Here is a 115,343-nt window from a genome sequence, read left to right as displayed (position 1 = left end):
GTAACTGCTTCTTTTTGTTTCAAATAAGCAAATACAGTTCTACGAGAGTGAGTACTGTCATCTTTCGATTTTGTAATCAAAGGCTCCACATATTTGCGCAATTCCTTTGCCTTTGCAACTGTAGTATTTATCTTTTTATGTAAAATCAATGAACAAGCCATATTCGCCAACATTGCTTTACGATGCGAAGCTGTTCTACCTAAGTGATTGAATTTTTTTCCGTGTCTCATTTTTATTAGTATTAAGTATCAAGTACTAAGTACAAAGATTTAATTCTTGAGCGCTTGGTCTCCTATCTTTGTACTTTATACTTTGTACTATTTTAGTCTTTATCCAATTTATATTTTGCCAAATTCATTCCGAAGGTTAAGTTTTTTGAATGTACTAAATCTTCTAATTCTGAAAGTGATTTTTTACCAAAGTTGCGGAACTTCAAAAGGTCATTTTTATTGAAAGAAACCAATTCAGCTAAAGTTTCAACATCAGCTGCTTTTAAGCAGTTTAATGCACGAACTGAAAGATCCATATCAAACAATTTTGTTTTCAACAACTGACGCATGTGTAAGGATGATTCGTCAAACTCTTCACCAGCCACTTTATCTTCGCTATCCAAAGTGATTTTCTCATCGCTGAATAACATAAAATGGTGAATCAAAATTTTTGCAGCTTCTTTCAAAGCTTCTTTCGGGTGAATAGATCCGTCAGTTACCACATCCATGATTAACTTTTCGTAATCTGTTTTTTGCTCCACACGGAAATTCTCGATACTGATTTTTACGTTTTTAATTGGCGTGTAAATCGCATCAATTGCAATAACACCTGCAACTGCATTAGCCGGCTTATTTTCTTCAGCAGAAACATATCCGCGGCCTTTGTCGATGGTTAATTCCATTTTAATTTTAACAGAAGTCTCCATGTTACAGATAACCAAATCAGGATTCAATACTTGGAAACCGGAGGTAAATTTTCCGATATCTCCGGCAGTGAATGTATTTTTTCCGCTCACAGTAACTGTTAATCTTTCGTGATCGGTCATTTCAATTTGTTTCTTAAAACGTACTTGTTTTAAGTTCAAAATAATTTCTGTCACATCTTCTACCACACCCTTAAGTGTAGAGAATTCATGGTCAACACCTTCGATTTTGATTGAAGTAATTGCAAATCCTTCTAAAGAAGAAAGAAGAATTCTGCGCAGCGCATTTCCAACTGTAATACCATAACCCGGTTCCAAAGGACGGAACTCAAACTGCCCTTCACGGTCAGTTGAACTTACCATAACTACTTTGTCTGGTTTTTGAAAAGCTAAAATTGACATGTATATATTTAGTTTAAATTATTATTAAAAAATTACTCCGTTAACTCAGCAGACAGTTTAAGACTATCTTGAGTAAAGCTCCACAATTAGCTGTTCCTTGATGTTTTCAGGAACTTGGCTTCTTTCAGGAACCATTACAAAGCGACCGGTCATGGTATCTTTGTTCCACTCCAACCAAGGGTATTCCTTTGGATGTGTGCTGATGGAGTGAGTAATTACCTCCAATGATCTTGATTTTTCACGAATGGCAATAACATCACCCGCTTTCAAAGTAAAGGAAGGGATATTTACAACATGTCCGTTTACTGTAATGTGACGGTGAGAAACCAATTGGCGCGCAGCACTGCGAGTAGGAGCAATTCCTAAACGAAAAACTACGTTATCCAAACGTGCTTCAATCAATTGAATTAATACCTCACCCGTTACCCCATGCGCACGAGCTGCACGGTCGAAAATATTAGCGAATTGCTTCTCCAAAATCCCGTAGGTATATTTTGCTTTTTGCTTTTCCTGAAGCTGCACAGCGTATTCTGATTGCTTAGCTCTCTTCTTGGTTAAACCATGCATTCCCGGAGGATAGTTCTTTTTTTCTAAAGCCTTATCAGGTCCGAAAATTGGTTCTTTAAACTTACGAGCAATTCTGGATTTTGGTCCTATGTATCTTGCCATTTTTTGTGTTGATTTTTATTGTTGTTTCTGAATGAATTTACACCTACTTGATTTGTAAATTCGTACTAATTCGTTATTCGTAACCTAATTAAACTCTTCTTCTTTTAGCCGGACGACATCCGTTGTGTGGAATTGGAGTAATATCCATAATCTCCATCACTTCAATACCGGATGTATGTAAAGTACGGATAGCGCTTTCGCGACCAGCTCCCGGTCCTTTTACAAACACTTTTACTTTACGTAAACCTGCTTCATGAGCTACTTTAGCACAATCGGCCGCTGCTAATTGCGCAGCATAAGGAGTGTTCTTTTTAGAACCTTTAAAGCCCATTTTTCCAGCAGAAGCCCAGGAAATAACTTCCCCGTTTGTATTGGTTAATGCTATGATAATATTGTTAAAAGTCGCATTGATGTGTGCCTCACCGATAGAGTCAACACGCACAACTCTTTTCTTAGTTGTTTTAGCCGATGCGGCTGTTGGTTGTTTTGTAGCCATTTTTTTACTTGTGTTTATTGTTTCATGCGCTCTGCCTATCGATTAGAATAACGTTAGGTCTTACGCATTTAACTAATTATTATTTAGTTACCTTCTTTTTGTTAGCAACTGTTTTCTTTTTACCCTTACGCGTTCTAGAGTTGTTTTTAGTTCGTTGACCACGCAATGGTAAACCTGTACGATGACGCACGCCACGGTAACAACCAATATCCATCAAACGCTTTATGTTCAATTGAACTTCAGAACGCAATGCACCTTCTACTTTCACATCACCTACAGCAGTACGAATGTTATTTAATTGCTCATCATTCCAGTCTTGAACTTTTACATTCCAGTCCACACCGGCTTTTGATAAAATTTGTTGCGACAAACTTCTGCCAATCCCATAGATATAGGTTAAGCCAATTTCGCCTCTTTTGTTTTTTGGTAAATCAATACCTGCAATTCTTGCCATTTATTTTTTATTTGTTGAATTATTGATTTAAAGATTTTTTGAATTATAGATTTTCTTATGCATCAAATCTTCAATTCTCCATTTCTCTAATTTTGTTTTTATCCCTGACGTTGCTTAAACTTAGGATTCTTTTTGTTGATTACATACAAGCGACCTTTACGTCTTACTATCTTGCAATCTTCGCTTCTCTTTTTAATCGAAGTTCTTACTTTCATTTTGCGTTTATTTAAACTTTGTTCTTACTATTCCTTTTTACTTTTATTTGATACCTCTATTTGTATCTAAATGTGATCCTTCCTTTTGTTAAATCGTAAGGAGACATTTCAACCTTTACTTTATCTCCGGTCAAAATTTTGATGTAGTGCATCCTCATTTTTCCCGAAATATGAGCTGTTATAATATGTCCGTTTTCCAACTCAACACGAAACATGGCATTACTTAGCGCTTCTATAATTGTTCCGTCTTGTTCTATCGATGACTGTTTGGACATTTATTTTTTTTCTTCTCTATTTAATTTGTTACTACTTGTTTTGACTTTGTTGCTAAAACCTCATCTATAAAATCGAAAGACGATAAAATTTGTGCCTCTCCTTTTCGCACTACAAGGGTATGTTCGTAATGTGCTGAAGGTTTGTTATCTGCTGCTCTGATTGTCCACCCGTCTCTTTCTGTTACCACATTGCGCCTTCCCATGTTAATCATCGGCTCAATCGCAATTACTAATCCTTCTTGCATCTTCACTCCTTTACCTTTGCTTCCAAAGTTAGGCACTTCCGGTGCTTCGTGTAAATCGCGACCCAAACCGTGGCCAACCAACTCTCTCACTACACTAAATCCGTTTCGTTCAGCATGCTCTTGAACCGCTGCAGAAATATCTCCTATGCGCATTCCGGCAACAGCCTTTTCGATTCCTTTATACAAACTTTCTTTGGTTACCTGCATCAATTTCTGTACTTCAGGACTTACTTCACCCACCGCAAACGAGTAAGCTGAATCACCATAAAATTCATTCATCACCACACCACAATCCACCGAAACCAAATCTCCTTCTTTTAATTCGATGTTGCCTGGAATTCCATGCACCACCTGAGCATTTACCGATACACAAAGTGTATTCGGAAAGCCTTCATAATTTAAGAAGGCCGGCACTCCACCATTGTCGAGGATAAAATCATGTGCGATCTTATCCAATTGCAAGGTGGTAACCCCGGGTTTAATAACTTTAGCTAATTCTGCTAAGGTTTTTCCAACAAGTAAAGAACTTTCTTTAATTAACGCTATTTCTTCTTCTGTTTTATAATAAATCATTGCTGCTTTATTATAAAATCTTAATTCTGTGCCATTGCAACAGGTGAAGCCGAACGACCTTTTATTCTTCCGGATTTCATCAAACCATCGTAATGACGCATCAATAAATGACTTTCAATTTGCTGTAATGTATCTAGCACCACACCCACTAATATCAACAAGGATGTTCCACCATAAAAATGTGCGAATTGGGCATTAATTCCCGCCTTGGTAGCAAATGCAGGCAATATCGCTACAAATGCTAAAAAGATTGAACCCGGTAAGGTTATACGCGACATAATCGTATCTATAAATTCAGCTGTTTTCTTACCCGGTTTAACTCCAGGTATAAATCCACCGTTACGTTTCATATCGTCCGCCATTTGGTTAGGATTAATAGTGATTGCAGTGTAGAAATAAGTAAATAAGATAATCATAATGGCAAAGGTGAAATTGTGCCAGAAACCGGTGTAATCGCTAAATACCGAAACAAATCCCGAAACAGCCTCAGATTGCGTAAATCCAGCCACTGTTAATGGAATGAACATAATTGCCTGAGCAAAAATGATTGGCATTACACCTGCAGCATTTACTTTTAATGGGATGTACTGACGCACTCCACCGTATTGCTTATTCCCTACAATTTTCTTAGCAAATTGAACCGGAATTTTTCGAGTTCCTTGAACCAATAAAATCGATACAACAATAATCAAGAACAAAATCACTAACTCAATCAACAATACAACTAATCCACCACCTGTAGCATTTAAACGTGCAACAAATTCTTGAATAAATGCAACCGGAAGATTGGCAATAATTCCAATCATAATGATTAATGAAATACCGTTTCCAATTCCTTTATCGGTAATCTTCTCACCTAACCACATAATGAACATGGTACCGGCAATTAAAATAAATACAGAAGAAATCCAGAAGAAACTACCTGGGTTAGTAATCGCTTCTTTCGGAATTTGTGAAGCAATATAACCTGGTGCTTGCAATGCAGTAACCAATACGGTTAAGGCTCTAGTATACTGACTAATTTTTTTACGACCGCTTTCTCCTTCTTTTTGCATGCGTTGGAAATAAGGAATAGCCATTCCCAACAATTGCATTACGATACTGGAAGAAATATAAGGCATAATTCCCAATGCAAAGATAGAAGCTCTTGAAAAGGCCCCTCCTGCAAAAATGTTAATTAAGCCGGCTAATCCTTCCGGAGCTCCTTTGACTTCCTGCAATGCAACCGAATCCACACCCGGAAGCACTACATAAGAACCTAAACGATAAATAAGCAAAAATCCAAGCGTATTCAAAATACGAGTACGCAGATCCTCAATCTTATAAATGTTTTTAAGTGTATTAATAAAGTTTTTCATATACAGTATTAGAGTGTTGTAACAACGCCACCTTTTGATTCAATTGCTGCTTTTGCTGTTGCAGAAAAAGCATGCACTTTTACTTCTACTTTAGATTTTAATTCTCCACGACCCAATATTTTAACTAAGTCATTTTTTGATGCCAATCCATTTGCTACCAAAACATCCAAATCAATTACAGTTATGGATTTATTATCAACCAAACCTTGAAGAATATCCAAATTAATTCCACGGTATTCCTTACGGTTAATGTTTTTGAAACCAAATTTTGGAATACGTCTTTGCAATGGCATTTGCCCACCTTCAAAACCCACTTTACGAGAGTATCCTGAACGAGACTTAGCTCCTTTATGACCACGTGTAGATGTTCCGCCTCTTCCCGAGCCTTGTCCTCTACCTATTCTTTTTCTGTTTTTTGTCGAACCGTCTGCCGGTTTCAAATTACTCAAATCCATTGCTGAAATATTTTGTATGCGTTATGTTTTATTTTACTACTTCTACCAAGTGTTGCACTTTGGCAATCATTCCCAAAATTTGAGGAGTTGCTTCCGTTTCCACCACTTTGTGCATGCGTGTAAGACCTAATGCAATCAACGTTCTTTTTTGACGCAATGGGCGGTCGATACCACTTTTTACTTGTTTTACTTTTATTGTTGCCATTTTATTTAGTTGTTGAGTTATTGATTTGTTGAGTTATTGAGTGATCATTAATCCAATCTCCAATTCCTTAATTCAACAATTCTTCAATTTAAATTATCCGTTAAATACTCTGTCAATTGCAATTCCTCTTTGTTCAGCAACGGTTGCAGCATCGCGCATATTAACCAAGGCATCAATAGTTGCTTTTACCACGTTGTGTGGGTTAGAAGAACCTTTTGATTTTGCCAATACATCGGTTACTCCAACACTCTCTAATACTGCACGCATCGCACCACCGGCAATAACACCTGTTCCATGTGCAGCCGGTTTTAAGAATACATAAGAACCACTGTATTTTCCGTACTGCTCATGTGGCACTGTACCCTTCGCTACCGGAACTTTGATCAGGTTTTTCTTTGCATCTTCGATACCTTTTGTGATAGCATCTGTTACCTCTTTAGCTTTACCCAAGCCATAACCAACAACTCCTTTTTCATTTCCTACAACCACGATAGCTGAGAAGCTGAAAGTTCTTCCTCCTTTGGTAACCTTAGTAACACGTTGTACACTTACCAGCTTGTCTTTTAATTCGACATCGCCTGATCTTACATTTTTTTTGTTTTCGTTTGACACGTTCTATTCGTTTTAAATGTTGAATACTTGATTAAAATTGCAATCCGCCTTCTCTTGCACCATCCGCTAAAGATTTAACTCGGCCGTGATACAAATATCCGTTACGATCGAAGCGAATCGTTTTAATTCCTGCTCCGGTAGCTTTTTCAGCGATGGCTTTTCCAACCAATTTCGCCTGTTCTACTTTGTTCACTTTCTGATCTGCAATTGCAGCTACTTTCGAAGAGGCCGACACCAAGGTTTTTCCTGTTGAGTCGTCTACAATTTGAGCATAAATCTGCTTGTTGCTGCGAAATACAGATAGTCTAGGACTCTCAGTAGTTCCGCTAACCACTTTGCGGACACGCTTTTTAATCTTTTCTCTTCTGCTTGATTTTGATACTGCCATTTTGTTTTTATTTTAATGAATGCGGATTTTGCCGCTATTCCTATTATTCTATACTTATTTACCTGCGGATTTTCCGGCTTTTCTGCGCAATTGCTCACCCACGAATTTAATACCTTTCCCTTTGTACGGCTCAGGTTTTCTCAGTTTACGAATTTTTGAAGTAACCAAACCTAACAATTCATTGTCGTGAGAAGTTAAAGTAATAATTGGATTCTTACTTCTTTCTGTAAGTGTAGTAATCTTAATTTCTTTTGGCAATTCAAACGAAACGTTGTGTGAATAACCTAAAGTCAATTCCAACATCTGACCGGTATTCGCTGCTCTATAACCAACACCCACTAATTCTTGCTCAGCTTTGTAGCCTTCGCTCACCCCTTTCACCATGTTAGCTATCAATGCACGACTCAAGCCATGCAAAGCTTTGTGACGTTTTTGCTCGGTGGCTCTGTCCAATACTATTTTACCGCCATCTACTTTTACCGAAATAGCAGTATCAATTGAACGAGAAAGTTCACCTAACTTTCCTTTTACTTTTACAACATTCTTGTCAGATACACTCACTTCAACCCCTGCAGGGACTGTAATGGGTAATTTTCCTATTCTTGACATTTCTTTATACTTTTTAGTTAGATAGCGTACTACCTAAGATTAATAAACATAACATAATACCTCACCACCTACTCTTTCTTTCTTAGCTTCTTTATCGGTCATTAAGCCTCTGGAAGTAGAAATAATAGCGATGCCCAAGCCATTCAACACACGTGGAATACCATCTATTCCGGTATATTTACGTAGACCTGGTTTACTAATTCTGTCTAATTTTTTAATAGCAGAAGTTTTAGAAACAGGATGATACTTGAGGGCGATTTTAATGTTTCCTTGTACGGAATCATCTTCAAACTTATAGTTTAAGATATAACCCTTTTCAAAAAGAATTTTGGTAATTTCTTTTTTGATATTAGATGCTGGGATTTCAACCACTCTGTGGTTTGCACTAATAGCGTTCCTTAATCGAGTAAGGTAATCTGAGATTGGATCAGTCATTATTGTAGTTATTTATATTTTGCTCCACACCGGAACAATTATACATTATGTTTTGGTTCTAAGAACCCTTATTTTATTTACTTTTCGGTACTGCTTTTTAATTACCAGCTAGCCTTTGTTACTCCCGGGATTTTACCGTTCAAAGCCATTTCGCGGAAAGTGTTACGGGAGATTCCAAATTGGCGGATATATCCTCTTGGTCTTCCGGTTAACTTGCAACGGTTGTGTAAGCGACCCGGTGATGAATTTTTAGGAAGCTTTTGCAATCCTATGGAATCACCTGCTGCTTTCAAAGCTGCTCTTCTTTCTGCGTATTTGTCAACAAGTTTCTGTCTTTTGACTTCTCTTGCTTTCATTGATTCTTTAGCCATGTACCTTTTTTATTTCTGATTTTTAAATGGTAAACCAAATTCTTTTAGCAATGCAAATGCTTCTTCATCGCTTGGTGCAGATGTTACAAACGTAATATCCATACCCATAATCTTATTCACTTTATCAATAGAGATTTCAGGGAAAATGATTTGTTCCGTTACACCTAAGGTGTAGTTTCCTCTTCCATCAAAACCTTTTTCGTTAATTCCACGGAAGTCACGAATACGTGGCAATGCCACAGAAACTAAACGATCAAGGAATTCATACATTTTATCGCCGCGTAAAGTTACTTTTACACCAATTGGCATTGCTTTTCTCAATTTAAAATTCGAAATATCTTTTTTCGATTTTGTAGAGATTGCTTTCTGACCTGTAATGGTGGTCATTTCAGCAACTGCTGTATCAATAAGTTTCTTGTCAGATGTTGCGATACCAACTCCTTGGTTCAAACAAATCTTTTTTAAACGAGGAACTTGCATTACGCTTTTGTATTCAAACTGCTTCTTCAAAGCAGGAACTACTGCGCTTTTATATTTTTCTTTTAATCTGGGTGCTGTTGTTGCCATTATTTAATTACCTCCCCTGTTTTTTTAGCGTAACGAACTACTTTACCATCTTCCACCTTACGGCCCACTTTAGTGGTTTTTCCACCAATGCTCAGCATTAGATTAGAAATATGAATGGATAATTCTTTTTTAACGATTCCACCGTTTGGACTAGCTGCATTTGGTTTAGTATGTTTAGAAGCCATATTCACTCCTTCTACTAAAGCACGCATTTTTGCCGTATCCACTTCCAACACTTTGCCCGACTGACCTTTTGAGTCGCCGGCCATCACTTTTACAGTGTCGCCCTTTTTAATGTGTAACTTGGTTTGCATTTGTATGATTTAAAAATTATATAACTTCCGGTGCTAAGGAAACAATTTTCATAAATTGCTTCTCTCTTAATTCTCTTGCAACAGGTCCAAAAATACGTGTTCCGCGGATCTCATCAGTAGCATTTAAAAGCACTACTGCATTGTCGTCAAAACGAATGTATGAACCATCTGCTCTGCGTACTTCTTTTCTGGTACGAACTACAACTGCTTTTGAAACAGCTCCTTTCTTAATACCACCTGAAGGCAAAGCATGCTTTACAGAAACAACGATTTTATCGCCGATGCTTGCATATCTCTTTCTGGTACCGCCTAACACTCGGATACAAAGTACTTCCTTTGCCCCACTGTTATCTGCTACGGTTAATCTCGATTCTTGTTGTATCATCTCTTCTATTTGTTGAGTTGTTGAAGTATTGATTTGTCGATTAACTCTTCAATTCAACCCTTCATTAATGCTATAATTCCTTATTTAACGCGTTCTACTACTTCAACCAAACGCCAGTTTTTGCTTTTGCTTAACGGGCGAGTTTCCATAATTTTTACTGTATCTCCAATGTTGCAGGTATTGGTTTCGTCATGAGCCACAAATTTTGAAGTCATTTTAATGAACTTTCCATATTTTTCGTGTTTCACTTTACGTTCTACAGATACCACAATAGATTTATCCATCTTATTGCTGGTAACTAAACCGATTCTTTCTTTTCTTAAGTTTCTTGTTTCCATTCTTCTTATTATAATGTACCTGCAAGAGTACGTTTACGTATTTCTGTTTTGATGCGCGCAACAGTTTTACGTGCATGGTTAATTTTCAAAGGATTTTCAATCGGTGAAACGGCGTGGTTTAATTTTAATTTCACCAAGTTTCCTCTTTCTACAATTAATTTTTCCTGTAGCTCTTTTCCTGAAAGCTCTTTTATTACTGCTTGTTTCATTTTATATCTTGTGCTTTATGCTACTGTTTCTTCTTTGTAATCTCTGCGAACGATAAACTTTGTAGTTATCGGTAGTTTTTGAGCTGCTAAACGCAAAGCTTCTTTTGCAACTGCCATTGGAACACCATCTGCTTCAAAAATGATCCTTCCCGGTTTCACTACTGCTACCCAATATTCAGGAGCTCCCTTTCCTTTACCCATACGCACCTCTGCAGGCTTTTTGGTAATAGGCTTATCAGGAAACACACGAATCCAAATTTGACCTTCACGTTTCATAAAACGAGTAACCGCCACACGGGCTGCTTCAATCTGACGTGCTGTAACCCATGCACCTTCGTTTGCTTTAATTGCAAATGAACCAAATGAAATCTGACTGCCACGCTTAGCATCGCCCTTCATTTTCATTTTATGCATCTTTCTGAACTTCGTTCTTTTTGGCTGTAACATCTTAAAAAATCTATCTTATTATTTAATTCGTCTAAAAAAATTATTTCTTTCTGCGTGGAGCACCTTTAAATTTTGATCCCGGTTTTCTGTCTCCAGCACCCATTGGTTTGCGGTCATTTCCTCCACCGGCATTTCCACCTGAAGCAGATTGGCCAATGTTTGGAGATAAATCACGTTTACCATATACTTCTCCTTTACAAATCCAAACTTTAATACCTAATCTTCCATAAGTAGTATGCGCTTCTGAGTGTGAATAATCAATATCCGCACGGAAAGTATGTAATGGAGTTCTTCCTTCTTTATAATGCTCTGTTCTTGCCATCTCAGCACCAGCTAAACGACCGGCAACCGAAACCTTAATTCCTTCTGCACCCATTCTCATGGTAGATGCAATAGATGTTTTAATTGCTCTACGGAAAGAAATACGTCCTTCAATTTGACGAGCAATTCCATCACTTACTAATTGAGCATCCAATTCAGGACGTTTAATCTCAAATATGTTTATTTGAATATCCTTTTTGGTAATCTTTTTTAATTCCTCTTTTAATTTATCTACTTCCTGACCACCTTTTCCAATGATAATTCCGGGACGCGCAGTGTTAATTGTAACGGTAACTAATTTCAATGTTCTTTCGATCACGATTTTAGAGATACTTCCTTTTGCCAAACGGGCTTTTAGGTAGTTACGGATTTTATAATCCTCCACTAATTTTTCAGAATAGTCTTTTCCACCATACCAGTTAGAATCCCATCCTCTGATGATTCCTATTCTGTTGCCAATTGGATTTGCTTTTTGTCCCATTATTCCTTTGTAGATTTTTTTGTAGTAGTTTTTTTAGCTTTGCTTACCGGTGCTGCTGCTGTTTCAGTAGCTTCCACTTTCGCTTTCATTTCTTTCTTAGGTGCCTCCACTTTCGTATCGATAGTTAAGGTAACATGGTTAGAACGCTTTCTGATTCTGTGTCCTCTTCCTTGTGGCGCTGTTCTCAAACGTTTCATTTGAAGTCCGCTGTCCACAAAAATGGATTTAACCACCAAATTTGAGTCTTCTATACGCGCACCTTCATTTTTTGCTTGCCAGTTTGCGATTGCTGATAACAACAATTTATACACTCTTCCGGAAGCTTCCTTCGGGTTATATTTTAATAAATGTAACGCTTTATCTACACGCACACCTCTTACCATATCGGCAATTAATCTCATTTTACGTGGAGAAGTAGGGCAACTTTGCAACTTTGCAAAATAAGTTGTCTTGTTTTCCTCTTTTCTTTTCTCCGCTACGTTATGTTTTCTTACTCCCATTGTTCGGGTTGTTTTTTAATTGTGTTATTATGACTTTTTATTTCCCGCGTGACCTCTGAAGATACGTGTTGGCGCAAACTCACCAAATTTATGGCCCACCATATTCTCTGTTACATAAACAGGAATAAATTTATTTCCATTATGTACAGCGATAGTTTGACCTACAAAATCAGGAGAAATCATTGATCTGCGTGACCAAGTTTTAACTACAGATTTCTTACCGGAATCACGAACAGCTAGAATTTTCTTCTCTAACTTGTAATCTATAAAAGGACCTTTTTTTAATGAACGGCTCATTTTCTTTTTTTGTTTATTGTTTCAGGTTTAAAGTTTCAGGATTCCAATATGCTTTAGACCTTAAACTCGCTACTTTCAACTTTTATATTATTTCTTTCTTCTTTCGATGATGTAACGGTTTGATTTTTTCTTCAACTCACGTGTTTTGAATCCTTTTGCAGGAATACCATTACGTGAACGAGGATGTCCTCCGGTAGCTCTACCTTCACCACCACCCATTGGGTGATCAACAGGGTTCATTACCACACCACGAACACGTGGGCGACGACCTTGCCAACGACTGCGACCGGCTTTACCGCTAATCTCCAAACCGTGGTCAGAGTTAGAAACGATTCCGATAGTAGCTTTACAAGTTACCAAAATCATACGTGTTTCGCTTGAAGGCATTTTAATCACAGCATACTTACCTTCACGTGCACTCAATTGTGCATAAGAACCGGCACTGCGAGAAATAATTCCTCCTTGACCAGGATACAATTCAATATTATGAATAAAGGTACCAAGTGGAACTTCACTTAACAATAAGGTATTTCCAACTTCTGGAGCTGCACCCGGACCGGAAACAATTTTTTGTCCCACTTTTAATCCGTTTGGAGCAACGATATATCTTTTTTCACCATCTGAATAATTCACCAAGGCAATACGTGCTGTACGATTTGGATCATATTCAATAGTTGCAACAGTTCCTACAACACCGTCTTTATCTCTTTTAAAATCGATAATACGGTAACGTTGTTTGTGACCACCACCTACATAGCGCATAGTCATTTTTCCGGTATTGTTACGACCGCCTGATTTTTTCAAAGGTGCCATCAAACTTCTTTCCGGTGATGCTGTTGTAACATCATCAAAAGTCAACGCTACTTTAAAACGTTGTGAAGGAGTAAGAGGTCTTAATTTTTTAAGTGCCATTGCGTTTCTTTTTTCAATCGAACCGAAGTTCTATTCTTAAATGTTGCTATAGAAATCAATAGTTTCTCCGGCTTTCAAAGAAACGATTGCTTTTTTGTTATTCCCTGCCAAACCGGATACTACTCCTGCTTTGGTATTTCTTGATTTGATTTTGCCGATATAGTTGATGGTGTTAACGTTTGCAACGCTTACGCCATACATCTTTTCAACGGCATTCTTAATCTCAATCTTATTGGCTGCTTTAGCGACAATAAAACCATAACGGTTCATCTTTTCGCCCATAGCAGTCATTTTTTCTGTTATGATTGGTTTTACAATAACTTCCATCGCCTTATTTGCTTAATAGGTTTTCAATTTCCTTCACTGAGCTCTCAACTAAGATGAGATTTGAAGCATTTAATATGTCGTAAGTGTTTAATTCTGAAGCAATTACGACCTTAGCTTTGCTCAAATTTCGGGACGACAAATATACATTTTTATTTGACTCAGCAAGCACCAACAGCGTTTTTTTGTCGGCAACCTTCAAATTAGTCATTAACTCATTGTAATTCTTTGTCTTAATTGTATCAAAAGAAAAATCTTCTAATACCGTAATATTGTTATTTTTTGCTTTGTAAGTCAAGGCAGAAACACGAGCAACCTTTTTAAGTTTCTTATTTAATTTGAAACTGTAGTCACGCGGTTCAGGACCAAAAGCACGTCCACCACCCACACGGGTAGGAGATTTCTTGTTTCCAGCACGTGCACCACCGGTACCCTTTTGACGCTTCAACTTTTTGCTGCTACCAGCAATTTCGTTACGTTGCTTAGATTTGTGCGTTCCTTGGCGGTTATTTGCCATAAACTGCTTCACATCCAAATATATTGCATGATCATTAGGCTCGACAGCATATATGGCATCGTTTAAAACAACTTTTTTAGCTGTTTCAGCCCCTTTTGTATTTATTACTTTCAGTTCCATTGTTATTTCTCCAATAATAAGTAAGACCCTTTAGCTCCGGGAACGGAACCTTTAACTATAATCAGGTTTTTTTCAGCAATTACTTTCAACACTTGTAAGTTTTGAACTTTTTTGCGATCACCACCCATACGACCTGCCATGCGCATTCCTGGAAATACACGTGAAGGCCAAGAAGAAGCACCCATTGATCCCGGTGCTCTTAAACGATTGTGCTGACCGTGTGTTTGACCACCTACTCCGGCAAATCCATGACGTTTTACAACCCCTTGAAAACCTTTACCTTTTGAAGTTCCAACAACATCTACGAAATCACCCTCTGCAAAAAACTCTGCTCCTACTTTATCACCTAAAGCTTTAGGTTCTTCAAAACCTTTAAACTCAGCCAATTTGCGTTTAGGAGTTGTTCCTGCTTTTGCAAAATGACCTTTAAGCGCATTGGAGGTATTCTTTTCTTTCTTTTCGTCATAAGCCAATTGAACGGCTTCATATCCATCCTTCTCCAAAGTTCTCACTTGCGTTACTACGCAAGGACCAGCTTCGATAACTGTGCATGGTAAATTTTTACCATTGGCACCAAAAATACTGGTCATACCGACTTTTTTTCCGATTATTCCTGACATTTTATTTATTGATTATTTATATTACTTCTCTTTAAATTCTGGTTTAACCAGCTAACTAAACTTTAATCTCTACTTCTACACCACTTGGTAGCTCCAACTTCATTAAAGCATCTACTGTTTTTGAGGTAGAGCTGTAAATGTCTAACAAACGTTTGTAAGAACACAATTGAAACTGCTCTCTTGCTTTCTTGTTCACGTGTGGTGAGCGCAATACAGTATAAATCTTTTTATTGGTAGGCAATGGAATTGGACCATTTACCACAGCACCTGTAGCTTTTACTGTCTTTAAGATTTTCTCAGCAGATTTATCCACTAAGTTGTAATCGTAAGATTTCAATTTAATTCTGATTTTTTGACTCATGTCTGTATATATTTAAAAGAACGTTATTAAACTTTTTCTGCTTTCTTACCTTTTACTTTTGCAATTACTTCATCTGCAATTCCTCTTGGAGTTTCAGCAAAGTGAGAGAATTCCATAGTGGATGATGCTCTTCCTGAAGTAATCGTTCTTAAGGTAGTTACGTATCCAAACATCTCACTCAAAGGCACAGTTGCCTTAATTACTTGTGAACCTGCTCTTGAATCCATTCCTTCAATCTGACCTCTACGTTTATTTAAATCCCCTACTACATCCCCCATGTTTTGCTCTGGTGTTAGCACTTCCACTTTCATGATAGGCTCTAACAATACAGGCTTACATTTTGGTAAGGCCTCACGGAAGGCAGTACGTGCACATATCTCAAATGAAAGTGAATCTGAATCGACAGCGTGATAAGAACCATCTTTCAAAACAATCTTTAAAGAATCCATTTGGAAACCTGCAAGAACACCTGTGCTCATTGCTGCTTTGAAACCCTTTTCAACTGAAGGAATATATTCACGAGGAATGTTACCACCCACAATTTCGTTGACAAACTGTAAACCGCCATCTTTAACTACATCATAATCCTCATCAACCGGACCGGCTGTAAATTTAATATCGGCAAATTTACCACGACCACCGGTTTGCTTTTTGTACACTTCACGGTGCTCAACAGTAGCATTAATTTTTTCTTTAAAGTTAACTTGAGGCGCTCCTTGGTTTACTTCCACTTTAAACTCTCGTCTCAAACGGTCAACAATGATTTCCAAGTGCAACTCACCCATTCCACTAATAATGGTTTGGCCTGAATCCTCATCCGTTTTAACACGGAAAGTAGGATCTTCTTCTGATAATTTATTCAACGAAACACCTAAACGATCTAAGTCTGCTTGAGTTTTTGGCTCAATAGCAATACCGATAACCGGTTCAGGGAAGTTCATTGCTTCTAATACAATCGGATGCTTTTCATCACAAAGTGTATCTCCTGTTTTAATATCTTTAAATCCAACCGCTGCTCCAATATCTCCTGCTTCAATCGTATCAATTGAATTTTGCTTGTTAGCATGCATTTGGAAGATACGTGAAATACGTTCTTTGTTACCACTTCTGGAGTTTAATACATAAGAACCAGCATCTAGTTTACCTGAATACACACGGAAGAAACACAAACGGCCCACAAATGGATCGGTTGCAATTTTAAATGCCAAAGCTGTAAAAGGTTCTTTTACATCCGGCTTACGAGTTACTTCTAATTCAGTTTCAGGATTAGTTCCAATAATTTCATTTTTGTCAAGCGGACTTGGCATCAATTCCATTACTAAATCCAACATGGTTTGAACACCTTTGTTTTTGAATGCGCTTCCGCATACCATCGGCACTACTTTATTGGCAATACAAGCCTGACGCAATGCAGTTAAAATTTCTTTCTCGGTAATGCTTTCAGGATTTTCGAAAAACTTCTCCATCAAACGATCGTCAAATTCAGCGATAGCTTCCAACAATTTCCCTCTCCACTCTTTCGCTTCTTCCAACATATCAGCAGGAATAGGAACAATGTTAAAGGTCATTCCTTTATCGTGCTCATTCCACTCAATACCACGAAAATTAATCAAATCAACAACACCTGTAAAATTCTCTTCAGCACCGATTGGTAATTGCAAAGGAAGTGGGTTACCACCCAATACTTCTTTTACTTGACCAACCACTTTTAAGAAGTCGGCACCTGCACGGTCCATTTTATTTACAAAACCAATACGTGTTACGTTGTAGTTATTTGCCAAACGCCAGTTTGTTTCAGATTGCGGCTCAACACCATCCACAGCCGAAAACAAAAACACTAAACCATCTAAAATACGCAAAGAACGGTTCACCTCAACTGTAAAGTCTACGTGGCCCGGAGTATCAATAATATTAATTTTGTAACGGTCGTTTTTATAATTCCAAAAACAAGTAGTGGCAGCGGAGGTAATTGTTATCCCTCTTTCTTGTTCTTGCACCATCCAGTCCATAGTAGCTGCACCATCATGCACCTCACCTATTTTGTGGTTAACACCTGTATAATAAAGAATACGCTCTGTACAAGTTGTTTTACCTGCATCAATGTGCGCTGCAATCCCAATGTTTCTGGTATATCTTAAATCTGACATTTTATTTGTTCGGCTATCTTAATTTATTAAAATCTAAAGTGCGAGAAAGCTTTATTAGCATCCGCCATACGGTGAGTATCCTCTTTCTTTTTAAAAGAAGCACCCTCTTCCTTAGCAGCAGCAATAATTTCGCCTGCTAATTTTTGGCCCATCGATTTTTCGTTTCTCTTGCGGGAATACAAAATCATCCATTTAATGGCCATTGAAGTTTTACGCTCTGCACGAATTTCTTGTGGAATTTGGAAAGTAGCTCCACCTACTCTTCGGCTGCGCACCTCTACTTGAGGAGTAATGTTGTTCAACGCTTTTTTGAAAACGTCCAAACCTGGCTCTTCATTCTTTTTAGTGATAATGTCCATGGCTTCGTAAAATGTATCGAAGGCTTTTGTTTTTTTGCCATCGTACATTAAATTGTTTACGAAACGGGTTACCAACATATCATTGAACTTTGGATCCGGTAGTAAAGGTTTTCTTTTGGGAGTTGTTTTTCTCATTTTTGTTACTGATTACTAATCTTAACTAATTTACGAATATGTTATATTTATTTTACTGAACCCTTCGACTACTTTCGTAAATTCGTAAAGATTCGGTAGTTGTATCTTTATTTCTTTTTAGCTCCTGCTGCTGCCTTTGCTGCTGCTGCACCTGCTTTTGGTTTTTTTGTTCCGTATTTGCTACGTCTTTGGTTACGACCTTCAACACCTGATGTATCTAAAGCCCCACGCACGATGTGGTAACGTACCCCCGGTAAATCTTTCACCCTTCCACCACGGATTAACACGATAGAGTGCTCTTGCAAATTGTGTCCTTCACCCGGAATGTAAGCATTCACTTCTTTGGTGTTGGTAAGGCGCACACGCGCAACTTTACGCATCGCAGAATTTGGCTTTTTTGGAGTAGTGGTGTACACACGTACGCACACGCCTCTTCGCTGTGGACAAGAGTCTAAGGCAGCCGATTTACTTTTATTTAGCAGTTTTGAGCGACCTTTTCGAACTAATTGTTGTACCGTTGGCATCGTTTGAAAGTATTGATTTTACTATGATTTATACTGTTTTTTTTGTGTAATTACCCTTTTTTTGGGCTTGCAAAGGTACAATTTGTTTTGATTCTAACAACAGGCGAGTAAAAATATTTTTCAAGATATTTTGATTTGACGCGAAGCAATCCCAAAATGTAGTGGTAAATTAATCTTGTCAGAAGCTCTTTTCAATTTCGAAAGCGGAAAAGCGAGAAATAAAAATTGTTCTGAAAATACTGCCAACTATAGAATTTTGAGCTTTTTTAAGGAAATGAATTTAATTTTACAAGAAAATTTTGAGTCTTGATTCAAACTAATTAAACTCCCCTCCCGCAAATATCAAATTGCTGCGAAATTCAGCTCTATTTGGGTCAGAAATTGACCTACAGCCCATTTTATGCTGATTTCAGCGTTTTTTTGATGCTGTTCATAAATAAATATTTAGTATCAAACCATTCAGTATAAGTAAATTATATCTTTGTTTTATAAACCAATTAACTAAAAAAAACATGAATACAAAAAATGTACTTATCGGAGGCTTTGCCGGAGGTGTTGCCTTCTTTTTATTGGGATGGTTGATTTACGGGATGCTTTTAATGAATTATATGATGAGTATTTCGCCTTACATCCCAGGGCTGTATCGCGATGAAAGTGAGATGTTGCTGGGGATAATGTTTCTGAGCAATTTGCTTTCCGGACTACTCATGGCATTTATTTTTGATATCGGTAAGGTGAGCGGGTGGATGGATGGCTTAAAAACGGGAGCAATTGTAGGATTTCTGATTTCGGCTTCTTTCAATAGCAGCTTGTATGCCATGACTTTCATGTCGAGTAAGCGCTCCATGTTGGTGGATGTGATTGCCTCTACTGTTATGTGGGCAATAACCGGGGCACTTATAGCAATGGCGATGGGGATGGGAAGTAAAAAGACTTCTTAATTAGTACTTAAATTTTTTGAACACCCTTGACTATTGTTGAGGGTGTTTTATTTGCACAAAACTTCATTTTTTTCAATCTCTATCATTTCATTTTACATTTAATTGAGCGCAGAGTTTTTTTTGCAGCCATTATTCCCACTGAGGAGGGCAATGAATTCTCATTCTAATTTTTCAATAAAGCCAAAGCTCAAAAATTTAATTTTGAAATTCTCCCTTTTTTGATAAACACCCTAGCTTGGCCATTTTTTTGCATTAGGATAATTGAGAACTTTAATTTGATTCTGTTTTAGAAAATGAATTCCATTTAGCAAAGAAGACAGCGCTTGCAGTTTCAATAATACTAGCTAACCAATTTTATTAAAAACAACAATTGAAACATTTTAGCTTGCATGCCTCAAAAATATTCAGTTTATTTGATTGTGAATTGAAATTTCTCAACCAATCACTTGGGAAGTTATGTAAGGCCGGGAAATTTATAATACCCTGTTACTATGCTCAGCTCAACTACCCATTTCAATTTCTCAACCTTAATTCTAGTTTTCTTAGTAAGGAATCTTATTCCTTTTACTTAATTGAGCGTATATTCTTCCAAGGCCTGCTCTTCTAGCGGCTGAAATTTTTACAAATTATTCTATTCACATTTCAAAAATTGATGCAAATGAAAAAGGTTATTTTAATTACTCTTATGCTAATTGTTATTTTAAATTCAAGCACAAAATGTCAAGTTTGTTCCTTTTCTTTCAGTGAAGCTGAAAGCACCAATAGAATAGCTCTTGCAACTTGTGAATATTATGAAGTTGTTTATACCTTTCCAAACCCAGTCCCAGAAACTAATAGAATAAAAATAAATTTACCACATGATATACGTTTTCAAAGTTTAGTTTCTGGAAATGGAGTCGCTACTACTTCTAGTTCGGGAGCCATTTCACCAACCTTCACTTTTGTGGGTACAACTTCTATTCCAACTATCATTATTCAAGTACTTACCCCATCATCAATTATATCAGGTTTTCCGTCAACCACCAGTATAGATTTTTATAATACAAACCTTATTTGCAGTAAATCCCCTACTACTTCATTTGCATTATCCGACAATAGTAGTAACTTGAGTGTAACACTGCCAGGTTCTTATCCTTTAAATGCTGGAGAGATGAAAGATTGGATTATCACACTAGAAAACAAAAGCCTTACCACCGACATTTCGAATTTAAAAATAGATTTTATAAATCAGTTAAAGGTGGTAAACATCTCAGGTTACGCATTATTAGGGCAAACTTATACAACACCAATAAGCCCATGTAACTCAATTATTGGTTACACCTCTTTAACAGGATCTGTAATTACAATAACTAATATTGCCCCAGGTCAAATAATAAACATTCATATTTGTATTACCGGAATCTGTCCCCTTCCTGATGGAGGTGGGCAAGCCGGTCAAATCCTTTTTGGTTCACCTTGTGGAAATGATTATTATGGCAGAAAAACTTCTAACCTTCACCTATTTAAGGGCGGAATACCAGAGATTGAACCTCAAGGCCAAGCCTTAGTACAAAATAATAATTATGGACCTGGTATTTGTCAAATCAATAATGGTGTTACAAAATTCTCTTTTAGATATCTTAATTCTGGACATAATTTAGCAGGAACTGGAGCAACAGCTGGATACGCTAAACTTATTGACCTCAAGGTTTATCTTGCTAGTGACAATGCATTTGGACAAATTGTAGACCCACGCTCTTCAACTTCCTTAAAAATAAAATCTAATGGGTATTCCTATACATTAAATAATACTCAATATCAAGGGTTAATATCTGAAGTTGCATATACACCAGCTATTAACTTCAAAACGTATCTTATTGATTTTACAAAATGGATATCTTCTATACCGTTACCATATGAAAATAAATTTGGTGGATCAAATTTAGGACTATGTGATTTAGATGGTGACGGACAAATGGATGATATGAATGAAGGGGCTGAATTTACCCTTGAGTTTGACTACAAATATGTAGGAGATGTACCTTATATTTGCCCTTTCCCAGCTAATCCTCCAACCCCAGGAGCAGATATTATTGGTTTCTCATCAAGTCTTATTAAAACATTTTGCCTTTTTCAAAATCAATGTCAAACTTTACAATATTACTATCCCAACTTACCGCTCCATTCCAATAATGCCTATGACCCTGCCACAGGTACCGCTTTCCAAGATAAGATAATAAATGGAATTATGAATTTCGGAAATGAATTTAATCCAAAAGATGATGCTGTAAAATCACAATTTTCTTATGCAACTGTGATCCATTCGTCTTCTGCTTCGTTACCCCCAGATGCATTAATTGGCGAGGAGTTCAATTATACAATTTGCCCCAATTTTGAGCAAAGATGGACACCACAAGGTTTTGATTTTAATTGCCCTTCAGGTTTTCATCGGATACATATCCCATTGCCAGCACGTTATGAGCTAAATGTGAATCAACTTTTAACTCACACCACGCCACATAGTGGTACAATGAATATTACAATAAACTCTATTCCGCCGCAGGTAGTTACTGCAACAGTAACAGAAACTCCTGGAATCTGCACTCCCGGTTCTCCGGATACATATACTCCTGGTTTTATTAATATCGATTTTGACCGTGTTCCAAGAATTTTGGCAAACGGGAATCATTACACATTATCCATTGGATGTCTTAGTTTACCTATGAAAAATACATGTAACTGCGCCCCTGGCCCAATTCACCATGAGCCTTTTAAAGATGAAATTGAATACTCCTTCGAGTTCATTTGCTGTCCGAATGATGCTGGATGCCGAAGCGTACTTGCCTCAGGGAGTGATGATATATTCAATCATTGCGGAATAGATTGTGGGCCCTTAGCTTCAAATTTTCAAACAAAATCTAGCCCAAGATTTTCTTTAAAAAGACAAACATTAGGATGGTTTAATCCTGACGAATTAAATACAGCTAGTCCTTTAAGTTATACCCAATCTAATTTACCATTAAGTAGTGTAAATATAGCGAATAGTCCTATTAGACTTGACAGAGCATACCCAGGAGATTGCATTGAGGCGAACATCCAAGGAACTTTCTCTGATAATGACATAAATGTACCAACTAAGTATGCAAGTGTTTTTTTAAAAATGAGATATGATGATTTATTTTATTTGCATCAAAGCGCCAACTTTCAGATATTTGATATGGATCCAAATATCTTAAATCAAAGTTCAATCATTGTTGACGATACATACAATGGATCAACGACAACAACTATTTATAATAATCTTACGTTTATAGCATTTCAAGATCCAAATACGTCAGTGCACATTGACTATATGAGATTTGAACTACCAGCAGCTTTTGCCTCAAGTTTGCAACAAAATCACCAATATCATTTCACAGCAAGGATTAGGTTAATAGTAAGAACAACTCAACAAGGGACTGCATTAAATTCAAATACATTCTTTACGCCTGGGAGCCATGAATTAAAAACATTTCGTGCAGGGTTTGGTGCAATATTAAATAATGGAACTGAGTATACATCTTGTGATGATTTTGGAGTTAAGTTTACAATCCTTCAACCTTCCATTCAAGTCATAGTTGGTAATCAGAAAAGCTCTAGTTGTGAACCCTTTAAAATGTCAATTCAATTACAAAGTAAATCTGGAAATTTTGATGATGATAGAATAGATTTTCCTAATGAGTTCAGGCCTTATGCAGGAATTGATGGTGCAGTTGAAGTAAATTTCCCTAAAGGTTATACTTTACAAAGTTGTTCACTTTTATTTCCAACTAATACCTTTACAACTCTTGGTCCTATAGTTGCAGGTAGCCAGTTTGTAAACAATAATTATTTAAGCAATGCTTGTACTTATGCAACTGTATCCTTATCCAACTTAGGATTGCCTAACTATGTGCCATTTAATACGCAAATATGTCCAAACTGCCCAACTGGGCAAACAGATTGTATTCAGTACTTTATAAACCCAGCTTCATTACTAAGTGGTTCTACAAATTGGCCATTAATGGATTATAAGGCAAATGGTACCTATACACCTGGAATTACTTTTGAACTAACTTTTATACCAGAATGTGATGTTTCAAACTTTCCCCCGGGAGCATTTAGTGCTAAACTTAGATATAAGGAAGCCCTCCAAAATCATAACTCAGCCAATTCTAACTATATTTATACTAGCTCAATATTGGCAAGAGGGGGAATTGCGGTTACACATAATAGTCCTGGAATTGAATTTCCAATAATCCATGGTTCAACAGTAATTAATGCGGCAATTCCTCCTTTAACTTCGAATTTCACAACCCCAAAATTTCAAATTTGCCCTGATCCTCGTTCTTTATCTGTTCCATTCACCATTATTGAAATCCCTCATTTGGGAGATTTTTCCTCGCAAGCCCAGCTTCTCGAATATGACTGTAATAATAGTAACCCTAGTCAAATTGCGACATTTTCTCAAACATCAATAGGATCCGGAAGATTTATTATTAACAACTCGATTCTACCAAATGCATGTCGATGTTTTTCAATTAGTGGAAATGTTAATATGCCATATTGCAATATTTCAAGCTTTTTAGATTTACAAAATAAATTACAAATAACACCGCAATTTAAATTAAGCTGCCATTCAGGAGGAGTCGTGTGTGAGGCTGTTAAAAATAACACTTCCTTAGATTTCGATTTCTCTAATGCAACATTTCCTCCAAATCCTTCACCTGCAAATGCAGGCATTGATCAAACTGTATTCATTCCTAGTGTTTCATTACAAGGAAACACTCCATCAAATATTGGAACCGGACACTGGACAGTAATAGCAGGTTCGGGCACTCTTACAAGTCCCAACTCTCAATCTACGGGAGTAACAGGTTTAAGCTTTGGCATTAATACCTTTGCTTGGACAATTAATAATGGAAATTGCCCATCTACTTCCGATCAAGTAAACATCAATTATAAATGTAGTTCTGTTCTAGCAGGTCAGAATATATTAACCGGCGACGTTTCTCAATACCAACTAAGCAACTTTTCAAATTCAATTGTTTTTGTTAATGGTGTTTTGAAAATTAATATACCGACCGCAAATTTTAACAAATGTCATTTTTTAATGGCACCTGGGTCTTCAATAGTTATTAATCCTTCTATGACTTTGAATTTATCTGAATGTATAGTTGAAGGATGCCCTGACATGTGGAATGGTATTAGAGTAAGTTCAACAGCAATACTAAAATGTGATAAAACTCTGATACAAAATGCACTTACCGCTATTTCTTGTGTTGATGGCTCAGATTATGACATCACTTCTTCCGTATTCAATCAGAACAAAGAAGATATTTTTATTGATGGTCAAGGTACAGGTAATTCATTTACTGGAACAGTTAATGGGTCCGTCTTTACTTGCAGGTATATTAATCCTTCTCCAGACTTAAGTAATGTGGGAATTCTTGCTTCTAGTTTAAAAAATAATAATTTAACAACATCCATTCCCTCAAGCTTGCTTTACTATCCTTCCTCATTAAATCCAAGTAATAGAAGTGAGGCAGCTATTGAAATATCAGGAGTTGGGTTATCAACTCCAATACCTTCTTATAATATTAAGATTGGTGATGAAAATTCAGGATTTACAACAAAAGGAAACCTTTTTGACAGGCACGACTATGGAATAAAAATAAAAAGCAGTAATGTAGAAATTGTGAATTGCAAGTTTCAGAACATGGAAGCTACTAACTACTTAGGTTATTCAACAGGTATTGGAATTTGGGCGTATAGATCAATTGATATGCCTTTTAGTATTAAAGTAGGTGGGGGCTCTATTCCTGCCGAAAGAAACACATTTATTGATTGTGGGATTGGAACTTTAATAAAAGACTATTTTAACACCCAAATTGAAGCGAATACGATTCAAAAAACGGCAGGGGTTGGTAATGTTTTCGCAAATACGAATTATGTGGGACGATGGGGTATAAAGCTTTCCAATGGAGACAAAAGCTCTCATACTTGCAGAAACAATACTATAACCAATATTTATATCGGTATTGAATTTGATCAAATTACATTTGATAAGGTCCAAAGTAATTTTGAATACAATACTATCAGCAGCGCTGGAAATGAAAAATCCAATATTGGAATTTATATTCATAGCCAGAAAAATTATCATAATTTACTTTCTTACATTCATATTGATCATAATGACTTGCAAGGCCTAATGAATGGCGTTAGGATAGAGAACTTCAAGACCACTGGAGGTATTACAGTAAATCAAAATCCACATATCACAATACAACGGGGCAATCCTATAACAACTCCGCAAAATGGTATTTATGTATATGAATGTAATGGTGTCGAAGTAGCTGACAATCCAGACATTTCTGCTCTTCCAACTAAGGCAAATAACATTACTGGGATTTACCTCTACTCCTCTCAAAACTCCATGATTAATTGTAATAAAATTAAAAAGGCGAGAACTGGCATTCGAATTCAAGGAGTTTGTTCTTCCCCGCCTAACTCTGAAGGGTTGCTTCATAAAAATGAAATTAGTGACTATTTTACTGGTGTTGATCTTTTAAAATATGCATCAATTTCAAATCAAGGAACTGCAAGCCATGGATCGGATAACATATGGCTTAATCCTAATACCGGTGGGGTGGGCATACGAAATCAATCAGGAACAAACCCTGTAGTTTATATACATTCCGGAGGGCCTAATTCAATATCACCGTTTGGCTCGGTTACCATGATGCCGGCAACTGGAGCAAGTTCTACAACATGTTTAGGTTCAACTCCATTTTCTCCTATTGTTTCCAATCAATTAACTAATGAAGAATATGAGATTATCAGAAAACTATTGGGGAATGAACTGAATTTTCCGGTATTGGCAGAGGAGACAAAATGGAATTATGGATCAATTTTGTATGAAAAAATTCTAAACGATAGTACAATTAATCCCAATGATAGCATTATCAGTGACTTTGTGGATTCCTTAGCTTCAGGAAACGTTGGAAAATTTTACGTTGTATCTAGTTCGATTAAAAATGGCGACTGGACTTTAGCAGAGAGTGACAATCAAAGTATCGTAACTCATAGCCACGTTGAAGCCAATCTTAAGAAATACAACAATTATTACATAGCTTTTCAGAAGGATACAGCACTTGGCGGTGATTCTACCTGGTTAGCGAATATGATTAATGATTTGACACCAATCGCAGAGGAATGTATTTTAACTGGTGGCTCTGCTGTATCAGGTGCAAGGACAATGCTTTCCTATTTCACCCCCAATCTTTACCCGAGCATTGACGAATGTTTACAATCACCAGCTGATTCCATCAGCCAGGACAGCAGCAACACACTGTGTGCCCTTATCAAAACCTACACTGTTTCTGCCACAACAGGAGCAACCTATACTTGGACAGTTCCATCGGGAACAAGTTTTACTCAAAGTGGAAACAGTATTTCAGTTAATTGGGGAAGCCTTATCGGAACCGGAGGTACAATAACCTGTACCATTATGGATGCGCTTGGAAACACCTCTACAGGTAGCTATACTCAAGCTCCTTTGGTTTCTAATCCTACTTGCATAACAGCAAGTGCCAACAATACTAGTTGTGTAACTGCTACTCAGTTGAGTTGGAATCCACCAGCAGGATGCGCTGCCGGATATTTAATTATGTTGGGTACAAACGGTGCCGGAACAACAACTCCGGATAATGTAGTAAATGGTTGGGATGTTGGTAATGTTACCTCGGTAACACTTCCTATGCTGAGCGGTGGTACTACTTATTATTATCAGGTAATTCCTTATGATGATGCGCATGTGCCGGTAAACGGGTGCTCCATATTTTCATTCACCTCCGGAACCGCAGTTGATTTTACTCCGACACTTGGCAATCCATACATTGAAAATTTTGATGGAGTTAGTCCACCAGAATTACCATGTGGCATTACTATAAGTGATGAGAATTTCCCAAGAGATGGTGTTGTATGGGCTACTAGCACGGCTGCTTCTTGTTCGGGCAACAACAGCATTGCTATATCAAAAAACCCAAATAATACCACCGCCAAAGATGATTGGTTTTATTCAGTTCCGCTGAATCTTACTGCTGGCGAATTGTACCAAGTTGATTTTAATGCAAAAACGGATGGTCCACAAACAGAAGGAATTGAAGCATATATCGGCTCAAGCCCGGATGCAGCAACGATGCAAAGCACTTCATCGATAATTAATTCTTACCTCTCCAATTCAAATTGTGTAAACACTCTGGCGAGCGACTATATTGCTGCCTATACCGGACAGTTTTATGTAGGCGTTCATGCAAATGGTTCTCCAAATAGCCAAACACTTTTTGTGGATGACTTAAGGGTTAGTTTGATTCCGACCGTAAAAATTTCGGCTGAAACTTGCGGTGATACAGTATCAAGCTGTGAACGCATTCAATGTGATTTGATAACTGGAGCAACAAGTTACAAGTTTAGGATTGAAAATTTACAATTAGGTTTTTCAATGGATTATACTGTAAATTCAAACAATCCGCTCTTGTCTGAATTTTATAATGCACCCGTTTTACCATTGCCATTAGGTGAAACCTACACAGTTTCGGCAACTGCATTTGTAAATGGAAATTGGATGCCTTTTGGAGCATCTTGTACAATAACAATAAATGCTCAAACAAGCGTAACTGCAAGTGACGTTAGCGGTTGCACCGGTTCTGCTATTTCTCTTTACGGTTCTCCATCAGGTGGTACTTTTAGCTTAAGTAATCCGTATACAGGTCCAAGTGCAAGCTATACCTACACTTTTACAGATGAATATGGATGTGCTGTTACCAGCATCCCAGCTAACATTACAGTAAACGCCTTACCAACAGTAAGCGCAGCAAATGTGAGTGGATGTGAAGGAACAGCTATTTCACTATCGGGAAGTCCAGCCGGTGGAACGTGGAGTGTGGCTAATCCTTATACGGGAGCAAGTGCAACTTATACACACAGTTATACCGATGCTAATGGTTGTAACAATACAAGTGCTAGTGCAACTATAACTGTTACTGCATGTCCTAAGTTAAATACTACAACCTGCAATACAGCATCATTTAATATGTGTGATCGTTTGGCGATTACAACAGTAAGCGGTGCAACAGCCTATAAATATAAATTTGAAAATTCTAGTCTTGGATTCTCTCAAGAGTATACACCTGCATCGCTTTCTTATAATCCATACTTGTATCAATTCCTTAACGCAACTTCAACTTCAATAATACCTGGAAATACTTATGCTGTTTCAGTGGCAGCATTGGTTAACGGTAGTTGGACTTATTATGGTCCAGCTTGTAATGTGGTAGTAAATCCAATTCCTATAACCAGTTTAAATTCTGCTTCATGTAACATAAATTTGCCTAGTATGAATACTTATTTTTATACAAATAATACAGGCATTTGTGGGATTTATGATTACAAATATGAATTTACAGAAGGAAACACAACTTTTGAAGTAAATCGCGGTTTAACTTTGAATAATTTCATTATGATTTGGATACCTTCTCCAAATCTGGCGAAATATTCAACAACGTATTCAGTAAGAGTAAAACTCAAAATGGGAAATACCTGGGGCGATTATGGACCTTCATGCACCATTACTACGCCTTCGTCTCCATTGACCCAATTGCAAACTGCATTTTGCGGATACACTTTACCACTTTTTAGTAGTCTAGTAAATTGTGATGCCGTTCCGGGTGCAATTGATTATCGTTACCACATCACAGGTCCATCCAATTACAATAAGACCTTTAACAGAAATCAAGCTGGAAACGATTGGCATTTTAGTTGGACTATCCTAGGCAGTGGACAACAAAACATGGTTCCGAATACTACCTATGCAGTGGAAGTAGCTTCAAATGCAGGTGGAGTTTGGAGTGCTTATGGCGCGAGTTGCAACATTACTACACCGGCAACTCAATGGCGCGAAGCAGAGGCATTTGAGTTGAATCAAAATGCTGCATTGAATGAGGCCGTAGATGAACTTGCTTTGTTGGTATACCCGAATCCGAATGCAATCAACAATGAGTTCTTTATTGAAGTGAGGGGAATTCATACCGCTGGCGAAGTTGCACAAATTACCATTTATGATTTGGTTGGAAAGTTAATTTACAAAGAAACTGCAACCTATAATGAAGGTGACACTCAATTGAGAGTAAAACCAAGCGTACGTCCTGCCCAGGGTGTGTATATGATTGAAGCTATTGTTAAAGGGAAAAAGCTTCGACAGAAATTTGTGGTGGATTAAATTTCTTTGACAAATTTTATTTCAGCAAAAAACGCTTTAGAAATTTCTAAAGCGTTTTTTGTTTTACCAAATTGCACTGCTGTAACTCCTACTAAACCAGATGTAATAGGTTCAAGAAATCGTTTGGAGATGGAGTTGGTTTCTTCCATGTAGTAGAATGCCACCCCCTACCCCCGCCGGCGGGGGATATTTTTTAAATTAAGAAAAGCACTTATTGCCCTATGTAGCGGAGGTACAGGTGTATATTTAAACAACAAAAAACCCCCGTCAACAAAAGCTGACGGGGGTTCTTTTTAATAAACAAACAAATTAATCCAGGGTAATATTTAAGCCCAAGCCTTTTAATTCATGCAACAATACGTTGAATGTTTCGGGTATTGCCAAGTAAGTTATGCTTGGAATTAGCATGCTAAAGGCATACACTGGGTATAAAAAATGGTATATGAGATTATCTACAGCTATTATTTTTTTATTGAATAGCTAAAAAGTTCCCATGTTTCCATATTACCAGAACTTAGCTCAATCTCCTTCTTAACTATGCCAATATTAGGACACATATAGATAATTACATTGTTTTTTGGAGAATGCATTATGACACCTGCGGCATCTCCTTTGCATTGCATTTTTATTACTGAGGTAAATGAATTGGTATCAATATTTAATGTGAGGTGCGAATCCAACAAGTATAATTTATACAAAGTATCAACTGGCATAAAATTGGCTGAAAAAATTGGATGGTCTGAGCACCAATCTCCCAAGGAGGAAAAATACATCCCATGTAAACTCAATAAATCTGTGCGATTATAAAATGATGAATAAAATGTCATATTGTAAATATCGGTAATAATACAAGTATCAGAGGCTGAGGAAAGAATATGACAAGGAGTCCGCTCGCAGGTAGATGGAGCAGAATTAACCAATGTTACTTCATCAATATTCGTTGAGCCAACTTTCCTATAGATCCACTTGCTCCCGGTATTGAATTTATAAGGAAATAAACTATCCGAATATGGGATATGCTTATAATAAGTACCTGAATTTTCTTGTTGCATTTCCTTTTTTTTGCAAGAAAAAAACAGTAAGATAAGTATGAGGTAAAGAAGTCTGAACTGCATGGCTCAACATGAAATTTGATCAATAATACGAAAAGTTCAAACATTATAAGATTAATTGGCGTATATGCAAAAAAGAGCCGCTCTACATTTCTGCAGAGCGGCTCTTTTTATTAATAAACAAACAAATTAATCCAAGGTAATATTTAAGCCCAAGCCTCTTAATTCATGCAACAATACGTTGAATGATTCCGGAATTCCGGGAGTTGGCATTGGATCACCTTTTACAATGGCTTCGTATGCTTTTGCACGTCCTATTACGTCATCTGATTTAATGGTTAAGATTTCTTGTAGGATATTAGCTGCACCGAATGCTTCTAATGCCCAAACCTCCATCTCACCAAAACGCTGACCTCCGAATTGAGCCTTACCACCTAAAGGTTGTTGAGTAATCAACGAGTAAGGTCCGATTGAACGCGCATGCATCTTATCATCCACCATGTGACCTAATTTCAGCATGTAAATGATACCTACCGTTGCAGGCTGGTCAAATTTCTCTCCAGTACCACCATCGGTCAAGAAAGTACGTCCAAATCGCGGTAAACCGGCTTTGTCGGTAATTGAATCGATATCTTCTAAGGTTGCACCGTCAAAAATTGGAGTAAAGTAGCGTTCTCCCAATTTTTCGCCGGCCCAAGCCAATACCGTTTCATAAATCTGACCTAAGTTCATACGAGAAGGTACACCCAGCGGGTTCAACACGATATCAACCGGTGTTCCATCGTCTAAGAATGGCATGTCTTCGTCTCTTACGATACGCGCTACAATACCTTTATTTCCGTGACGTCCGGCCATCTTATCACCCACTTTCAACTTACGTTTTTTAGCGATGTAAATTTTAGCCAATTGAACAATACCTGCAGGTAGCTCATCTCCAACAGTTAAAGCAAATTTGCGGCGTTTGTAAGCACCTAAAATATCGTTTGCCTTAATGGTGTAGTTGTGCACCAATACTTTTATCAATTCGTTGGTATCCTTATCAGTTGTCCATTTTGATGGATTGATGTTAGCATACTCAATTCCTGTCAACACTTTTTGAGAGAACTTAGTACCTTTTGGAATTTGCACTTCCTTGTAATTGTTCATTACACCTTGTGAGGTTTTTCCATTGGTTAAAGCAAACAGTTTATCTACCAATTTGGTTTTCAAAACAGTTACTTCCTTGTTCATTTCCTCGTCGATTTTATTCAACAAAGGTTTCTCATCTGCTTTGGTTTTGCGATCCTTGATTACGCGAGAGAATAATTTTTTATCGATAACCACACCACGCAATGAGGGAGGTGCCTTTAACGAAGCATCTTTCACATCGCCTGCTTTGTCGCCAAAGATAGCTCGTAATAATTTTTCTTCCGGTGAAGGATCTGTTTCTCCTTTAGGAGTAATTTTTCCAATCAAAATATCCCCTTCTTTCACCTCAGCACCTACGCGGATAAGTCCATTTCCATCCAAATCTTTAGTAGCTTCTTCGCTTACGTTAGGAATATCAGCAGTTAATTCCTCTAAACCGCGCTTTGTATCACGCACTTCTAGGGTATATTCATCCACGTGCACGGATGTGAAGATATCTTCACGCACTACACGTTCACTGATAACGATAGCATCCTCGAAGTTGTAACCTTTCCATGGCATGAAAGCCACTTTTAAGTTACGTCCAAGTGCTAACTCACCATTTTGAGTCGCATATCCTTCACACAAAACTTGTCCTTTGCTTACCTTCTCCCCTTTGGCCACAATTGGCTTTAAGTTGATACAGGTATTTTGGTTGGTTTTGCGGAATTTAGTGAGTTTGTATGATTTTGTATCGTCATCAAAACTTACCAAACGGTCATTTTCAGTGCGGTTGTAACGGATAACAATTTCATTTGCATCCACATATTCTACCACACCGGTACCTTCGGCATTAATCAACACACGAGAATCTTTCGCAACTAAAGGCTCCAAACCTGTTCCCACGATTGGCGCTTCAGGGCGCAACAATGGAACTGCCTGACGTTGCATGTTCGAACCCATCAGGGCACGGTTAGCATCATCATGCTCTAAGAAAGGAATCAAAGAAGCTGCAATCGAAGCAATTTGATTTGGAGCAACGTCCATCAAATCCACTTGATTCGGGTCAACCACTGGAAAATCTCCTTCAAAACGTGCTTTCACACGCACTGCATGCAGGTTTCCTTTGTCGTCGATATCAGCAATCGCTTGCGCAATTGTTTTTCCGTGTTCTTGTTCAGCGCTTAAGTACACCGGCTCTAAGTTGAAATTCACTTTACCGTCTTTTAATTCGCGGTAAGGAGTTTCAATAAATCCTAAACGATTAATTTTAGCGAATACACAAAGTGAAGAAATCAAACCAATGTTTGGTCCCTCTGGAGTTTCGATAGTACACAAACGCCCGTAGTGGGTGTAATGCACGTCACGCACCTCAAATCCGGCGCGTTCACGACTCAAACCACCTGGCCCGAGTGCCGACAATCTACGCTTATGTGTAATCTCAGCCAATGGATTGGTTTGATCCATGAACTGTGATAATTGGTTGGTTCCGAAGAAAGAGTTAATAACTGATGATAATGTTTTAGCATTAATCAAATCAGTAGGTGTAAACACCTCATTATCTCTTACGTTCATACGCTCACGGATGGTTCGCGCCATACGAGAAAGACCTACTCCGAACTGTGAATACAATTGTTCCCCAACAGTACGTACACGACGGTTACTCAAGTGATCGATATCATCCACATCAGCCTTCGAGTTGATTAGCTCAATCAAATACTTGATGATGGCGATGATGTCTTGTTTGGTTAACACTTTCACATCATCCGGAGTATCCATTTTCAACTTTTTGTTGATACGGAAACGACCTACTTCACCTAAATCATAACGTTTATCGGAGAAGAATAATTTATCGATAATACCACGCGCGGTTTCTTCATCCGGTGGTTCAGCGTTACGCAACTGACGGTAGATGTGTTCTACCGCTTCCTTTTCGGAGTTTGAAGTATCCTTTTGAAGGGTATTATAAATGATTGCATAGTCGGCAGAGTTAACTGATTCCTTATGCAAAATAATTGACTTTACATTGGCATCAAGGATAAGATCCAAGTGGTCTTTATCGATAACCGTTTCGCGGTCGATGATTACCTCGTTACGCTCGATTGAAACAACTTCACCGGTATCTTCATCCACGAAATCTTCCACCCAGGTTTTCAACACACGAGCAGCCAATTTGCGGCCGATTGCGGCTTTAATACCTGATTTGCTCACCTTCATTTCGTCGGCAAGGTTGAATATTTCGAGAATATCCTTATCGCTTTCGTATCCGATGGCACGCAACAATGTTGTTACCGGAAGTTTTTTCTTTCGGTCGATGTAGGCATACATCACAGAGTTGATATCCGTAGCAAATTCAATCCAAGAACCCTTAAATGGAATTACTCTGGCAGAATAAAGTTTGGTTCCATTGGCGTGGCGGCTTTGACCAAAAAATACTCCGGGCGAACGGTGCAATTGAGAAACAATTACGCGTTCAGCACCATTGATAACGAAAGTACCTTTCGGAGTCATGTATGGGATTGTTCCCAAATACACATCTTGCACGATGGTTTCGAAATCCTCGTGCTCCGGGTCGGTACAGTATAATTTTAACTTCGCCTTTAGTGGAACGCTGTAAGTTAATCCGCGTTCAATACACTCTTCGATGGAATAGCGGGGAGGATCAACGAAATAATCGATGAACTCCAACACGAAATTATTTCGTGCATCCGAAATCGGAAAATTTTCAGAGAATACTTTAAACAACCCTTCGTCCTGACGGTTTTCGGGTGTAGTTTCTAACTGGAAAAAATCCTGAAATGATTTCAGCTGTATATCCAAAAAATCAGGATAAGGTATCTGATTTTTCAGTGAAGAAAAACTTATTCTTTGAGATTTTTTATTTGTTGCCAAAACTAGAAGTATTAAAAGTTTAAATAAATGAGTAAAACAAAATAGCTACAAACTAGTTTAGACCTCTCCAAAAGGAACGGTCTAAACAGGACTTGTATTATTGAATACGCTTATTTAACTTCAACTTCAGCTCCAGCTTCTGTTAATTGAGTTTTTAAGTTTTCAGCGTCTTCTTTCGAAACACCTTCTTTAATTGGTTTTGGAGCTCCGTCAACTAAATCTTTAGCTTCTTTCAAGCCAAGACCAGTTAAGTCTTTCACCAATTTAACAACTGCTAATTTATTAGCACCGCTAGCTTTCAAAATTACATCGAAAGTAGTTTTTTCAGCTGCTGCTGCTCCACCTGCTGCAGGTGCTGCCATTACTGCTGCTGCTGCTGCTGGTTCGATACCATACTCATCTTTTAAGATAGTTGCTAATTCGTTTACTTCTTTTACTGTTAGGTTAACTAACTGTTCTGCAAAAGCTTTTAAATCTGCCATTTTATTTTTGTTTTAATTGTTAATTACTATTTGACTATTACTATTTGATTAAAAAAAATTACTGTTTTATGATTATTCAGGGCGTTCCGACAATGTTTTAACGATACCTGCCAATTTACCTCCGCTTGATTTAAGTGCAGAAATAACATTTTTAGCAGGCGATTGCAACAAGCTGATAATTTCGCCAATAACTTCTTCTTTGGACTTGATATCCGCCAAAGCGCCCAATTGATTGTTTCCGATATACACGCTTTCGCTTACGAAAGCACCTTTCAATACCGGTTTATCCGTTGGTTCTTTTCTGAAGGCTTTAATAAGTTTTGCAGGAGCATTTGCAACTTCGCAAAACATAACTGAAGTGGACCCTTTTAAGATGGGGAACAATTCAGAGAAATCTTTATCTGTTTTCTCCATTGCTTTTTGCAACAAGGTGTTTTTCACCACATGTAACGAAATTTGATTTTCGAAGCATTTTCTGCGCAAAGCATTTGTTTTTTCAACGGTTAAACCAGATATATCGGTTAAATAAAAATTTGAATTGTTGTTTAGTTTCTCAACCAAACTATCAATCATTTCATTTTTTTCTGACTTTTTCATTTTACTTTTCACTTCATCCACCAAAGGCGGACAGATTTATATTTTTGTTATAAACTAACTGCTTTAGTATCGATAGCAATACCGGGACTCATTGTGCTGGACATAGAGATACTTTTTACGTACACTCCTTTAGCACTAGATGGTTTCAATTTTCCGATAGTTTGCAACAATTCGTTTGCGTTTTCTGCAATCTTTTTGCTGTCGAAACTAACTTTACCAATTGAAGCATGCACGATACCGGCTTTGTCAACCTTAAAGTCGATTTTACCTGCTTTTACTTCCGTAACCGCTTTACCAACTTCCAGTGTAACTGTTCCGGTTTTAGGATTCGGCATTAAACCACGAGGACCTAAAACTTTTCCTAAAGCACCTACTTTACCCATAACACTTGGCATAGTAATAATTACATCGATATCTGTCCAGCCTGCTTTAATTTTTGCGATATAATCGTCCAATCCAACGTGGTCAGCACCTGCAGCTTTTGCTTCAGCTTCTTTATCGGGAGTACAAAGCACTAATACGCGTACTGTTTTTCCGGTACCATGTGGTAAGGAAACTATACCACGAACCATTTGATTGGCTTTGCGGGGATCTACTCCTAAACGGACAGCCAAATCAACTGACGAATCGAATTTAGTAGTACTTACTTCTTTAACCAGGGCAGCTGCTTCAGCCAATTGATATGACTTGTTAGCATCCACTTTGCCCAGGATTGCTTTTCTTTTTTTAGATATTTTTGCCATCTTTTTTGTATTTTGAATTTTCAGTAAAAAGCCTTTCGACTTACACTAAAAAATTAAAATTATTTTTTTAAAGGACTCTCTCCGGTAACGGTTAATCCCATACTACGGGCAGTTCCAGCCACCATGCTCATTGCTGATTCGATTGTAAAACAATTTAAATCGGGCATTTTAATTTGAGCAATGTCTTTTACTTGCGCCCAGGTTACAGTACCCACTTTTTTACGGTTAGGTTCAGCTGACCCGCCTTTTATTTTAGAGGCATCAATCAGTTGCACTGCAACGGGAGGAGTTTTGATGATAAAGTCGAACGACTTATCAGAATATACGGTAATGATTACAGGTAATACTTTTCCTGCTTGATCTTGCGTTCTGCCATTGAATTGCTTGCAAAACTCCATAATGTTCACCCCTTTGGAACCTAATGCAGGACCGATGGGAGGTGAAGGATTTGCAGCACCACCTTTTACTTGTAGCTTAATAAAGCCAGTTACTTCTTTTGCCATTTTATTTAGTTTATTGTCTTTGGTTTTTGGTTCTTAGCAAAAAGTGGAAGCTTTATAAACTTTAAACTTTAAACCCAAAACTTTAAACTTGTTATTACTCTTTTTCAACTTGCAAATAGCCTAATTCCAAAGGCGTTTTGCGACCGAAGATTTTCACCATTACTTTCAACTTCTTCTTCTCTTCGTTTATTTCTTCGATTACCCCGCTAAAGCTATTGAAAGGACCATCTACTACTTTTACTGTTTCACCAACAATAAAAGGAATATTCAATTCTTCGTCTTTATCGGCTAATTCGTCCACATTACCTAAAATGCGGTTAACTTCATTCATTCTTAAAGGAACCGGATCCCCATTTTTATCACCCAAAAATCCAATTACTCCGGTAACGTTTTTAATCGTGTGTGGAATCTCCCCAATCAAAGCTGCCTCAATCAGAATATATCCGCCAAAATACGGGCGTTCTTTACTGATTTTTTTTCCATTTCTGATTTGATAAATCTTTTCAGTTGGAATTAAAATTTGCGATACGTAATCGCCCATTCCAATACGATTGATTTCCACCTCAATGTATTGCTTAATCTTTTTTTCCTTGCCACTGATAGCTCGGACAACATACCACTTTTTAACTTGTTCTGCAGGTGCTGTTGCCATTGTTATCGCGTCAATTTATATAGGTTCTCCATAATTAAACGGAAGCTTGAATCCATTGCTAAAATAATGATGGCAATAATTAATGATGCTACCATCACAATGATTGCGCTGCTTTGCAATTCTGCCCAGGTTGGCCAAGATACTTTTGTAAAGAGCTCTTGACTTGTTTCCTGAAAATATGCTTTTATTTTATTCACTGTAATTTCTTTATTTGTTGTTAATTGTTCTTCTATCTTCAATCCAACCGTATCTTTTAACCCTTAACCTTTAACTCATCTTTTTGCACGGGCGGAGAGATTCGAACTCCCATCAAAAGTTTTGGAGACTTCTATTCTACCCTTGAACTACGCCCGTTTATTAGTTTTAAGGGTTTCAAGTTTAAAGTTTAAAATTCGATTGGGTTTACCAACAAAATTCTAAACTTTAAACGTTAAACCAGAAACCTTTATTTATTTAATTACTTCAACCACTTGACCAGCACCTACTGTTCTTCCACCCTCACGGATAGCGAAACGTAAGCCTTTGTCCATAGCTACCGGCATAATCAACTTAACTGTAATAGTTACGTTATCGCCAGGCATAACCATTTCGCGTCCTGCTGGTAACTCGATTTCTCCAGTTACGTCAGTTGTACGCAAGTAAAACTGAGGACGGTATTTGTTATGGAATGGAGTGTGACGTCCACCTTCTTCTTTTTTCAATACATAGATTTCAGCTTTGAAATCAGTGTGCGGGGTAATTGAACCCGGTTTAGCGATAACCATACCTCTGCGGATATCTTTTTTATCGATACCACGAAGTAATAAACCTACGTTATCACCAGCTTCTCCACGATCCAATAATTTACGGAACATTTCAACACCTGTAACAACTGATTTTAAACGCTCCACTTGCATACCCATGATTTCAACTTCCTCACCAGAGTTAACAACACCAGTTTCGATACGACCTGTAGCAACAGTTCCACGACCGGTAATAGAGAACACATCCTCAACAGGCATCAAGAAAGGCTTTTCAACTTCTCTTGGCGGGATTGGAATGAAGTTATCAACAGCATCCATCAATTCCATGATTTTTTCCATCCATTTAGGCTCTTTGTTCAAACCACCTAAAGCAGAACCACGGATAATTGGAGTGTTGTTTCCATCAAATTGATAGAATGTCAACAATTCGCGGATTTCCATTTCAACTAAGTCAAGTAACTCAGCATCATCCACCATATCCACTTTATTCATAAACACAACAATTTTAGGTACACCAACCTGGCGAGCCAAAAGAATGTGTTCACGTGTTTGAGGCATCGGTCCGTCAGTAGCTGCAACCACAAGGATTGCACCGTCCATTTGAGCCGCACCAGTAACCATGTTCTTCACATAATCCGCGTGACCTGGGCAGTCAACGTGAGCATAGTGACGGTTTTGTGTTTGGTATTCAACGTGAGAAGTATTGATTGTAATACCTCTTTCTTTTTCTTCAGGAGCGTTATCAATTGAAGAGAAATCTCTTACTTCAGACAATCCCTTTTCAGCTAAAACTGTAGTGATTGCTGCAGTAAGTGTAGTTTTACCGTGGTCAACGTGACCGATGGTTCCAATGTTAACGTGTGGTTTGGAACGGTCGAATTTTTCTTTAGCCATTGCTATTATTTATTAATTGTTGTGTTTATTATTTATTTGTTTCAAAAAAAATTTAATCTTTTTCAGTTCCTTTTTTGCGTTTTTCGCATTTAAATGCAATTTCTACTGTTTGTTGTTCCCCCTCATTTTCTTCCAAACAAAACTCTTGAAACCCATTATATCAAAGGCTTTTGATGTGAAGTAAAGACACAAAAAAACAGCCCTTTTTCTAAAAAGGACTGCAAATGTAGAAAAGTATTGCGTATATGCAAAAAATATTTTGTTTTTTTCGCTTGAAACAATCGGGCTTACACCGTAACCTGCAATAATTTGACTTTACAAAGTGCCTGTTTGCACTTATTTCATACTTAATTCTTTCGCTTCCCCTGTTTATTAGACTACATTTGTTAACTATTTAAAATTCAGCAGAAAGCGACGTAACAATTTCTCCTTACATTCGTTAACACAAAAGGAAGTCATCCAGGACTTTCACTACCCATTACTTTTCTGGACATTAAAGTCAACCAACCTAATGATTCATGAAAGCAAAATTCACCATCCTTTTCCTTTTATTATTTTTTAACATTCATCTAGAAGCAGCGCAATATTCAGGTTCAACCGCCTACCAAGTTACAGGGAATTTAGTTGCTGACAGTAACAATCAAGTTATTATTTACCTTAAACTGGATGCCACTTCAACTCCACCCGGTACTTGGGGAGTGAATGGAGTTAGTTTTAGAATGATTAATACCAGCAATTCGATGGTTCGAGCAGCCAAATTGTTTTACAGTACGAGTTCAACCTTTAGCAGTACAAACCTATTGGATAGTATTAGCAATCCCGGTGATACACTAGTTTTTCAGTTTAGCCTGCAAAATTTAGGTTCCTTAAGTCGCTATCTTTATTTAGTTTATGATATTGATTCGAATGTGAGTTGCAATACCCATTTTTTTGATGCCAGCGTTGTAACATCCTCCTTATCCATTACTGGATTAGGTGCCGGTAATTACACTCCGGTTAACCCTAGCCCAAACGGAAGCAGGTTACTTCCCAATCCCACTGTTACTCCATCGATAACTATAAGTCTAGACACGATAATTACATGCTTAAGCGATACTGTTTCATTTACAGCAATTGCTTTGAATGGAGGCTCCCATCCAAGTTACAAATGGTATAAAAATGGAACCTTAGAAGAAACCAATACGAGCGGGCAATTCAAGATTAACGATTTGGATGCCGGAGATATTATTCTTTGTAAACTCCTTTCCTCTTTGCCATGCATTACTGCTTCGCCTGTAAGTTCTAATACGCATTTGGTTTCAATACAAACAATTACGCATTTGGTTACCCTCTCAGCTAATGGGATGCAAACCCTCGGCAACTTGGTTCAATTTACTGCCCAATCCAATTATGGTGGAAGTTCTCCCAATTATCAGTGGTATAAAAACAATGTACCAATTGGCGCCGATAACAATACCTTTTTGGATAGCACGTTAATTTCGGGTGACCAGGTTTATTGTACGGTTGAAAGCAACAACACTTGTGTGTTACCAAGCATTGCGAGTTCGGCAGTGTTTACCGTTTCATTTGCAAATTCCGAAAGAAGTAGGGATGTTGCTTTGCTTGATTTAGGGCCGGAAAATCAAGAAACAAATGGTTCGAACCTCTATTCAGCCAGCCACATGTTAGATGTGGCCGGTATATCCTATAAAGTGGTGACGGATATTTTTGAAGCACAAAATTACAATATGGTTTTAGGAAGCTCTACTGTTGGGAATGGCGTATTTTCGAATGATGAACACATTGCTTTGCGTAATTACGTTAGAAGTGGTGGCATATTATTCTCGATTCGATTAAAAGATCCTGATTTATACCCCTTGTTTGGCATCAGTAGTTTTGATACAAAAACCGATCGGCATACGATGAATTGGAATATGGCTACGAATGATCCAGCCTTGTTATGGTTTGATGACCCACTTGAGCATATTATTTCATTAGGAGATACCTCTACTCCATCTGTTATTGAAACACTTGGTTATACTGTAGGTACGGCAACTGCATTAGGATTATACGACGATGGAAAAGTATGTTTTTCAAAAAATGCTTATGGTACAGGCTATGCCTATAATTTTGGCATTAGTTTGAAAGAAATAATCTTTCGTAATCAAGTAAATAAGGATTATGATGCGGAACGTGAATATACCAATGCATTTGAACCCACAACAGATGATTTATTTTTATTGATGCGCGCCATCTATACTGAACATATTAACTATGGCGTTTGGAAACATACCAGCCCAAATAATAGCAAATCCACCTTAATTGTAACGCACGACATTGATGCGCTTAGTTCGGTAAATTTAATGGAGTCGTTTGCCAATTATGAAGATTCAACAAAAATAGGCTCCACGTATTTTATGACGGTGCATTACAACAATGATTTAATTAGTGCTTTTTACGATTCGAGCATTACTGATTTAAACTTATTGCTAACCAAAAACCGAACAATTGCAAGTCATTCTGTTGGTCATTTTTCTGATATGGATGATTCCACTATTGTATTAACCGGAACTTCAGGAAACACGCGTGCTAGCTACCTTCCACTTAATAATGGAGGTGCAACAGTTGGTGCTAGCATTTGGGGTGAACTGGAAGTATCAAAAAACTTGCTTCAAACGGATTGTGGTACAACAATTCGTTCCTTTCGACCAGGTTATTTATTGGTTCATCCAAAACAAATGAAGGTAATGGATTCATTGGGTTATGCTTTTAGTTCGTCCTATACTGCTGCAGATGTGCTTACTAATTTTCCTTATTTCATTCATGAAGATAAATCTTTTCAATCCCGGCTCACCGGCATGCTAGAGATACCATTGGCCACCTCTGACGTTATTCGTGATTATATTTTGGATTCCTTGAATTATCCCACCTTGGTAACCAAGTGGAAAAACGTATATCTCCGCAATCATGCGAATAATGCGCCAACAGTTTTATTGATTCACCCTACAAGAAGTTATAAGCTTACGGCGCAACGTAGCTTTGTGAATCAATTACCCAATGGTGTTTTATTTAAGAGTCTTGAAGCCTATGGAGATTACTGGAAACATAGAAATCAGGTATTGTATACTTCAACATTAATTGGCAATTCACTAACGTTAGTTATTTCAAATGCAAGCCTTCCGCTGGATAGCAGTATAAGTTTTATTATTGACCATGGGCAAAACTTAAGTTTAATTTCAGTTACAGATGAGAGCGCCCAGCCGATTGCCTTTTTACAAGAGAATTGGGAAAACGATTCAAAAATAATTTATTTGAAAAGAGAGGATTTAATTGGGATGCAAGAACTTTCGATGAATAGTAAACCCATTGAGGAAAATTTTTCTTTGCAAATTGTACCGAATCCCTTTTCCAATAAAACAGAAATTTCATTTACACTCGCGACAAACGCTGAAGTTCAATTAAGCATTTTGAATAATTTGGGCGAAGAGGTGGCTCAATTGGTGCATGAGAGTTTAGTATCCGGGGCATATAAAAAGACCTTCGAAAGCAGTTCGCTACACGAAGGTCTTTATTATTGTAAACTGAGTGTGAATGGTAAAACCAAAGTAAGTAAGTTGGTTTTGATGCGTTAATTGGAGCCTGATGTTTTTTAATCTATAACCGCCCATTGCATTATTGGCTTCGCCTATTAGGTTAACACCATTTGTATTGCATTATTGCTTTTCCAAGAGTACTTTCAAATTACCCAAACTAGTAGCCATATCATTCCCAATCATTTCTTCCATGTTCATTAATAGCAACATAAGGTTCATTGGGTAGTCCATTTTTCCTTTAAATCCCCATTTTACTTTGGTTTGATTATCGCCTTCGGCTTGGGTGATAAAATACCCTTTATCGGTAGCTACAAATGGTTTTGTGAAGCGCAATTCTACATCCATTCTTGACCCTTCTACAATGCTCATTATTTCTTGCTCTCCTGTTCCAACTTGATCGTTCTGACTATCCCAGGAAGCAATAAAACCAACCGTTCCATCGGTACCTTTGTAATCCATTTTTGCATTTGGGTCGGTCATGTTCCATTTGCTGAAGTAGTTTTGATTTTTGAGATTTTTCACATAATTAAAGACCTCTGCATTGGGTTTATTAATTACAATTTCTCGTTCAACTGCATAATCTTTACGAGTAAATGCAGCGGTAATTAGTGCAATGGCAATTATCGCAAGCAATGCGATTCCGATTTTTTTTAGAATTTTCATTTTTTTGAGGGGTTGGTTTAGGGAGCTAAAATATTGATTTTTTTTATGAATAGAAATCAATTAGTAGAGCTTGCTAAGCATTCGTTTATTTAACCGCAGAGGAAGCAGAGTAGGCGCGAAGGGCGCGGAGTATTATTTATGTTGAGCAAATGAAGAAACAAACATTTAGTAAAAGTAATGATAAGGATTTAACCGCTTAGGACAAATCAGAAATAAGAAGTACCTTTTGATTTAGACGGTAATGCAAATTAGCACTATTTTAATTAACACACCTACATTTCCCAATTTGACCATTAATTCTGGCTCACGCACAACGCAGTTGATACAATCTTCTTTACTATTAATTGCTCAAAGAAAAAGTTTAAATTTGGCGTAAAGGACTTCGATATTGTTAATATTTTCAATGACGATAATCATGTGGTGAATGATATTTATCATAAATTTCGTTCGATTTCTAAAATACATTTGGCCAACAAAAAAACACTATGGGTTCAGCATCGCTTATTTTGTTATTGATTTGTGGAGTTGCCTTTGCTGCGGGCGGAATACTACTTTCTAAGGCACTTGCAAAAACATCCCTAAACGATTCGAAAGGACTCCCTTACGAATGTGGAATTCCAACTATTGGAACCTCCTGGATTCAATTTAATGTAGGGTATTATTTATTTGCACTTATCTTTTTAGTGTTTGATGTGGAGTTAGTTTTCATGTACCCTTGGGCAGTGGTTGTGAAGGAAGTTGGCATGGTGGCATTTTTCGAAATTTTAGTATTCATGTTTATTTTATTTATGGGCTTGTTATATGCCTGGAAAAAAGGAGCACTAGAATGGATGTAAAAAACAAAATCGAATTTCCGGGTCAATTGCATGAGACTCCTGATGGTGGATTTTTAGTTACCAAATTAGATGATGTAATAAATTGGGCTAGATCCAATTCAATATGGCCATTGATATTTGGAACCAGTTGTTGTGCCATTGAAATGATGCACTCTGCAGATGCAAAATACGATTGGTCGCGATTTGGATTTGAAGTAGCAAGAGCCTCGCCTCGACAAGCGGATTTAATAATCGTATCCGGTACAATTGTGATGAAAATGGCACCGGTGCTAAAGCGATTATACGATCAAATGCCCGATCCAAAATATGTTATTGCGATGGGCGCTTGCACCATTTCGGGCGGACCATTTTTTTACAATACGTATTCGGTGGTAAAAGGGGTAGATCACATTATACCTGTGGATGTATATGTTCCGGGATGCCCGCCAAGACCTGAAGCATTGTTGCATGGAATGATAACCCTTCAAGAAAAAATTAAAAACGAAGCGTACTTCCGAAAAGAAAAAAAGTAATTTATGACCAACGAAGAATTAAAAGCAAGCATCAGTCTTCTTCAGCCATCGTGTACTTATGATGAAAGCGGAGAATTTTTGAATGTGTGCATTTCAGCTGAAGAATTGCTTCCATTCATGCAAACACTTCGTTCAAAAAATGAATTGTATTTTGATTATTTGTTTTGCCTTACTTGCGTGGATTGGAAGGATCATTTGATGATGGTATACTTTTTAAATTCAAGACTTCATCATCACACGATAGTGGTAAAAGCAAAGATAAGCGATACTGAAAATCCTAGTATTGAATCGGTTAACGACATTTGGAAAACAGCTGAATTAAATGAAGATGAAGTGTTTGATTTATTTGGTGTGAAATTTAAAAATCATCCCAATTTAAGACGACTTTTTATGCCTGAAGATTGGAAAGGATATCCGCTGCGAAAGAATTATGAGGACGAACACATGATAGAATTATAGATGCTGCTGGGAGAAAATCAGATTACCGAAGACGGAGAATTTGTAATTAACATGGGGCCACAGCATCCGGCTACCCACGGTGTTTTGCATTTAAAAATATGGCTCGATGGGGAGACGATTAAAAAAGTAGAACCACACTTGGGATACATCCATCGCTCTATAGAGAAAATGAGTGAGAGTTTATCTTATCGTCAATTTATTTTTGCCACCAGCCGAATGGATTATTTATCGGCACATATCAACAATCAAGCTTGTGCTTTAGCGGTTGAAAAAGGTTTACAAATTGAAGCAACTCCTCGTGCGCAGGCCATTCGAATTATTATGGCCGAACTAACCCGCCTTGCTTCGCATGAATTATGGTGGGCCGCTGCGGGATTGGATTTGGGAGGTGTTACCCCTTTCTTTTATGCTTTTCGCGAAAGAGAAGCGATTAACGACATTATGGAAGAAACCTGTGGTGCGCGCTTAACGCAAAATTATATGGTGCCCGGTGGAGTGATGCAAGATATACATCCTAACTTTCAAAAAAGAGTAAAAGATGTTTTAAAACAAATAAAAGATAACATGCATGAGTACGATGAAATTCTTACCGGCAATGTTATTTTTCAAAATAGATTAAAGGATGTTGGTTTCATTTCCAAAGAAGATGCCACCTCTTATGGTTGCTCGGGCCCAACAGCAAGAGCATCCGGAATAAGTTGTGATGTTCGAAAATTATATCCTTACGATGGATATGATAAAGTGCAATTTGACGAAATATTAGGAACTGGCGGTGATTGTTGGGCAAGGTATCAAATACGCATGGCGGAGATGTTGCAATCGGTTCATATTATTGAGCAATTGATTGACAATATTCCTGAAGGCGATTATCAAACCAAAACAAAAGCAGTATTAAAATTACCGAAAGGAGAATTTTACCAACGTGTGGAAACTGCTCGCGGAGAGTTAGGTGTGTATTTAGTAAGCGATGGAGGAACAACCCCCTACAGATGTAAATACCGATCACCCGGATTTTCAAATTTATCGGCCATCCCACACATGGCAAAAGGATTTAAGATTGGAGATTTGGTTGCAATTATGGCAACCGTTGATTTAGTTATACCGGATATTGACAGATAAATAAAAACTACTTTGAACCTGCTATTTCTATCCTATAGTTTTTCATCACTTGCCACAGGGTTGCATAATTGGTTACGCGCTAATATTTCGAATGATTTTGGTTTGATGGTTTTGGAAATGGTAATAACCGGAGTAAGCCTATTAGTATTTTTGGTAGTGCTTTGTTTCTTTTTAGGATACATGGAACGCAAGGTTGCCGCTTTTATGGAATTACGCTTAGGACCTAATCGTGTTGGACCAAAAGGCACATTGCAAATTGTAGCGGATACGTTGAAATTACTCTTTAAAGAAGGCTTAACACCGGATGCATCCGATAAATTTTTATTCAACCTTGCCCCCGGAATCATGGTGGTTACCTCGATGCTGGCGATTGCACCGATTGCATTTGCGCGTAATTTTCAGATTTGGGACATCAATATTGGAGTGCTTTATGTTTCTTCTATTTCTTCTATGGGCGTAATTGGAATATTGATGGCAGGATGGTCGAGCAGCAATAAATATTCTTTAATTGGTGCGATGCGCAGTGGCGCTCAAATAGTGAGTTATGAATTGTCGGTGGGATTATCTTTAATTACAATTGTTATTCTATCAGAAAGCTTAAGCTTAAATGATATTGTAGAAAGCCAAGCCAACGGTTGGTGGATTTTTAAAGGACATGTACCGGTGATCATCGCTTTTGTAATTTTTGTAGTTGCATCGACAGCCGAAATTAACCGTGCTCCATTTGATTTAACAGAAGCGGAACAAGAGCTTACCGGCGGTTTTCATACCGAATATGCAGGGATGAAATTTGCTATGTTTTTGCTTTCCGAATACATTAATTTATTTATAGTTTCAGCGATTGCTGCCACTATTTTCCTTGGCGGATGGATGCCCTTGCACATTGGCAATTTTGCCGCTTTTAATCATATCATGGATTACATACCCAGCTTTGTTTGGTTTTTCGGCAAAACGTTTTTCATCATTTTTATCATCATGCAATTCCGCTGGACCTTTCCGCGCTTGCGTATTGATCAATTGCTGAATTTAGAATGGAAATACTTATTGCCCATTAGCATGGTGAATATATTGTTGGTGACGTTGATGGCAATCATGGGGTGGCATTTTTAAACGAGAACAGATGTCTTTAAAAAAATATTTCGGTACCATTTTTAATTCAATTAAATCCCTGTTAACAGGAATGAAATTGACGGGATATTATTTTACACATCCCAGTAAAATTATTACGGAAGAATATCCGGACAATAGGGCTACACTTCAAATGGCTGATCGTTTTAGAGGAGAAGTTATTATGCCGCACGATGAAAACAATGAACACAGTTGCACCGGTTGTCAAGCTTGTGAATTGGCTTGTCCGAACGGTTCCATAAAAATAATTACAAAGCAAGAATTGCTACCCGATGGCAAAAAGAAAAAGCGTATCGATACAATGGTGTACCATTTAGATTTATGCACCATGTGTAATTTATGTGTGGTGGCTTGTCCTTCGGATGCTATAGTGATGGGTAAAAATTTTGAGCACAGTGCTTACTCAAAAAAAGATTTAAAAAAAGTATTAAATAAACCGGGTTCTAAAATTAGGGCCGGAGTTGAATAAGTTTAAAAAATAAAAATCATAAAAAATTGAATGCTTCAACAGTCATATTTTACCTTATAGCGGGACTGATTATTGGTGGAGGGATTTTTGCGGTTACAGCTCGAAAAATATTTCGTGCTGCAATTTATTTACTCTTTTCCTTGATAGGAATTGCAGCCTTGTATTTTTATTTGAATTATGAATTTATTGCTGCTGTGCAAGTGGTGGTGTATGTTGGTGGAATTGTTGTGTTGATTATATTTTCGATTTTTCTCACCCATGCATCGGGCGATGAAATGCAGAAACCACTTTTGTGGCGGAGCATATTTTCAGCATTGGCAACCCTTTTTGCTACTTGTTTAACGCTGTTATTTATTTTAAAACATCCATTTGTAGCAAGCACACAAGCACCAATTGAAGCTAGTGTTCACACTATTGGTTTACAATTATTAAGTACCACACAACATGGTTTTATTTTACCCTTTGAAGTGGTGAGTTTGCTATTGCTTGCCGCACTTATTGGATGTATTGTAATTGCTATGAAAATTAAATCGAAGGTATGAATGAGATAGGATTGACGCATCTTTTAGTGATTAGTACGTGCTTGTTTTTTATAGGTGTGTATGGATTTATGACACGTCGAAACATGATTACTATGCTAATGGCAATTGAACTTATTTTAAATAGTGTGAACATCAATTTTATTGCCTTTAATAAATTTTTATATGCGGATAAATTAGATGGAATATTTTTCACCATTTTCATCATTACCATAGCTGCAGCAGAAGCTGCGGTTGCCATTGCAATTATTATTCACTTGTATCGTAAATTAAAATCTATCGATGCAGACGACGCAGATTTAATGAAATTTTAGCTATGTTGAATCAAACGTATATTGCCTTAATTCCTTTGTTGCCGCTGGCTACATTTTTATGTATTGGCCTGTTGGGGCGTAAGTATTTCCCCAGTTTATCCGGACTTTTAGGAACAGCATCCCTTTTTACTTCCTTTATTCTTTCTTCTGTTGTAGCGTACCAATATTTTTTTCAAGTTGGAAAAGTAAATGGGGTGTACGAAAAAATTGTGGCTTTAAAATATGTGTGGTTGCAATTTTCGCCAACACTTTCTATAGATATGGGTATTTTATTGGATCCCATTTCGGTGATGATGTTGGTGATTGTTACATTTATTTCGCTCATGGTTCACATTTATAGTTTGGGCTACATGCACGGTGAATCGCGCTTTGCAACTTACTATTCTTTTTTATCGCTTTTCACTTTTTCGATGCTGGGTCTGGTGCTTTCTACCAACATTTTTCAAATCTATATTTTTTGGGAATTGGTGGGTGTATCCTCATTTTTACTGATTGGCTATTACTACGAAAAACCATCTGCAGTAGCAGCCTCCAAAAAAGCATTTATTGTTACTCGATTTGCTGACTTAGGTTTTTTAATTGGAATTTTAGTGCTCTCTTACTTTTCAGAAACATTGGATTTTCAAACATTAATTCAGCGTTTAACTGAGCCGGGTAATTACCTCGACAGCATTGTTTCTGTTTCCTTTTTAGGAGCTTCGGCATTAACATGGGGATTGCTCTTAGTTTTTATGGGTGGAGCCGGAAAATCAGCCATGTTACCGTTTCATATTTGGTTACCGGATGCTATGGAAGGCCCTACTCCTGTTTCAGCATTAATACATGCTGCAACCATGGTAGTTGCAGGTGTGTATTTGGTGGCCCGATTGTTTCCTGTCTTTTCAATTTCCTGCCCCGGAGCACTTGAAGTGGTTGGGTATGTAGGTATATTCTCTTCCCTTTTTGCAGCTTTAATTGCTTGTACACAAACCGATATAAAACGCGTGCTTGCCTATTCCACCATGTCACAAATTGGATTTATGATGTTTGCCTTAGGTGTTTCGGGCTATCGTGGAGAAGCTGGTTTGGGTTATATGGCATCTATGTTTCACTTATTTACGCATTCCATTTTTAAAGCTTTGTTATTCTTGGGAGCCGGCGCGGTTATTCATTATGTGCATAGCAATGAAATGAAAGACATGGGTGGGCTTCGAAAATTAATGCCCATAACGCACTTAACTTTTTTACTTGCTTGTTTGGCTATTGCGGGCATTCCACCCTTTGCGGGATTTTTTAGTAAAGAAGAAATTTTAGCCGCCTGCTGGAATTCGAACAAAGTAATTTTTGGAGCAGCAGTGTTCACCGCAGGTCTCACCGCTTTTTATATGTTTCGGCTTTATTTTTCAATTTTTTGGAACAAAGATTTTACATCGAATGCGCAGCATTCTCATGCATCTCACAAACACGAAGCACCTGCTACCATGTTAATTCCATTGTTGATTTTAGCAGTACTTTCAGTGGTTGCGGGATTTGTTCCATTTAGTTCTTTGGTGACTGCCGATGGAAATTCAATTGCAACTGAATTTCATTTGGGTTTTGCAATAGGTCCGGTAGTATTTGCCTTAGCTGCCATTTCATTGGCGTATTGGATGTATGCAAAAGCAAGTTTAACTCCGCAAAAAGTAGCAGATAGCTTTAAAGGTTTTTATACAACTGCCTACCGAAAATTTTATTTCGATGAAATTTATCTCTTCATTACGCAAAAAATAATTTTCAATTTAATTGCACAACCTGCAGCCTGGATTGACAAAAATATATTCGACCGCATTATGAACCTGTTGGCTTATTTTACTGCAACAGTTTCCGATACAATAAAATCGTTTCAGTCCGGTAAGACTCAGGACTATGCAATTTATTTCTTCGCGGGCACCTTGGGATTTGCATTACTATTTATTTATTTATGGACTTAATATTTTAAAAATGGTATCAACAGAAGTGTTTAATTCGCTTAAAGAAGCTTTAACCGAATTACGTATTGCCGAGTACGAATTAAATCGCCCGGAAGAAGATGTGGTTACAATGTCGGTATGTTACAGTGCCCGCCATTCCTTAAACTCCTTACTTCGCACTTACTTAATGAGCAACAATCTTAATCCCAATGAAAGCAAAAATTCACGCGAGCTTTTGGATCAATGTATTGCACTCGACAAACAATTTTCGACAGTGAGTATTTCCTCCATGCAATGCAACAGCATGAGTCATGAAGCATGCGATGGAAAATACTGCATGTCGGTAGATAAAGTTACAGAATGCTTAACAGCAGCAAATCAAGCGAAAGCGATAGTACTTGAAAAATTGAAGCTAAAAGAAAGCGAATTAAACTAATGACAAATTTATCCCTTCTAATACTTATTCCTTTTCTAACTGCGCTGGTAGTTTTGTTTTGTCAAACTTCCGCGCAAATTAAATGGACTTCATTTATTGGATCACTCGTTCAATTGGGTTTATCTGTTGGGCTCTTTATGAATTACCTATCCGAAAGAGCACTTGGCAATATTGCACAATTTTTATTTCAAGATAAACACAGTTGGTATAAGGCTTTAAACATTGAGTACTTTATAGGTGTGGATGGGATTTCGGTGATAATGATTTTACTTACAGCCTGTGTAGTAGTTGCGGGTATTTTAATTTCCTGGAAAGTGGAAAACATGACCAAGGAGTTTTTCTTTTTGCTTTTGTTGCTTAGTGTTGGAGCTTATGGATTTTTTATTTCCTTGGATTTGTTCACGCTCTTCTTTTTTCTTGAAGTTGCCGTAATTCCAAAGTTTCTTTTAATTGCAATCTGGGGAAGTGGTAAAAAGGAATACAGTGCCATGAAGCTTGCGCTGATGCTTATGGGCGGTTCTGTTCTTGTTTTGATTGGATTATTAGCTACTTATTTTAATACCGATATTGGAAATGGTATCCATACTTGGGATTTAACTAAGATTGCTCAATTTCATATTCCACTGCAAATGCAATTGTATATTTTTCCTTTTCTATTTGTTGGATTTGGAGTATTCACCGCATTATTTCCCTTTCATACTTGGGTTCCGGATGGTCACTCTTCCGCACCAACAGCAGCATCGATGTTCCTTGCCGGGATATCTATGAAATTGGGTGGCTATGGCGCTTTGCGTGTGGCAACTTATTTGATGCCCGAAGCGGCGCAAGAATATTCGTGGTTAATTGTTGTTTTGGCAACCATTGCGATACTTTACGGTTCCTTCGCTACCTTGATGCAAAAGGATTTAAAATACATGAATGCCTATTCCTCTGTAAGTCATTGTGGATTTATTTTATTGGGTATTGGAATGCTTACCAAAACAGCGATAATTGGAGCAGTGATGCAAATGGTTTCGCATGGTGTGATGACAGCACTTTTCTTCGGTGCCATTGGGATGATTTACGAACGCACCCATACACGTCAACTTTCGGAGTTAGGGGGATTATTAAAGGTGATGCCTTTTATCGGAACCGTTTACGTGATTACCGGATTGTGTTCTTTGGGTTTACCGGGCTTATCGGGATTTGTTGCGGAAATGACTGTTTTTGTTGGTGCTTGGCAACGACCGGATGTGTTTCACCGCACTGCCACCATACTGGCTGCTGCATCCATTGTAGTAACAGCGGTTTACATTTTGCGAGCGGCTGGCAAAGCGATGATGGGGCCTATCGAAAACGAACATTTCAAGCAATTAAAAGATGCCACATGGAATGAAAATTTTGCTTCTGTTTTATTAATCGTTGGCATTTTAGCAATTGGAATTGCACCGCTGTGGTTGTATAATTTAATAGCGCCCGATGCACAATTAATAATGGAGAACATTGCACGCAGCGCAACAGGAAATTAAACTATGAGTACTGACTTTTTTATATTACTTAAATCGGAATTGAGTGTAGCGCTCATCCTCTTTATTCTACTTATTCTAAAAGTTTGGGATGGAATTAAAGAGAACAGTACCTACTTGCACATAGCGAATTTTTTATTGCTGCTTAATTTTGTTGTCGGGATACTTCCTATTCCTGAAGGAACTCTTTTTAGTGGCATGTTTCATACCAACTCACTTTTGGTTTTTGAGAAATCAATTTTGAATTTGGGAACATTGTTGATCTCAATGTTTGCATACGATTGGTTAAAGACACATAAACACGTTCCTGAATTTTTCATTTTGCTACTAAGCACTTTATTGGGTATGTTTTTTATGATTTCGAGTGGTAATTTTTTGATGTTTTATCTTGGATTAGAATTGGCTTCCATACCACTTGCAGCATTGGCAAATTTTGATTTAGAAAAAATTAAATCATCGGAGGCTGCAGTTAAAATGATACTTCTCTCGGCCTTCTCTTCTTGTATTATGTTATTTGGTATTTCGCTTTTATATGGCAGCACAGGCACCTTAACTTTTAGCGAATTGCCTCCACTTATTGCAGCGGGTAATTTACAATTGCTTTCCTTGATTTTTGTTTTTGTAGGTTTCGCTTTTAAACTTTCTTCTGTTCCATTTCATTTGTGGACAGCAGACGTGTACGAAGGCTCACCGGTAGCTGTAACGGCCTATCTTTCGGTAATTTCGAAAGCGGCTATTGTTTTTGTATTTATATCTGTTTTGGGACCTCTATTTTTAAATTTCCCAAACACGTGGTACAATATTTTATTTTTGAGTATCGTGCTTACCATTACAGTTGGTAATTTATTTGCGATAAGGCAAGACAATATTAAACGCTTTCTTGCTTTTTCCTCCATTGCGCAAGCCGGCTATATTTTATTGGGATTGTCTTCCGGAAATCAAATGGGAACTACTTCTACCATTTATTTTTTGCTAGTATATGTATTTTCTAACCTGGGTGCATTTGGTGTTATTTCAATAGTTTCGGTGCATGCTGATAAGGAGAACATAACCGACTACAAAGGCTTTTATAAAACTAATCCTTTTTTAAGTTGGATACTGGCAATTTCGCTTTTTTCATTAGCGGGAGTTCCGCCAACGGCCGGTTTCTTTGGAAAAATGTTTTTAGTAACAGCAGGTGCTAGTCATGGTAATTTTTTGTTGATTAGCATTGCAGCCTTAAATATGGTTGTTTCACTTTATTACTATTTGCGAGTTGTAAAAGCGATGTTTGTAGATTACAATGCCTCGCCTATTCCAAAGTTATCAGGAAGCAATTCAGCTCGATTTGGGTTACTGATTTGCATTTCGGGTGTTATAGTTATAGGATTCGCAAGTTGCATTTATGATTACATTAACGGTTTAATTTTTTAATTCTTATCAAACCATGGCATTAAATGGAAATTATATTTTCGAAGATTTAGGGGATGTAAAATGCTCCATCGTTGAAAAAAATTGCGATGCCAATCGTGTTAATTTCCTCAAGGAATTGATGGAATTTAATGGCTTTACTGTGGTAGTTGTACCAAGTCCTCCGCCAAAAACTGCACCCAAACCTGCTCCTGTTGAGGGTGCTGTTCCTGAGGTAACACCTGCACTTCCCGAAACTTTTACAGTTGGAGTAACCGACTTAACATTTAATCCGATAAACGGAGTTTACAATCGTCAATTAAAAACACCTGAAGGTAAATTTGTGAGTGTGAATTATTGGAAACAACGAGAGAGCAGCTCGCGTGACGATGTGTGGTATTGGAAGAGTTAGAACTTAGCCATCAACAGTAAATCTTCTTTGACTATTCCATTTTTTTATAAAAATTAATAACTCCAATATCTTGTAATATGAATGTTGAGGGCAAGGCATATCGCACCATTTGGTTGAATGAAGCAAATCAGAAACAAGTTTGTGTTATTGACCAACGCTATCTTCCACATCAATTTATAATTGAAAATCTAACAACAGTAAATGAAGTTGCAACTGCAATTATAGATATGCACATTCGGGGGGCCGGGCTAATTGGAGCAACTGCCGCTTATGGAATGTATATTGCAGCATTAGAAGCAAGCGAACGATCCAATTTTCATGAACATTTGGAGCAATGTGCGATACAACTTAAAGCCACACGACCCACGGCCGTTAATTTGGCATGGGCTGTTAATCGCCAGTTAAAAGAAATTGCCCATGTTGATTCCATTCAGGAAAAAATAAATTGTGCCCTACAAACAGCCGAACAAATTGCGGATGAAGATGCTGCATTTTGTAAAACTATTGGGGAGCATGGAGTGGCGCTTATTGAAGCTATATCGGCTAAAAAAAATGGAGCTGTAGTTAATATTTTAACCCATTGCAATGCTGGCTGGCTGGCATTTGTAGACTACGGTTCTGCAACTGCCCCCATTTATGAAGCACTAAAAAGAGGAATAAAAATTCATGTTTGGGTAGATGAAACACGACCCCGCAATCAAGGTGCAAATTTAACTGCTTGGGAATTATTAGAGCAAGGAGTGCCACATACGGTTATTGCGGATAATACCGGTGGTCATTTGATGCAACATGGAATGGTAGATTTGGTTATTACTGGAGCAGACAGAGTAACAAGAGCAGGCGATGCAGCAAATAAAATTGGTACGTATCTAAAAGCACTTGCTGCCAATGACAATTCTATTCCATTTTATATTGCTTTGCCCTCAAGCACTTTTGATTGGAAAATACGTGATGGAATAAACGAAATTGAAATAGAAGAACGTAATGCTGCTGAAGTAAAATACATGAGTGGATACTGTGATGGTGAACTTAAAACCGTTTTGGTTACACCCTTAAATAGTCCCGCTGCTAACTATGGATTTGATGTGACTCCTGCACGTTTAATTTCAGGATTAATAACAGAGCGTGGAATATGCCCAGCAAATGAACAAGCGGTTTTAACCCTATTTCCGGAGCATGAATAAGGGAAAAGAAACGGGAGTAATTAAATACACAAGCACTTGGATAAAAGCTGAGCCGCTCGAAATAAATTGCATCCAAGAATTAAATGAATGGCGCGATAAATTGTACGCCCTTCACTTTATTGGCGAAAATGAAGATGCCATTGGATATGGTAACATTAGCCTACGCACCATAAAAAATGAATTTATTATTTCCGGTTCTGGAACTGGAAAATTAAATAAACTTGGTGCTGAACACTACACTACAGTTGTGAAGTTCGACTTAGAAAATAATAGTTTGGAAGCCAAAGGGCCAATCCTCGCTTCATCGGAATCACTTACCCACGCAGTGATATATGAGTCGGACGAAAGCATAAATGCAATACTCCATATTCACGATGCTACCTTATGGAAAAAACTGCTGCACAGTGTACCAACAACCAATAGTGAGGTAGAATATGGCACACCGCAAATGGCAAAAGAAATGGTTCGTCTTTTTGCTGAAACTGATTTGCGCACTACCAAAATTTTAGCGATGGCGGGGCATACCGATGGCATTATAACCTTTGGAAAAAACCTTCAAGAAGCCGGAGCTATTTTGCTAAATGCAATGAATCAGCGTTAAGCAAGATAGACAAGCATCAATATTTATAATTCTTTCAAAGCCAAAAGTCTTTCCCAGCGTTTTGCTACACCGGTTTCGGCGCTTACCAATAAATCGGCTGCATGTTCCGCATTTTGACGAACAAGGCTTGAAAAACGGGTTTCATTGTATAAGAAATCTTTAAGTGGCAGACTTGATTCTTTACTGTCGAGTGTAAATCGTTGTCCTTTTTCTTTCATTGGATTGTATCGAAACAAGGGCCAATAGCCTGACTTAACGGCATTCACTTGATGTTCGGCACCATGCGACATATCGTATCCATGTGCAATGCAATGGCTGTAGGCAATTACTAGTGATGTTCCCGGATAGGCTTCCGCTTCTTGTATCGTTTTTACTGCATGTGCGTCATTAGCGCCCAATGCAATTTGCGCCACGTAAGCAGAGCCGTGCGCTATAGCTTGAAGTGCCATATCCTTTTTAGAATTCTCTTTTCCATTAACCGAAAATTTTGCACTTGCTCCAACCGGTGTTGATTTTGATTTTTGACCACCTGTATTGGAATACACTTCAGTGTCCAAAACAATAATATTCACATTTTCGCCGGTAGAAAGAACATGGTCTAAGCCGCCATATCCAATATCATAAGCCCATCCATCGCCGCCTACAATCCAATGTGATTTTTTTACCAGGTGCTCTGCTAAAATAAAAAGTTGCTGCGCTTCAAAAGTTGGAATACGGTCAATGCGCTTGCGCAATTCACGAATGTTATCGCGTTGTTTTTTAATACCGGCTTCGTTGCTTTGATCGAGGTGAATAATTTCTTGAATTAGCGCCTCTCCAATACTGTCCTGAAGTTTATACATTAAGTTTGTAGCAATTTCTGCTTTTTTATCGTAGGCTAATTTAATACCTAATCCAAATTCTGCATTGTCTTCGAATAAGGAATTTGCCCACGCTGGCCCAAAACCATCATTATTTTCAGTCCAAGGAGTAGTTGGCAAATTTGCACCATAAATAGATGAGCAGCCGGTAGCATTGGCAACAATCATTCTATCGCCATACAATTGGGATAATAATTTCACATAAGGCGTTTCACCACAACCGGAACAGGCACCTGAAAATTCGAAAAGTGGTTGCAACAGTTGTGTGCCCTTTACAGTATTTTTATTTACACGTGAGCGATCTATTTCCGGAAGGGAAAGAAAGAAATCCCAATTCTTCGTTTCAGTTTCCTTTAGCGGCAATTGCTCTTGCATATTAATTGCCTTATGCTTTGGATCTGTTTTACTAGTTATAGGACAATATTCCACACATAAATTACAACCGGTACAATCTTCTACAGAAACTTGTAAGGTGTAGGCTTCTTTCTCTTTATCAAACTCTTTCCCAATTGGAGCAATGTGTTTAAAGCTTTGAGGGGAATTTTTTAATTCATCTTTATCATACACTTTGCAGCGAATGGCCGCATGCGGGCAAATTAAAAAGCATTTACCACATTGTGAACACAAGTCAGCATCCCACACAGGCGCCTTATCTGCAATATTTCTTTTTTCATATTGAGTAGTCCCAACCGGATACGCTCCATCTATTGGGAAGGCACTCACCGGTAGCTCATCTCCGTCAAAAGTTAAAATTTTTGCAAGTACATTTTTTACGAATTCAGGAGCATTGTCGCTCACACTTTTTTCGATTTCTATGGTTCCAAATACATCTTTTGAGTAATCGATTTGTGTTAAATTTTCGATTGTTTTATCAACTGCTTCAAAATTCTTAAGAATTACTTGTTCTCCTTTTGCAGCATACGATTTTTGTATAGCTGCTTTAATTTTTTGGATGGCTTCTTCTTTTGGAAGGATACCGGAAATGGCAAAAAAGCAGGTTTGCAAAATAGTGTTTACACGAGAGCCCATGCCTGTTTCGCGTGCCACCCGAGTAGCATTTATGACAAAAAACTTAATTTCTTTTTCGCGAATTTCCTCTTGTACATGATGCGGAAGTTTACTCCAAACTTCTTCATTGGAATGTGGTGTATTCAGCAGGAAAGTTGCACCCTTTTCAGCATGCTTCAGGATGTCGTATTTATTTATAAAATTAAATTGATGGCAAGCAATAAAATTTGCTGAATCAACCAAGTAAGTTGATTGAATTGGATTTTTTCCAAAACGCAAATGCGAAACGGTAAGTGAGCCGGATTTTTTTGAATCGTATACAAAATAACCTTGCACATAATTATCAGTTGTGTCGCCAATAATTTTAATTGAATTTTTATTTGCGCTCACCGTACCATCGGCACCTAAGCCATAAAACAAACCTCTAAATAAATGTTGTTTTTCGAGCGAAAAGAATTTATCATAATTCAAACTGTGATGCGTAACATCATCGTCGATACCAATAGTAAAGTGCTTTTTGGGGACCTCCTTTTTAAGTTCTTCAAAAATGGCGCACACCATTGCCGGATTAAATTCCTTTGAAGCGAGTCCATATCTTCCCGCAATAACTTTTGGATTGTTGCCTTGCCATTCTTCAGCAATTGCATTTACAATATCCATATAAAGCGGGTCACCAATGGCACCGGGTTCTTTACAACGATCTAAAACGGCAATACTTTTTACGCTTGTTGGAATTGCTTTAATCAATTCAGTTATAGCTGCGGGACGGAATAATCGAACATATAAATATCCCACCTTTTCACCTTCATTATTCAAGTAATTAACTGTTTCATTTACGGCACCGGATCCTGAACCCATAATAATTATAATCCTATCCGGAGTAGGATGCCCGTAATATTCGTACAATTTGTATTTTCTTCCGGTGAGTTCTCCGAATTTAACCATCATTTCTGTCACTATCGCAGGAGCTGCATCGTAAAATTTATTGGCAGCTTCACGACTTTGAAAAAACACATCCGGATTTTGTGCAGTACCGCGAATGGTAGGATGCTCGGGCGACATAGCACGTTTACGAAAAGCAAGTAAGGCTGATTTATCGAGCATACTTTCAATCACATCATCCGGAATAACTTCCACTTTAGTTAACTCGTGCGAAGTGCGAAAACCATCAAAAACATTTAAGAACGGCAAAAGACTTTTTAAAGTTGAAGCTTGAGCAATCAAGGCCATATCCATTGCTTCCTGTGCATTTCGACCAAACAACATGGCCCAACCTGTTTGACGCACCGACATCACATCCGCATGGTCTCCGAAAATGGATAGTGCATGTGTAGCCAATGTTCGCGCAGCAATGTGAAAAACGGTTGGTGTGAGTTCGCCTGCAATCTTATACATGTTGGGAATCATCAACAACAAGCCTTGTGAGCAAGTGAAAGTGGAGGCCAAGGCACCGGCTTGCAATGCCCCATGAATGGCACCGGCGGCACCTCCTTCACTCTGCATTTCCATTACTCGGGGAACTTCACCAAAAATATTTTTGATATTGGCCGACGACCACTCATCGCAATACTCTCCCATTGCGGAAGACGGTGTTATGGGATAAATGGCACATACTTCGCTTGTTTTATAGGCAATGTAAGCCGCAGCCTCATTGCCATCCATGATTTTTATTTTCCCTTTCATTGTTCTTCAATTATAGATTTTTCAAATTGTGATTTTACCTTGTAAAAACTATTAATAAGTTCAGCCTTATCTCCATGCCTGTTATCCAATCTATCAAACTCTGTGGCTACCATATCTAATTCACGCTCATTCAATAATGATTTGGACACGCTTAAAATAATTTTGTTTTCCTTTTTAATGTGGTCTTCCAAATACTCCATGTACTTGCTTACAAGGATTCTTAGTTGCTTGTAATCATAGAGTATATAAACGTTTTCAATTTCTGCCATAATGCTTTTAAAATCTTCATGACTGTCGCAGATCTCGTGCATAAATTCGGTGCTTAAATTGGCCGAGCGGTTACGCAAAATGGGATAAAGAATTCCTTCTTCTTTTGGGTGATGATATATTTCAGAAAAATTTCTAAAAAAAATGATCATGTCATACATTAAGGTAAAGTAGCGATCATTGTCCTTTATCTTCTGAATTTCTTTGCTGGTTTCGATTGCTTGAAGCAACACTTTATGCTCCTCAAGTAAGGTATTAATTGCATCCATGGCTAGTTTATTTTATTTAATTCTACTTCAAAGCGAGTAGCCAATTGATGTGCTGCTCCTCTTGTTTTACCTATTCAAAGGTTCATGGATTGTGCGTAGAAAAAAATGATATGAATCATACCGCCAACCCATTGATAATCATGGTAGGATTAAAAATAAATTGGCACTAAAAAGTAAAACGATCTAGAAATAAAAGAATTGAAAATTGAAATTTAGAAGGTGCTAAAAGTGTTAATGTGTTAAATTGCATAACAGTGCAATCTCTTTTTAGCAGAATGGAAGGAAAATAAAGCGTCCATCTGTAAAGTAAGTGTATCAGATGGACGCTGCTTGTGAAAATAAAAAGGATGTATTGCTTAAGCTGATTTCAGTTAAGCACCAAATTGTGATAAGTGATGATTCAAATGTTTATAAAACATATTGTTCCATTCGTTCACATTCAGTTTTCCAAACGAAAGTGATTCCTTGTTATCGAAATACGATTCGCCCAACTGTTGTGTTTTTTTTATGTGTTCAATAAGCCTGTTTTTTTCAGTTTCAAACACACGCTCATCAACTATCAAAAATGCCGGTGCGGTGCGGCTATTTTTGGGATAAGCCTTTTCGTTAGTAACAACGCCTTTTACAAATAATTTTAGCATCAGTTTTAAGAATCCCTTTGGGGCAGGGTGTTTTGATTCGTAAATCATTTCGTAAGTAACGTTGCAATGTGCCAGCATTTGTGCAACATTCATTTTACCCCATTGCGCTTGTGTTTTTGGGGTTAGTGTATTAATGCGCTGAATAATTTGATTCGAAACTTCGGTAGTAAAAATGTTTGGTAAAGCCATATAGTTTTTTTGTTGATTAGCGTTAATTAATTTGATTTCTCCGGTATTCTTTTGAGTGTTGCTAAGAAGAATGCCCAATATTTTTGCACTGAACTGATTTGTGTTTTTTCATCCGGTGAATGGGCACCTGTAATGTTTGGGCCAAAAGAAATCATTTGCATGCCCGGGTAGTTCGTACTTAATATTCCGCATTCCAATCCTGCGTGACAGGCACTAACCAATGCATTTTCTTTAAACATTTCAACATATAAATTGCTCATAATTTTAACAATAGCCGCGTCGGGTTCGGGCGCCCAACCAGGGTACGAGCCTTTAAATTCAACGCGTGCAGCCATCAATTCAAATGCTGATTTTAACGAATTGGCCAAGTCCATTTTTTCAGAATCAACCGAACTTCTGGTCAAACATTGAATGGAATATTCACCATCCTTTACAAGCACTCTTGCTAAGTTATTTGAAGTTTGCACCAAATGCTCAATATCGGGACTCATGCGGTAAATACCGTTCGCACAGGCATAAATGCTTTTGAGTAATTTACTTTGAAAACCCTTTTGCAACACACGTTTTCCACCTTCAGTTGGCGCACAGGTTAACACAAAATTAGGATCAGTGGTTTTCAATTCAGCCTTCAATTCTGCTTCCATTTCCTTTACAAATGAATCTAAAGCAGCTGCTTCCTTTTCAGGAACAACAAGGCTGGCTGTTGATTCGCGTGGGATAGCATTTCGCAAACTTCCTCCATCGATGCTGCTAATTTGTATACCAAATTTTTGAAATGCACCCAATAAAACTCGGTTCATGAGCTTGTTCGCATTTCCTCTCCCTAAATGAATATCCATTCCGGAATGGCCACCGGTTAATCCTTTTAATGCAATTGTGTATGCAGAAACAAGTGGAGGAGCAGCCTCAAGCGTGTAACTACCGGTTGCAGTAACATCCACTCCACCGGCACATCCAATGGTTAATTCACGATCGTCTTCAGTATCAAGGTTCAGCAAAATTCTGCCCTCTAGCAAGCCACCTTGTAGGTTTAATGCTCCTGTCATTCCGGTTTCTTCATCAATCGTAAACAAGGCTTCAATGGCAGGATGCGCCATATCTTTTGAAGCAAGAACGGACATAATTGTAGCCACACCAATTCCGTTATCGGCTCCCAAGGTGGTTCCCTTTGCTTTTACCCAATCCCCATCTACAAACATTTCGATTCCTTGGCTTGCAAAATCGAAGATTGTATCCGCATTTTTTTGATGTACCATGTCCAAATGGCTTTGAAGTACAACAGTTTGTTTGTGCTCCATCCCTTTACTGGCAGGTTTTTTAATAATTACATTTCCTACCTCATCTTTACTGGTTTCCAAGCCCAATTTTGATCCAAATTCAAGCATGAAAGCAATAATTTTTTCTTCTTTTTTTGAAGGGCGGGGAATAGCATTTAGGTTAGCAAAATGATTCCATAATTCTTTAGGTTCTAATTCTTTTATTGATTTGGTCATGAATATTGGATTTTGAGTCTGCAAAGGTATTTTATTTTATTGAGCAAATACAGCATTTAAAATCCTGCTTTACGCAATCATTTTGCAAAAAATCTAATTCTTACGATATTTACATCCTACCCAAAAAAAAGTGTATCCATTTTTACACTTCCGAATTTTAGTTACACCAATTTACACCAAAGCCTGCTAAAATGAAATATTACATTAAGTATGATATTAATGTTTCCTGTAAAAAAATAATTCAGGATCACATGACACGGTTGCAGTTAAAACATCTCTATTTAGGTTTAGGATTACTTGAGATGGAAGAAGTAGTTTCGGATGAAAAACTTGCGCATCTAAATTCTGAATTAAGTTTGTATGGTATCGAAATTGTGGAGAACAGTAAGAGTCAGCTGGTTCAAAAAATTAAAGAAATCATAATTGATATGGTGTATAAAGAGGAAAAATTACCGGTTTCAAAAATATCAGCCTATTTAGCAGATAAATTAAATCATAGCTATGGCTATATCAGTAACCTCTTCTCTGAACTTACTTTTACTTCGATTGAAAACTTTATTATTCTTCAAAAAATTGAACGTGCAAAACAATTAATTACAACAAACGAATTTAATTTTACTGAAATTTCATTTAAACTAAATTACAGCAGTGTGGCACATTTTAGCACACAATTTAAAAATTCCACGGGGCTTACACCTTCTGCGTTTCAACGCATAATTAAAAAAAGACAAGATAATTTACTAGGATAAGTTTAAATAACCGATAAAAAATAAATCGATAATGAACCAACACCCAATTAAAATTTTATTAGCTGATGACGATGAGGACGATGTTTTCTTTTTTAAAGAAGCATTTCTGGATATCAAAATTAAAACTGAAGTAAATTGTGTGAACGATGGAGTTGCATTGATGGAATATTTGAACCATACTGAAAATCCAATACCACATGTGCTTTTCTTAGACTTAAACATGCCAAAAAAAAACGGAATTGATTGCCTAAAGGAAATTAAACAAATTGCACGTTTAAAAGAGATTGCAGTGGTGATTTACTCTACCTCTGCTTCAGAAGAAGACATTGAAGAAACATTTGTTCAAGGGGCCAATGTGTATCTCAAAAAGCCAAGTAATTTTAATACTTTAAAAAAGGTGCTGGGTCAGGTTATCAGCATTAATTGGCAGTACCAAACATCGGGATTAAACCGAGATAATTTTTTGTTACAGCTTTAAAAAGCCAAACGCAACTTGTTTAAAAATGGATTACAAATCATTTTTTACTAGCAATTTTTTAGTCAAGGGAATATTTGTTGCGTCCTTGGTTATTCTCATTTTTATTTCAGGTATATCCTACAAGAACTCCATTACCGTATCTGAATCATCTGACTTGGTCTTGCATACTTACAAAGTGCAAGTTCAGTTAGAACAATTGGTTTCGAATTTAATTGATGCTGAATCCTATCAAAAAGGGTATATCATAACGCGAGACTCCAGCTTTTTGATGCCTTACAAAAATTCAAATTTAAAAGTAAAAGCCTCGTTAAAAAAACTAAAGGTACTAACAGCAGCAAATGCACATCAGCAATCCAATTTAATCTCGTTGGCACTTTTGATAGAAACCCGTTTTCTGCTTTTAGAAAAAACGATTGCCAATGTTTCCCAAAACAAGCTCACTAAGGATGAGCTCATAAAAAACATGCTGCTGAGTAAAAAACAAATGGACATTATTCGTTCCAATGCAAGCCGAATGATTAGTTTGGATAATTTGAATCTGAAAGAACAACAAAAAAAATACGAACATGAAATATCTTTTACCCCACTTATCACTTTGCTTTTACTGTTCTTTTCGCTGCTTGTATTTATTTTTTCATTTTACAAAATCAATAAAGATATTGAAGTATTAAAAAAATCGAACCTCGAATTACTGATTACAACCGAATCGTTTAAACATGCCGAAGAGATTGGAGATTTTAGCAGTTGGAGATGGGATTTAGACAGCAATGAATTTACCTATTCCGACAGTCAATATCATTTACTTTGCTGTGAACCGCAATCCTTTCGACCGGGAATAAATGAATTTTTACAATTTGTGCATCCAAGCGATACACACTTGTTAGTGGCTGCCGGAAAAGCATTAATGCATCAAGGACACTATCCAACTACTTTTTACCGAATCATTCGAAAAGATGGAAAACTTAGGTACTTTAAATCCTTAGGTAAAATGCTCACTGACGTTAGCGGAAAAAGAATTTTTATTGGGATTAATAGCGACATCACAGAAGAATATTTAAATAGTATTGCTTTAGAAGAGCGTAATCGAGAACTGGAACAAAGCAATAAAGAGCTCGCCTCTTTTAATCATATTGCGAGTCACGATATGCAAGAACCTTTGCGCAAAATTCAGACGTTTATTTCGCGCATTGCCGATAATGAATCATTCGGGTTTTCGGGTAAGGCAAAGGAATACTTTACCCGAATTCAACTTTCGGCTGAACGCATGCGTTTACTAATTGACGATTTGTTATTGTTTTCGCGCACCAACAGAATTGAAAAGGTATTTGAAAATTCAGATTTAAATGACTTGCTTGAAAATGCCAAGCAAGAATTGATTCAATCTATTGAAGAAAAAAATGCCCATATTCATGCCGAAAAATTACCAGTGCTGAGTGTGATTCCATTTCAAATTCAGCAATTGTTCATGAATCTTTTGGGCAATTCACTTAAATACAGTAAACCCGGAACTGCGCCCCAAATTACTGTGAAATATCAACTTGAGCAGCAGCTAGTAATACCTCATGTTAACATTGATCCCCACCTTAAATTTCATAAGTTAACTTTTATAGACAATGGAATCGGTTTTGATGCGCAATACGCCGAAAGCATTTTTATATTATTTAGTCGCTTGCATACTGTTGCAGATTATCCCGGTACCGGAATTGGGCTTTCCATTTGCAAAAAAATAATTGAAAACCACAAGGGCTATATCCTAGCAGAAGGAAAGGAACAAGATGGTGCTACGTTTCACATTTTTCTTCCGGCCTAAAGCTTATTGCTTTCTTAAAATTAGAAATTCAGAAATGGAAATCATATAAACTTTTATTGCGTTTGTATAAATCAATATTTAGCAATGATTAAGAATATTGCATTCCAATTGTTGACGATGTTTCATGAATCACTTTCACATCATTATTGTATTTCTGCTTTTTATTCTTTGGTTTATTTGCTTCATATTCCTAAATGCTGCACCTAGCATACATCTTTTACTTGCCATTTCAGGCATTTTACTATTAAACCGCTTTACACAAAAGGATAAAATATAGAATTAATCTCTTTGCAAAAATTACTCCGGTAAGGCAATTCAATTTAGCACCTTCTCTTAACCACAATAAGTAAGAATTGAATGAAATAGTGTTTCGAAAAAAATTTATATTTTTTTGCCAAGACCATTAATCCAAATGCGACAAGGCTTTTCGATATACCTAAAAGAAAGCGCTCCTATTGAAATTGTTGAGACAAAATAAATGAATAAGATTCCTCCGGTTGATGTAAGCCCAAAATAGTTTGGAGGTTCTGGCGGTCCGTCAACAGGCGGGGCATTCATAAGCCAAACTTTTATGGACATAACAACAGAAAATAAAACGATATGCCACATATAAATTGAAAATGACCAATCGCCTAGCTTTTGTAAAATTGGATTCATGTAAAAGCGATTCATGCTTTTGCTCCCATATACAGTGCTTAAAACAATTAGTGCAAAAAAATGTGGTGCAAGAACATCGGAAAAATTAAAGTGCGAATAAATAGAATACATCGCCACAATTATCAACAGAAAAACATCAGAACCAACTTTACTTTTTAGAAAATTTGCCACATACAATCGATACACACACATACCAAGTGTAAATCCCAAGATACCCCGTAGAAATCCCCAATCATAGGTTAAATCCAAATCTCGACCTGCAGTTAAAAACGGAAATAAAATAAATTTATGAGGCGAAATCCAAAACACTAATCCTGCATACAGCAATGTGATACAAAATATTGTTATGAATGTTTGAGGAAGGCTAAACTTTGAAAACGGTTTTACCAAAAATGGAAAAATTAAATAGGCAATCCATTCTGCACTGATGCTCCAACTCGGAATATTCCATTTAAAAACAGTATCCAAGTGAGCCGAATTGAGCAAAAGCAATTGGGTAGGCAAGGCACTAAAATCATTAATGGCTTTATCAACAACACCAAGATACTCGCCCTTGCCTATTAAATAAGTTATACCTACACATCCAACACAAACCATCAATGTAATAAAATGCAAGGGGTAAATGCGTGCAAACCTTGCTTTTAAAAAGACACCTATTTTGTTGGCTTGATTGGAATCCAGAAAAAATGATTCATATACATAGCACATTATAAATCCGCTAAGAATAAAAAACAAATCCACCATTAAATATAATTTGCGAAACCAAAAAGTTGTTTCTGTTCCGATAAACGGAGCAATTATTTCGTTACCATGAAAAACTACAACCAGCAAGGCTGCAATTCCTCGTAAAGCCGTTGCATTATTGAGGTAGGTTTTATTTTGAATCATGTTTATCCATTTTATGGAGTTAAAATAGATAAATAAACTAAGAAAAGGAAGTTTGCTACTTCAACGAAAGAGTTGATTGAGTTATCTTTCCTAAGTTTGCTGAAACAAAAAAAATCAACGCTTGGAAAGACTATCCGAACTACGACAACTTTTAAAAATTGAACGTGAAGAAGATTATGAGCAATACAAAGCCCATTTTGCACGGAACAACATCAACCATCGAAAGCAAACTGGTGTAACTTGGTATCCTATTTCCATAACAAATACGGAAATTGGAGTAGGAGAATATATTAGCATAGATGTTGAACGTACCACGAATCATAATGCACCTCATCAATTTTCGGGTGGAAAAACAATTGCGCTATTTTCGAATGCAAATCCGGATGCAACACCTATAAACGGCACTCTAAAAGTGCTGGGACCAAATAAACTTAGAATTTCATTAAGCATTGATGAATTGCCCGATTGGTGCGACGATGGGAAGCTGGGCATTAATCTCCTTTTTGATGAAACAGGGTACAAAGAAATGGACATTGCGCTTGAAAAAGTGATTCATGCAACTAAGAATCGTCTTGCCACTTTGCGCGATGTAATGTTTGGATTACAAACTCCTTCATTTGAAAAAATCGATGCTACATTGAAATGCGACGGATTAAATGATTCGCAAAATGAAGCTGTAAAAAAAATCATCGCTGCTAAAGATATTGCACTTATACATGGCCCTCCAGGAACGGGTAAAACCACCACATTAGTACAAGCAATTTGTGAAGTGCTAAAAACAGAAAAGCAAGTTTTGGTATGCAGTCCCAGCAATACTGCCGTAGATTTGATGACGGAAAAATTACATCGCGAAAAAATAAGTGTACTTCGATTAGGTAATCCTGCGCGTATTTCGGAGGAAGTTTTGATGAATACACTGGATGCAAAAGTAGCCGCACATGCATCTTATAAAGATTTAAAAAACTACCGCAAAACAGCCGAAGAATATTTTAGAATGGCAAGCAAATACAAACGCACCTTTGGCCGGGAAGAAAGAGAACAGCGCCAATTGTTATACCAAGAAGCACGAAAAATAATTGGAGAAGCGCGTGTGCTGGAAGATTATATCACCCAAGAACAATTCAATACTGCACAAGTAATTGCCTGCACACCGGTTGTTTCATCCAACCGAATGATGCGCGACAAACAATTTACAACTGTGTTTATTGATGAAGCAGCACAAGCACTCGAACCCATGAGTTGGATTCCGATAAGCAGAAGCAACAGAGTGATTTTTGCAGGCGATCATTTTCAGTTACCTCCAACTGTAAAATCAAAAAAAGCTGAAGCGGGAGGATTAAAAGAAACTCTTTTTGAACGTTGCATGAATATTGAAAATGTGTCGGTAATGCTCACTACGCAGTACCGCATGCATGAGCACATAATGAATTTTTCGAACCAGCAATTTTACGGTGGAAATCTTATAGCGGATACACGGGTGAAAGAAAAAGTATTAAGTGTGGATCCTGCTGATTTTACGTTAACAAAAGCGCTTTCCTTTATTGATACTGCCGGTTGTGCGTATGCGGAAATTGTTAATCCCGAAAGTTTAAGCATTTGCAATCCGGAAGAAGCGGTGCTTTTACTGAAACATTTAAAACTTTTAATCGCGCAGTATTCGCAAAATAATAAAAACACAAAGAACCTTTCAGTTGGAATTATTTCGCCTTATAAAGAACAAGTGCAATACCTTGCGGAGTTAATAGATGGCGATGAAGAAATTAAGAATGCTCCGGCAAAAATTGTGGTAAAAACAATTGATGGCTTTCAAGGGCAAGAGCGCACTGTAATTTATATAAGCTTGGTAAGGAGTAATGACAACAAAGAAATTGGATTCTTATCAGACATCCGCAGAATGAATGTTGCACTTACTCGCGCGCGCGAAAAATTGGTGGTTATTGGCGATAGCGCTACCCTTGCGAATCACCCCTTTTACAAAGCATTTATTGATTATGCAGAAAGTGTAGAAGGTTATCAGTCGGCTTGGGAATTTGTGGAGTAATTATTCTATCAAGCAACTAAAAAATTTAGTCTAACTAAGTTCTCAACTCAATAAGCAACATTCACAAACATGCGATATGATACAACTTACTGGCTGAACTGCTTAACTATGTATTCAGCTGGTATTAAAAGAGCTGCATCGGTTGAATATTTGAAAAGATGCCATTTCAGTTAATGAGATTAGTTGATAAACAGCTATGAGATTGGAATTAAAAAATAGCAGGATTTGACAAATTTATTGCTGCATCGATTTTTAACTTTGTTTTTGATAATTAAAAAAAAACAATGAATAATAGAAAAATAGTATTTATTCTCTGCTTTCTTATTTCTGTTTTCTATGAAACAAAAGCACAGAATACGGCACAAAATTTAGACAGTTTACTTACAACTACATTGGATAGTATGCGCACAGTGCTTAATGTAAAATCTTTGAGTGCTGCAATGAAATTTTCTGACACATCTGTTTGGGCGCATGCTAATGGAATTTCTTCTCTAATGCCGCTCGACAGTGTTACAACTAACAGCGTATATTTAATTGGGAGCATTACCAAAACAATTACAGCAGCTTGCATTCTTCAACTTGCTGATATTGGAATTTTAAACCTTGATGATAGTTTGCATGAATGGCTCGACACATTTCAATTTATTAATCCCAACATAACCATACAACAACTCCTAAGGCATCAGAGTGGAATTTATGAGGTGCTTTCCAACCCTAATTGCCAGCCAACCTTAATCGCTAACCCTGATTCGGTATGGGCCTTAGAAGACCTTATAACTACTTTTGTTAAACCACCCTTATTTGCACCCGGTACCAATTGGTCGTATTGCAGTACAGGATATTATTTGCTGGCTATGATTATTAAGGAGGCAACCGGCTTTTCTTATTACCAGGAATTACGAAACCGTTTTTTTACTCCACTTGCATTGAGCAGTTTGGCCATTCCGGCTTTCGAAACAATAACTTTGCCCACAGCACATGTTTGGCTTGATTTGAATGGCGATGGAATTACGGATGATGCGGATTGGTTTTACATGAGTTATTTCGCCTTAAATTCAACAGCCGGTCCTGCAGGAGGTTATTTTGCAACACCTACAGATATCTCACGTTGGATGTGGACATATATGCGCGGAGATTTACTTTCGGCTAACATGATGTCGCTTGCAAAAGTTACTGTTGCGGCACCCGGATTACCGGGCGCTACCTATGGGTTAGGCTTAATGAAAAAAACATTTAATGGGTTACAAGGTTTCGGCCACGGTGGAGACCTTGCTTATGCTGCCAGTTCATGGTACTTTCCTACAAAAGATGTAAGCATAACCGTTTTTACTAACGACTCAAAAAACAATTCATGGACCTTGGCACCAGTAATATCAGCGCTTTTAAAACAGTATACTTTGCATACTATTCCAACAAGTTCAAGCGAGCACCTTAACACTGATTTTAATCTGCTTTATTATCCTAATCCATTCAAAAATGAATTAACCTTTGTAGCTAGCAATTTAGAGGAACATAAAAAAGCTTTCTTGATTTTATATTCTAATTTGGGACAAGAAGTTGCACGATGTGAAAATTTAAACGATGGAAGCAACACAACTAAATTTGAATTTACCAACCTCGAAAAACTGGGCTCCGGAATTTATTTCGGTAAATTGATGCTTGATGGCGTACTAATTAAAACCATTAAAGTTACAAACAGCTGACCATTCTTATTTTAAATTTTAAATTATTTTTACAGAAAACGAGCAGCTTATGGTTAATGTTTTTTCTGTTAAAAGCAATACGGATTGGATACTTCCAAAAAAAAGTTGTTTAATCAACTTTTCCTTACTTCAAGAAATTAAATGTGCTGCTCCATTTAGAAGCTTCTCCATTAAATATGTTTCAAACGGAATTGAGAAATACAATGTAAATGGAAATATTTACAATATTAAATCCGGCGAATATTTATTAGCAAATCATTTTTCAGAGGGTATTGTTGAAATCGATAAAGCGGTAAAAGGGATTTGCATTGATGTTGCACCCGATTTGCTTTCTGAGACAGTTGCAAGCTTTATGAGACCGGATACACCGGTTGCCGATATCCTATTGGATACCTTTTTTAATACTCCGGATTTTTTGGAAAATAAATACAGCGTTAAAAACACAAATGTTGGAAAATTTCTTCAAAATTTAGACGCTGCAACTTCTTCCAACATGCAGGAAAGTATTAGTTTTAACCGCGAATTTTATTATAAATTAGCGGAATGTGTTATCGCTGATCAGTTGCCAATTTACCAACAACTACAAATGGTTTCCGGTGTGAAGGCCAGTACAAGAAAGGAACTGTTCAGAAGAATTAGTACAGGAAAGGATTTTATAGACAATTATTTCAAACTACCTATTGAAACGTCAGCTATCGCCAAAGAATGCGGAATGTCTGAATATCATTTTTACAGAGTATTTAAAGCTGTCTTCGGAATCAGCCCACACCAGTATATCATTCAAAAAAAATTGTTTTACGCTAAAAAAAGAGTTCAGCATTCTGAACAATCTTTAACTGAAATAGCTGTTGAAGCAGGGTTTTCAGATGTGTTTGCGCTTAGTAAATCCTTTAAGCAACTCTTTGGATTCCCACCTTCATTCCTTCGCCGATCAAATTAACTCACTTTATTGTTTACTTCATATTCACAAACTGCAGGGGCACCTCAAAATCACTGCTGCGCACCAATGCAATTACCTGTTGTAAATCGTCAATCTTTTTTCCGCTCACACGCACTTGCTCATCCATGATTTGCGCTTCTACCTTTAATTTTGAATCCTTTATTTTTTTAACGATTTTCTTAGCAGTTTCTTTGTCGATTCCTTCTTTAATTTTGATGTCCTTTTTCATCATATTTCCGGAAGCATAACGCTCTTTTCCAAAGTCCAAACTCAAGGGATCTAAACGTTGCTTAATCATTCGCGAACGGATTACATCTTCAATGGCTTCAACCCGCATTTCACTTTCGGTGAGTATGTGCACTGTTAATGCTTTTTTATCCAACTCAATCGTACTTTTTGAATCACGAAAATCATACCGCGTTATTATTTCTTTACGAGCTGTATTAATAGCATTGTCGAGCAATTGATGATCAATTTTATTTACAATATCGAAGGAAGGCATAAGGCTTTTTTTTAAAATTTGAAATTAAAATTAGAACAAAAATCCAAACCGCAGCGAAGAATCGGAGTAAACTCCATTCTTAAACCCAAAAACATAATCCACTCGAATAAACAATTTTTGCAAACCAATTCCGGCTTCCTCATAATGAAAATTGCCATTGGTAACAACAAAATTAACAGTAATCAATTCTTGAATTTTGGCCCTTTTTAAAAGGGGGACTTTGTTTAAAATTGCGCCGTTAAAATTTTGTTGCAAATGTATTTCAGCAAATTCATTGTTGGTACTATTGCTATAATAATCGAGTAATTGAAATTGCTTTCCACTAAAATTAGAATACAAGGTTTTATTCCCATTAAAATATTTCCAATCCATAAAACTCATTTGGGTGCGGTTCACAAAGCGCCCGGCTTCCAAACTATAATGAAACACTCCTGCTCTTTTCCAATTGATGTTGCCTTCGGCACCCAATTTAATTAAATCCAAATCCACATCACTATTTAGAATATTCTTTATTGCTCTTTTGTAAAATAGCGTAAAGCTGGGATACTTGGAATCCTGAAGCAATTTTTCTCCCCTGTTAAAATAATAACGTTGATACGGTGTAAACTGTAAAGCAGCCTCCACATGAAAAGATTGGTTTCTAAAAAAAGCGAATTGTTGATTATCCGGAATTAAGGGATCATTGGATTGAAATTCCTTGTTTGATTTGATAAGTGAAAAGGAAGTAGTATTTCGCAAGGGATTGCGGTCAGCATACTCCACAGCATTAAATAAAATTAAACCGTTCATAAGTTCAGTAGTATGCTCCATCCGAATATAATACTTTTCAAATATTTTCATAAAATTATCTTTCAATAACAGGGTATACAAAGTATTTACAAGTGGAGAGATAACATTGCTGTTAAATTGCAGCATATCCTTTCCACCACTAAGAGATAGTTTTGCAAATCGTTTGCTGTTATAAGTGTAACTCAAATTACCAAAGCCATAGTATGCCTTATTTGAAAAACCATAGGCCGCTGTGCCACCCGCTTCGATACTCTTGAGGGAGGCAATTTTTTTGGTAAAAACAAAGGTGGGTGCAACAACAACTCCTTGCACTGTGTTAAATGAAATATGGTTATACATTGGCTTCCATTCAAAACGAGTTTTTCGCAGTGAGCTTTCATTCGTATAACCATCAATAATATTATTCCATTTAAACTTATTTTTAATTTTTTCTACTGAATCAATATAGGCATTGGAACTGTGCACTATTTCAATACTATCCCGCCAAGAATAATCTTTTATTTCTGCTTGTGTTAATGGGATAATTCTTTTGGATTCCCAATATGCACTGTCGCGATTAAGCGCATCTTCACTAAATGTAATTGCAGCACCTGTAAAGCGTGCAGATGAACTTATGTCTTCCAACCTGTAATTTGAAATCACAGCATTGTAAACTCCCTTACCTCTAAATCCGAGTGCTCCAAAGATGTACTCAAAATTATTTTTAAAAGGCATCCAGATGCTATCCTTCACCTGAATATATTCTTGGGTTATTCGAAGCGTGTCAACGTATTCAATTCCTGCATTTTTATCCAGCATCAAATCGGTACTATGAATGCGCCAAGAATTTTCGACTATATAAATTACTCCGCTAAACACAGCATCTTCTTTTCGTTTTGGAATTACTTGTATTTTATTAATCATTTCACCATTTTCCTGAAAGGTGCCCAAGAGCTTATACTTATAATTTCGCAAGGCAGCCGGAGCTATGGGTGAAATAAAACCGCGCACCGAAAGTGCTGTATTTTTTATAGCGCTCTCATAAAAATTAAAATCCATGTCGGATGCACGATTGTAGCTAAATCCATTTTTCTTTCCACTGGTTTTACTTGCAATCATTTCTTCTTGAACTTTATCCGGTTGACTGAAATAGTAATTGGATTCTGATTCTGATAAATATAAAATCCCTGAAGCACTGTCAATTAAACCTCCTATAGAAACTCTTATCCCGGCAATTTTTTTGGGTGGATATTTTGTTACTTTTTCCATTCCTTTTATGTACACGTTGCAGGAATATGACTTCACTAAGTTTAAATAATACTTTCTCCTTTTTTGAGCCGCACGAATTACAGCATAGGCCGGATCCTCAGCAGCAGCATTTATTTGTATTGCCTTAAGCAGAAAAGAAGATGGGGCGAGTTGCACATTTAATTTATAGCTTTCTTGCGCAATTGTAATAGTCCTTTCAATTTGTTGATAGCCGATTAATTGAAATCCAATTTTATAGTTACCCGGAGCAAGATCCAAAAAATAAAAACCATCGGAGTTGGTAGTAGTTCCAATACTTGTACCCTTTACATACACCACAGCAAAAGCAAGTCCTGTATTTGATTCGTCCGACACAACGCCACTGATGCGTGTTGCAAAAATTACAAATGGGAATAAAAGCAACACTAAAAGCAAAAATATCTTCGGCATAAAAGCAATAATTGTATTACAAATTAAGTACTTTTTTGTAATACAAGAGTTTTCTTTTGCAGCCTATATTTTCACACGACTCCAGTTTTCACCCGACTTAATTCGATACAATTGCATTTCGCTAATTTTAAATTGTTTTGCAATCATTTTCATTCGGGTTTTACGATTGGGATCATTAATTTTAGCTTTGATGAGCGCAACAGTTGCTTCAGTAAGTTTGTGTCCTTTACGCGTTTTGTTGCGTTCCAAAAATTGACGTTGTGCTTCAATTACCAGCGGGCTCTTTTTTGCATGCGCCAACATTTCCTTGTAGGTAGCCCATTTCAGGTTTTTATAATGATTATTGTCTTTGGTAAAATTTAAGTGTATCACATATGTTTGATCTTCACTGGTTCGCTCACAAAAATTTTCGGCAACTAACTTATGGCGCATTAGCTTATGATATTGGGTCTTTCCATTTCGCACCCTAGTATAACCGAACATACTATACCCTCCCACTAATGACCCTTTGAGCAAATCACCGAATCGAATTTCGTCGGTATAGCTAACCATGCGTCCATAATTAGAAATCGCATAACGCTTTTTTAACTTATGTTTTGGAAAAATTTCCTTCCATTCCTCATCCACAAAAAATTTAACTTCTTTCATATATATATAATTATTGTTCTTCTGCAACCACTTCAGTCACTTCGGGAATAAGTCGTTTTAACAAACCTTCAATTCCGGCTTTTAGGGTAAAGGTAGAAGAGGGGCAACCACTGCAAGAGCCTTGTAAAACCACCGTTACAACACCATTCTTAAAAGATTTAAATGTTATTGCACCTCCATCACCTTCCACTGCCGGTCGAATATATTCATCTAAAATTTGTGCAATTTTAATATCTGTTTCATTGGTTGGCTTTTCGCCGACAAGCTCTGTTTCACTAACAATTGCAGCCTTTTCAGTCACCACCTTTTGTGATAAAACAGGTAAACCTTTACTTAAATAGTCTTGCAAGAATTCACGTAAATCACTTTGAATATCAAACCATTCGACACTCTTTGTTTTTGAAATGGTAATAAAATTGGAGGCAATAAATACACCGGTTACAAATGGGAAGCTAAATAATTTTGCTGCCAAGGGCGAAGATTTTGTTTGTTCTTTTGCCGGAAAATCAATAGGTGTGCCTTCAATCAGTTTCCGATTCGAAACAAATTTCATGGCTGCAGGATTGGGGGTAGATTCTGCGTAAAGTTGTGTTGGAATGCTTACAATTTCCATATTCATGATTATTTTCACAAAGATATTGCTTTGAATTGAAATTTGCATTTCTTACGTCGAATGCATAAAATTGAAAGAAAAACACTATTTTAGGGAAGTCAAATGTTAATAAGTCAATAAAAAAACTATAACCTTTTTTCTGCGCTTCCGTATACACTTTACTTATACTGAAAAACAGAACGGTGTATTTTATAACAAAACCAAATCCATGAATCGATTTCTACCAAAAAGCCTGATTGTAGGGGTTCTGCTGTTTATTGCGGGATATTCTTCAAAGGCACAAACCACTCCATACGCCTACAAAGGGCTTTATGTATACGCGATAGATACTATACTTAGTGATGCAACAGGCAATGCAGAAAATATTTTATTTCGCTATTGCCGCGACAGTTCTTTTAACGCTATTACGATTAGTATTGGGTGTTTAAATTTACATACTTCTCCAAGTTATACAGCAAAACTTGCGGCATTTATTAAAAAAGGAAGAACCCGTTATGGAGTGAAATACTTTTCGGCTGTAGTGTCTGAATATACTACACTTCTTACGGAAGTGCACCCCTTTCAAATTAGCCGAACTGATACCTTAGAACGTTTTAATCATTACAATTTTGAATTTGAATATTGGAACGATGCCAATTACAATAGCGGAAAAACCTACTGTACAAATTTTTTAACACCAGGAGGCTACAGCTGCGATTCGGTGGGTGCATGGAGCTATTTTAGTAAAAACATGAAACGGGTTGATTCCCTTGCAGCTGCAGATGGAATAAAAAGTACGGTTTATATTGGCGTTAGTAGTAAGGATACATTAAAAAATCGCTTTGTTGCGAATACTGTCGATTTGGTGATGCTTGCTTGTTATAATGCTGATACCTCAAAATTATACATGGGCCATACCATAGCAAAACTTACAGCCTACTCAAAGGCAAGTCACAAAGTGGACGTTCTCCCAATTTTTGCCAGTTTAACCAAGAGTGCTGCCGAAAATTTAAAGCAATACTTAATCGGTCCAGCACCGGTAGGAAAACATTCCGAAGCCTCGGCCATGCCCATATTTATGCGGGAATATGCCACACTCTCCGCTACGGTTAAGAGTAAAATAAATATAGTCGGCTATAAGTGGTTCAAATACGGAGGGATGCCCAAGGATTCAACGAATACTGCAATCTTATCGGTACCAACTAGTATAACTGCTGTGCCTTCGGCTACCTCTGCACTCCTAAGTTGGGCTGCAGTTTCAGGCGCTACAGCCTATAGGATTATGTATGCAAAAGCGAATACTTATAATTTTACAACCGTATCAACTTCAACAAATTCATACACCTTAGCCGGCTTACAAGCCAATACTGCTTATCAGTTTGTGGTGTATTCGGTTATTTCAACAAAAACTTCAGCCAGTTCAACCTTAGTTAGTTTTACCACCACTGCAACCGGTGCTGCTTGTACTTTACCAACAGGTTTAAGTTCTTCTGCAATAAGTGATGTTGCAGCAACCCTATCATGGGCGGCAGTTGCAGGTGCGAGCAGTTATAACCTTCAATACAGAATAGTTGGCACAGCATCTTGGATTTCTAGCACCAGTGCCACCACCTCAAAAAGTTTGACGGGTTTAACTGCCTCCTCTTCATATGAATTTCAGGTACAAGCAAATTGCGGAGCAGGAAGTTTAAGCGCATTTACTGCCTCATCAAATTTTTCAACAACTTCAGCACCTTGTAATGCACCATCCGGATTGGGCTCTTCGGGTGTTACAACCAATTCGGCAACCGTTTTGGCAAATGCTGTCGCCAATGCTGTTAGTTATAACATACAATACCGAACCGTTGGTGCATCCACATGGACCGCTACGCCAAGTCCTTCTGTATCAAAAACCATATCCGGTTTAACCCCTGCCACATCTTATGAATTTCAAGTACAGGCCGTTTGTAACAGCAATTCTAGTCCATTTTCCTCTTCTTCAAATTTCGCTACCCCGGCTCCTCCATGTAATATTCCATCCGGATTAAGTTCTTCTGCTGTGTCAAATTTAGCTGCAACATTAAGTTGGACAGCGGTTTCAGGAGCCACAAGTTATGCCATCCAATATAGAATAGTTGGAGCTGCAACTTGGATGAGTTCTACAAGTACATCGGCATCAAAAACTATAAGCGGATTAAGTGCTTCTTCAACCTATGAGTTTCAAATACAAACTGTTTGTTCTGCAAGCAGTTCAAGCGCTTTCTCAACCTCGTCCAATTTTACAACTGCAGCACCGCCTTGTGCTATTGCATCCGGTTTAAGTTCCTCGTCTGTTACTGATAATTCTGCAACCATTAGCTGGACAGCAGTTTCAGGTGCTTCCAGTTATGCTATTCAATACCGAGTAAGCGGAACAAGTGTTTGGTCAACTGCGACCAGCGCCACAATTACTAAAAATCTGAGTGGCTTAAGTGCTTCTTCAACCTATGAATTTCAAGTACAAACTGTTTGTTCTGCCAGTAATTCCAGTGCATTTTCATCCTCATCTAATTTTACAACTCCTGCCCCACCTTGTAATGTTCCAGTTGGACTTAGCTCAACTTCAGTAACCAACAGTTCTGCCTTGTTAAGTTGGACAGCATTTGCAGGTGCCAGCAGTTATACAGTTCAATACCGTGTTGTTAGTGCTGCAACTTGGACTTCAGCTTCATGTGCAGTAACCTCAAATAGTATAAGTGGTTTGCTTGCTTCCACAAATTATGAATTTCAAGTTAAGTCTGTATGTTCTGCCAGCAATTCCAGCGCATTTTCATCTTCATCAACTTTTTCCACTCCGGCACCTCCGTGCAATACTCCGGCAGGTTTATCTTCCTCAAATGTTACACACAATGGAGCAACAATAGGCTGGACCGCAGTTCCAGGCGCTAGTGGATACAATATAAAATATCGTGTAGTTGGTGCTGCAACATGGACTACCACCACAGGCACCTCCGTTTCTAAAATTTTAAGCAGTTTATCGTCTTCCTCGAATTATGAATTTCAAGTGCAAGCAGATTGTGGAAGTGGCAATACCAGTGCTTTTGCGGCATCTGCAACATTTACAACCGCTGCAACCCCTTGTACATTGCCAAGTGGACTTACAAGTACAAGTGTTACTTCAACTAGTGCAACACTTAACTGGAGTGCTGCATCTGGAGCCAGTGGGTACTTAATTCAATACCGCATTGTTGGATCGGCTAGCTGGACGTCTGTAACAAGTGCAAGTAATTCAAAAAATATTTCGGGATTAACAGCCTCTTCAAATTATGAATTTCAAGTGCAGTCCGACTGTGGTGCCGGAAATATTAGTGCATTTACAGCTTCTTCGCTATTTACTACTCCTGCTCCGCCTTGTTCTGTTGTGACTGGTTTGGCTGCTGCAAGCATTACCGAGAATTCTGCTATTCTTAACTGGGTTGATTTTGCAGGTACATCCGGATACAATATACGATACAGAATAATAGGAGCTGCTTCTTGGACGAATGCAACTTCAAGTATTAATACTAAAAGCTTATCCGGATTAACGGCTTCATCCGCTTACGAATTTCAAATACAATCAGATTGTGGCAGCGGCAATACAAGTGCATTTTCGGCATCAGTCAATTTTACTAGCCTTGCACCTCCATGCAATGTTCCTACCGGATTAAGTCCGAGTGCTGTTACCAACAGTTCAGCTACTTTAAGTTGGAATGCAATTTCAGGAGCTAATGGATATACTATTCAATATCGTGTTGTGGGTGCAGCTACATGGACCACCTTAACGAATGCTAGCTCAAGCTACAATTTAAGCGGTTTATCAGCCAATACAACCTATGAGTTTGGTGTACAAACAAATTGTACTTCTAATTCAAGTGCATTTGCAGCTGCTACCTCATTTGCAACCTCAGCACCGCCGTGTATACTTCCTTCAGGATTAGCGGCTGCATCAGTAAGTGATGCCACAGCAACACTTTCTTGGGGAGCTGTTTCCGGTGCGGCAAATTATAATATACAATACCGAATTGTAGGAACATCGGTATGGACTACCGGATCAAGTGCCTCAAATAGTTTAAACATCTCTTCGCTTTCTGCCAGTTCAAATTATGAGTTTCAAGTGCAAACTGAATGCTCAAGCGGAAATACAAGTGCTTTTTCAACCTCCGCTAATTTCTCAACACTCGCAGCACCATGCAGTATTCCGAGTGGATTAAGCTCCGCTTCTGTAACCGATAATTCAGTTTCACTTACTTGGAATAATAATGCCAGTGCGCTATCCTATACTGTTCAATATCGTATCATAGGTTCAAGCACGTGGACACCTTTATCCAGCAATTTAAATTCAAAAAACATTAGTGGATTAAGCCCGGTTTCGAATTATGAATTTCAGGTTAAATCGGATTGCGGTGCCGGTAATACCAGTGCCTTTTCCTCTTCTTCAAATTTTGTGACACTTGCTCCACCTTGCAATATTCCAACCGGATTAAGCGCCTCTTCGGTTACTGAAAATGCAGCAACCTTGAGTTGGAATGCAGTTTCAGGTGCAGCTAGCTATTCAGTGCAATATCGAATTGTTGGTGCTGCAAATTGGACAGTTGTAAGCAGTATTGTTCCTACAAAACAATTGAGCAATTTATCTGCTTCATCTAACTATGAATTTCAGGTTCAAACTGAATGTACCTATGGTAACACAAGTAGTTTTAGTGCTTCCTTAAATTTCACAACTCCTGCTCCACCGTGCAATACTCCTTCCGGACTAAGTACATCAGGCGTAACATATAATGCTGCAACCCTTAACTGGACGTCCGCAATTGGAGCCAGTGCTTATACCATTAAGTATCATGTTGTGGGTGCCGCTACTTGGACAACGGCAAGTAGTGCCAACAATTCACTTGCATTAACTGCATTACAAGCTTCTACAAATTATGAATTTCAAGTTCAATCAGACTGTGGCGGAGGAAATGCCAGTGCCTATTCATCGGTAGTTGACTTTTTCACCCCTGCAGCACCTTGTAACATGCCATCGGGATTGAGCTCATCAGCTGTAACCTATAATTCTGCAACTGTTAACTGGAATACCTTGGCAGGAATAAATTCATTTACTATTCGCTATCGCATTGTTGGAGCGGCAACTTGGTCAAGTTTAACGAGTGTTACTAATTCAAAAAGTTTAACAGCATTAACACCTTCATCCAATTATGAATTTCAGATTCAATCCGATTGTGGAAATGCGAATACAAGTGCATTTACAGCATCTGCCAATTTTACAACTCCGGCACCGCCTTGCAATGCTCCAACGGGCCTAAGTTCATCCGCTATAACTTATAATTCCGCAACGATAAACTGGACCGCTTACTCCGGTGCCACTGCTTATATTTTGAAATATAGAGTGATTGGAGCTCCGACTTGGACAAGTGTAAATTCAAGCAATACAACTTATAACTTAACTAACTTAAGTTCTTCTGCCAACTATGAATTTAAAATTCAATCGGATTGCGGGAATTCAAACACCAGCTCATTTACATCAACCTCCACTTTTGTAACACCTGCCCCCCCTTGCAATGCACCGGTTGGGTTGAATGCCAGCTCTGTAACCTATAACTCAGCTATTTTGAATTGGGGGATTGTTGCAGGGGTTAGCAGTTACACTGTCCAATACCGTGTAGTAGGAACTGCAAATTGGATTAATACAAGTAGTGCAAGCAATTCTAAAACGGTAACCGGCTTAAATGCTTCTTCAAATTATGAGTTTCAGCTTCAAAGTGATTGTGGCAATGGAAACTTAAGCAGTTTCTCAGCTTCATCAACTTTTAGCACGCCGGCACCACCTTGTAGTGTTCCAAGTGCTTTGATGGCATCTTCCATAACCGACGTGTCTGCAAATCTTGATTGGTCGAATTTTGCAGGAGCAGGAACGTACAATCTTCAATACAGAATAATAGGTAGTTCAACTTGGACGAGTGTGGTATGCAGCATTAATTCAAAAAACATAAGTGGGTTAAGTGCCTCTACCACTTATGAATTTCAGGTTCAATCGGATTGCGGTAACGGAAATGTTAGTGCTTATTCCGGTTCATCCAATTTCTCAACAACTGCTACACCATGTAACATTCCTAGCGGATTAAATGCATCGGCAGTAACAAATAACACCGCTACCTTAAACTGGAATGCAATAGCGGGTGCTGTTTCCTATGCAATTCATTATCGCGTTGTGGGAACACCCACATGGACTGACTTAGTTAGCAATACTAATTCATTAAACATCAGCGGTCTTAACGCAAATGCAACTTACGAATTCGAAGTGCAATCGATATGCTCAGCCAGCAGTAGCAGTATTTTTTCGAGCACCTCTACTTTCGCAACTTCTGCACCGCCTTGTCTTAGCCCTTCCAATTTAGTTTCAGCTTCCATTACCGGGGATGCTGCGGATGTGAGTTGGACAGCGGTAGCAACTGCTGTTAATTATAACGTGCAATACCGCATTGTTGGCAGTTCAGTATGGAATACAGTTAGTGGTGCCAACACTACAATAACCTTAAATGCGCTTACACCATTATCGAATTATGAATTTCAAGTTCAAACAGAATGTGCGAGTGGTAATACAAGCCCATTTTCAAATTCAGCAACTTTCAGCACCTTGGCTCCACCGTGTAACCCTCCTGTTGGATTAGCTGTTGCTTCTATAACTGAGAACTCTGCTACTTTAAATTGGGTGGATTTTTCAGGTGCAAGCAGCTATACAATTCAATATCGAATTACCGGAACAACGACATGGACCAATTTAAGTAGCATCCTTAATTCCAAAAATTTATCCGGTTTAAATGGTTCAACCGGTTATGAATTTAGAGTGCAGTCAAATTGTGGGGCAGGAAATGTTAGTGTATTCACGGATTCCGTTTCATTTATTACACTTGCACCACCTTGCAATATTCCTTCCGGATTAGGCGCAAGTGCACTTACTTATAATTCTGCTATGCTCGATTGGAACGCTGTTCCGAATGCTGTTGCTTACAACTACAATTATCGTTTAATTGGCAGTGCCGCATGGATCAGTGGAACAGTAACTTCAAACAGTTTAAACTTAACCGGATTAAATGCAGCTGCAAACTATGAGTTTCAAGTTCAATGCGATTGTGGCAATAGTAATACAAGCAACTTTTCTTCTGCATCGGCTTTTACAACACAAGCAGCCCCATGCGGAACTCCAACAAATTTAGCAAGTGCTTCCGTTACCTATAATTCAGCCACAATAAGTTGGACACCTGTTGCGGGTGCAACATCATATACGATACAATATAAAATTTCGGTGACCAATTCATGGAATACTCTTAACAGCACTAGCGCTTCAAAAAGTTTAGTTGGGCTTAGTGATGCTTCCCTTTACGAATTTGGAATAGCTGCCGATTGTGGAAATGGGAATACAAGTATTTTTAGCACCAATGCTACCTTTACAACACTTGCAGCTCCTTGTACGATTCCGGTTGGATTAACTGCGGTTTCAAATTCACCTACCGATGCTTCCATTAATTGGACAAGTGTTGCAGGGGCTATTGGATACACGGTGCAATACAGAATTAGTGGTTCTACTAGTTGGTTATCCGTGCCATCAACCACCAATTCTGCTTATCTTCCTAACCTTAGTCATTCTTCCTCTTATGAATATCAAGTGCAGTCTGATTGTGGATCAGGTAATACCAGTGCATTCACATCAAGTGCAACTTTTAACACAGCAGTTCCTGCTTGTAATGCTCCGTCAACATTGGCAGCCACAAATCTAACATCAAACTCTGCTTTATTAGATTGGGCAAGTGTTTCGGGCGCTGCATCCTATAATTTACAATACCGTGTAACCGGTGCTACAACTTGGATTTCAGCAACGAGCAATTCCAGTTCAAAAAGCCTTACAAATCTTAACCCAACCACAAGCTATGAATTCCAAATTCAAACGGTTTGTATTGCAGGAAATTCAAGTGCTTTCTCCGCCAGTAGCGTTTTCACAACTGATATACCTCCTTGCAATACACCAAGTGGATTAGCAGCATCCTTAATTACCGACAATAGCGCACAGTTAAACTGGACAGCATTCTCGGGAGCTAATTCTTATTCTGTGCAATATAAAGAGAGCACTGCCTCCAATTGGATTAGTCTAACTTGCAACAGTAACTCGATTTCAATTACAAACCTACAAGCTTCTGCAACCTATCAATTTCAGATAGAATCGAATTGTGGTATTGGTGTTAGTAGTGGATATAGTGCCCCCGCCACCTTCACAACTTTAGCTCAACCTTGTATTGCTCCTTTAGGGTTAAGTGTAAATTCAGTGACTTCAAGTACTGCAAGCATAACTTGGAACGGACAAAGTAATGCTCAAAGTTATACGATCTCATATCGCTTAAATGGTGCGGCAAATTGGATGAATTTGAACAGCAATACCACCTCAATTAATTTAAGTGGATTAACTCCTTCTTCGACTTATGAATATCAAGTGCAAAGTAATTGTGCCATTGGAAGCAGTCCATTTTCAAGTATAGCAAATTTTGCAACAGGAAACCCTTCGTGCACAATTACTGCAAACCTTAGCTCAACTAACATTACACAAACCAGCGCCAATATTGCTTGGGATGCAGTTGCAGGAGCAAGCAGTTATTTAATTGAATACCGAGTTGTTGGCACAAATGTATGGACAAGTGTTTCGAGTAACACAACATCTGAAAGCTTAAGTGGTTTACTTCCAGCATCGAGTTATGAATTTCATGTTCAAACTATTTGTTCTGCTTCTAATTCAAGTGCATTTACAAATGCTGCAACTTTTGCTACTATAGCGCCTCCTTGCGGAATAGCAGCCGGATTAATTTCTGCAGGTGCAACATCCACTTCTGTTTCGTTAAGCTGGAACCCCGTTCAGGATGCAACTTCTTATTCAATACAGTATCGTGTGAGTGGATCAAGCACTTGGCAAACTGTAAATTCAAATGTTGCATCGGTAAATTTACTTGGGCTTACCGCAAATTCTATTTATGAGTATCAAGTACAAACAACATGCACTTATGGTTTAAGCCAATATAGCAATTCCGGAAGTTTTGCAACGTTAAGCGCTTCCGGTTGTGATACACCAACTGGATTATTTGCCAGCAGTATTAAATCTTCCTCTGCAAAATTAAATTGGAATCCTGCAAATGGTGCATCCAGCTATAAGGTGCAATACCGCAAACAGGGAAGCACTATTTGGACAAATAAAACTACTTCCTATACCAATAAATGCATTACCTCACTGGTTCCATTTACACCTTATGAGTTTCAAGTACAAACGAATTGTACTAGTAATACTAGTGCATATTCAAGTGCTTTTTTGTTTACAACTGCAAAATCACTTGGTGCAAAAACAACAGCAAACTATAATGCCCGCGCTGCACATAGCGCCTTAGGTATTACTTTAAACTGGACATCTTCATCAGAAACCAATCTTGCATTTTATACCATAGAACGTTCTGAAGATAATATTGAATTTGAACCAATTCGAAATATTGCAGCGGCCGGTAATAGCACCTTTGCTCAAGATTACGAATTTAATGACATCGACATGAAGCTTTCACCAGCTATTGGTACAGTTTGGTATCGCTTATCGATGACCGATAATCTTGGAAATGTGACCTATTTGCGAACCATTGAAGTAACCCAAATTAATGAGTTTGAAGATGTGTTTAAAGTTTATCCAAATCCGACTACTGACGACAATATAAATTTGACTGTTAAATTAGATCACCATGAAGAAATGCTTGTTGTGTTGATGGATATTTTAGGAAATCAAGTGTACTCTAAAGTAGTGGTTACCGACGATAATGGATTTGCTGCATCCGGTATAAATCCCGGTAAAGATTTAAAGCCCGGCATCTATGAAATTGTTGGGTATTCTTCCAAACGACAAATGAGTAAGAAACTTATTATTTATTAAATTTGATTTAACTCCGATGAACTAATTCATTGATTATTTTTCGAAAAACCTGTAGCCTTAAAGCCTACAGGTTTTTTTTTGTTTCAGGCACTCCCTCCTTCCATTGCAATAATTTGAACAAACACGCGTTAATAACTTACATTCTATCGCCCTTTTGCTGCTTTAATCCTGAGTAATTTTAACCAATTAATATTATATGTTGATATGACAAAGTCCCGTGCGATTTGCGCTGCGCTAATTTTTCTGCTCAGTTTAATTTATGCTCCTCCTTCCAGCGCTCAAAAAACGATAATCTATACCGACAAGGATGCGGATTTTAAATTGGGCATGGAGCTCTTTGCAAAAGAAAAATATGGAGCTGCTCAAAAAGTTTTTCAAAAAGTAATCGAATCCGCAAAACCTCAAACAGAAGAACGAGTAGATGCAGAGTATTACACAGCTATTTGTGCTCTTGAGTTATTTAATGATGACGCTGAATATTTGCTCACGCAATTTGTCCAAAAGCATCCTGAAAGTAAACATATCAAAATGGCCTATTTCAATATGGGTAACTTCCAATATCGCAAAAAACGATTTAAAGAAGCAATCGTTTATTATGAAAAAGTAGAGCCTTCGCAGTTATCGAACTCCCAACTTTCTGATTATTACTTTAAGCTTGGTTACAGCTATTTTTCGAAACAAGCGTATGAAAAAGCACAAAAATTATTTTTTGAAATTAAAGATGTCGATAACAAATATGCGGCTCCTGCAACTTACTATTACTCACATATTGCTTATTTAAATAAAAATTACGAAACCGCACAAAAGGGATTTTTAAAGCTTTCAGGGAATCCAAATTTTGGTCCACTTGTGCCTTACTACATTGCTCAAATTTATTATATGCAGGGCAAGTATGATGAGGTTATTTCTTACGCACCCGGACTTCTCGATTCAGCGAATGTGAAGCGCGCACCCGAAATTGCGCATTTGTTGGGTGATGCGTATTACAAAAAAAATAAATACAAAGAAGCCATTCCTTACTTCGAAAAATACCTCAAACAAGCAGGAAAAGTTTCGCGCGAAGATTCCTATCAAATTGCTTACGCGTACTACAAATCAAAAGACTTTGCAAAAGCCATTGAGAATTTTAAAAAATCTATTAAGGAAGAAGACAGCCTCACTCAAATGGCTCACTACCATTTGGCCGATTGCTACATCAACACAAACAATAAACAATTTGCCCGCAATTCCATGCAAGTGGCATCTAAATTAAATTTTGACCCCGAAATAAAAGAAGACGCTCTTTTCACTTTTGCTAAATTAGCTTTCGAACTTTCTTATAATCCTTACCAAGAAGCAATTACTGCATTTGAAAACTACATCAGTCAATATCCAAATTCCCCTCGTTTGGATGAAGCATATAAGTATTTGGTGAATGTATACCTCACTACCAAAAACTACAAAGACGCGCTAACTTCGATTGAAAAAATAAAACAAAAATCGCAGGACATGCAATTTGCGTATCAAAAAATTGCTTACTACCGTGCCGTAGAATTGTTTAATGACAAGAGTTTGGAAAGTTCGATTTTGAATTTTGAAAAGGCTCTACAATATCCCAAAGACAAAAACCTAAATGCCTTAAGTCACTACTGGAAAGGCGAAGCATATTACCGATTAAATAAATATACAGAAGCGATAGGTGCCTATAAAACATTTTTGTTTGAACCGGGAGCTGCCTTGCAACCCGTATTTAAAACCGTGAACTATAATTTGGGATATGCTTATTTTAAATTAAACGACTACGCAAATTCAATCGTGTGGTTTCGCAAATACGTTGGTACTCCGGATGCTGAGCAACAAGATGCAAAAAAATTGAATGATGCATATACCCGCATAGGTGATGCATATTTTGTTACAAAAGATTATAGCAACGCCATCGATTATTACAATCATGCATCTAAAATTTCATCCCTGAATAACGATTATGTGCTTTATCAAAAAGCAAGCGCCATGGGCGTGTTAACCAAATTTGGGGATAAAATAGAAACACTTCAAACGCTTATTAATCAATACCCAAAATCAACTTACAGCGATGATGCCAAATACGAGTTGGCAAATGCTTATTTGGTACAAAATCAAAACGACAAAGCGCTGGGTATATTGAGTAAAATGGTGGATGAATATCCCAATAGCAGCTATGTAAAAAAATCACTTTTGAAAATGGCTTTGATCTACTACAATAGTGATCAAAACAAAATGGCGCTGGAGTTAAACAAACGCATAATTGCAGATTACCCAAAGAGCTCGGAAGCGCGAGAAGCACTTACAAATATGCGCACCATCTATGTGGAGACTTCGAATATCGCTGAATTTGAAGATTATTTAAAAACACAATCCATAAACATAAGCGCATCAGCCTTAGATAGCGCCATGTACGAATCAGCAGAATTGCGCTATGTAAAAGGTGATTGCGACAATGCTTCCACCGATTTTGCTGCATACCTCGCTAAATATCCAAATGCTTACTTCAAACTGAATGCAAATTTTTATAAAGCTGAATGTGATTTTAAAAAAGGTTTTTTTGTGGAAGCACTCAAAGGATATGTGTTTGTTACGGAACAAGCCAAAAGCAATTTTACTGAAAAAGCGCTTATAAAATCTGCTTTTATAAATTATAAAAAAGAGAATTTTTCGGATGCTTTGGCTGCCTATTTGAAACTTGAGGAACTGGCTGAAATTCCTGCGAATATTATGGAAGCACGAATTGGACAAATGCGTTGCAATTTTAAATTGCAACATTTTGATGCCGCCATAACAGCCGCAAAAAAATTAATTGCAATGGAAAAAACGAGTAACGAAATAATTCATGAATCGCATTTAATTTCCGCCAAATCCTATCAAGCAAGCGGAAATGACTCTTTGGCTATGGATGAGTTTAAAATTACTACCAACCTTACAAAAAGTGAAATGGGTGCAGAAGCCAAATACAACATTGCTTTACTTCAATATAAAAAGAGCGATTATGCCGGCTCGGTTAAAACGATAGATGAAATAATAAAACAAGTTCCTTCTTACGATTACTGGATTGCAAAGAGTTTTATTCTTTGGGCGGATAACTATGTTGCCATGAAAGATAATTTTCAAGCCAAAGCAACACTTCAAAGTATCATTGACAATGCCGACAATCAAGACCTAATAAAGGAAGCAAAAGATAAACTCGATGGAATTAATAAAGCCGAAGCGGATGCCGATGCAGCGCACAAACCTGAATTAATTGAGATTCCATTTGAAGAGAGCAAATTGGAAAACATGCAATTGTTTAACGATACTTTAAACAAACAAGAGTAAGTCCTAATTTGATACAAAAAAAATGAAATTGATTATGCCTATATCCCAGCTTTTAATATCCAATAAGATGACTAAATTACACACCCTAATACTTTCCTTTTTCATGCTAATGGCTTCACTTTGTGGGAACGATGTGCTGGCACAAAATGATAAAAAAGAAGGAGACGATTTGGGTACCGAACAAGTGAATGTAATTCAAGATTACAAACCAACGATTGTGGATGCAGTAAAACTAAATGACAATCCGAGCATCAACGATTCAACCCCTAAAAGCCCTAAACTCACCTATACTTTTTTGGCCAAAAAGTTTGACAAAAATTTTGAGTTAGAGCCAATTGCTGCAGCAAAAATGAAAGGCGAACCCTTAACAAAATTGTATAACAGTTATGTAAAAGTTGGATTAGGAACTTACACTACCCCCTATCTTGAAGCCTTCGTTAACAATTTACGAAAAAAAGAATATTCGCTTGGGGCACATGCCAAACACCTTTCCTCTACTTATAGCAGCAAAAATAACGGTTATGCAGGATTTAGCGATAATGAAATTGGAGCTTTCGGAAAATATTTTGTGAAAGAAAATGTGGTTTCAGCTGCGCTTGACTATAACTACAATGGAATGCATTATTACGGGGTGGACAGGCTTTTCAGTGATACGGTGCTCAAGAAAAAACAAACTGAACAAGCGTATGGAAACTTTGGGATAGTAGCCAAATTGCTAAGTACCCATCATGATTCAGACAAAATGAATTATGAAGCCAATTTAAAATACTACAATTTTACGGAACAAGGCCCCGCTTTAGAAAACAATTTCTTTGTAGATGCTACCTTAAGCAAATTTGTAAAATCCGAATTATTTGGAGGCAATGTGGCAGTTGATTACTATAGCAATAAAAACTCCTTATCTGAATTTAGCGAAGCGCTTGTTTCTATTGCTCCTTTCGTGAAAGCCGCTCAAGAAAAATGGGAGGCCACTTTGGGAATAAAAGTAACGATTGAGTCCACTGCGGGAAAAACACATTTCTTCCCTAACTTGCATGCTAAATATAATTTGGTTGATAATATTTTGGCGGTGTACTTAGATGTGGATGGAAAAACAGAACGCAACAGTTATAAAAAATTGGCCACTGAAAATCCCTTTATTTTATCATCACTTCCTATCGAAAACTCAACAACCCCCTTTAACGCAACGCTCGGCTTACGCGGCAATTTCAGCTCCGAAATATCCTTTCATGTTTCCGGTACTTACGCGAGCTTAAAGAACACACCCTTGTTCGTGAACTATGCTTTAAATTTTGAACAAAGCCGTTTCACCGTACTTTACGACGATGCCAATTATTTTAATGTACATGGTGAATTAGCTTATACCACAACCGATAAATTTCGCTTAGGAGGGAAAATCGATTATTTCAATTATGCCATGGAAAATGAAGCGCAAGCTTGGCATAAGCCCTCTCTGCAACTTGCCTTTACGGGGAAGTATAATTTACAAGATAAAATATGGATTATGGCAGATGTGTTTACAATTAATAAACAATATGCTAAAATATCGGAGTTTACCGGCTTTACTCCTGTTGGAAATCAACCACTTATTGCTGAAAGCACTCGCGAATTAAAAGGAATAACGGATGTAAATATTGGCGTGGAATACCTTTATAACAAACGCTTGTCGGCTTTTGTAAAGTTTAATAATATAGCTGCTTACAGGTATTACCGTTGGAATAATTATCCTACCCAGCGCTTTAATTTATTGGCAGGAATTAGCTACTCGTTTTAAGGTTATGTTGTATTAAAAAGGGCGGCAATTATTATTTTTTTGCCGCCTTTTTTTTGTTGATGTCTGCATCAATTTTCTTAACCGTTTTCTCTACTCCAACTGCTGTTTTTTCTGAAATTTTTTTAATGTTCTTGCCGCTTTCTTTAGCTACATACTCTACATTTTTTGCAGCCTTTTTACTCACCACTTTTGTATTGTGTTTAATGTCTTGTTTTAGTTTATCGTTTATTGCACCATGTGCAAAGGCGATGCTGAATAAGGCTATTGATAGGCTTGCAAGAACTGTTGAAGTTTTCATTTTGGTTGTAGAATATTTGTTTTTAAATGAGAAGCTGTTTACTTTATTTAATAGTTATGATGGGTCGATATAAAGTTCAATGTGCTGCTAATCGTTAGCAAAATTAAAAAACCTCCCTGAAATTTCAGAGAGGCTTTTCACACTAAACCTAACCACTATCTATTTGCCTTTATTTTCTTTGTATCGTTTATCCGGAGTTCCATCCTTTTTTAACTTTTTATTTTCTTTGTATCGCTTATCCGGCGTCCCATCCGCTTTTGTTTTGGTGTTTCCTTTAGAAACTGCTACAGCCTTTTCATTTTTTCGTGTAGCCTGATTTTCAGCTTTCATTTTATCCTTCTGCTCTTTCCTTTCTGATTTCATCTCTTGCTTTGAATCCTTTTTAGTTTCTTGTGCCAAAGCTGTCGAAAACCATCCCAATCCAAGGAAGGCAGCAATCATTAGTAATTTTTTCATGTGATTTGTTTTTACTTGTTTGTGATTATTGATTTTATTTTTCGCAACAACAATGCCAATTATTTTGCATAATAATCATCGGTGGTGCTTTTAACGTTTATTTTATTTTCCTTCTCTGCTTGCTGAATGATGTATCGATAGCGATCAATCTTTCGCCAGTTTCGTGCTTGCTTGTTAAAGCGATCGTAAAAATAAGTAACGGGATGATACAATTCACTTACATTGTATAGCAAATTTTTATTTTTAATCATAGCCCTTCGACTCAACTCCTCAAAAGCAGCCAAGCTATCGGCACTAAAATAACGGTCAAACTCCTTTTTCAATTTGGCTTGATACGTTGGGTCTCTAAAAACGAATGTTTTTAATTCGATGGTATCATTACTCATCAATATCTGCGTATTGTAATTCAGCGCAAGCAAATCACGCTTAAAATAGAAATAACGAGGTTGATATCCCACCGAGGTAAATGAAATGGTATCGCCCAAACGCATCACTATGCTAAAATTGCCAAATGAATTACTACTGGTACCCTGTTTCGAGCGTGTATTTAAAACATTGCAATTCGAAACGGGCAATAAGCTATCCTTTGTTAAAATATATCCACTTAGGGTAGCTTTGGGTAATGCATTTTCAAGCACTTGTGAAAAGGAGCAAAAAGTCAAGGCCAATTGACTACAAAAAAATACCAAAAAAAACAAATTTTTCACCCCTGTTTTCACCCCAATTTTAGTTGCGAACGAAAGTATTCTTTTTTTATTGTTTGAATTGCTAATTTTTGTGAAATATTTGTTAATAAAATACCTGATTTTGTTAGTACTTCACGATTTTTACTGAGATATAAATAGTATATTTGTTTTCTATAAAAAATCACGTAAAAATTAGTCAAAATAAGTAATGGAAGAAACGATAACAGCAAAAGTGAAAAACGACGATTATTCAGCAGATAGTATTCAGGTATTGGAAGGATTGGAAGCGGTGCGTAAACGCCCTTCGATGTACATTGGAGATACCGGTTTTAAAGGACTTCACCATTTGGTATACGAAGTTGTAGATAACTCTATTGATGAGGCTTTGGCCGGACATTGTAACAGTATCGAAGTCTTTATCAACGAGGATAACTCAATAACAGTTAAAGATAACGGCCGCGGAATCCCTACCGATTACCACGAAAAGGAAAAGAAAAGTGCCTTGGAAGTGGTTATGACAGTGCTTCATGCCGGTGGTAAATTTGATAAAGATTCCTATAAAGTTTCCGGAGGTTTGCACGGGGTAGGTGTAAGTTGCGTGAATGCACTTTCTACCCACTTAAAAGTGGTGGTAAACCGTAATGGCAAAATGTACACCCAAGAATACAGCATTGGTAAGCCTTTGTTTGATGTAAAAGAAATTGGGACCACTGATAAAAGAGGTACTGAAACAACTTTTAAACCGGATGGCAGTATTTTTACAACCACCGAATACAGTTACGATACTCTTTCCTCTCGTTTGCGTGAACTAGCCTTCTTAAATAAAGGTATAACCTTACAAATTACCGATTTACGTGAGAAAGATGATGCAGGAGTAAATCCGACAGATACCTTTTTATCGCAAGGCGGATTACGTGAATTTGTGGAATACCTTGATGCCACCCGCGAAAAGCTGATTGATGAGCCTATCTATATGGAAGGCGATAAAGGCGGTATTCCGGTGGAAGTTGCCATGATGTACAATTCTTCCTTTTCGGAAAACTTACATTCCTATGTAAATAACATTAATACACACGAAGGTGGAACACACTTAGCCGGCTTCCGCAGAGGTTTAACACGCACCTTGAAGAATTATGCTGAAAAATCAGGCATGCTCTCCAAAGTAAAAATCGAAATTGCCGGGGATGACTTCCGTGAAGGTTTAACTGCTGTTATTTCTGTGAAAGTGCAGGAACCGCAGTTTGAAGGCCAAACCAAAACAAAACTCGGAAACAACGAAGTAATGGGTGCTGTTGATCAGGCGGTGAGTGAAATGCTTACCAATTACCTCGAAGAGCATCCAAAACAAGCTAAAATGATTGTGGATAAGGTAATTTTAGCTGCCACAGCACGCCACGCTGCCCGAAAAGCACGTGAAATGGTGCAACGTAAAAATGTGCTTACAGGTACCGGTTTGCCCGGAAAACTTTCCGATTGCTCTGAAACCGATCCCGGACAATGCGAAATTTATTTGGTTGAGGGTGATTCGGCTGGAGGAACCGCTAAACAAGGTCGCGACCGAAAGTTTCAAGCGATTTTGCCTTTGCGTGGAAAAATCCTAAACGTGGAAAAAGCAATGATGTATAAAATCTTCGAAAACGAGGAGATTAAAAATATGTTTACTGCACTTGGAGTTTCTATTGGAACGGTGGAAGACAGCAAAGAATTAAACATCGAAAAATTACGTTACCACAAAGTAGTTATTATGACGGATGCCGATATCGACGGAAGTCACATCACTACTTTGATTCTTACCTTCTTTTTCCGTTACATGAAAGAACTAATTGAGAAAGGATACATCTACATCGCTACACCTCCACTCTATCTAGTTAAAAAAGGGAAAGAACAAATCTATTGCTGGACAGAGGATGACCGTTTAAATGCTATTGCGAAATTAGCAAGCCCGGGAAAAGAAAGCAATGTGGGAATTCAACGATACAAAGGTTTGGGTGAGATGAATGCGGAACAATTATGGGAAACAACCATGAATCCTGAATTCAGAACCTTACGCCAAGTAACCATCGATAGCGCTGCCGAAGCCGATAGAATTTTCAGCATGCTCATGGGCGATGAAGTTCCTCCACGTAGAGATTTTATTGAGAAAAATGCAAAGTATGCTAAGATTGATGCTTAGTAAATAACAAGCCAAAAAAAGACCGTTAGCCAAAACTAACGGTCTTTTTTTATGCTTTAATTTCAATTACTTAAGCCACTGAATGCTGTATATATTGCACTATGCAAGCAATGCCCTCGAAATTACTATTTTTTGAACCTCGGTAGTACCCTCATAAATTTGGGTAATTTTTGCATCACGCATTAAACGTTCCACATGGTATTCCTTCACAAAGCCATAACCACCGTGAACTTGCACCGCCTCCACCGTAACCCACATGGCCACACGCGAAGCAAAAACCTTTGCCATTGCGCTTGCGGTAGCGTAATCCTTGTGGTGATCCTTTAACCAGGCAGCTTTTAAACAAAGCATGCGCGCTGCTTCAATCTCAGTTGCCATATCGGCCAACTTAAATTGTATGGCTTGATGTTGCGAAATTTCTTTTCCAAAAGCTTTACGTTCCTTTGAGTAGGCCAGCGCTAATTCATACGCTCCCGAAGCAATACCCAATGCTTGAGAAGCAATTCCGATTCTTCCACCGGTAAGGGTTTTCATTGCAAATTTAAACCCGAAACCATCTTCTCCTATTCTATTTTCTTTGGGCACTTTCACATCTGTAAATTGAAGTGAATGTGTATCCGAACCACGAATTCCCAATTTATTTTCTTTGGCACCTACAATAAATCCGGGCATTCCCTTTTCCAAAATAAATGCATTAATACCGTGGTGTCCCTTTTCGGGATAGGTTTGCGCAATAACTAAATAAACGGAAGCACTGCTTCCATTGGTTATCCAATTTTTTGTTCCGTTTAAAAGATAATGATCTCCTTTATCCACAGCAGTGGTACGTTGCGAAGTGGCATCCGAACCTGCTTCGGGCTCCGACAAGCAAAATGCGCCGATTTGTTCCCCTTTCGCAAGGGGTAATAAATATTTTTGTTTTTGCGCTTCCGAACCAAAAGTCTCCAATCCCCAGCACACCAGTGAATTATTCACTGACATTACAACCGAACACGAAGCATCCACTTTACTAATTTCTTCCATCGCAAGTACATAGGAAATAGCATCCATACCGCCTCCGCCATATTTCGGATCCACCATCATGCCCATGAAACCAAGTTCGCCCAACTGCTTAATTTCTGCAGCCGGAAATTTTTGAAGTTCATCGCGTTCTATCACTCCGGGTTTCAATACATCGTTAGCAAAATCTCTTGCCGCCTTTTGTATCATCAAATGTTCTTCTGATAACTGAAATTGCATTTTTTTTTATATTTAATTTTGAGAGAGCGAAACTAAGAAAAACATTCTAAAGTCCTTCCAATAAATTATCCTCCACTAGGTTTGCCAGCGTTACTTTTAAACGGGGTTCCTCTTGCATGGCACGCTTAATTGCAAAAATTGCTTCCTCATTTCTAGCCCAGCTTCGACGCGCAATCCCATTGTTCACATCCCAGTGCAGCATCGACTTAAGTCTCCTATCACTATCTTCGCTTCCATCGAGCATCATACCAAATCCACCGTTAATAACTTCGCCCCAGCCAACTCCCCCACCGTTGTGAATACTTACCCAAGTGGCGCCCCTAAACGAATCGCCTATCACATTTTGTATGGCCATATCGGCAGTAAATTGGGAGCCATCGTAAATATTGGAAGTTTCACGATAAGGTGAATCTGTACCCGAAACATCATGATGATCTCGCCCTAACACAATTGGACTCGAAATTTTTCCTTCACGGATGGCTATATTGAAGGCTTTTGCGATTTTAATACGTCCTTCGGCATCTGCATAAAGAATGCGTGCTTGGGAACCAACTACCATCTTATTCTCTCCTGCAGCTTTTATCCACCTTATGTTATCATCCATTTGCTGCTGTATTTCCAGTGGCGAAGTCATTTTCATTTCCTCTAGTACAGCTTCAGCAATACGATCAGAAGTCTCCAAATCAGAAGCTTTTCCGGAAGTGCACACCCATCGGAAAGGACCAAATCCATAATCAAAACACATGGGCCCTAAAATATCTTGCACATAGGAGGGGTATTTAAATGTGCCGTCTTTCTTTACTACTGCGGCACCTGCCCTACTTGCTTCCAACAAAAATGCATTCCCGTAATCAAAGAAATACATTCCATTTTCAGCCATTTTCTCAATCGCTGTTGCATGACGAACCAGCGTTTTTTGAACTTCAGCTTTGAACTGATCCGGCTGCTCCGCCATCATTCTCTTGGACTCCTCAAACGAAATACCCGCCGGATAATAGCCTCCCGCCCAAGGATTGTGCAAGGATGTTTGATCAGAACCGAGTTCTACTTTTACCTTTTTATCCACTAATTTTTCCCATAAATCCACCACATTACCTTGGTAAGCAAGCGATACCGCTTCATTGGTTTGCCTCGCTTTTTCGATGCGGGCAATTAAAAGATCCAAATTATCGTACACTTCATCTACCCAACCTTGTGCATGGCGCACTTGCGTAGCCTTGGGATTTATTTCGGCCACTACTCCAATAGCACCGGCTATTACAGCAGCTTTTGGCTGTGCACCGCTCATACCGCCTAATCCGGCAGTTACAAATACTTTTCCTAACTCAGATACTGGTGCTTTCGAATTTTTTGCTGCAGATGCAATTTTACGTAGCGCGTTCAAAACAGTAATGGTAGTGCCATGCACAATTCCTTGCGGACCAATGTACATATAGGAGCCGGCTGTCATTTGTCCGTACTGAGTTACCCCAAGCGCATTAAATTTTTCCCAATCATCTGGCTTACTATAATTCGGAATCATCATACCGTTGGTAACCACCACCCGCGGTGCATCTTTGTGCGAGGGAAATAGACCCATTGGATGACCCGAATACATTACCAAAGTTTGCTCCTCGGTCATTTGGCTCAAATACTGCATGGTAAGCAGGTATTGCGCCCAATTCTGAAAAACCGCCCCATTTCCACCGTAAGTAATGAGTTCATGTGGATGTTGTGCAACTGCATAATCCAAATTGTTTTGAATCATTAACATGATGGCAGCGGCCTGTTTGCACACATACGGATACTCGTCGATATGGCGTGCTTTCATTTCGTAATCGGGGCGAAAACGGTACATATAAATTCGTCCGTAAGCCGTTAACTCGGCAGCAAATTCAGGTGCAAGAACCGCATGGTGTTTCTTTTCAAAATAGCGCAAAGCATTTCTGATAGCCAGTTTCCTTTCGGCTGCATTTAAAATTGCTTTACGTTTAGGCGCGTGATTGATGGTGGTATCGTAAGGTTTTGTGGGAGGTAATTCGGAAGGAATTCCTTGTTGAATTAATTCTTTAAAATTCATATATCGAAAACAGTTTCGTTTGCAAAATTCGAAATCTTAATGTTTGTTATAAACTTGATGCTCCGGTGCTCTTTTCATTTTTTGGAATCTGGAATCGGTGAACCAAAAGGGCAGTGTTTACAATTGTTGCCACAGCAATAGCCCCGTTTTAAATGATAAGCGGCAGTGAAAATAATTTTTCCATCTTCACTTAAATAATAATCTTCATTGCCGGCATTGGCTTTAGGATTGCTAGTTTCAGATTCATTTGTTGGCACGATGTGGTGTATTAAATATGTATTGGATGTACGATTCAAACAGAACAAATCGTAATATTGTTTCAAAGATACATATTGCCCTTAATTTGAAGCTTCAAATCGATAAAATAAACCATCCGCTTTGTATAAAAAAACAAGTAGAACTATCCCTACTTCGCCTCGATTTGATTGATTATTATTGGGGTGGGAATAAATATTTTAAGCTAAAGTATAATTTAGAAGAAGCTAAACGTCAAGGAAAAAAAACGCTGTTGAGCTTTGGGGGAGCCTATTCCAATCATATTGCAGCTACCGCAGCTGCCGGAAAAGCAGCTAATTTTAGCACCATTGGTATCATTCGTGGAGAAGCACACACGCCGCTTAATCCCACATTGGCTTTTGCCTCATCCTGTGGAATGCAATTACACTATGTGTCGAGGGAAAATTACCGTACTAAGACCGATGCTGCATTTTTGAATACGCTAAAAAATGAATTTGGTGATTATTATTTGATTCCCGAAGGTGGCTCCAATTTACTAGCCGTAAAAGGCTGTAGCGAAATTTTGGAAGGAATTACCGATTTCGACACGGTTTGTTGTGCGTGTGGAACTGGTGCTACAATGGCGGGCATTATCCTTTCCCTTTCTAAAAATCAAACTGCAATTGGCTTTGCTAGCTTAAAAGGAGCATCATTTCTGACACAGGATATTCAAAATTTTATTTTGGAGTATAAACAGCTTTACGAAAGGGAGCAGTTAGCTTCTGTTTCTTGGGACCTCAATACGAGGTATGATTTTGGCGGTTATGCAAAAACAAATTCTGATTTGATTTCGTTTGCCCAAAATTTTGAAAGGCAACAAGGCATTGCACTTGATTACGTATACACATCAAAAATGATGTATGGAATTTTTGATTTAATCGAAAAAAATCATTTCCCGACACACACAAAGATTTTAGCGGTGCACAGTGGTGGAGTGCAGGGTAACGCGGGTTTTGAATACTAATTTACTCTTCCTTTACAGTTTGGTCGCCCATTTGCTTAATTTCTTGCATCATGCCTTCTAGGCCGGTGGTGGGTGTTTCGGTTTTAGTGTAATAGGTCGGAACTTCAAACAAGGCCTTGTCCAAAGTTTTACTTTCGGCCTTTACGAGTTCTATTGTAATTACTCCTCCTTTACTGTCCTTCTTCACGGTTTTAACCGGAAATCCCTCAGCATTCGCAGCTAACAAGGCTTTTGCAAATGAGGCATTTCGGGTTCTCACATCGCTTTCTGATAGCGCATTGTAGGAATCATAATCAATAATTTCTTTGCTCGTCCACATTTCGGTTTCGCCCGATGCGCTTGTTATTAGCACATGTGTACACGTATAACCCAATATTTTTTCAGTACCAATTACCTTCACACTAACTTCTTTCTCCGATTTTTCGATGCGCTTGTAAGTTGATAAATCTGTTATGGAATAGGTTCCCGCGCCTTCGTTTAGAATGTAATAAAGATTGGGGCCTTCCTTTTTAAATATGCGCACGGTTTTAAAGGGTTTCATGTTGGGAGAAATTTTCATTTCTGTTTCAAGTCTTCCACCGGCAGCCGAAAAGTATAGTTTTGTAATACCCATATCCGGCTTTTCAAGTGTACTCATCTTCATTTGAATAATACCCTCAAATTGGCTTTGTGCGTAACCCGTATTTAGGAAAAGAAAAAGGACAAAACTTATAATTATGCGCATAGAGTTGTATTTTAAAGCGACTAAAGGTATTGATTGTTTTTTTCATTTTTAATAAAATTGTACAATTATAATAAACAGCAACTTGTTAAAAATAATATAAGCCAGACAAAACCGTTCAACTAAGAATAGCTTATGTTTGTTAGCCCTATACTCAATTTTATGCGCCTACACCATTCCTTACTACTTCTATTAATTGGGATTTTGTTTCCGATAGTTGCATCTGCACAAACAAATACTATTAAGTTGAGTCCGGATGAATACATCGAAAAATACAAGTATTTAGCGGTGCGTGAAATGCTGCAATCCGGCATTCCTGCTAGTATTACACTCGGGCAAGGAATTTTAGAAAGCGAGGCTGGTAACAGTTTACTGTCCTTAGGCTCCAACAATCATTTCGGAATTAAATGTCATTTAGATTGGAACGGCGATACCTTTATTCATGATGATGACAGAAAGAATGAATGCTTTCGAAAATATGAGTCTGTAGAAGCTTCGTATATTGATCACTCCCAGTTTTTACTCTCCCGAAATTGGTACAAACCGCTATTTGAACTTAAGCCAACCGACTATAAAGCTTGGGCTAAAGGATTAAAAAAAGCAGGTTATGCCACCGATAAACAATATGCTGAGAAACTCATTAAAATTATTGAGGAAAACGATTTAGCCAGTTTTGACAAGGCAACTGATTTGGCTGCGCTGCCTGCACGTAACCCGCATCCATTTACTGCGCAAGCTGCACCGATTAAAAAATCACCCATCTCCTTCGAAAATAATAGTCATTACGACATTCAAGTAAACAATGAGCGCAAATTTATTGTGGCCAAAAAAGGCGATAACATCAGCAAACTGGCGCAACATTTTGAAATGAAAGAATGGCAGTTTTACAAATACAATGATTTACCCAAAGGAGCTAGATTAAAAGTTGGTGAAATCGTTTACTTACAACCCAAACGGAATCATGCAAAAGAAGATTTTCACATTGTAAAAAACGGAGAAGACATGCGCAGTATTTCTCAAATATATTGTGTGAAATTAACCAAGCTTTACGAAAATAACTTAATGTCGTACGGCACGCAACCCAAACAAGGCGAAAAGATTTATTTGAGACGCAAGAAAGCTTAGTTTATTGTGTGCGCTGACGAATTACTTCATACAAAATTACCCCGCAGGCTACTGAAACATTTAGCGAACCAATTTCACCCAAAAGCGGAATTTTAGCGCGTGCATCGCTCAGCTTTAAATATTCTCCCGAAATTCCTTCATCTTCCGAACCCATAATGATGGCAGTAGGTTCAGTGTAATTTAAGGCGGTATAATTAGACTCTGTTTTTTCAGTACAAGCAATAATTTTCACGCCGCTTTCGCGCAGAAAAGCAAGTGTAGTTTTTAAATTTTGTGAACGGCACACTGCAATTTTGTGTAAGGCTCCTGCCGAAGTTTTAATGGCATCCGAATTTATTTGAGCAGCGCCACGGCTCGGCACAATTACTGCATCCACTCCACAGCATTCGGCTGTGCGGCAAATGGCGCCAAAGTTTCGCACGTCGGTAATGCGATCTAAAATAAGCAAGAGAGGAACCTTTCCAATTTCAAAAACATTTGGTAAAATATCCTCAATTTCCTGAAATTTTACATCTGTTACAAATGCAATTACACCTTGATGTGTTTTAGACGTTAGGCGGTTTAATTTTTCTTGTGGAACAAATTGAAAAGGAGTTTCTTTTCTTCCCATCAATTCACGCAATTCTTTAAAAACAGCCGGTGCAATTCCTTTTTGAATAAACACTTTCTCTACATCCTTATCCGATTTTAAGGCTTCCATTACCGGATGAATTCCAAAAATAAAATTTGGATTTGCATCGTGATTTTTTCTTTCCACTGCGCTTTACTTTTCGTTAATTATTTTACCCTGCCGCCATGCATCTATCATTCGAAACCAATCGTTGCGGTAATTTTCAGAACGATTTAAGACATAATCATTTTCGCTGTAGGGATTTTGCACTTTACTAAAAACAAAAGTTAGTGAACGTGCATTCTGTTCCTCACCATACATCCAGGTTTCACCATGGCTATCCCTGTAAATGGAGCTAGGTAAGCCAAAAGCAATATACACTAAGCCCCTATCGGTTTTCCATCCTTCGGTGTAGGAGCTAAAATAAGTATTGGTATTTTGAACACGGTTATAATACACCTTTAGCGAAGCTTTAGCCCTATCCATATTGCCACAATTGTTCAACCAAAAATTATCCACCGCCAATTTTTTATTCGGATTATTTTGCAACGCTTCATGTTCCTGTCGAGTGGTTAGGTATCGCAGTGGTGGCACCAATTGTGGCGCAGCGGTTAGTGCCGGATAATCTTCATGAAACACATAGAGTGTTAATCCTTCCTTTGATAAGGTATCGCTGCGAAAGTGATACATTCCTTCTCTTCTAAATTGAATGAAACCGGTAAAGGTTGCATCTAGCTCCATGCTAAATGTGCTATCCGGAAGGAGCTGCATGGGCTGTAAATTTTGAACGGAAAAAGGAGGTGAAGGAAGCGGAAAATCAGGCTTAAAATAATTTACATACAGTGTTTTTTGTGCCGAATTTTTGTTGTAACAAATACCAATATTTTCATCTGCATGCACTTGATTGCGAAATAAAAATTGCCCTGATTTTCGATTGGTAACCTTAAAATTTTGTGGGGTGTTTAAAGTTGATTTATCAATCTCCACATAATTCAGCGCAGACTGGTTACGATTTAAATCGCTTAATACTACTTCCATCACATAGTGATTAGGATAGCTGGAATTCACTTCAAAAAAGCCATTCAAGTTTACCATTTCCTCTTTGCTGGCATCATCCTCCAAAAAAACCGAAGAAGAATCCAATACTTGCTTTGATTCATAAGAAGAATATAGAATATAGCTTACCGAAATTTTTGCCGAATAATTAGAATTGCCGGGACTTTTCATGTACAGTAACTCCTGAGTATTAATAGAAAAATGCAATTGCGATTTATCGGGAGAAGTATGGTAAATGCTATAGTGAGGATGCAATACCTGCGCATCCTTTTCGTAAGTAAATGCCAAATTTTGATTGGCAATTTTTGCAGTTTGATAACAACCGCTCCACAAAAGTAAAATCGAAAAAAGTGCTACAAATAACCTGTACATACGCTATTGAGGAAGTGTAATTTTAGCTGTTGATACTGTGAATCGCTCTTAATTAAGCGCGGTAAAGATAAGGAATTGATTGTTGTGAATGAGTGGCGAAATTTGAAAGGAATACAAATGATGAATTTTCGCAAATCAATCTTAGTTAAAATAAAAAAGGCAACCCAAATTTAATTGAATTGCCTTTACCAATTAAATGCGAAAACTACTTTTGAGTGATCACAACAACCCTGCTTTGTTTACCCTTAAATGCACGATTCACCAAAGTCTTTTTGCCAATATTTTGAAACTCCACCGGTTTAAATTTTATACCCTCCTTTTTGTAATCAAACAGGTCTCCTTTCGATACATTCCCCTCTTTGTCAATTTTATAGTACATCAGGTAACCTCCGGCCCCATCCCGGTGAAGGGCAGGCTCTTTATCCAGTGGAAGATTGAGATTTTTAATATTATCTGTATAAAACAAGTAGGTCGTTTCGCCCTTTGCGTACCTGTAAAAAGACATGCTACCAACTATTGTCATCATGTATTTGGTTCCGGCGGCCATATACTGAGAGCCATAACCGGTTGTTGTTGCCAATTGTCGCTTTGGTATTTTTTTAATCCAAACCATTTGCCCGTCTGCATCTACCCGCATGTCAAGGATATCCTCATATTCGTAGTAGGTGGTTGTTGATGACCCTCCTCCCATTCCACTAACGTTACTACCACCTCTCACTTTAACTGCATATTCTTCCCCTATAACCTCCGTACTTCCGTCAGAATTGGTAACGATATAACGCATCACCATATTTTTTGCTTCCAGGTCATCATCTTCCTCCTTTTTGTCTAATTTCTTTTGTTGCCTTGCCGACATATATTGTTTAATGATTTCAGCCGGAAATTCGAAATAACCCTTTCCATAATTTACAGCTTTCCCTTCCTTGTCGATTTTTACCAGAAACACTCCATCACTTGAATTTTTATCATCTCCAAAATGCCATCCTCCGTCTTTATCCTGCTTTTTGTTGGAGTAAAATCCACCAATAACTATATCTCCGGTTTTCTGCTCCACCGTTAAAATATTTGTAATGAATTTCGTTTCGGTTTCCAATTTTATATTTTTCAACTCACCTGTTCCATGTTGTATTCTAAAAACCTCATAATGATATTTTTGTTTCTTTTTATTCTTCTCTTTATTCTCTCCGTCACCGAATACTTTTGCCAGTAAAAAAGAATTTCCCTGGCTATCCACATTATAATCGGCTATATCCATGCGCTTCTCCGTATAAGGCATATCTATCAAATTTTTATCAATAATTTTCAACTTCTCGTCAATTACACAAAAGCCCACTTGTTCTTTACTTACAGCATCGTTCTTACTTTTATGAAGCATTCGATAGTTAATTAATAGCTTACTCGAATCAAGACTCGAATGAAATTGGTATTTACGGCCCTTTGCAATTTTAAAGCCTCCGAGGCTAATTAACTCTCCTTCTAATTCAGTATTTTTTAATAATTCCACTCTTTTTCCGGTGAGTTCTCCTTTTGATAAATTTAACTCCTGAACCCATAGACTCTCCTTTCTGTCGGCCTTATCGAATGTGCTAAAGAACCAAAAATATTTATCCCCAATCACAAAAAGTGTATCACTCATAAAATCATCCGGAAAATTTTTTATGTCAATCGTTTTCTCTTTTCCTGCCTTTAAGTTCTTATCAAAATTCTGTATCGTTAATTCTTTTTGAGGCTGGTAACTGACTTGTGCAAAACCGGTTTCTGCATTTCCAAAATAACCGAGGTCCTGGTGTCCTTTTGGTATTTCATAAGGGAATCCGAACTTTACAGTAAACTCATCGTTCGAATATGTTTTTTGGGCAATTACACTATTCCCTAGTAGGGCAGCGAAGACTAACACTATTATTTTTTTCATGATTTAAATTTTGGTTAAAAAAGGCCGCAAACCTATGAAAAAAAATTAATTGGAGACGCATTTAAACTAAAAGGTACTCACTATACCAAAATGCACTTTAGCACTTCGGAGTGATATAGGATTATTAAACTGCTTGCCCAAAGCATAGGAGAGCGAAAAAATTCCGGGTTTGGTTTCAAAGGTAATGCCGGCACCAAATCCATACGGATTATCTTCTAAGGTATAGCGCATGGCATTGTTATCGATGGCTGTTTTGTTTTGATAATAGGCATGATTGCCGAAAAGAAACAGATAGGAATTTTGATCCACAAGCAGTCTATACTCTAACTTTGTAATCGTATAGAAGGATGCATTTATGGATTCCTCGTCAAAACCTCTTAAACTATTTAAGCCACCTATCCTGTAAAGTTCGTTCACAAACAAATTGGCACTTTCAATCCAAGCTGATTTATTTCCGAAAACGAGGGTGCTTCTCTTCTTAATGGGCACAAATAATTCACCCACAAAATCGATTGCATATATATCGGTATTGAGCTTTGTCCCATCATACACTTCCGGCTTTATTTTAAGGTTCTTCTTTATTTTCTTGGTGCCGGCGCTTGCATTTATATCCAGCATATAACCCTTCCGGGGATTTAATTTAATGTCGAGATTTTCGGTTCGGAAACCAATGCCATACGATTTCGAATTCATGTCTACATAGGCGGGCAAGGCTGTCAAATTTTCTAAGCCACGAGTTGATATTAAGGCAATGGTTCGATTGCTGAAAAAGACCTTGAAATACTTATTGGTTCCTATTAAATAATTCAATCCGATGTTTTCATTCACATCGGTAAATAAGGTGTCGCGCTTGTATAACTTAAATAAAATATCGGCTCCAAAAGGACTGTGAAATAAAAAAGGCACTTGTAAACGTGCTTTCAGGTTTTGCGTTTTTACTTGTAATTTTTGCCAATCCACATCCAACACTTCTCCTTTATTAAAACTGTTTACCAACTTTAAAGTAAGCTGTCCGGTAACCAGCAGTTTGCCGGTAGTTGGATTAGGCATAAAGCCCAGCACTCCATCAAAACGGTTTGCCTTTTTTTGATTGAGCGTGAGCATAAGTTTGGTGTATTTATCGGCAAAATAAATCTCCGGCGATTTGCCTTCTGTAAGAAAAGGTACTTCACGAATTCTTTTACTGATTTGGTTTACACGACTTTCGTTGTATTTATCACCTTTTCGAATTCCCAGCAAGCGTTGCATATAGTAGGTGGAGATTTTTGCATTTCCTTTCACCAAAAAACTATCCATTAAACACAATTGATTCCTTTCAAGATTTAAGGCCGCCGAAATATTTTCTCCTGAGATAAATATACTATCCAGTTTAATTGTGGCAAATGGATAGCCATTGTTTTCGGCATAAGTAATAATTCGCTCCAATAAACGCGCTGTTTCCCGAGGTGAAAAGATGTGATGATCGTAAAACCGTTCGCGAAATCCTATTGCATTTATTATTTCTTCATCCACATTGCCGCTCGTTAAACTCGCCCATTTGTAGCGATTTCCGGAAGATAAATACAAAATTGTAGACAGCGAATCACGTTTAAAACTATCGGCCGATGCAGTTAAATAGCCCCTTTCATGAAATTCAAAAAACAAGTCCTTAATAGCTTCATCCATTTCCTGATTAGAGGTATACTCTTTTTTATTGTGCACTTGCTTAGCAAGCTCCTTATCCACCAATGAATCATTCAGCTTCACCAAAAGCGAAAACTTAGCCTGCCCATACCCGTGAAAAGTAAAACTCAGGAATAAAATGAAGAGAAAATAAAATCGCTTTATAGTTGTACGCATTAAAATATCAGTGCATCATTAAACTGAAATACATCGGAGTGCCAAATAAATGAACAAAAAACCAACATTTCAATTTGGTAAAATTAACTCATTCCCTGCTTATTTATTGCTATTTGGAAAGAAAATATGAGTTCAAAAATCCGGACTGGAATTTTTGTCGTAAGTGTTTGCAATAACCAATAAAACATTTCAAAATGAAAAAGAAAATAATTCTCAGCCTCTCGGTTCTCTCCATTGCGCTTTTCGGTTTGTATTATTGGCAAGCTGAACATCGGTATGGGCCACCTATTAAAAATATTCATTTGGTGGCTTTTGATGTGAACGGAATTTCAACTCCCAACGACTATGACGCATTAAGTTTAAATGTATCTAAAATTAAAGGAGTAACCTCCTGCAGCATCAATGAGCAAAGCAAAATTGCAGCCATTACTTTTTATCCTGATTTACTTTCTGCTAGTGAACTTCCTGCACTTATTGCTACGCTTGGAAATTGCTCCGTGCAGTTGCATACTTACGAAAAAATAAATGGATGCCCTGTAAACGTATGGCGTTCGTGGGCACATCAACTCTTTAGCATATAAATCAAACTCTATCACTAACCATAAATTAAAAAAACAAAACACATGAAAAAACAATTAACTATGCTGGTTTCAGCAGGAGTGCTAGGGTGCTCTATCCTTTTATTAAGTTGCAAAAAAGACAAAGACGAACCGGAAACTGTAGTGGAACCAACACCTGTTGCCACACCCTCACTTTATTCGCGCTTGGGAGGAATCAATGCCATAAGCGCGGTAACCGATAAATTTTTAAGTATTGTAGCCGGGGATGCCGCAATTAATGCACGTTTTGCAGCTACCGTTGCAGATCCTTTTCGCTTGCAATTGTTGCGCAATAATTTAATCGATCAAATTTGTGCGGGTTCCGGAGGACCTTGTCAATACAAAGGAAAAACGATGTTGCAGGCACACACAGGAATGAATATTACCACTGCAGAGTTTACTGCTTTGGTAAATGATTTAGTAGCTGCGCTAGACTTTTACTCGGTTCCCACCACCGAAAAAAATGAATTGCTTGCCATTCTTGGGCCAATGCAAAGCGACATTGTTGGTCATTGATTCTTGGGTAGAAGAATTAATACCAATAAAAAAAGGCTGCTTCACCATATGTGAGCAGCCTTTCCTTTTTTAAACTGTATTCTTTATTTAAAAGATTTACCTAAATATTTTGCCATTACTTTACCTACTTTGGCATACGATTCGGCAATGCGCGAACCCTCGTCAAAATCGTAACCCATAGCTTGGCTGCCTTGCACATTTTTAATACGCACAGCACAAATAATTTTATCGGGAGATGCTGTTTCTACCATTTCGAAACGATAGGTGCAATATGCCGGAAGTTTAGAAACTCCAATGTTCCAACCCGGGAACATGGTGATTGTTTTTACTTTTAAGGTATACTTTGCACTTTTGTTAGATTGACTAGCATCGCATCCTTTTTTAACTAAGCCTTTATTCAATAATTCTTCGAATTTTGGATGGTAGCGTTTTTCTTTGTTACCATTCCAACCTTCTAACCACTTATCGCCTTTACCCGGAGTTTTAGCATTTAGATCTGCTACTTTCTTTTTGGTGTAATCGGCTTCACTACCGTATTTCCCCATTTCCATTTCGGAGTAATCGTACACTAAATTCAATTTAGTTTCTCCTTTTAAGGAAGGCATTACGCCTGATTCCACTTCCACTTTTTGCGCCATTAATGAGGTAGTTACCATCAGTAATGAAATACTTAGCAATTTTATTTTTTTCATTGTTTTTGTTTTTTGTTTTACAATATTAGCTGCAATTCTGTTAAAATTAAAATCTGTTTTTAAAAAATATTACCCTTGCTTATTCCACAATAATTTTTCCGCTTTGTGCTTGCTCATTATTTTGCACCTGAATAAAATAAATTCCCTTTGCAACCCGTGCACCCGACTTGTTTTGCAAATTCCAAATCCATTCATGATGCCCAGCTGTCAAAACTTCTCTTTGTGCAATAGCTGCAACTTCATTTCCTAACAAATCAAACACCTTAATGCTTACTATAGCTTTATTTTCAACATCCAAGGTAATGTAACTTTGTTCTGAACTTGGATTTGGATAAAAATTAATTCCTGCAATTTCTTCTTGATCTTTACTATAACCGATTCCTGTAATTGCGTTCGGCAATGGAACTCTTACAGAAGTGTAAACATGGTACTCACCGGCTTGCAAATTAATGTTTGCAGTGGTATTGCTCACAAAAATACTATCGCCACTTAAATAGTCGTACCAATACCCTGTACTTTGAAAAGCTGGATTGATGGGACCTGCAACAATATCAAAATTCCCAATAACAGTAATGTTCATGCTTGGATGATTCACGTGAATTGATTTATATAAATTCCCCACACTTAATGTATAAGTTGTTGATTCCATTGCCGGCTGAGTGGTTTTAAATTTTGCGAGCGCGGCATAAATATCATAAAGGCGTTTTCGGTTAGGGTTCGCAAAATAGTTCCATCTAATAGGTTTATTGCATACTCTACAATTCTGATAATTGATAGAATAGTCATAACCCAACTCCCCAAATTGCCAAATCATTTTTGGGCCGGGTATTGTAAAGAAAAAAGCCGCAGCTTCTTCCATTCTGCGCAATGCTGTATTCGTATCCTTAGTGTTATAACCGCCAAAAGCGGCACCATATTGAATGTTTTTATACAACAATCGTTCTTCATCATGACTTTCCATATAGGTAACCAAGTGTGGCAAATTCCAGTTACGGCTCTTGTATGAACCCCAGCTAATATCAGAACCGGAAGCATATCCCATAGTGGCTTGATTATATGCATAGACTAAATTCCCCCAAAACATCATACCATAATTGGCTAATACGGTTTCTTCGCTATTATCTGCAAAATACTCCAAAATGGTATAGTTAGTAGGATCCGTTTGATGAATATGATCGTAATAATCTTTCCAAATATCCACACGTGATTGATCGTAATTACCCCATAAACCAATATTTCCAACTGAATTTACTTGTGTAAAACCCTTCGCTAAGTCAAATCTAAAACCATCTATTTTATAATTTAGAATCCAGTGGTCCACTACATTCTTTGTAAAGTATTTGGTTTCAGGGGTAGAGTGGTTAAAATCATAACCGACATTAAAATCGTGTTTTGCCACCGGGTTATACCATGGATTATTTGCTGCAGGGCGCCCGTTCACAGCATCCCAATACATCTGCACCATGGGCGATTGGCCAAAAGAATGGTTTAAGGCAATATCCATAATTACTGCAATCCCACGTAAGTGACATGCATCAATAAATTCTTTAAACTTATTTCGAGTACCATAATACTTATCCGGAGCGAAATAAAAATCGGGATTATATCCCCAGCTTTGATTGCCTTCAAATTCATTTACCGGCATCAACTCAATGGCATTTATACCAAGATTCTCTAAATAATCCAAGGTATCAATCAAGGTTTTATAATTGTGTGCCTGAATAAAATCACGTATCAATAATTCATAAATAACAAGGTCGGTTTTTTTAGGTTTTGCAAAATTGCTAACCTGCCAATTGTAAGGTGTTTGTGCGGTTTGAAACACACTCGCAATACCACTTGTTTTGGTACTCGGATAGGGCGTTGGGTTAGGATTGGTAGCCACTCCAATGCTTCCATCATTGCTTGGGTCTAATATTTTTTCGCTGTAAGGATCTGCAATTTTTATGTTTCCATCAATGAGGTATTGATACACATATTCCTGTCCGGGAGTTAGGCCATTTAATTGCAACCAATATGTTTTTCCATCGGGCGTACGATTCATGTAAGCACTGGGTTGTGCCACAAAATTATTAAAGCCACCCAAAGCATACACCCCACTTTTAAAGGGAGCAAACAAAGTGAGAATCACAGTGGAATCATTCACATACGTAACACCATCTTTGGCGCCTACCGGTAAAGGCAAGGTGGTTATAGCGGGATTTACAATAAATGAAAAGGAATCCAACACAGTTGTAATACCATCCGTTACACTCAACTTTACCCAATTGGTGCCAGGGCTAGTGGGCGTAACATTGGTGGTGATGGATGTTCCTGTATTTTGCGCAACAAAAACATTGTTCAAATAAATACTTAAGGTAGCGGTTGAGGAAGCTAATCCGGTTACCGAAATGGGCACATTTAAAGGTGATAAAGTGGGTACTCCAGCAGCCGAAAAAACCGGATCGGAGATATAACAATTTAAACTTGAACTAAACACTGGAACAAAAATATCCCCACCGGCAGCGGTTTTACCGGTAATTGTTCCCGCCGGATTTCGGAATACAAATGCCAGTTTTAAAATAGTTTCATTCACCGGAACATTGTAATAGTTTCGGATATGGTAACGGAGCTTAAACAAATTACCACCTAATGCTTGTAATTTTGTTTCAGGAGTATTTACCGCCCAATTGGTTTTAACATGCTTCCAGTCTGAAGAAGAGGTGCTTAAATTGGTAATCACACCGGTATGCGCATACACATCACCCGTGGTATTGTTTAAAGCCGCATTTCCTTGAGCCGCATTAAAAATTATGGTTACTGAATCGTTGTCGACCGGAAATGCTGGATTCCAAGTAACCACTTGAGCAATTCCATTCCATCCGAGAATAAAAATGGTGAAAAACAGGGTGTAAATTTTTTTCATTGTGATTTAATTTCATTAAGTATGAATGGGTAAAGTTAGTATTTCAGTCCATTAATGGTACAATTGGAATGTTAAATTGTTTCGTCTGTCTCAAATAAATTTTTTTGCGCGCACTTTATTATCTTTACACAAAATTTATAGAAATTATGAGCATCACAAAAGAACAGGTTCTAGAGGCATTAAAAAATGTGGAGGATCCCGATTTAAAAAAGGATTTAGTGACCTTAGGAATGATTACCGATTTGATTGTAGAAGGCAAAAATGTTTCCTTTACAGTTGTCCTCACAACGCCTGCTTGTCCGATGAAAGAAATGATTCACAAAGCCTGTGTGAATGCGGTTATTCATTTTGTAGATAAGGAAGCGAATGTTAATGTTAAAATGAGTGCTAATGTCACTTCTCAGCGTGGACCCGATAAACCTTTATTGCCAAAAGTTAAAAACATAATTGCAATTGCTTCGGGTAAAGGCGGTGTTGGAAAATCTACAGTGGCCTCTAATTTAGCTGTTGCTCTTGCGATGCAAGGTGCTAAAGTTGGTTTGGTGGATGCCGATATTTATGGGCCATCTGTTCCAATTATGTTCGATGTGGTGCACGAAAAACCCATGATGCGCGATATTGAAGGTAAAAGTTATATGATTCCTATTGAAAGTCACGGTGTGAAGTTGCTTTCTATTGGTTTTTTTGCAGATACTTCTCAAGCAATTGTTTGGCGAGGGCCAATGGCAGCAAAAGCACTCACCCAATTGTTTGGCGATGCCGACTGGGGTGATTTGGATTATTTGCTAATTGACTTGCCACCGGGAACCGGCGACATTCATTTATCCTTAGTACAATCTGTGCCATTAACCGGAGTAATCATTGTGAGTACACCGCAAAACGTGGCATTAGCCGATGCACAAAAAGGCGTAGCCATGTTCCAGATGCCTGCCATAAATGTTCCGGTGTTGGGTATAGTTGAAAACATGGCCTATTTCACTCCTGCCGAATTGCCCGAAAACAAATATTACATTTTTGGTAAAGATGGCGCTAAACGTTTAGCCGAAAAATTGGGCGTTCCTTTATTGGGTGAAATTCCATTGGTTAAGAGCATTTGTGATGCCGGAGATGCCGGTAGGCCTGCCGTTTTGCAAAGAGATACCCCACAAGCCTTGGCTTTTTTAGAGATGGCGAGTGCTGTTGCTCAACAAGTTTCTATCCTAAATGCAAACAAGAAAAACGAGTTGCTAAGCGTTTAGGAATAAATCATTTTTTGTTTTCAGAATTAATTCTATTTTTACTTCAACATAAATCAAGTATCTAAGTGATAACCGACACAATAATTCTTTCGAAAATCCAAGACGCCTTAACTCAGATACGCCCCTATTTGGAAGCCGATGGTGGAGATGTTTCACTCATTGAAGTGAGCGATGAGTATATTGCAAAAGTGCAATTACACGGTGCATGCCGAGATTGCAGCATGAGCATGATGACGTTAAAAGCAGGTGTTGAAGAAAGCATTCGCAGAGCCGTCCCTGAGATAAAAGGAGTGGAAGCTATTACACCTAAAAAAACAGAGATCCTTGCCGAAAAATTAGTTTCGAAAGGATAAAAAAATTAATCTAAAACCAATAAATTCCACCTATTTCTTGGTCTATTAAATAACCAATTAACGAATAACGATTAGCCAAATTATGAGCGCAACTTTAGAAACCAGAAAAAATGTAGCTATCATGTTCGCCGGTGATTCCGGTGATGGAATTCAATTAACCGGAACTCAGTTTACCGACACGGCAGCTTTGCTTGGAAACGACATTAGTACTTTTCCCAACTTCCCTGCCGAAATACGGGCCCCGCAAGGAACATTAGCCGGTGTTTCAGGATATCAATTGCATTTTGGAAGTGTGGAGATTTTTACTCCGGGCGATGGATGCGATGTATTGGTAGTAATGAATGCTGCCGCCTTAAAAGCAAATTTAAAAGGCTTGCATACCGGTGGAATCATTATTGCCAATACAGATGGCTTTGATGCAAAAAATTTAAAGTTGGCAAAATATCCGGATGGTGTAAATCCATTAAAGGATAGCTCGCTCGACAAATACAAAGTGTATGAAATAGACGTCACCAAAATGACGCGCACTGCACTTGCTGATTCAGGTATGGGTACCAAAGAAATTGACCGAAGTAAGAATATGTTTGTACTCGGTTTCATTTATTGGATGTTTAACCGTAACATGGATAACAGTATTGCTTTCCTAAAAGATAAATTTAAAAAACGCCCCGACTTAGTGGAAGCGAATTTAAAAGTGTTGAAAGCAGGTTATCATTTTGGGGAGACAACCGAAACTTTTAATGCCCGTTACGAAGTAAAAGCTGCTGTGATGCAAAAAGGCGAGTACCGCAACATCATGGGAAATCAAGCAACTGCGCTGGGTTTAATCGCTGCTGCTAAAAAATCAGGAATCGAATTGTTTTTTGGAACATATCCCATTACTCCGGCATCTGATATTTTACATGAACTTTCAAAACATAAAAATTTTGGTGTAAAAACCTTTCAAGCAGAAGATGAAATCGCAGCTGTTTGCTCTGCCATTGGAGCATCTTTTGGCGGGAGTTTAGGAGTTACCGCTTCATCCGGACCGGGCATTGCCTTAAAGGGCGAAGCTATTGGGTTAGCAACGATGCTTGAAATTCCTTTAGTTATCTGCAATGTTCAACGCGGTGGTCCGTCTACAGGATTACCAACTAAAACCGAACAAGCGGATTTATTACAGGCTATGTATGGAAGAAACGGTGAAGGCCCTGCAGCCATCATCTCAGCCAGCACGCCATCCGATTGTTTTGAAACAGCTTACGAGGCTTGCCGAATTGCAATAGAACACATGACCCCTGTATTCTTTATGAGCGATGGGTATATAGCTAATGGCTCTGAACCATGGATATTTCCACAATCCAAAGATTTAAAACCCATCAAAATTGAATACGCAAAAGAACGCAATCCGGAAGATGCAAAGTTTCTGCCTTATAAACGCGACGAAAAATTAGCGCGTCCTTGGGCCATTCCCGGAACAAAAGGCTTGGAGCACCGTGTGGGAGGTATCGAAAAAGAAAATGAAACCGGAAATATATCTTACGATCCCGATAACCACGAATTGATGGTGAAATTAAGGGCTGAAAAAATTGAGCGTATTGCTGATTATGTTCCATTGCAAACCATTGATAACGGTCCTGCAAAAGGTAAATTACTCATCTTAGGTTGGGGCTCTACTTATGGTTCTATTAAAACAGCTGTAATTGAAGCTTTGGCCGAAGGCTATGATGTGGCCCATGCACATGTGCGTTACCTGAATCCATTTCCTAAAAATTTAGGCGAAATTTTATTCAATTACGAAACTGTGTTGATGCCTGAAATTAACAGTGGCCAATTAATTAAG

99 protein-coding genes, 1 tRNA gene and 1 pseudogene (2 of these 101 only partly in view) are annotated in these 115,343 nt (G+C 37.8%); 34 read left to right on the top strand and 67 right to left on the bottom strand.

Features of this window, described 5'->3' with window-relative positions:
• The 33 genes from rplQ to IPP32_07230 form a co-directional block, all read right to left on the bottom strand.
• Positions 1-230, bottom strand: partial view of a 50S ribosomal protein L17 gene (gene rplQ, locus IPP32_07390; protein MBL0047902.1) — the beginning only. Its footprint begins 382 nt before the window's first position; 230 of the gene's 612 nt are visible here — the first part of the coding sequence; its start codon is at positions 228-230; its stop codon lies beyond the left edge, outside the window.
• Positions 231-322: 92 nt separating this feature from the next.
• Positions 323-1,315, bottom strand: coding sequence for a DNA-directed RNA polymerase subunit alpha (locus IPP32_07385; GenBank protein ID MBL0047901.1), 993 nt, complete (start codon positions 1,313-1,315; stop codon positions 323-325).
• A gap of 63 nt (positions 1,316-1,378) precedes the next feature.
• Entirely contained in the window at positions 1,379-1,984 is a 606-nt protein-coding gene (rpsD, locus tag IPP32_07380; protein MBL0047900.1) for a 30S ribosomal protein S4, read from the bottom strand.
• An 88-nt stretch (positions 1,985-2,072) separates the two neighbouring features.
• Positions 2,073-2,480, bottom strand: coding sequence for a 30S ribosomal protein S11 (rpsK, locus tag IPP32_07375; protein MBL0047899.1), 408 nt, complete (start codon positions 2,478-2,480; stop codon positions 2,073-2,075).
• A gap of 79 nt (positions 2,481-2,559) precedes the next feature.
• Positions 2,560-2,934, bottom strand: coding sequence for a 30S ribosomal protein S13 (rpsM, locus tag IPP32_07370; protein ID MBL0047898.1), 375 nt, complete (start codon positions 2,932-2,934; stop codon positions 2,560-2,562).
• A gap of 98 nt (positions 2,935-3,032) precedes the next feature.
• Positions 3,033-3,149 (bottom strand): 50S ribosomal protein L36, encoded by a 117-nt coding sequence (gene rpmJ, locus IPP32_07365; GenBank protein ID MBL0047897.1) that lies wholly within the window; start codon positions 3,147-3,149, stop codon positions 3,033-3,035.
• Between the two features lie 56 nt (positions 3,150-3,205).
• Complete coding sequence (gene infA, locus IPP32_07360; protein MBL0047896.1) at positions 3,206-3,424, bottom strand: translation initiation factor IF-1; 219 nt, start codon at positions 3,422-3,424, stop codon at positions 3,206-3,208.
• 20 nt (positions 3,425-3,444) lie between these two features.
• Positions 3,445-4,242, bottom strand: a complete 798-nt coding sequence (gene map, locus IPP32_07355; GenBank protein MBL0047895.1) for a type I methionyl aminopeptidase — start codon at positions 4,240-4,242, stop codon at positions 3,445-3,447.
• 20 nt (positions 4,243-4,262) lie between these two features.
• The gene (gene secY / locus IPP32_07350; GenBank protein ID MBL0047894.1) at positions 4,263-5,600 is read right to left on the bottom strand and encodes a preprotein translocase subunit SecY; all 1,338 of its coding nucleotides are present in this window, start codon (positions 5,598-5,600) and stop codon (positions 4,263-4,265) included.
• An 8-nt stretch (positions 5,601-5,608) separates the two neighbouring features.
• Positions 5,609-6,055, bottom strand: coding sequence for a 50S ribosomal protein L15 (gene rplO, locus IPP32_07345; protein MBL0047893.1), 447 nt, complete (start codon positions 6,053-6,055; stop codon positions 5,609-5,611).
• Positions 6,056-6,083: 28 nt separating this feature from the next.
• Positions 6,084-6,260, bottom strand: a complete 177-nt coding sequence (gene rpmD / locus IPP32_07340; GenBank protein ID MBL0047892.1) for a 50S ribosomal protein L30 — start codon at positions 6,258-6,260, stop codon at positions 6,084-6,086.
• A 93-nt stretch (positions 6,261-6,353) separates the two neighbouring features.
• Positions 6,354-6,872, bottom strand: coding sequence for a 30S ribosomal protein S5 (gene rpsE, locus IPP32_07335; protein MBL0047891.1), 519 nt, complete (start codon positions 6,870-6,872; stop codon positions 6,354-6,356).
• A 31-nt stretch (positions 6,873-6,903) separates the two neighbouring features.
• A complete protein-coding gene (locus tag IPP32_07330; GenBank protein MBL0047890.1) occupies positions 6,904-7,260 on the bottom strand; it encodes a 50S ribosomal protein L18 in 357 nt (118 codons plus the stop codon).
• Positions 7,261-7,314: 54 nt separating this feature from the next.
• Positions 7,315-7,869: a 50S ribosomal protein L6 gene (rplF, locus tag IPP32_07325; GenBank protein MBL0047889.1), complete on the bottom strand. Its 555-nt coding sequence runs from the start codon at positions 7,867-7,869 to the stop codon at positions 7,315-7,317.
• 39 nt (positions 7,870-7,908) lie between these two features.
• Entirely contained in the window at positions 7,909-8,304 is a 396-nt protein-coding gene (gene rpsH, locus IPP32_07320) for a 30S ribosomal protein S8 (GenBank protein MBL0047888.1), read from the bottom strand.
• A gap of 101 nt (positions 8,305-8,405) precedes the next feature.
• Positions 8,406-8,675 (bottom strand): 30S ribosomal protein S14, encoded by a 270-nt coding sequence (gene rpsN, locus IPP32_07315; GenBank protein MBL0047887.1) that lies wholly within the window; start codon positions 8,673-8,675, stop codon positions 8,406-8,408.
• A gap of 9 nt (positions 8,676-8,684) precedes the next feature.
• Positions 8,685-9,242, bottom strand: coding sequence for a 50S ribosomal protein L5 (rplE, locus tag IPP32_07310; GenBank protein ID MBL0047886.1), 558 nt, complete (start codon positions 9,240-9,242; stop codon positions 8,685-8,687).
• On the bottom strand, positions 9,242-9,556 hold the full coding sequence (gene rplX / locus IPP32_07305) for a 50S ribosomal protein L24 (protein ID MBL0047885.1): 315 nt from the start codon (positions 9,554-9,556) through the stop codon (positions 9,242-9,244). The genes rplE and rplX overlap by 1 nt, the downstream gene beginning before the upstream one ends.
• Before the next feature lie 16 nt (positions 9,557-9,572).
• A complete protein-coding gene (gene rplN / locus IPP32_07300) occupies positions 9,573-9,941 on the bottom strand; it encodes a 50S ribosomal protein L14 (protein MBL0047884.1) in 369 nt (122 codons plus the stop codon).
• Positions 9,942-10,021: 80 nt separating this feature from the next.
• A complete protein-coding gene (gene rpsQ / locus IPP32_07295; GenBank protein ID MBL0047883.1) occupies positions 10,022-10,279 on the bottom strand; it encodes a 30S ribosomal protein S17 in 258 nt (85 codons plus the stop codon).
• Positions 10,280-10,287: 8 nt separating this feature from the next.
• Entirely contained in the window at positions 10,288-10,488 is a 201-nt protein-coding gene (gene rpmC / locus IPP32_07290; GenBank protein MBL0047882.1) for a 50S ribosomal protein L29, read from the bottom strand.
• Between the two features lie 15 nt (positions 10,489-10,503).
• Positions 10,504-10,935: a 50S ribosomal protein L16 gene (gene rplP / locus IPP32_07285; GenBank protein ID MBL0047881.1), complete on the bottom strand. Its 432-nt coding sequence runs from the start codon at positions 10,933-10,935 to the stop codon at positions 10,504-10,506.
• Between the two features lie 40 nt (positions 10,936-10,975).
• Positions 10,976-11,737 (bottom strand): 30S ribosomal protein S3, encoded by a 762-nt coding sequence (gene rpsC, locus IPP32_07280; protein MBL0047880.1) that lies wholly within the window; start codon positions 11,735-11,737, stop codon positions 10,976-10,978.
• Entirely contained in the window at positions 11,737-12,237 is a 501-nt protein-coding gene (rplV, locus tag IPP32_07275) for a 50S ribosomal protein L22 (GenBank protein ID MBL0047879.1), read from the bottom strand. Before rplV ends, rpsC begins: the two co-directional genes overlap by 1 nt.
• 27 nt (positions 12,238-12,264) lie before the next feature.
• Positions 12,265-12,534 carry a 30S ribosomal protein S19 gene (gene rpsS / locus IPP32_07270; protein MBL0047878.1) on the bottom strand — a complete coding sequence of 90 codons (270 nt, stop codon included), beginning with the start codon at positions 12,532-12,534 and terminating at the stop codon, positions 12,265-12,267.
• A gap of 87 nt (positions 12,535-12,621) precedes the next feature.
• On the bottom strand, positions 12,622-13,446 hold the full coding sequence (rplB, locus tag IPP32_07265; GenBank protein MBL0047877.1) for a 50S ribosomal protein L2: 825 nt from the start codon (positions 13,444-13,446) through the stop codon (positions 12,622-12,624).
• A 36-nt stretch (positions 13,447-13,482) separates the two neighbouring features.
• The gene (gene rplW, locus IPP32_07260; GenBank protein MBL0047876.1) at positions 13,483-13,773 is read right to left on the bottom strand and encodes a 50S ribosomal protein L23; all 291 of its coding nucleotides are present in this window, start codon (positions 13,771-13,773) and stop codon (positions 13,483-13,485) included.
• Between the two features lie 4 nt (positions 13,774-13,777).
• Entirely contained in the window at positions 13,778-14,407 is a 630-nt protein-coding gene (rplD, locus tag IPP32_07255) for a 50S ribosomal protein L4 (GenBank protein ID MBL0047875.1), read from the bottom strand.
• Between the two features lie 2 nt (positions 14,408-14,409).
• Positions 14,410-15,027 carry a 50S ribosomal protein L3 gene (gene rplC, locus IPP32_07250; protein ID MBL0047874.1) on the bottom strand — a complete coding sequence of 206 codons (618 nt, stop codon included), beginning with the start codon at positions 15,025-15,027 and terminating at the stop codon, positions 14,410-14,412.
• Positions 15,028-15,082: 55 nt separating this feature from the next.
• Positions 15,083-15,388, bottom strand: a complete 306-nt coding sequence (gene rpsJ, locus IPP32_07245) for a 30S ribosomal protein S10 (protein MBL0047873.1) — start codon at positions 15,386-15,388, stop codon at positions 15,083-15,085.
• 26 nt (positions 15,389-15,414) lie between these two features.
• Positions 15,415-17,535, bottom strand: a complete 2,121-nt coding sequence (fusA, locus tag IPP32_07240) for an elongation factor G (GenBank protein MBL0047872.1) — start codon at positions 17,533-17,535, stop codon at positions 15,415-15,417.
• Between the two features lie 26 nt (positions 17,536-17,561).
• Complete coding sequence (gene rpsG / locus IPP32_07235; GenBank protein ID MBL0047871.1) at positions 17,562-18,029, bottom strand: 30S ribosomal protein S7; 468 nt, start codon at positions 18,027-18,029, stop codon at positions 17,562-17,564.
• Between the two features lie 107 nt (positions 18,030-18,136).
• On the bottom strand, positions 18,137-18,553 hold the full coding sequence (locus IPP32_07230) for a 30S ribosomal protein S12 (GenBank protein MBL0047870.1): 417 nt from the start codon (positions 18,551-18,553) through the stop codon (positions 18,137-18,139).
• A gap of 512 nt (positions 18,554-19,065) precedes the next feature.
• Here IPP32_07230 and IPP32_07225 point away from each other — a divergent pair.
• Positions 19,066-19,494: a hypothetical protein gene (locus tag IPP32_07225; protein MBL0047869.1), complete on the top strand. Its 429-nt coding sequence runs from the start codon at positions 19,066-19,068 to the stop codon at positions 19,492-19,494.
• 658 nt (positions 19,495-20,152) lie between these two features.
• Positions 20,153-29,770 (top strand): T9SS type A sorting domain-containing protein, encoded by a 9,618-nt coding sequence (locus tag IPP32_07220; GenBank protein MBL0047868.1) that lies wholly within the window; start codon positions 20,153-20,155, stop codon positions 29,768-29,770.
• On the opposite strand, the gene IPP32_07215 is transcribed toward IPP32_07220, so the two are convergent.
• The 11 genes from IPP32_07215 to tuf form a co-directional block, all read right to left on the bottom strand.
• Positions 29,767-29,919 (bottom strand): hypothetical protein, encoded by a 153-nt coding sequence (locus tag IPP32_07215; GenBank protein ID MBL0047867.1) that lies wholly within the window; start codon positions 29,917-29,919, stop codon positions 29,767-29,769. The two genes, IPP32_07220 and IPP32_07215, sit on opposite strands and share 4 nt — an antisense overlap.
• Positions 29,920-30,231: 312 nt before the next feature.
• Positions 30,232-30,822, bottom strand: a complete 591-nt coding sequence (locus IPP32_07210) for a hypothetical protein (GenBank protein ID MBL0047866.1) — start codon at positions 30,820-30,822, stop codon at positions 30,232-30,234.
• Between the two features lie 189 nt (positions 30,823-31,011).
• Positions 31,012-34,821 carry a DNA-directed RNA polymerase subunit beta gene (rpoB, locus tag IPP32_07205; protein ID MBL0047865.1) on the bottom strand — a complete coding sequence of 1,270 codons (3,810 nt, stop codon included), beginning with the start codon at positions 34,819-34,821 and terminating at the stop codon, positions 31,012-31,014.
• Positions 34,822-34,931: 110 nt separating this feature from the next.
• Positions 34,932-35,303 carry a 50S ribosomal protein L7/L12 gene (gene rplL / locus IPP32_07200; GenBank protein ID MBL0047864.1) on the bottom strand — a complete coding sequence of 124 codons (372 nt, stop codon included), beginning with the start codon at positions 35,301-35,303 and terminating at the stop codon, positions 34,932-34,934.
• 72 nt (positions 35,304-35,375) lie between these two features.
• A complete protein-coding gene (locus tag IPP32_07195) occupies positions 35,376-35,900 on the bottom strand; it encodes a 50S ribosomal protein L10 (GenBank protein ID MBL0047863.1) in 525 nt (174 codons plus the stop codon).
• A gap of 47 nt (positions 35,901-35,947) precedes the next feature.
• A complete protein-coding gene (locus IPP32_07190; GenBank protein MBL0047862.1) occupies positions 35,948-36,643 on the bottom strand; it encodes a 50S ribosomal protein L1 in 696 nt (231 codons plus the stop codon).
• A gap of 59 nt (positions 36,644-36,702) precedes the next feature.
• The gene (gene rplK, locus IPP32_07185) at positions 36,703-37,146 is read right to left on the bottom strand and encodes a 50S ribosomal protein L11 (protein MBL0047861.1); all 444 of its coding nucleotides are present in this window, start codon (positions 37,144-37,146) and stop codon (positions 36,703-36,705) included.
• A 94-nt stretch (positions 37,147-37,240) separates the two neighbouring features.
• Positions 37,241-37,798: a transcription termination/antitermination factor NusG gene (nusG, locus tag IPP32_07180; protein MBL0047860.1), complete on the bottom strand. Its 558-nt coding sequence runs from the start codon at positions 37,796-37,798 to the stop codon at positions 37,241-37,243.
• A gap of 2 nt (positions 37,799-37,800) precedes the next feature.
• Positions 37,801-37,995, bottom strand: coding sequence for a preprotein translocase subunit SecE (secE, locus tag IPP32_07175; GenBank protein ID MBL0047859.1), 195 nt, complete (start codon positions 37,993-37,995; stop codon positions 37,801-37,803).
• 86 nt (positions 37,996-38,081) lie between these two features.
• Positions 38,082-38,152: transfer RNA gene (locus IPP32_07170), tRNA-Trp, on the bottom strand.
• Positions 38,153-38,247: 95 nt separating this feature from the next.
• Positions 38,248-39,435 carry an elongation factor Tu gene (gene tuf, locus IPP32_07165; protein MBL0047858.1) on the bottom strand — a complete coding sequence of 396 codons (1,188 nt, stop codon included), beginning with the start codon at positions 39,433-39,435 and terminating at the stop codon, positions 38,248-38,250.
• A 518-nt stretch (positions 39,436-39,953) separates the two neighbouring features.
• On the opposite strand from tuf, the gene IPP32_07160 reads away from it, so the two are divergent.
• Positions 39,954-43,046: a T9SS type A sorting domain-containing protein gene (locus IPP32_07160; GenBank protein ID MBL0047857.1), complete on the top strand. Its 3,093-nt coding sequence runs from the start codon at positions 39,954-39,956 to the stop codon at positions 43,044-43,046.
• Between the two features lie 81 nt (positions 43,047-43,127).
• Here IPP32_07160 and IPP32_07155 read toward each other — a convergent pair whose 3' ends face one another.
• Entirely contained in the window at positions 43,128-43,670 is a 543-nt protein-coding gene (locus tag IPP32_07155; protein ID MBL0047856.1) for an SRPBCC family protein, read from the bottom strand.
• A 485-nt stretch (positions 43,671-44,155) separates the two neighbouring features.
• Between IPP32_07155 and IPP32_07150 the strand changes: the two genes are divergently transcribed.
• From IPP32_07150 to IPP32_07085, 14 genes and pseudogenes are all read left to right on the top strand, one after another.
• Positions 44,156-44,506 carry an NADH-quinone oxidoreductase subunit A gene (locus IPP32_07150; GenBank protein MBL0047855.1) on the top strand — a complete coding sequence of 117 codons (351 nt, stop codon included), beginning with the start codon at positions 44,156-44,158 and terminating at the stop codon, positions 44,504-44,506.
• Complete coding sequence (nuoB, locus tag IPP32_07145; protein MBL0047854.1) at positions 44,497-45,018, top strand: NADH-quinone oxidoreductase subunit NuoB; 522 nt, start codon at positions 44,497-44,499, stop codon at positions 45,016-45,018. The genes IPP32_07150 and nuoB overlap by 10 nt, the downstream gene beginning before the upstream one ends.
• A 3-nt stretch (positions 45,019-45,021) precedes the next feature.
• Positions 45,022-46,596 (top strand): annotated as a pseudogene (locus IPP32_07140) (NADH-quinone oxidoreductase subunit D).
• A gap of 105 nt (positions 46,597-46,701) precedes the next feature.
• A complete protein-coding gene (gene nuoH, locus IPP32_07135) occupies positions 46,702-47,706 on the top strand; it encodes an NADH-quinone oxidoreductase subunit NuoH (protein MBL0047853.1) in 1,005 nt (334 codons plus the stop codon).
• Positions 47,707-47,716: 10 nt separating this feature from the next.
• A complete protein-coding gene (locus IPP32_07130) occupies positions 47,717-48,193 on the top strand; it encodes a 4Fe-4S binding protein (protein ID MBL0047852.1) in 477 nt (158 codons plus the stop codon).
• Between the two features lie 26 nt (positions 48,194-48,219).
• Positions 48,220-48,735 carry an NADH-quinone oxidoreductase subunit J gene (locus IPP32_07125; protein MBL0047851.1) on the top strand — a complete coding sequence of 172 codons (516 nt, stop codon included), beginning with the start codon at positions 48,220-48,222 and terminating at the stop codon, positions 48,733-48,735.
• On the top strand, positions 48,732-49,046 hold the full coding sequence (nuoK, locus tag IPP32_07120) for an NADH-quinone oxidoreductase subunit NuoK (GenBank protein ID MBL0047850.1): 315 nt from the start codon (positions 48,732-48,734) through the stop codon (positions 49,044-49,046). The genes IPP32_07125 and nuoK overlap by 4 nt, the downstream gene beginning before the upstream one ends.
• 2 nt (positions 49,047-49,048) lie before the next feature.
• The gene (gene nuoL / locus IPP32_07115; protein MBL0047849.1) at positions 49,049-50,995 is read left to right on the top strand and encodes an NADH-quinone oxidoreductase subunit L; all 1,947 of its coding nucleotides are present in this window, start codon (positions 49,049-49,051) and stop codon (positions 50,993-50,995) included.
• 10 nt (positions 50,996-51,005) lie between these two features.
• Complete coding sequence (locus IPP32_07110) at positions 51,006-51,410, top strand: hypothetical protein (protein MBL0047848.1); 405 nt, start codon at positions 51,006-51,008, stop codon at positions 51,408-51,410.
• Positions 51,410-52,918, top strand: a complete 1,509-nt coding sequence (locus tag IPP32_07105; protein ID MBL0047847.1) for an NADH-quinone oxidoreductase subunit M — start codon at positions 51,410-51,412, stop codon at positions 52,916-52,918. The genes IPP32_07110 and IPP32_07105 overlap by 1 nt, the downstream gene beginning before the upstream one ends.
• Before the next feature lie 3 nt (positions 52,919-52,921).
• Positions 52,922-54,328 carry an NADH-quinone oxidoreductase subunit N gene (locus tag IPP32_07100; GenBank protein ID MBL0047846.1) on the top strand — a complete coding sequence of 469 codons (1,407 nt, stop codon included), beginning with the start codon at positions 52,922-52,924 and terminating at the stop codon, positions 54,326-54,328.
• A gap of 13 nt (positions 54,329-54,341) precedes the next feature.
• Positions 54,342-54,716, top strand: coding sequence for a hypothetical protein (locus tag IPP32_07095; protein MBL0047845.1), 375 nt, complete (start codon positions 54,342-54,344; stop codon positions 54,714-54,716).
• 77 nt (positions 54,717-54,793) lie between these two features.
• Positions 54,794-55,900, top strand: coding sequence for an S-methyl-5-thioribose-1-phosphate isomerase (mtnA, locus tag IPP32_07090; protein ID MBL0047844.1), 1,107 nt, complete (start codon positions 54,794-54,796; stop codon positions 55,898-55,900).
• On the top strand, positions 55,893-56,501 hold the full coding sequence (locus tag IPP32_07085) for a class II aldolase/adducin family protein (GenBank protein ID MBL0047843.1): 609 nt from the start codon (positions 55,893-55,895) through the stop codon (positions 56,499-56,501). The genes mtnA and IPP32_07085 overlap by 8 nt, the downstream gene beginning before the upstream one ends.
• Before the next feature lie 23 nt (positions 56,502-56,524).
• Here IPP32_07085 and nifJ read toward each other — a convergent pair whose 3' ends face one another.
• From nifJ to IPP32_07065, 4 genes are all read right to left on the bottom strand, one after another.
• Positions 56,525-60,052 (bottom strand): pyruvate:ferredoxin (flavodoxin) oxidoreductase, encoded by a 3,528-nt coding sequence (nifJ, locus tag IPP32_07080; protein MBL0047842.1) that lies wholly within the window; start codon positions 60,050-60,052, stop codon positions 56,525-56,527.
• A complete protein-coding gene (locus IPP32_07075; protein ID MBL0047841.1) occupies positions 60,049-60,588 on the bottom strand; it encodes a hemerythrin domain-containing protein in 540 nt (179 codons plus the stop codon). The genes nifJ and IPP32_07075 overlap by 4 nt, the downstream gene beginning before the upstream one ends.
• Before the next feature lie 371 nt (positions 60,589-60,959).
• Entirely contained in the window at positions 60,960-61,418 is a 459-nt protein-coding gene (locus IPP32_07070; protein ID MBL0047840.1) for a DUF1569 domain-containing protein, read from the bottom strand.
• 26 nt (positions 61,419-61,444) lie between these two features.
• Positions 61,445-62,911 (bottom strand): aminoacyl-histidine dipeptidase, encoded by a 1,467-nt coding sequence (locus IPP32_07065; protein MBL0047839.1) that lies wholly within the window; start codon positions 62,909-62,911, stop codon positions 61,445-61,447.
• Positions 62,912-63,102: 191 nt separating this feature from the next.
• On the opposite strand from IPP32_07065, the gene IPP32_07060 reads away from it, so the two are divergent.
• Genes IPP32_07060 through IPP32_07050 form a run of 3 tightly spaced genes read left to right on the top strand, consistent with a single transcriptional unit; the run spans position 63,103 to position 65,948 of the window.
• Positions 63,103-63,660, top strand: a complete 558-nt coding sequence (locus IPP32_07060; GenBank protein ID MBL0047838.1) for a helix-turn-helix transcriptional regulator — start codon at positions 63,103-63,105, stop codon at positions 63,658-63,660.
• A gap of 31 nt (positions 63,661-63,691) precedes the next feature.
• Positions 63,692-64,138, top strand: coding sequence for a response regulator (locus IPP32_07055; GenBank protein MBL0047837.1), 447 nt, complete (start codon positions 63,692-63,694; stop codon positions 64,136-64,138).
• 25 nt (positions 64,139-64,163) lie between these two features.
• On the top strand, positions 64,164-65,948 hold the full coding sequence (locus IPP32_07050) for a CHASE3 domain-containing protein (protein MBL0047836.1): 1,785 nt from the start codon (positions 64,164-64,166) through the stop codon (positions 65,946-65,948).
• A gap of 381 nt (positions 65,949-66,329) precedes the next feature.
• Here IPP32_07050 and IPP32_07045 read toward each other — a convergent pair whose 3' ends face one another.
• On the bottom strand, positions 66,330-67,493 hold the full coding sequence (locus IPP32_07045; GenBank protein ID MBL0047835.1) for an acyltransferase: 1,164 nt from the start codon (positions 67,491-67,493) through the stop codon (positions 66,330-66,332).
• Positions 67,494-67,614: 121 nt separating this feature from the next.
• On the opposite strand from IPP32_07045, the gene IPP32_07040 reads away from it, so the two are divergent.
• The 3 genes from IPP32_07040 (at position 67,615) to IPP32_07030 (ending at position 72,177) form a co-directional block, all read left to right on the top strand.
• Positions 67,615-69,534 carry an IGHMBP2 family helicase gene (locus tag IPP32_07040; GenBank protein MBL0047834.1) on the top strand — a complete coding sequence of 640 codons (1,920 nt, stop codon included), beginning with the start codon at positions 67,615-67,617 and terminating at the stop codon, positions 69,532-69,534.
• A 284-nt stretch (positions 69,535-69,818) separates the two neighbouring features.
• Positions 69,819-71,237 carry a serine hydrolase gene (locus tag IPP32_07035; protein ID MBL0047833.1) on the top strand — a complete coding sequence of 473 codons (1,419 nt, stop codon included), beginning with the start codon at positions 69,819-69,821 and terminating at the stop codon, positions 71,235-71,237.
• 49 nt (positions 71,238-71,286) lie between these two features.
• Positions 71,287-72,177 (top strand): helix-turn-helix transcriptional regulator, encoded by an 891-nt coding sequence (locus IPP32_07030; protein MBL0047832.1) that lies wholly within the window; start codon positions 71,287-71,289, stop codon positions 72,175-72,177.
• A 13-nt stretch (positions 72,178-72,190) separates the two neighbouring features.
• Here the strand turns inward: IPP32_07030 and IPP32_07025 are convergent, their stop codons facing one another.
• The 4 genes from IPP32_07025 to IPP32_07010 all read right to left on the bottom strand — a co-directional run bounded on the left by IPP32_07025 (position 72,191) and on the right by IPP32_07010 (position 76,406).
• Positions 72,191-72,679, bottom strand: coding sequence for a YajQ family cyclic di-GMP-binding protein (locus IPP32_07025; GenBank protein ID MBL0047831.1), 489 nt, complete (start codon positions 72,677-72,679; stop codon positions 72,191-72,193).
• Between the two features lie 30 nt (positions 72,680-72,709).
• Positions 72,710-75,145: a carboxypeptidase-like regulatory domain-containing protein gene (locus IPP32_07020; GenBank protein ID MBL0047830.1), complete on the bottom strand. Its 2,436-nt coding sequence runs from the start codon at positions 75,143-75,145 to the stop codon at positions 72,710-72,712.
• Positions 75,146-75,208: 63 nt separating this feature from the next.
• Positions 75,209-75,793, bottom strand: coding sequence for a hypothetical protein (locus IPP32_07015; protein ID MBL0047829.1), 585 nt, complete (start codon positions 75,791-75,793; stop codon positions 75,209-75,211).
• A gap of 10 nt (positions 75,794-75,803) precedes the next feature.
• Entirely contained in the window at positions 75,804-76,406 is a 603-nt protein-coding gene (locus IPP32_07010) for a NifU family protein (protein MBL0047828.1), read from the bottom strand.
• Between the two features lie 208 nt (positions 76,407-76,614).
• On the opposite strand from IPP32_07010, the gene IPP32_07005 reads away from it, so the two are divergent.
• The 3 genes from IPP32_07005 (at position 76,615) to IPP32_06995 (ending at position 91,432) form a co-directional block, all read left to right on the top strand.
• Positions 76,615-86,331 carry a fibronectin type III domain-containing protein gene (locus IPP32_07005; GenBank protein ID MBL0047827.1) on the top strand — a complete coding sequence of 3,239 codons (9,717 nt, stop codon included), beginning with the start codon at positions 76,615-76,617 and terminating at the stop codon, positions 86,329-86,331.
• A 204-nt stretch (positions 86,332-86,535) separates the two neighbouring features.
• On the top strand, positions 86,536-89,658 hold the full coding sequence (locus tag IPP32_07000) for a tetratricopeptide repeat protein (protein MBL0047826.1): 3,123 nt from the start codon (positions 86,536-86,538) through the stop codon (positions 89,656-89,658).
• A 67-nt stretch (positions 89,659-89,725) separates the two neighbouring features.
• Positions 89,726-91,432, top strand: coding sequence for a hypothetical protein (locus tag IPP32_06995; GenBank protein ID MBL0047825.1), 1,707 nt, complete (start codon positions 89,726-89,728; stop codon positions 91,430-91,432).
• A 31-nt stretch (positions 91,433-91,463) separates the two neighbouring features.
• On the opposite strand, the gene IPP32_06990 is transcribed toward IPP32_06995, so the two are convergent.
• The 3 genes from IPP32_06990 to IPP32_06980 form a co-directional block, all read right to left on the bottom strand.
• A complete protein-coding gene (locus IPP32_06990; protein MBL0047824.1) occupies positions 91,464-91,730 on the bottom strand; it encodes a hypothetical protein in 267 nt (88 codons plus the stop codon).
• A gap of 159 nt (positions 91,731-91,889) precedes the next feature.
• Positions 91,890-92,186, bottom strand: a complete 297-nt coding sequence (locus IPP32_06985) for a hypothetical protein (protein MBL0047823.1) — start codon at positions 92,184-92,186, stop codon at positions 91,890-91,892.
• A 59-nt stretch (positions 92,187-92,245) separates the two neighbouring features.
• Entirely contained in the window at positions 92,246-92,875 is a 630-nt protein-coding gene (locus IPP32_06980; protein MBL0047822.1) for a hypothetical protein, read from the bottom strand.
• Between the two features lie 205 nt (positions 92,876-93,080).
• Between IPP32_06980 and gyrB the strand changes: the two genes are divergently transcribed.
• Positions 93,081-95,045 carry a DNA topoisomerase (ATP-hydrolyzing) subunit B gene (gyrB, locus tag IPP32_06975; protein MBL0047821.1) on the top strand — a complete coding sequence of 655 codons (1,965 nt, stop codon included), beginning with the start codon at positions 93,081-93,083 and terminating at the stop codon, positions 95,043-95,045.
• 99 nt (positions 95,046-95,144) lie between these two features.
• On the opposite strand, the gene IPP32_06970 is transcribed toward gyrB, so the two are convergent.
• From IPP32_06970 to IPP32_06960, 3 genes are all read right to left on the bottom strand, one after another.
• Complete coding sequence (locus IPP32_06970; protein MBL0047820.1) at positions 95,145-96,284, bottom strand: acyl-CoA dehydrogenase; 1,140 nt, start codon at positions 96,282-96,284, stop codon at positions 95,145-95,147.
• A gap of 46 nt (positions 96,285-96,330) precedes the next feature.
• Positions 96,331-98,343 carry a urocanate hydratase gene (locus IPP32_06965; protein MBL0047819.1) on the bottom strand — a complete coding sequence of 671 codons (2,013 nt, stop codon included), beginning with the start codon at positions 98,341-98,343 and terminating at the stop codon, positions 96,331-96,333.
• Positions 98,344-98,417: 74 nt separating this feature from the next.
• Positions 98,418-98,600, bottom strand: coding sequence for a hypothetical protein (locus IPP32_06960; protein ID MBL0047818.1), 183 nt, complete (start codon positions 98,598-98,600; stop codon positions 98,418-98,420).
• 26 nt (positions 98,601-98,626) lie between these two features.
• Here IPP32_06960 and IPP32_06955 point away from each other — a divergent pair, with 26 nt between their 5' ends.
• A complete protein-coding gene (locus tag IPP32_06955) occupies positions 98,627-99,583 on the top strand; it encodes a 1-aminocyclopropane-1-carboxylate deaminase/D-cysteine desulfhydrase (GenBank protein ID MBL0047817.1) in 957 nt (318 codons plus the stop codon).
• A gap of 1 nt (position 99,584) precedes the next feature.
• Here the strand turns inward: IPP32_06955 and IPP32_06950 are convergent, their stop codons facing one another.
• On the bottom strand, positions 99,585-100,307 hold the full coding sequence (locus tag IPP32_06950; protein ID MBL0047816.1) for a DUF4412 domain-containing protein: 723 nt from the start codon (positions 100,305-100,307) through the stop codon (positions 99,585-99,587).
• Positions 100,308-100,466: 159 nt separating this feature from the next.
• Between IPP32_06950 and IPP32_06945 the strand changes: the two genes are divergently transcribed.
• Positions 100,467-101,429, top strand: coding sequence for a glucosaminidase domain-containing protein (locus IPP32_06945; protein MBL0047815.1), 963 nt, complete (start codon positions 100,467-100,469; stop codon positions 101,427-101,429).
• A gap of 1 nt (position 101,430) precedes the next feature.
• Here the strand turns inward: IPP32_06945 and rlmB are convergent, their stop codons facing one another.
• The 4 genes from rlmB to IPP32_06925 form a co-directional block, all read right to left on the bottom strand.
• Positions 101,431-102,129, bottom strand: coding sequence for a 23S rRNA (guanosine(2251)-2'-O)-methyltransferase RlmB (gene rlmB / locus IPP32_06940; GenBank protein ID MBL0047814.1), 699 nt, complete (start codon positions 102,127-102,129; stop codon positions 101,431-101,433).
• Positions 102,130-102,192: 63 nt separating this feature from the next.
• Positions 102,193-103,467 (bottom strand): GWxTD domain-containing protein, encoded by a 1,275-nt coding sequence (locus tag IPP32_06935; GenBank protein MBL0047813.1) that lies wholly within the window; start codon positions 103,465-103,467, stop codon positions 102,193-102,195.
• A 205-nt stretch (positions 103,468-103,672) separates the two neighbouring features.
• Positions 103,673-105,379 carry a hypothetical protein gene (locus IPP32_06930; protein ID MBL0047812.1) on the bottom strand — a complete coding sequence of 569 codons (1,707 nt, stop codon included), beginning with the start codon at positions 105,377-105,379 and terminating at the stop codon, positions 103,673-103,675.
• A 66-nt stretch (positions 105,380-105,445) separates the two neighbouring features.
• A complete protein-coding gene (locus IPP32_06925) occupies positions 105,446-107,218 on the bottom strand; it encodes a BamA/TamA family outer membrane protein (protein MBL0047811.1) in 1,773 nt (590 codons plus the stop codon).
• A gap of 194 nt (positions 107,219-107,412) precedes the next feature.
• On the opposite strand from IPP32_06925, the gene IPP32_06920 reads away from it, so the two are divergent.
• Positions 107,413-107,799 carry a hypothetical protein gene (locus IPP32_06920; protein ID MBL0047810.1) on the top strand — a complete coding sequence of 129 codons (387 nt, stop codon included), beginning with the start codon at positions 107,413-107,415 and terminating at the stop codon, positions 107,797-107,799.
• A gap of 42 nt (positions 107,800-107,841) precedes the next feature.
• The gene (locus tag IPP32_06915) at positions 107,842-108,333 is read left to right on the top strand and encodes a group 1 truncated hemoglobin (GenBank protein MBL0047809.1); all 492 of its coding nucleotides are present in this window, start codon (positions 107,842-107,844) and stop codon (positions 108,331-108,333) included.
• An 83-nt stretch (positions 108,334-108,416) separates the two neighbouring features.
• Here the strand turns inward: IPP32_06915 and IPP32_06910 are convergent, their stop codons facing one another.
• Positions 108,417-109,025, bottom strand: coding sequence for a hypothetical protein (locus IPP32_06910; protein MBL0047808.1), 609 nt, complete (start codon positions 109,023-109,025; stop codon positions 108,417-108,419).
• Positions 109,026-109,104: 79 nt separating this feature from the next.
• Positions 109,105-111,930 (bottom strand): T9SS type A sorting domain-containing protein, encoded by a 2,826-nt coding sequence (locus tag IPP32_06905; GenBank protein MBL0047807.1) that lies wholly within the window; start codon positions 111,928-111,930, stop codon positions 109,105-109,107.
• 146 nt (positions 111,931-112,076) lie between these two features.
• Between IPP32_06905 and IPP32_06900 the strand changes: the two genes are divergently transcribed.
• The 3 genes from IPP32_06900 to IPP32_06890 all read left to right on the top strand — a co-directional run.
• Positions 112,077-113,168 carry an Mrp/NBP35 family ATP-binding protein gene (locus IPP32_06900; protein MBL0047806.1) on the top strand — a complete coding sequence of 364 codons (1,092 nt, stop codon included), beginning with the start codon at positions 112,077-112,079 and terminating at the stop codon, positions 113,166-113,168.
• Positions 113,169-113,233: 65 nt separating this feature from the next.
• Positions 113,234-113,521: a NifU family protein gene (locus IPP32_06895; protein ID MBL0047805.1), complete on the top strand. Its 288-nt coding sequence runs from the start codon at positions 113,234-113,236 to the stop codon at positions 113,519-113,521.
• An 82-nt stretch (positions 113,522-113,603) separates the two neighbouring features.
• A protein-coding gene (locus IPP32_06890) for a 2-oxoacid:acceptor oxidoreductase subunit alpha (GenBank protein MBL0047804.1) crosses the window boundary here: on the top strand, positions 113,604-115,343 show its 5' portion. The gene runs 111 nt beyond the window's last position; the window shows 1,740 of its 1,851 coding nt (coding positions 1-1,740); the start codon lies at positions 113,604-113,606; its stop codon lies off the right edge, out of view.

It is taken from the genome of Bacteroidota bacterium (genome assembly GCA_016721765.1).
In the GTDB taxonomy this organism is placed as follows: domain Bacteria; phylum Bacteroidota; class Bacteroidia; order UBA4408; family UBA4408; genus UBA4408.
Note: the sequence above shows the minus strand (reverse complement) of the source record. Positions and strands in the feature narration are given on the sequence as shown.

Excerpts from the sequence above, each read along its gene's own strand:
- IPP32_07385 (MBL0047901.1), bottom strand. The coding sequence starts at position 1,315 with ATGTCAATTTTAGCTTTTCAAAAACCAGACAAAGTAGTTATGGTAAGT.
- rpsD (MBL0047900.1), bottom strand. The coding sequence starts at position 1,984 with ATGGCAAGATACATAGGACCAAAATCCAGAATTGCTCGTAAGTTTAAA.
- rpsK (MBL0047899.1), bottom strand. The coding sequence starts at position 2,480 with ATGGCTACAAAACAACCAACAGCCGCATCGGCTAAAACAACTAAGAAA.
- rpsM (MBL0047898.1), bottom strand. The coding sequence starts at position 2,934 with ATGGCAAGAATTGCAGGTATTGATTTACCAAAAAACAAAAGAGGCGAA.
- rpmJ (MBL0047897.1), bottom strand. The coding sequence starts at position 3,149 with ATGAAAGTAAGAACTTCGATTAAAAAGAGAAGCGAAGATTGCAAGATA.
- infA (MBL0047896.1), bottom strand. The coding sequence starts at position 3,424 with ATGTCCAAACAGTCATCGATAGAACAAGACGGAACAATTATAGAAGCG.
- map (MBL0047895.1), bottom strand. The coding sequence starts at position 4,242 with ATGATTTATTATAAAACAGAAGAAGAAATAGCGTTAATTAAAGAAAGT.
- secY (MBL0047894.1), bottom strand. The coding sequence starts at position 5,600 with ATGAAAAACTTTATTAATACACTTAAAAACATTTATAAGATTGAGGAT.
- rplO (MBL0047893.1), bottom strand. The coding sequence starts at position 6,055 with ATGGATTTGAGTAATTTGAAACCGGCAGACGGTTCGACAAAAAACAGA.
- rpmD (MBL0047892.1), bottom strand. The coding sequence starts at position 6,260 with ATGGCAACAATAAAAGTAAAACAAGTAAAAAGTGGTATCGACCGCCCA.
- IPP32_07330 (MBL0047890.1), bottom strand. The coding sequence starts at position 7,260 with ATGGCAGTATCAAAATCAAGCAGAAGAGAAAAGATTAAAAAGCGTGTC.
- rplF (MBL0047889.1), bottom strand. The coding sequence starts at position 7,869 with ATGTCAAGAATAGGAAAATTACCCATTACAGTCCCTGCAGGGGTTGAA.
- rpsH (MBL0047888.1), bottom strand. The coding sequence starts at position 8,304 with ATGACTGATCCAATCTCAGATTACCTTACTCGATTAAGGAACGCTATT.
- rpsN (MBL0047887.1), bottom strand. The coding sequence starts at position 8,675 with ATGGCTAAAGAATCAATGAAAGCAAGAGAAGTCAAAAGACAGAAACTT.
- rplE (MBL0047886.1), bottom strand. The coding sequence starts at position 9,242 with ATGGCAACAACAGCACCCAGATTAAAAGAAAAATATAAAAGCGCAGTA.
- rplX (MBL0047885.1), bottom strand. The coding sequence starts at position 9,556 with ATGCAAACCAAGTTACACATTAAAAAGGGCGACACTGTAAAAGTGATG.
- rplN (MBL0047884.1), bottom strand. The coding sequence starts at position 9,941 with ATGATACAACAAGAATCGAGATTAACCGTAGCAGATAACAGTGGGGCA.
- rpsQ (MBL0047883.1), bottom strand. The coding sequence starts at position 10,279 with ATGGAAACAAGAAACTTAAGAAAAGAAAGAATCGGTTTAGTTACCAGC.
- rpmC (MBL0047882.1), bottom strand. The coding sequence starts at position 10,488 with ATGAAACAAGCAGTAATAAAAGAGCTTTCAGGAAAAGAGCTACAGGAA.
- rplP (MBL0047881.1), bottom strand. The coding sequence starts at position 10,935 with ATGTTACAGCCAAAAAGAACGAAGTTCAGAAAGATGCATAAAATGAAA.
- rpsC (MBL0047880.1), bottom strand. The coding sequence starts at position 11,737 with ATGGGACAAAAAGCAAATCCAATTGGCAACAGAATAGGAATCATCAGA.
- rplV (MBL0047879.1), bottom strand. The coding sequence starts at position 12,237 with ATGGGAGTAAGAAAACATAACGTAGCGGAGAAAAGAAAAGAGGAAAAC.
- rpsS (MBL0047878.1), bottom strand. The coding sequence starts at position 12,534 with ATGAGCCGTTCATTAAAAAAAGGTCCTTTTATAGATTACAAGTTAGAG.
- rplB (MBL0047877.1), bottom strand. The coding sequence starts at position 13,446 with ATGGCACTTAAAAAATTAAGACCTCTTACTCCTTCACAACGTTTTAAA.
- rplW (MBL0047876.1), bottom strand. The coding sequence starts at position 13,773 with ATGGAAGTTATTGTAAAACCAATCATAACAGAAAAAATGACTGCTATG.
- rplD (MBL0047875.1), bottom strand. The coding sequence starts at position 14,407 with ATGGAACTGAAAGTAATAAATACAAAAGGGGCTGAAACAGCTAAAAAA.
- rplC (MBL0047874.1), bottom strand. The coding sequence starts at position 15,027 with ATGTCAGGAATAATCGGAAAAAAAGTCGGTATGACCAGTATTTTTGGT.
- rpsJ (MBL0047873.1), bottom strand. The coding sequence starts at position 15,388 with ATGAGTCAAAAAATCAGAATTAAATTGAAATCTTACGATTACAACTTA.
- fusA (MBL0047872.1), bottom strand. The coding sequence starts at position 17,535 with ATGTCAGATTTAAGATATACCAGAAACATTGGGATTGCAGCGCACATT.
- rpsG (MBL0047871.1), bottom strand. The coding sequence starts at position 18,029 with ATGAGAAAAACAACTCCCAAAAGAAAACCTTTACTACCGGATCCAAAG.
- IPP32_07230 (MBL0047870.1), bottom strand. The coding sequence starts at position 18,553 with ATGCCAACGGTACAACAATTAGTTCGAAAAGGTCGCTCAAAACTGCTA.
- IPP32_07225 (MBL0047869.1), top strand. The coding sequence starts at position 19,066 with ATGAATACAAAAAATGTACTTATCGGAGGCTTTGCCGGAGGTGTTGCC.
- IPP32_07220 (MBL0047868.1), top strand. The coding sequence starts at position 20,153 with ATGAAAAAGGTTATTTTAATTACTCTTATGCTAATTGTTATTTTAAAT.
- IPP32_07215 (MBL0047867.1), bottom strand. The coding sequence starts at position 29,919 with ATGGAAGAAACCAACTCCATCTCCAAACGATTTCTTGAACCTATTACA.
- IPP32_07210 (MBL0047866.1), bottom strand. The coding sequence starts at position 30,822 with ATGCAACAAGAAAATTCAGGTACTTATTATAAGCATATCCCATATTCG.
- rplL (MBL0047864.1), bottom strand. The coding sequence starts at position 35,303 with ATGGCAGATTTAAAAGCTTTTGCAGAACAGTTAGTTAACCTAACAGTA.
- IPP32_07195 (MBL0047863.1), bottom strand. The coding sequence starts at position 35,900 with ATGAAAAAGTCAGAAAAAAATGAAATGATTGATAGTTTGGTTGAGAAA.
- IPP32_07190 (MBL0047862.1), bottom strand. The coding sequence starts at position 36,643 with ATGGCAAAAATATCTAAAAAAAGAAAAGCAATCCTGGGCAAAGTGGAT.
- rplK (MBL0047861.1), bottom strand. The coding sequence starts at position 37,146 with ATGGCAAAAGAAGTAACTGGCTTTATTAAGCTACAAGTAAAAGGTGGT.
- nusG (MBL0047860.1), bottom strand. The coding sequence starts at position 37,798 with ATGGCAACAGCACCTGCAGAACAAGTTAAAAAGTGGTATGTTGTCCGA.
- tuf (MBL0047858.1), bottom strand. The coding sequence starts at position 39,435 with ATGGCTAAAGAAAAATTCGACCGTTCCAAACCACACGTTAACATTGGA.
- IPP32_07160 (MBL0047857.1), top strand. The coding sequence starts at position 39,954 with ATGAAAGCAAAATTCACCATCCTTTTCCTTTTATTATTTTTTAACATT.
- IPP32_07155 (MBL0047856.1), bottom strand. The coding sequence starts at position 43,670 with ATGAAAATTCTAAAAAAAATCGGAATCGCATTGCTTGCGATAATTGCC.
- IPP32_07150 (MBL0047855.1), top strand. The coding sequence starts at position 44,156 with ATGGGTTCAGCATCGCTTATTTTGTTATTGATTTGTGGAGTTGCCTTT.
- nuoB (MBL0047854.1), top strand. The coding sequence starts at position 44,497 with ATGGATGTAAAAAACAAAATCGAATTTCCGGGTCAATTGCATGAGACT.
- nuoH (MBL0047853.1), top strand. The coding sequence starts at position 46,702 with ATGGTTTTGGAAATGGTAATAACCGGAGTAAGCCTATTAGTATTTTTG.
- IPP32_07130 (MBL0047852.1), top strand. The coding sequence starts at position 47,717 with ATGTCTTTAAAAAAATATTTCGGTACCATTTTTAATTCAATTAAATCC.
- nuoK (MBL0047850.1), top strand. The coding sequence starts at position 48,732 with ATGAATGAGATAGGATTGACGCATCTTTTAGTGATTAGTACGTGCTTG.
- nuoL (MBL0047849.1), top strand. The coding sequence starts at position 49,049 with ATGTTGAATCAAACGTATATTGCCTTAATTCCTTTGTTGCCGCTGGCT.
- IPP32_07110 (MBL0047848.1), top strand. The coding sequence starts at position 51,006 with ATGGTATCAACAGAAGTGTTTAATTCGCTTAAAGAAGCTTTAACCGAA.
- IPP32_07105 (MBL0047847.1), top strand. The coding sequence starts at position 51,410 with ATGACAAATTTATCCCTTCTAATACTTATTCCTTTTCTAACTGCGCTG.
- IPP32_07100 (MBL0047846.1), top strand. The coding sequence starts at position 52,922 with ATGAGTACTGACTTTTTTATATTACTTAAATCGGAATTGAGTGTAGCG.
- IPP32_07095 (MBL0047845.1), top strand. The coding sequence starts at position 54,342 with ATGGCATTAAATGGAAATTATATTTTCGAAGATTTAGGGGATGTAAAA.
- mtnA (MBL0047844.1), top strand. The coding sequence starts at position 54,794 with ATGAATGTTGAGGGCAAGGCATATCGCACCATTTGGTTGAATGAAGCA.
- IPP32_07085 (MBL0047843.1), top strand. The coding sequence starts at position 55,893 with ATGAATAAGGGAAAAGAAACGGGAGTAATTAAATACACAAGCACTTGG.
- nifJ (MBL0047842.1), bottom strand. The coding sequence starts at position 60,052 with ATGAAAGGGAAAATAAAAATCATGGATGGCAATGAGGCTGCGGCTTAC.
- IPP32_07075 (MBL0047841.1), bottom strand. The coding sequence starts at position 60,588 with ATGGATGCAATTAATACCTTACTTGAGGAGCATAAAGTGTTGCTTCAA.
- IPP32_07070 (MBL0047840.1), bottom strand. The coding sequence starts at position 61,418 with ATGGCTTTACCAAACATTTTTACTACCGAAGTTTCGAATCAAATTATT.
- IPP32_07065 (MBL0047839.1), bottom strand. The coding sequence starts at position 62,911 with ATGACCAAATCAATAAAAGAATTAGAACCTAAAGAATTATGGAATCAT.
- IPP32_07060 (MBL0047838.1), top strand. The coding sequence starts at position 63,103 with ATGAAATATTACATTAAGTATGATATTAATGTTTCCTGTAAAAAAATA.
- IPP32_07055 (MBL0047837.1), top strand. The coding sequence starts at position 63,692 with ATGAACCAACACCCAATTAAAATTTTATTAGCTGATGACGATGAGGAC.
- IPP32_07050 (MBL0047836.1), top strand. The coding sequence starts at position 64,164 with ATGGATTACAAATCATTTTTTACTAGCAATTTTTTAGTCAAGGGAATA.
- IPP32_07045 (MBL0047835.1), bottom strand. The coding sequence starts at position 67,493 with ATGATTCAAAATAAAACCTACCTCAATAATGCAACGGCTTTACGAGGA.
- IPP32_07035 (MBL0047833.1), top strand. The coding sequence starts at position 69,819 with ATGAATAATAGAAAAATAGTATTTATTCTCTGCTTTCTTATTTCTGTT.
- IPP32_07030 (MBL0047832.1), top strand. The coding sequence starts at position 71,287 with ATGGTTAATGTTTTTTCTGTTAAAAGCAATACGGATTGGATACTTCCA.
- IPP32_07025 (MBL0047831.1), bottom strand. The coding sequence starts at position 72,679 with ATGCCTTCCTTCGATATTGTAAATAAAATTGATCATCAATTGCTCGAC.
- IPP32_07020 (MBL0047830.1), bottom strand. The coding sequence starts at position 75,145 with ATGCCGAAGATATTTTTGCTTTTAGTGTTGCTTTTATTCCCATTTGTA.
- IPP32_07015 (MBL0047829.1), bottom strand. The coding sequence starts at position 75,793 with ATGAAAGAAGTTAAATTTTTTGTGGATGAGGAATGGAAGGAAATTTTT.
- IPP32_07010 (MBL0047828.1), bottom strand. The coding sequence starts at position 76,406 with ATGGAAATTGTAAGCATTCCAACACAACTTTACGCAGAATCTACCCCC.
- IPP32_07005 (MBL0047827.1), top strand. The coding sequence starts at position 76,615 with ATGAATCGATTTCTACCAAAAAGCCTGATTGTAGGGGTTCTGCTGTTT.
- IPP32_07000 (MBL0047826.1), top strand. The coding sequence starts at position 86,536 with ATGACAAAGTCCCGTGCGATTTGCGCTGCGCTAATTTTTCTGCTCAGT.
- IPP32_06995 (MBL0047825.1), top strand. The coding sequence starts at position 89,726 with ATGACTAAATTACACACCCTAATACTTTCCTTTTTCATGCTAATGGCT.
- IPP32_06990 (MBL0047824.1), bottom strand. The coding sequence starts at position 91,730 with ATGAAAACTTCAACAGTTCTTGCAAGCCTATCAATAGCCTTATTCAGC.
- IPP32_06985 (MBL0047823.1), bottom strand. The coding sequence starts at position 92,186 with ATGAAAAAATTACTAATGATTGCTGCCTTCCTTGGATTGGGATGGTTT.
- gyrB (MBL0047821.1), top strand. The coding sequence starts at position 93,081 with ATGGAAGAAACGATAACAGCAAAAGTGAAAAACGACGATTATTCAGCA.
- IPP32_06970 (MBL0047820.1), bottom strand. The coding sequence starts at position 96,284 with ATGCAATTTCAGTTATCAGAAGAACATTTGATGATACAAAAGGCGGCA.
- IPP32_06965 (MBL0047819.1), bottom strand. The coding sequence starts at position 98,343 with ATGAATTTTAAAGAATTAATTCAACAAGGAATTCCTTCCGAATTACCT.
- IPP32_06955 (MBL0047817.1), top strand. The coding sequence starts at position 98,627 with ATGTACGATTCAAACAGAACAAATCGTAATATTGTTTCAAAGATACAT.
- IPP32_06950 (MBL0047816.1), bottom strand. The coding sequence starts at position 100,307 with ATGCGCATAATTATAAGTTTTGTCCTTTTTCTTTTCCTAAATACGGGT.
- IPP32_06945 (MBL0047815.1), top strand. The coding sequence starts at position 100,467 with ATGCGCCTACACCATTCCTTACTACTTCTATTAATTGGGATTTTGTTT.
- rlmB (MBL0047814.1), bottom strand. The coding sequence starts at position 102,129 with ATGGAAGCCTTAAAATCGGATAAGGATGTAGAGAAAGTGTTTATTCAA.
- IPP32_06935 (MBL0047813.1), bottom strand. The coding sequence starts at position 103,467 with ATGTACAGGTTATTTGTAGCACTTTTTTCGATTTTACTTTTGTGGAGC.
- IPP32_06930 (MBL0047812.1), bottom strand. The coding sequence starts at position 105,379 with ATGAAAAAAATAATAGTGTTAGTCTTCGCTGCCCTACTAGGGAATAGT.
- IPP32_06925 (MBL0047811.1), bottom strand. The coding sequence starts at position 107,218 with ATGCGTACAACTATAAAGCGATTTTATTTTCTCTTCATTTTATTCCTG.
- IPP32_06920 (MBL0047810.1), top strand. The coding sequence starts at position 107,413 with ATGAAAAAGAAAATAATTCTCAGCCTCTCGGTTCTCTCCATTGCGCTT.
- IPP32_06915 (MBL0047809.1), top strand. The coding sequence starts at position 107,842 with ATGAAAAAACAATTAACTATGCTGGTTTCAGCAGGAGTGCTAGGGTGC.
- IPP32_06910 (MBL0047808.1), bottom strand. The coding sequence starts at position 109,025 with ATGAAAAAAATAAAATTGCTAAGTATTTCATTACTGATGGTAACTACC.
- IPP32_06905 (MBL0047807.1), bottom strand. The coding sequence starts at position 111,930 with ATGAAAAAAATTTACACCCTGTTTTTCACCATTTTTATTCTCGGATGG.
- IPP32_06900 (MBL0047806.1), top strand. The coding sequence starts at position 112,077 with ATGAGCATCACAAAAGAACAGGTTCTAGAGGCATTAAAAAATGTGGAG.